A 115,343-nucleotide genomic window follows, 5' to 3' on the forward strand; every position below is an offset into this window, starting at 1 on the left:
CATTCACCTTCTTGAAGTGATCAATATCAAACATAATCAGGGTGCAGGGTATCTGGTAGCGGTCAAAACGTTTAAATTCCTGATCCAGGCAGTGCTCCCAGTGGCCGCGGTTGTAGAGCTGGGTCAGGTGGTCGATGCGGCTTAGCCCTTGCAGGTGATGGTTCGTTTCTGTTTGTGCGATCTTGCTTATGGCGCTGTCGGTTACGTCATAAAGGATGAGGCAGATGTGAGAGACTTCAGCGTGAGTATCGAGCAGTGGAATAATTGTGCTGTTTTGATACATAAACTCGGCAACGCCGGTTATGGGGCGGTAGTGTGGAAAGTGGAACAGGTAAGGCCGCTGCTCCCAGGTGGTAAAGGTGGCGCTTTGCAGGACAAAGGCAGGTTCTGCTTTGCGGCAAAACCACTCCCTCGGCAAGCTGGGAAATATCTCGAACAGTGATCGACCTAAAACGTGTTCTGGTGCGCTGCCGCTGTGGTTTTGCATAAACTGGTTCCACAGGCATACCTGGTAGTCCCGGTCCAACACCACTAGGCCCACATCGATATTTTGCAAGATATCCATGAGCCAATGAATATCTTTTAGGACGTGACTTATGTCTTCGTTTGCCATCTGTACCGTTCAATTAATGCCGTCTGGTGTTATTCCAGCAAGTAGTCGAGCTTTTCCAATAAGCCGTCAATACAGTTCTCACTGATTACCAGTAGCAGATCACAATTTACCCTATGATGCTCGATAGAGTAGTTGATTTCTATCACCAAGGCCTCGGACCAGCGCACTTTGCGCTTTTGTAGGTTGCTGGTGGGGTCTGAGCTGCCACCGAGTAGGGTGGGGGGGCCTAGGCTGAACTGAGTGTCTAGCTGCCTAGCAAGGCTGTGCAAGCAGGCCCCGCCGAGGACATTGGTCGTGTCCATGAGCAGCTCATTTTGAATGTCTCGGTTATGCTGGTAGCGCAGTAATTCGGCCAGATCTTGGTAGTTGGTGCCGTTAAAGATAAGTAACGCTTCGCCGGCGATCCCGCCGCCAATAAACCCTTGGCAGACACCAGTTAGGCTGTTTGTGCTGTCGTCATCTGACTGCAGGCTTTGCAGGGTCATGGCGATATCACTGGGGGTCAGAATACCAACTGTGGGGATAGACAGAACGACAAAAACGTCTAGTAAGCGTGCCAGCCGATCCGCAGATTGTCCCATGGCGACGTTTGCGATTTCCTGCAGGCAGTCCCGTTGATCTTCGCTAAGAAGCTTGGTTGTCATTGCGCAACCTGGCGTTCGAGAAACGATAAGGTTAAAAAGTGATCAAATCTGGTGATTATCACTTAAATTTTCTTAATACTAGCATTTTAGCGCTGTGTTGTCCGCGCCTGTGTCTGTAAGCTCCAACTTTGTATTATTTGTCTTAGCAGATTGTACACAGGGGCACTAGTTTCCGTACAATTTGTCCAACGGGTTCAATATCGCGAGAAGACAACATGAACAGACTCAAATACACGCTTGTAGCAATTCTGTGTTTGCTTGGCACGATGGTTGACGCGGGAGAAGGCTCCGGTGTGGCCGTGGTCAAGTCCCATGCCTTTGCCGAGCGTGGCGATCCTAAGTACCCAGCTGACTTTGAGCACTTTGATTATGTAAATCCCGACGCCCCCAAAGGCGGTGAGCTGGTGCTTGCCACCGTTGGCACCTACGATAGCTTTAATCGCTACGCCTCGCGTGGGGACAGTGAGGTCAATAGCGAAGCATTTTATGATTCGCTGATGACAAGTAGCGACGATGAAATTGGGGTCTATTACCCGCTGATCGCCAGCAGTATTGAATACCCGGAGGACTATACGTGGGTGACATTTTATCTTAATCCTAACGCTCGTCATCAAGATGGTAAAAAGATAACCTCAGCCGATGTGGTGTTTACTTTCCATAAGTTTATGGAGGAGGGGGTTGCTTTTGTTAAACAACGCTATGCGGATGTTAGTAACGTTGAGGCAGTGGACGAACTGACGGTTAAATTTACTTTTGCCGCTTCGAACAAGGAGCTGGTGTCGAGCATGGCTTCGCTGCCGATTCTACCTAAGCATTACTGGGAGTCGCGGGATTTCTCTGAGCCTCTGAAAGAGCCCCCACTTGGCAGCGGCGCTTATCGAGTTGTGGATTACAAGCTGGGACAGTCCGCGACCTATGAGCGTATTAAAGATTATTGGGCGCAGGATCTGCCAAGTCGGAAAGGGCTGCTTAATTTCGATAGCATTCGCTATGATTATTATCGCGACGACACGGTTAGTCTTGAGGCTTTTAAAGCCGGTGAGTTCGATTTTAGACGGGAAAATATAGCCAAGCAGTGGGCGGAAGGTTATCAGGTTCCTGCCGTTACGCAGGGGAAAATAGTCAAGGAGGAACTTGCTCACTCAATTCCGCAACCAATGCAGGCGTTTGTATTTAATACACAATTTACATTATTTCAAGATCGTCGGGTGCGCCGCGCGCTCAATTTAATGTTGGATTTCGAGTGGCTGAATAAAAATCTGTTTTACTCATCTTACACCCGAAATGAAAGTTACTTTGAAAATACCCCCTATAAAGCCGGAGGTGAACCGGGTCCGGCCGAGCTTGAAATATTGAAGCCTTTTCGCGACCAGCTGCCTGAAGAAGTTTTTGGGCCGGTATGGAGGCCACAAAAAACCGACGGTTCCGGCAGAAATCGAGAGCAAATGCGTGAGGCCCTGGCACTGCTCAAGCAGGCGGGTTGGACGCTAAAAGACAAAAAGCTGGTTAATGACAAGGGGGAGGAGTTTGCGTTTGAAATTCTTCTTTATAGCCCTTCTATGGAAAGGGTGACATTACCGTTTATTCGCAGTTTGGAGCGAATTGGCATCCGCGCCGATATTCGTATGGTCGATTCTACGCAGTATTTAAATCGTTTGCGCTCTCGTGATTTTCAAATGACGCCGCAGGGCTACAGCGCGATGGCTTACCCGATGCCGGCAATGGAGCTCGCCTGGCATTCGGATTATATGGATTCTACATACAACCAGGCTGGTGTTAGCAATCCTGTAATTGATGCCTTGATTGAGCAGATCCGTATCAGTCAGGAAGATGATGAAAAGCTTTTAGCACTGGGTAAGGCTTTTGATCGGGTGGCTTTGTGGAACTTTTATGTGATTCCCCAATGGCATTCGGAGTCATTTCGTATTGCTTACTGGAACAAGTTTTCTCGCCCCGATAAGCGACCAAAGTATGCTATTGGGTTAGATTCTTGGTGGTACGACAGCGTTAAAGCGAAATCCTTGGCGCAGTGATTAAGGTGGTATTCTAAAGTTGGCGGCATACGTACTAAGACGGTTGCTGTTGATAATTCCCACATTGCTGGCAATTATCACGCTCAACTTTTTTATTGTTCAGGCAACGCCTGGTGGTCCAGTAGACCAGGCCGTCGCCAAAATGATGGGTATGGGCGGCAGCTCTATTCAGCGGGTGACCGGTGGTAGCTCTGATCAGCCCACTGGAGGTTTAAGCGCTGAAGGAGAGTCCTCGCAGTCGCGTGGTGCAAGGGGACTGGACCCAGAGGTCATCGCAGAAATAGAGCGCCAGTTCGGTTTTGATAAGCCGGTCATTGAGCGCTATTTCACTATGTTGTGGGATTATGTGCGTTTCGACTTCGGCGACAGCTTGTTCAAAGCCAGCTCGGTGACTGAGCTGATTGTGGACCGGTTGCCCGTCTCGATATCTTTGGGGTTATGGAGTACTTTAATCATTTATTTGGTCTCTATACCACTGGGTATTCGCAAGGCAATTCGCCATCACAGTAGTTTTGATGTCTGGACAAGTTGGGTCATAGTAATCGGCAATGCTGTCCCCGGCTTTTTGTTTGCCATTTTACTGATTATCGTCTTCGCTGGCGGCTCTTATCTTGACTGGTTCCCCTTGCGCGGCTTGGTGTCCGATAATTATTCCTCTCTCAGTTGGTATGAAAAAGTACTCGACTATTTTTGGCATTTGACATTGCCCATTCTCGCTATGGTGATAGGCGGATTTGCCACTCTCACCATGCTGACTAAAAATTCTTTTCTCGATGAAATTAATAAACAGTATGTCGTTACAGCCCGGGCAAAGGGGGCTACGGAGCGTCGAGTTTTATACAAACATGTGTTTCGCAACGCCATGCTCATTATTATTGCCGGCTTTCCGGCGACATTTATCAGTATGTTTTTTACTGGTTCGCTCTTGATTGAGGTGATTTTTTCCCTGGAAGGGTTGGGTTTGCTGGGGTTTGAGGCAACCCTGCAGCGGGACTATCCAGTTATGTTTGGCACTTTATATATGTTCGGTCTGCTCGGGTTATTAATCGGTATTGTGAGCGACTTGGCCTATACCTGGGTCGATCCCAGGATTGATTTTGAGAGCCGGTAATGAAGTTGAGCCCTTTGAATCAGGAGCGTTGGCATCGTTTTAAGAAAAACCGTCGCGGTTTTTTTAGCCTGTGGCTGTTTTTGTTTTTATTCGTATTAACGCTGTTTGCAGAGTTAATCGCCAACAGTGTGCCACTTCTGGTGAAGTACGAAAACGATTGGTATTTTCCAGTAGTTAACCAGTATTCTGAGCTGACATTTGGTGGCGACTTTGATGTTGCAGCAGATTACAGAGACCCCTATATCGCCGAATTGATTAATGAATCCGGTTGGATGGTCTGGCCACCAATTAAGTTTGATTATAAAACCATTAACTATGATCTACCTTCACCGGCCCCTAGTCCGCCATCGTCAGAAAATTGGCTGGGAACTGACGATCAGGGGCGGGATATTTTAGCAAGACTGATTTACGGTTTCCGCATTTCAGTGATTTTTGGCTTAATGCTGACTTTGGCTACGACGGTAATCGGCGTGGCTGCAGGTGCGGTGCAGGGGTTCTATGGTGGTAAGGTGGATCTTATTGGGCAGCGGTTGCTTGAGGTGTGGTCTAGTATGCCCACTTTGTTCGTGCTTATTATTATCGCCAGCTTAGTTCCGCCCAGTTTCTGGATTTTGTTGCTTATTTTACTCTTGTTCGGTTGGATGGCCCTGGTTGGTGTTGTCCGGGCGGAATTTTTACGTGCCCGGAATCTTGATTATGTGCTCGCTGCGAAATCCATGGGCGTCTCCGATTTCACGTTGATGTTTCGACATCTATTGCCCAACGCAATGGTTGCCACAGTTACTTTTATACCTTTCTTGCTGGTTGGCGGTGTGACTAGTCTTACGGCGCTGGATTTTCTCGGGTTTGGCTTGCCTCCCGGGTCTGCTTCCTTGGGCGAGATGGTAAGTCAGGGTAAGAATAACCTGCACGCGCCCTGGATAGGGATTTCGGTTTTTGTGGTGTTGGCCCTATTGTTAACCCTTTTGGTATTTGTGGGGGAGGGGGTGCGCGATGCGGTGGACCCAAATAAGACGCGATGACAGCCATGACTGACAAGCCACTTTTGCAGATAAGGGATCTGAGCGTTGCTTTTACACAGGAAAATTGCGAACGCACGGTTGTGAACGGCGTAAATCTTGAGCTCTATGCTGGGGAGATTTTAGCGCTGGTCGGGGAAAGTGGCTCGGGAAAATCTGTCACGGCGCAATCTATCCTAAAGCTACTACCTGCCTATGGAGCTGTGTATCAGCGTGGAGAGGTGTTGTTTGACGGCAATGATTTGCTGCAGCTAAGCGAATCCGCGCTGGGTCAGTATCGTGGCAACCGGATAGGTATGATTTTTCAAGAGCCAATGACGTCCCTGAACCCGCTGCACAGCATTGAAAAACAGCTCGCGGAAGTTTTGTGGTTGCACAAGGGTATTTCGCGTTCCGACGCTCGAAGTCAGGTTTTGCAATGGTTGGAAAAAGTGGGCATTCGCGATGCTGAACGTCGATTGTCTGCTTTACCTCACGAGCTTAGTGGTGGCGAGCGTCAGCGAGTTATGATTGCGATGGCGTTAATAAATGAGCCTGAAGTTTTGATCGCTGATGAGCCGACTACAGCTCTGGATGTCACGGTACAGGCGCAGATTCTCAGCTTATTGCAGTCGCTGCAGCAAGAATTAAATATGGCTGTATTGTTTATTACTCATGATCTTCATGTGGTGCGCGCTCTCGCCGATAGAGTCGCCATAATGTGTCAGGGGCAGCTGTTAGAGAGTGGCACCATTGGTCAGGTGTTTGCCGCCCCAAAACACGAATACACTCGTGTACTCCTGGCTTCCGAGCCGGGAGATCCTCCGGCGCCTATAGCCAAACACGCCCCTCAAATACTGAAGGTAGATAACCTGAAAACCTGGTTCCCTATTTATAAAGGTGTGTTCAAGCGGGTCGCAGATCATGTTAAAGCGGTAGATGATATCTCATTTGTCTTGCGTGAGGGTGAGACGCTGGGTGTCGTGGGGGAAAGTGGCTCAGGGAAAACCACTTTGGGTCGTTCTTTGCTGCGTTTGATTCAAAGCGATGGGCGGGTTGAATACGGAACGGAGCAGCGGCGCCCCTTGCTGCAACTAAGCAAAAAAGAATTGAAACCCTTGCGCCGGGAGATTCAGGTTATTTTTCAAGATCCGTTCTCCAGCTTAAGTCCGCGTATGACGGTTGCAGACATTGTTGCTGAGGGCCTAAGGGTGCATGAGCCTAAGCTCGCGAAGGAGGCCCTAGAGGAACGGGTAATAACAGCTTTACAGCAAGTGCAGTTAGACCCTGCTGTCAGATATCGCTACCCCAATGAATTTTCCGGTGGCCAGCGCCAGCGTATTGCGATTGCCCGAGCGTTGATTTTACAGCCGCGTCTGATAGTGCTGGATGAGCCCACCTCGGCATTGGATCGAGCGGTGCAAAAAGAAGTTATTACTCTACTGCAGAGGCTGCAACTAGAGTTTAAAATGGCATTTATTTTTATCAGTCACGACCTGGACGTTGTGCGCGCAATGAGTCACAACATTCTGGTAATGAAAGCTGGGCGAGCCGTGGAAACGGGACCCGCACAGGAGCTTTTTAATAACCCTAGTCACCCCTATACAAAAACGTTGTTGCAAGCTGTAAAGAGCCCAATGGGTTAACGGCTGCCGGTTACGTCTACGTAAAGAGTCAGTTGTTGTCCGGGGTGGATGTAGTTTTTGATGGCTACATTGTTCCAACGGCTGATGTCTTGGATGCTCACGTTAAATTTACGTGCAATGGTATCGAGTGAGTCACCACTTCTGACTTTGTAGGTCAGCCTGCGGGTGATTCCTTCACCCCCATTTGTGCTCGAGGTTTTACTCCATACGACCAATTTTTGCCCTGGCCGTAAGGTGTCTCGGGACGACATTCCGTTCCATTTAGCCAAAGCGTTTACGCTTACTTTATGTTGGTTGGCAATCCGCCAAAAACTGTCACCTTTCTTGACGACATAGTTAACCTTGGTGCTTCCCTTGCCGCCTTTTGAGTTGCTCTGGCTGGAGGCGCGTCTTTGATTGCTGCTGAATGCGTAATGCTCGCTTTGTTCTGAAGCGCTGGGGATTAACAGTGTCGCCCCTGCGCGAATACGAGAGGATGTTAAATTGTTTGCCGTGCGCAAAGCTTCGGGGCTGGTGTTAAAGCGCTTGGCAATTTTGATCAGTGAGTCGCCGCGCTTAATGGTGTACCTCTGCCAGCTGATACGCTGCTCCACTGGAATTGTCGCTAATGCGGCGGAAAATCCCTCCGCTTGACTGGCGGGGATTAACAGCCGGTGCGGACCTTCCGGATCGGTGGCCCAGCGGTTGTAGCCTGGATTTAGTAAATAGAGCTCATCCATGGAAATTTCGGCAAGCTCTGAAGCGCGAGCCAAATCGATTTGCGAGTCGATATCGACGGCGACAAAATAGGGGGCATTGACGATTTCTGGTAGCTCAATATCGTATTTTTCAGGGTTGGCAATAATTTTGGACAGGGCCAAAAGCTGCGGAACATAGGCGCGGGTTTCACGCGGTAAGCTCAATGACCAAAAGTCCGTTGGTTTACCTGCTTTGGCATTGCGGTTGATTGAGCGCTGGAGTCGGCCCTGCCCGGTATTGTACGCCGCAAGCGCATGTAGCCAGTTGTCATCGAACATCTGATGAAGCCGCTCCAGGTAGGCCAGAGCGGCGTCTGTCGAGTCGATAATGTCGCGCCGGCCGTCATACCACCAGTTTTGCTTCAGACCGTATTCGCGCCCGGTGCCGGACATGAATTGCCACATGCCCGATGCCGTAGCGTAGGAGTAGGCGAAGGGGTCAAAAGCGCTTTCCACTACGGGCATTAAAGCAATTTCCAGGGGCAGTCCCTGTGCTTCGACACGCTCCACAATGTGGTAAAGGTAGCGCTGACCCCGGGTGAAAACACGCTCGATGTATTCCGGGTGGCTTGCGTACCAGCTCACATATTCGTCAAGTTGTTCCTGGGAATAGGGGCCCAAAGCAAAGCCATCGCGGATTCGTACCCATAAGTCCTTCTCTACTTGCGGTTTGGGCTTGGCGATACTTGCCGGTGGCGGGCTGGGTAGTGCCTGTGCAGCGGGAGCGGGGGCAACGTCGTTGGACTTGTTTTGCTGGGACGGAAGTAAACCGCAGGAGGCGAGAAAAATACTTACTGTGACGATGATTATTCTGATTAAACTCATGCGGCGCTGTAATCTTTTCATTTGGGGGAAGACCGGCGATTCTATGGGTTTCGAGGCGAGGGGTCAATTTTTGACAAAGCTGTCCTTCCAGGCCCGAATGGCGGCGAAAACCTCGCTTTCGCTGTTCAGCGAGCGGCCTAGATGACGCTCGGCGCTCGCTTTCACTTCGGACTGCGCGGTACGTAAAAAAGGGTTGGTGGCCAGCTCTAATTGCAAGGTGGTGGGGATAGTGGGGAGCTGCCGGGCTCGCTTAGCCTCTTCGCGCTGTTTCCTGTCTCGCAGCGCCTGATTGCCGGGTTCAACTGTCAGTGCAAAATGAATATTGTCCACCGTGTATTCGTGGGAGCAGCAGATAAGAGTCTCAGGAGGTAACTCGCTGAGCCGCTTGAGGCTGTTGAGAAACTGATCGGGCGTGCCTTCAAACATGCGGCCGCAGCCTGCGCCAAAGATGTTGTCGGCACTGAAGAGCCGAGGCGGCTGGCCCGGCAAATAGTAGGCGATGTGTTCCAGAGTGTGCCCAGGGGTAGCGATGACTTGCAGCTTGAGTTCCCCAAGAACTAAAGTGTCGCCATCTTGAAGTGTATGGGTGACTTGGGGGATTTTCCGGCTGCTCGGTCCGTATACAGGCACGGGCTTGTACTCTAACAGTGGGTCAATTCCGTCGGTATGGTCCCAGTGGTGATGGGTAATCACAATTCCTGCTAACTCCAGCCCGTGTTCCCTCAGCTGCTGCCTTACTGGTGCTGCATCGCCGGGGTCGAAAATGTAGGCTTTATTTGAGTCGGGGTCGGGTTGCAGTAACCAAAAATAGTTTGTCTGCAGAGCCGGAAAGCAAAATAGTCGCATAACACCTCCTACGAGCTATGAGCAGGGCAAACGCATTGATCTGCGCTCTATGTCGGCTATGGTAACATCGACACCTCAACGATGACTGGGTATTTCAGCTTGACAAGCAAAGTGTGTGAACCTGACCGGGCGGTTGTGGCGGCGAGCCAGTGGTTCGCGGGCGCTACTGGTCAGGCTATGCTCAAACGCCAGCAAGCGGATATAGACAAAGCTCTAGCCTGCGTATTTGGCTACCACTTGTGTCAGATTAGCGTGTGCCGGGCACTGAATTTGACCGCCAGTAGCCGTATCCCCCATAAGTTTGCGTTAAACCCGCTCGCTGATGGCAGCGGTTGGGAGGGCGCAAGAGGTGATTTGAGTTTGTTGCCCCTGGCCTGTGAATCAGTAGACGCGGTGGTTTTGCATCACGCATTAGACTACAGTGCCACCCCCCAGCAGCTGCTGGCAGAAGCCGCCAGGGCCACCATTCCCAGAGGTTATATCGTCATTCAAGGATTTAACCCCTGGAGTGTACAGGGGGTTTGGCACTGGTCGCGTCGCCATACCAGCGGCCAGCCACTCTGGCAGCATCATCACCTACGGTTGGGGCGTCTGCTGGACTGGTTTGCGGTACTGGGATTGAGCCCGGTGGCGTTAAGTTACGGGCGTTACTGGCCTGGCGCTGGTCCTTGTGAGGGGCTGGAGAATAGCTGCCAGCGCCTTAAACTACCATGGGGCAGCTACTACACCGCCTGTGTTCGCAAAGATGTTATGGGCGCTCTGGCCTTAAAGCCTGACTGGTCAACTGTGGAGGTGCGAGCCTTGGGGCCAGCTCAACGCAAGGCGAGCCGAGAAGGGTGCCGGTCAGAATTGTTTAAGTGAATAAGCCAAGCGTTAAAGCACAGAAAAATGAGTTAAGAGAGCAACCTTCACGTGAAGAAAATCGAGATATATACAGACGGCGCCTGTCGCGGCAATCCCGGGCCCGGGGGGTGGGGAGCACTGCTGCGTTATAACGGTAAAGAAAAAGAACTGTACGGCGGCGAAGCCAATACCACTAACAATAGAATGGAACTGATGGCCGCCATTGAGGGGCTGAAGGCTCTGAACGAACCCTGCGATGTGGTGCTGACCACAGATTCTCAATATGTGCGCAAGGGGATTACCGAATGGCTGGCTGGTTGGAAGCGCAATGGTTGGCGTACCTCGGCAAAGAAGCCGGTCAAAAATGATGACCTATGGCGTTTGTTGGACGAGCAGTGTCAGCACCATAAAGTGGATTGGCGTTGGGTAAAAGGGCATAGCGGGCACGCCGAGAACGAGCGCGCCGATCAGCTTGCCAACCGCGGGATAGATTCATTAAAGGCAAAATAGCATGAGTGTGAGTGGAAAAGGGCACCGGCAAATAGTGCTGGATACAGAAACCACGGGGCTTGACCCAGCTTCGGGACACAAGATTATCGAAATTGGCTGCGTCGAGGTGGTCAATCGCAAGCTTACGGGTAACCACTACCATCAGTATATAAATCCGCAGCGCGAGGTAGACGCGGGAGCGATTGAGGTGCACGGGATTACCAACGAAATGTTGGCAGATAAACCGGTATTTTCACAGATTCGCGACGAATTTCTGGCCTTTATTGAAGGTGGAGAGCTGGTTATTCACAATGCCCCCTTCGATGTCGGTTTTATCGATCATGAGCTTCGCGCACTGAATCCATCCCATCAAACCATCGCGCTAACCAACTCGATTGTCGACTCTCTGGTGCTGGCCAGAGGCAAGCATCCGGGACAGAAAAATAATCTCGATGCGCTGTGCAAGCGATACGGCGTAGATAACTCGCAGCGAGACTTGCACGGCGCCTTGCTTGATGCCGAGATTTTGGCAGATGTTTATCTGCTGATGACAGGCGGACAGACAGCTCTATCGTTGGGAAGTAGCGGCAGCAGTAGTGACGAGGGCGGCTCCGGCAGTGGCGAAATTCGTCGCCTCAGCGCGGATAGGACGCCTTTGCCTATTATTCAGGCGAGCGGCGAAGAGCTCGAGCGCCACCAAGAAAAACTGGCTGAGATCGACAAGGCCAGTGGAGGCAACTGCCTTTGGCGGTAAAATGCGACATCTTTAATGCTTCCCCATGACGGGCTCTAGCGGTTCGTCAGGTTTTAAGGTAGTTTCTATTATTTACGATTAACCTGTTGCTGCTAAACGCAAAAAGCCCACCGTTATAGGTGTTTTTTTAAGCGGCGCCAAGGCAAATTTTAGGACGATAATAGTGAACAATGACACCGCAGAGACTTTTAACCCTTCGTCTTTAAAACTGGTGCACGATGAGCTGGTCGCGACGATCGAGTCCGCCGCCTCCCGCCTGGAACAGTTTGCCGCCGACTTGGACAATGGCGAATTACTGCAGTTGTGTATCGAAGATATCAAACAAATTCGCGGCACTCTAAGCTTGTTGCAATTGCGTGGTGTGGACCTGCTTGCGCAGGAGTTGGTGGAGCATATCACCGACATTCCCCTGGGCAATGACCCGGCGACGGTGACTAAGCTTGAGCGTCTGACGTCAGTATTTTTTATTCTGCCGCGCTATCTTGAATATTGCAGCCAAGTAAAGCGCAGTATGGCAGTGTTGTTAATTCCCCATATCAATGAGCTGCGGCGCGCGCGCAAAGCGCCACAGCTGCCGCAAAGTTACTACTACCCGGTAGACGTTACCCAGTGCCAACGTGCGGCTAAGCCCGAGTTGAATCTGCCAGAAGAATTTCGCCAGGTGGTGCGCCGACTGCGGCACATGTACCAAGTGGCAATGCTCAATGTGCTACAAGGCAAACAGGCGGCCCCGTCAATGGGTATGATGGCGCGCGCCCTAGAACGCTTGGATAAGGTGTGCGGCAACAATCCGGTGGCCAACCTCTGGTGGGTTGGGGCGGAGTTTTTGACTCTTTTGAGCAAAGGCTCTCTAGAATTAAGCAACAGCCGAAAAATGCTCTTTGGCGCCATCGATCGCGACATCAAAAGGCTCCAGTTTGAGGGGGAAGCGGTGCTTAAGCGCGCGCCAAACGAAGCCCTGCTAAAGGAGCTGCTCTATGCCACGGTCCTGGCGCGCGGTGATAGCGAGCGCAGTGAGGCGATCCGTAAAGCCTTTGCAGCCCCCGAACTCGGCTACAACGAAGTGGAGCTGGCCCGCGAACAGGAGCATTTAAAGGGGCCCAGTGCTACCACGGTTACTTCCATGACCGCGGTGCTGCAAGATGAGCTACGCAGTACTAAGAATATTCTCGAACGCGCCGCCCAGGGCGGAGTAGAACTTCTTGTGGACAGCCCCGAATTGGTAGAAACCTTAAAAAAGGTCGCCGATATCCTGTCTATTGTTGGGCTAGTGGCGCCGGCGAATTCCCTCAAAGAGGAAATTGTCCGTATTAGCCGGTGGCAGGATGGCAGTGCCGAGGCCAGCGCCGATGAGCTGCTGGGAGTCGCCGATACACTGCTCTACATTGAAAGCACAGTGACAGGTCTTTCAAAAATGAACCTGTCCGAAGAAAAGCTGGCTCGCTTGAATGCACTGTCGCGCGAAGAGGCGCTTTCCAATAGCCAGATCATGGAGGCCGAGGCTCTGGTGATCGAAGAGGCTGAAGCAGGCCTGGCACTGATCAAACGTGGATTAAACTCCTACGCTGAATCCAACTACGACATCGGTCATATTAAAAATGTCGCTTCTACTTTAACCTCGGTGCGCGGCGGTATGCTGGTACTGAACTTACCCCGGGCGGCCAAGGTGGTGGCCGCTAGCGAGCGATTTGTTAATGAGGCCTTGTTGGGTGGCGAGCCGCTAGCGGCAGTGCAGCATTTGCTTGAAACCTTTGCCGATGCGGTGATCAGTCTCGAGTATTACCTAGATGCGATTAAGTCGGGTAAAGATGCCGACACCAGTGTGTTGCAAGTGGCTGAAGAGAGTCTGCAGGCACTTGGTTATCCTGTCGCATCCTAAACGTTTTTATGATGCAACAGAGCTTGCCGAAGTACTGGCTGATTAAAAACGGCGCCATTGGAGTAGACAGAAACGGACAACCTGTACACAGCCTGGCGGGGATCGCAGACGATCTAGTGCGGTTGCCTCTCACAGTTTGCGATACCGAAGAGTATGCGGTAGTGCTTGAGGAGCACGCGAAAGATGGTGGCATTTTTTGGCGCCCCCTGCGTGACTGTTTGTTGGAATTCGATGAAGCTGATTCTTTACGCGCCAGTCAGGCAGTGCAGCTGGAATTTTGGTTTAACTCTCATCGTTTTTGCAGTCGCTGCGGTGAATCGCTCGGTTTACCGCAGCTCGATGATCTCGAGCGAAGAGAGATGGTGTTGCGCTGCGGGAGCTGCCAAAGTAGCTACTACCCTCGTATTTCTCCCTGCATTATTGTGCTTGTGACCAACCGGCAAGCTTGCCTATTGGCTAAGCATAAACGCTCAAAAAGTGGTGTTTATACAACCTTGGCTGGTTTTCTGGAAGCGGGGGAAACGCCCGAGCAGGCGGTGCACCGCGAAGTTTACGAAGAGGTCGGAATTCAGGTGCGTAACTTGACCTACCACAGCAGTCAGAGCTGGCCGTTTCCTGGGCAACTGATGCTCGGTTACTGGGCCGAGTTCGCCGCTGGAGAACTACGCTTGCAAGAAGATGAAATTGCAGATGCTGGATGGTTTGATGTCGGACAATTACCGGATGTTCCGCCTAAGGGAACCATCGCCAGACGGTTAATCGATGGGTTTGTCGAGAGCTGTAAGCTCGGCGCATCTAAAAATGAGGGTAAAAGCTGTGATGTATAGTGCAATTGCGGCGTTGGCGGCGCTACTGGGGTTGTTGGTGGCCTATTCGGCTGCCAAGCTTTTATGGAAAGACAGTTGGGTACTGGGATGGTTGCGCGGGATGTTTGGTTTGGCACTATTGGCCTTGGCAGTGGTGTTCGTTTTTATCGCCATGGATATATTCAGTTATCGGCAAATACAATCGGAGCACAATGTCGCCACTCTCAGCTTTGATAAAAAAGCTGACCAGGTTTTTAACGTGTTAGTGGTCGACGCGCAGGGCGTAGAACACAACTACATCATTAAAGGTGATCAGTGGCAGCTGGATGCACGAATCATCAAATGGACTGGGGCCTTGGCGAATGTCGGCATTAAACCAGGCTATCGCCTGGATCGATTATCTGGTCGCTACTACTCGTTAGAAAAAGAGCGTGAAGAGGAACGCACTGTTTACTCGTTCAACGAAAGCCCTGCTGGTATAGACGTGTGGGCCTGGCTGCGCGAAGTGAAAGAGCAACTGCCCATTGTTGATGCGGTTTACGGCAGTGCCACTTACTTGCCTATGGCAGATGATGCTGTATTTGAAATAAGCCTGTCGGTTGCCGGGCTGGTGGCGCGCCCACTCAATGAAGAGGCTCGCGCAGCGGTAGGCGACTGGCAGTAGAAAAGTAAAAAAGTAACGGGAGAGATTTTTTGGAATTTATCAGTGAATATGGCTTGTTTTTAGCCAAAGCGGTAACGGTTTTGGTGGTAATCGCTGTGGTGTTGGCATTAATTGCCAACAGTAAACAAAAGAGCGGCTCCAGTGACGGGCATATTGAAGTCACTAAAATTAACGATAAGTTTGAGCAATATACCGACGCGATCAAATCTGAAGTATTGGATTCGGCGGCGCGAAAGCTCGAACAGAAGCTAAAAAAGAAACGTCACAAAGAGCAAAAACGACTTGAGAAAGGTCGCAGCGATTCAGAAAAGACTTCAGCTGAGCGCCGAAAGCGCGTTTATGTGCTGAACTTTGACGGCGATATTAAAGCCTCGGCAGGCAACAATCTGCGTGAAGAAATTACCGCCGTGCTGGGCCTGGCAGAGAAAGTCGATGAAGTTGTGGTTCGACTTGAAAGTGGCGGTGGCATGGTGCACAGCTACGGCTTGGCGGCCAGTCAGTTAATGCGTATTAAAGAGCGTGGTATCCCTCTGACGGTAAGCGTAGATAAAGTAGCCGCGAGCGGTGGCTATATGATGGCTTGTGTCGCAGATAAAATTATTGCCGCTCCCTTTGCGATACTCGGGTCAATAGGGGTAGTAGCCCAGTTGCCCAACTTTCATCGTCTGCTGAAGAAAAACAATATCGATTTTGAAATGTTTACCGCCGGAGAATACAAGCGCACAGTTACGATGTTCGGCGAGAACACCGACAAGGGCCGGGAGAAATTTACCGACGATATTGAAAAAACCCATGTACTTTTCAAAGAGTTTGTCGCCGAGCACAGGCCGGTGGTTGCCATTGAGCAAGTTGCGACCGGTGAGGTTTGGTACGGTCGTCGAGCTCTGGATATCCAACTGGTGGATGAGCTAACTACCAGTGACAGCTACCTGCTCAATCAGTATCCGAATGCCGATATTTTTGAAATTGAATATGCTCACAAAAAGTCTTTGCCCGAAAAGCTCGGCCTGGCCGCAGAGGCGAGCATTGATAAGCTGGCGCTGCGCTGGGTTTCCCGTTTACAACCGTCGCGCTGGTTTTAGGAGGTTCAATGACTACCTTTCAGGCAGTACGCATCAGGCGAGGCGATCAGGCCGAGTTCAGTTGTTCGCTTGAGAGTATCCCCGAGTCGAGCCTAGAAGGCAGTGGTGTGCTTATTGATGTGCATTACTCTGGCCTCAATTATAAAGATGCCTTGAGTGCGGCAGGTAATCCAGGCGTTAGTCGCAACTTTCCCCATACCCCAGGTATCGATGCTGCTGGTGTAGTGCGGCACGACCCAAGCGGGCGCTTTAGCCCCGGACAGCGGGTATTGGTCAGTGGTTATGATTTTGGCATGAATACCTCGGGCGGCTTGGCTGAGGTGTGCAGCGCACCCGACAATTGGGTGTGTGAGTGTCCCGAGTCGCTAACGCTATTCGATGCCATGCTGTTTGGCACCCCGGGGCTAACGGTGGCGCAGGCGCTGGATAAGCTGCAGCGCCTGACCCCCCATGCTGATGGTGAAAAATTTGTGATTAGTGGTGCCTCTGGTGCGGTGGGCAGCCTAGCTACTGTTCTGGCTCGGCACGCTGGCTTTGAGGTAGTCGCGTTAACCGGCAAACGCCATTTGTACCCGCTGTTGCAGCGGCTCGGTGCCAGCGAATGCCTACCAGCTAGTGAGTGGACAGAGGCAAACAGCAAGGCGCTATTAAAGCCTCAGTGGCGCTATGGTTTGGATACTTTAGGTGGCGAAGTTCTCCTCAACATGCTTAAAGCCACGGAGCGTGAGGGGGCCATTGCCAGTTGTGGTCTGGCTTTGTCTCCCGAGTTCTCTGCCAGCGTCTACCCTTTTATTTTACGGGGGGTGTCCATGCTCGGGGTCGACTCGGCCGAACAACCTCTGGCTTATAAGCAAAGCCTGTGGCGCACTTTGGCCGAGGTACCCCTGACACTAGAACTCAGAGACAGTCTGGCGCGCGAGATTTCTTTGGCTCAAGTCCCTGATTATCTGGCGGCTATGTTGCGGGGTCAGGGCCAGGGTAGGGTGGTAGTGAAAATACGCTGATACTGCCAATTCATTTCCCCTATTAACCAAGCGGAGGTTAAAACATGCTTTTCGGCCAAGATAAATCGCAGATGCCCACTAAAGAGCAGGCATTGCCGGGGCGCACTGAGCCTCTTGTGGTGGAATCCAGCCATTGGGTCAAGGGTAATTCGATTAAACCGCCGTTTCCCGAAGATTGCGCTTGGTTTATTGCGGGCATGGGATGTTTCTGGGGCGCGGAGCGTTGTTTTTGGCAGGAGCCTGGAGTCTATACCACCGCCGTTGGTTATGCCGCAGGACATACGCCCAACCCCACTTACGAAGAAGTGTGCAGTGGCCTAACCGGCCACAATGAGGTGGTTCTAGTCGTGTATCGGCCTGCTGATGTTTCTTTGGCTCGGTTGTTACAGCTGTTTTGGCAATCTCACGATCCAACTCAGGGAATGCGACAGGGGAATGACAGAGGCACCCAATACCGTTCTGGATTGTATGTGCCAGAGGAAGATCAGCGTGCTCAGGCCGAAGCCAGCCGGGCAGTTTACCAAAAGGAGCTCAGTGCTCGCGGGTATGGTGAAATAACCACGGAGATACTGCCGGCGCCCGAATTTTATTACGCTGAAACTTATCACCAGCAATATTTGGCGAAAAACCCCGGCGGCTATTGCGGTCTGGGTGGTACCGGGGTTAGCTGCCCCGGATCAGGCTTCTAGCACTTCCGCCACAAATTTCATATAGACGGTATAAACCCGGGCCGGCTTGCCTTCTTCTTCCACGATAAAAAAGGGGGCTCGGTCGACTTCATACTGTTGCGCTAACAGCATACCTGGGCTTTGCGGGTCGTCTTCGCGCGCCTCCAGAATCTGATCGATGCGATCTAGCTGGCCCGATTCCTCCAGCTTATTTTGCACCTCAATGCATTTGCGGCAGGCAGAGCCGCTGCGCAGTATCTTCTTCACCAGGGTAATTTTCATACCGGCTCGCCGTTGTGAGTTAAATATTATCCAATATTGCTGGCGTGCAAACCGCACTCTTTCTTAGTGGCTTCTTCCCACCACCAGCGTCCTTCGCGTTCGTGCTGCCCGGGGCCTACAGGTTTAGTGCATGGCTCGCAGCCAATAGAGATAAAACCGCGGTCGTGCAGCGGGTTGTAGGGCACCTCATAGGCGCGAATATAGGCCCAAACTTCCTCTGAGCTCCAGTTAGCCAGGGGATTAAATTTAGTCAAGCTTTCGCCCTCGCGCGCGAAGGCTTGATCGTCCTGAATCACCGGAATGTCGGAGCGGGTGCCCGGGCTTTGATCTTTGCGTTGGCCGGTAATCCAGGCGTCGACTTCCAATAGCTTTTTGCGTAAGGGGGCAATTTTACGAATACCGCAGCACTCTTTGTGTGTGTCTTCATAAAAACTAAACAGGCCTTTCTCGCTGACCAATTTGCGTACTGCGTCGCCGTCGGGAGAGAGAATGTCGATGTTAATACCATAGTGCTTGCGCACCTGTTCGATAAACTGATAAGTCTCCGCGTGCAGGCGCCCGGTATCGAGGCAGAATACCTGTACATCTGGGCGAATACGGCTGGCCATATCCACCAGCGCGACATCTTCAGCACCGCTGAAAGAGATGGCAATATTCTCGTAGTTCTCAAGCGCGTAGCGCATAATGCGGTGCGGGCTTTGAGTCGCTAATTCTCGCTCCAAATCTAGGGTAGCAATCGTATCAGTCATTATAAGAGTTCCTGCATCACGGTTATCTGGTCTAGGCCAGGCTCAGATTTTGCGCGAAGCATAGCAAAGCGCGGCTCATCTGCCCAATAGCTGTGAGGTATTATCATATAACCGGGTTTTATCCCTAGGATCGGGTTCGCCGGCCATGCTCCCGATTGCATTTGCGCGCCGGGCAGGGTAGATTCGCGGACTTTTATCAAGCTCACAATGAGGGGGAGAAGGCTGTGGAACTCGCTTGCTTAGACTTGGAAGGCGTCTTAGTGCCTGAAATTTGGATTAAATTCGCTGAAAAAACCGGTATCGAAGAGTTGAAGGCGACCACCCGGGATATCCCTGACTATGACGTGTTAATGCGTCAGCGTCTGAAAATCCTCGAAGAAAATAACCTCGGGTTGCATGAAATTCAAGAGGTAATCGCAACGCTTGAGCCTTTGGAAGGGGCCGTTGAATTCGTTGATTGGCTGCGCGAACGCTTTCAGGTGATTATTCTGTCGGATACCTTTTATGAGTTTTCGCAGCCTTTGATGCGCCAGCTCGGTTTTCCCACCCTGTTTTGTCACCGTCTCGAAACAGATGTGAATGGTCGGGTCATCAATTATCACCTGCGCCAAAAAGATCCTAAGCGTCAATCGGTACTGGCTCTGAAAACCTTGTACTACCGTATTATTGCCGCCGGCGACTCCTATAATGACACTACCATGCTGGGCGAAGCGGATGCCGGTATCCTGTTTCACGCGCCGCAGAATGTGATCGATGAGTTCCCTCAGTTTCCCGCGGCGCATAATTACGAAGAGCTAAAACAAGAGTTTATTAAGGCGAGCAATCGCAAGCTGTCGCTTTAATTCCTGCGGGGCACTCTTCTGTGGGGTGCCCGACTTTCCCCGCTAAAACTTAGCGCTTAGCCCCGTCCTGCCTTAGTCTCCGTCTTTCCACAGTAAATTAAGCGGTATATAGTGTTGAAAAAACAGGCAGATGGAGTTGGCCTTGGACTTACAGTCTCAGCTTACCGATAAGCGGATATCGATACGTGCGATGACAGTCGCTCTGGTGGTGTTCACCATGGCTGTAACAGCCCTTGTGGCGATTTCATTGCAATACTACTTCTCACGGCAAATGGCGCAGAATGCAGCCATCAAAAGCTATCAGACTTCCGCTCAGAATATCGGCTCTTTCGTCCAATCAATCGAGTCGCGGGGCATTCAAATTGCCCAGGTGCTCGCTCGTTTTCCCGAATTAGTAAACTCGGTCAACCACAGCACCGCCACCCGGGATGTGTTTGCCGAGGTGATGAATAATAACCCGGTGTTTTACAGCGTCTATCTCGGGTTTGATAACGGTGATTTCTACGGTCTGGTCAACCTTGAGAGCAGCCCTGGTATACGCATTCGCTTAAAGGCCGGGCCTGATGACAGATGGGTGGTAAACACGGTAAGAGAGACAGAGAATGGTCGTACCCGCACTCTCTATTTTTACGACGAAAACTTCCGTCTACGTGATGTTCACAGCGAGCCGAGCCGTTACGATGTTCGCGAGCGCCCCTGGTATGCAGTAGCGCGGGAGGGCGAGGTTGCCTCTTCGCCGCCCTACTTATTTCAGTTCAACCAAGTGACAGGCAAAACCTTCTCTATTCGTGTACCCGGCAATAATGTGGTGGTGGCATTGGATGTGACCCTGCAATCTTTTTCCAACTATTTGCTCGACCACCAAGTGGACGATAAATCAAAAATTTATGTGTTCAATCGGACAGGGCATCTTATCGCTAGCAATCACCTTCCCGAACCCTCCAAACAACAATTTGTGACTCCGCCGCTAGTATTAAACGATGCCCAGCGCCGTTATGTCCAAAGTCTTGGTACTTTGCGAGTTTCCAACGATACCGACTGGCCACCCCTGGATTATACTGTTGCCGGGCAGCCACAGGGTTATTTGGTGGATTTAATGCATATTCTGGCGGCTAGTCTTGGTTTGGAGATTGAGCACATAAATGGTTATCGTTGGCCGGAACTCATTGCAAAATTCAATGGCGGTGAGTTAGACCTGTTGCAGTCGGTCATTGCGAGTGAACAGGCCTTAGGGCGCGGTCCTCTGACACAACCGCTACTGCAATTGCCTTTCAGTATTGCTGTGGCGCGTGGCGCGGCACCGATAAGCAGTTTGCAGGGGCTTAAAGGCAAGTCGGTGGCTGTTGTCGAGGGTTGGGGGCCGGTAAAAAAATTACAGCGTACCGCTTTCGGCGTAAAGATCGTTGAGGTGGCCACACCTTTGGAGTCGTTGCAAGTTGTGGCAGATGGTTTTGCTGATGCGGCCATAGATTTTACGGCGGTTTTACAATCGGTCAGCCGGGACTACTTTTTTGACGATGTCGTTGTCGGAGACGCTTTTTATCCCGCCCAGGGGATATTACCTGATAATCTGCATTTACAGGTACGGCCCGAGTACGAGGAGTTGATACCACTGCTGAACATGGCGTTGGACAACATTGCCCCGCAGGATCGTCAGCTGCTTCATGATAAGTGGCTGGATCCGTCGGTGCGCCCGGGGGTGGGGCATTTAGCGGTGGTGCCTTATCGGGAGTTCTTAGAAGCGGCGCGCAATGAAAGTTTGCAGGGGCAGTTGCGTCGAGTTCGCTTAGACGGCAAAGATAAGTTTCTCTATGTCGATAATATTCTGCCATTGGATGAGGTGGGCGGTTATATTGCGGTGCTCACACCTGCCGAGGCGGTGCTCGGTGAAAGTCATCGCCAGCTGCAGTACTCAGTGTTGATCACTGCCGCCGTGTTGCTATTATTGTTGCCCTTAGCATGGTTTAGTTCGACCCCTCTGGTGCGGCCAATAGAGGCGTTACGCCAGCGTAGCGATCAAGTCAGGCTCAGACAATACCAAAATATTGAGCCATTCCCGAGTAAAGTCAAAGAGCTGGACTCGCTATCGGGTTCGATGGTGGAAATGGCGCAATCAATTCGCCAGCATGAGCAACAACAGAAAGACCTGTTGGATTCGTTTATCCAGATTATTGCCAACGCAATTGACGAGAAATCGCCGTATACCGGCGAGCACTGTGAGCGTGTTCCCGAAATAGGTCTGATGCTGGCGCGAGCCGCCCATGAATCTGAAGACCCGCCATTCGCCGGGTTTCGCTTTAATGATACCCAGTGGCGTGAATTTCGTATTGCTGCCTGGTTACACGATTGCGGCAAAATTACCACGCCTGAGCATATTGTTGATAAGGGCACCAAGCTAGAAACTATTTACAACCGTATTCATGAAATACGTATGCGTTTTGAAGTCCTGTGGCGCGACGCTTATATAGAATTTCTTGAGCAGCGAGAGCAGTACCCTGAGAAAGAGGCCGAGCTTGAGTTGGTGTTGGCAAGAAAGCAGAAAAAGCTACAGGAAGATTTTTCTTTTGTCGCATCCCTTAATCAGGGCAGTGAATCCACGGCTGAGGGTGTCAGTGAAAAGCTGACCGAATTAAGCCAGCTTACCTGGCGGCGCTATTTCAATGATCGTTTAGGGCTTTCCCCGGTAGAGGAGGGGCGCTTACAGGGAGATGTTGCGCCATTGCCTGCGGTAGAGCCCTTGCTGGCAGACAAGCCCGAACATATAATTCAGCGCGAGCGGCGCCCGGATTACCCGGCTCATCTGGGTATTACCATGACCCCGCCCGAGCACCTTTATAATCGGGGTGAGATCTACAATTTGTCCATTCGTTACGGCACATTGACGGCTGAAGATCGCTTTAAAATTAACGAACATATTATCGCCACGATCAAGATGCTTGACGGCTTGCCTTTTCCTCCCGAGTTGGCCAATGTACCGCGCTATGCCTCCACCCACCATGAGTCGATGGATGGCGGTGGGTATCCGCGCGGCCTGAGTGCAAAAGATTTATCGATTCCGGATCGAATTTTGGTGGTTGCTGATATTTTTGAGGCGCTCACTGCCGGTGATCGCCCGTATAAAAAAGCCAAAACCTTGAGCGAGGCGATAGCGATTTTGGCGAAAATGGCTGACAAAGGTCATGTCGATAAAGAGATTTTCCACCTGCTGCTAAAAAGCGGGGCGTATTTGCAGTACGCGCAGCAGTTTTTGCTGCAATCGCAGCTCGATAATGTCGATGTTGAGCAGTATCTTTCGTAAGCTACTTAAGGTTTTTCTTTGATATCCTATTCCCCTTTTGCAAATCGCCTTGGGCTTGTGCTGCTGACCATGCTCGCCTTTGCGGGTAACTCTTTGTTGTGCCGATTGGCGCTGGCAACGCAGGCAATCGACGCCGTCAGCTTTACTCTGGTGCGAATCATTAGCGGCGCGCTCATGCTCTGGTTGCTGGTGAGCTTGCGCCGGCGTCCCTCCAGTCAGGCACCTCCCACGCCAGCTTCCTGGGCGGCATTATCATTGTTTACTTACGCGCTGCTGTTTTCCCTGGCTTACGTGAGTCTGGGCGCTGCAGAGGGGGCGTTGATTCTATTTGCAGCTGTTCAGCTAACTTTACTCGGTTACGCGTTGTGGCGCGGGGTTAAAGTGTCTAGCACGGAGTTGCTGGGGGCTTTGTTGGCGTTTGCTGGTCTTGCTGGATTGCTGTTGCCGGCGGCAGCGCGTCCATCGGTGCTGGGGTTTGTGTTAATGGCCGGTGCAGGCCTGGCCTGGGGCGTATTTACTTTGCTGGGACGGAGGGGAGGTCTGGCGCTGCAACTTACCGCACACAGCTTTTTTCGCGCTGCGGTCCTGTGTGTAATTCTACTGCCGTTTGTCTTGCTTGATTCACAGTGGAGCTGGTACGGTTTTGCACTTGCGGTATTTTCCGGTGCGGGCGCATCGGCGCTTGGTTACGCGCTGTGGTACGCAGTGCTGCCAAGTCTGAGCGTAGCTCAGGCCGCAGCGGTGCAATTGAGTGTGCCTGTTTGGGCTGCGTTGGGCGGCATTTTGTGGCTTGGAGAGAGCTTGAGCTTGCAGTTTATTATCGCCAGTTTGGTTATTTTAGGCGGCATTGCGCTGACCTTGATAAAGCGATAAAAACTGCTCAAATTTTCCCCTCTAGGTGTGTTGACTTGGGTTTACAGGGGTATATACTCAGATACGCTTGAAAGTATGTCCTATATTTATGCCCAACCCTAGTAACAGTAGTTTCTACAGTTCTGGTCTTTCAGTCATAAGTAATAGCAACACTTTTAGCACCAATCGCCTATTAAGGCTTACTCATTGATTGAAAAGGAATAGACTATGTCTACTGTAACTGGCACTGTTAAGTGGTTTAACGAAGCAAAAGGTTTTGGTTTTATCGAGCAAGAGTCTGGTCCAGACGTTTTCGCTCATTTCAGCGCTATTGTTGGCTCTGGTTTCAAAACCCTGGCCGAAGGCCAAAAAGTTGAGTTCACCGTAACTCAAGGCCAAAAAGGCCCACAGGCCGAGAACATCGTCGTACTGTAAGTATGGCGAGTTCCGCTACCCAGCTTGGGCTGGCTAGCTGTAAAAAGGCGAGGTAAATACCTCGCCTTTTTTATTGTTGCATTCACATTTCGTGCTGAAATTTCATCTCTCTAACTCGCTTGGATTATGCTATGGATACGCTGAAACGAGCTGTTACCACTATTCCTGATTTCCCCCGCATCGGCGTGCAGTTTCGCGATATTACCTCACTGTTGGAAGATCCTCTGGCTTTCGCCCTCGCATGTGAGCAGTTGGCAGAGCCGTTTGCCGATGCCGCAATCGATAAGGTGGTGGCGATTGAGGCGCGCGGCTTTGCCTTTGGTGGCGCGGTTGCGCTTTCGTTGGGGGCGGGCATGGTGATGGCCCGTAAGCCCGGTAAGTTGCCTCGCGAGGTGATAAGTCAGACTTATCAACTGGAATATGGTCAGGATTCTTTGAATATTCACGCCGATGCAGTGCAGCCCGGTGAGAGGGTATTAATTGTCGATGATTTGATTGCCACCGGTGGCACGGTGTTGGCGGCGGCAGATTTACTGGCGCGGCTCGGAGCAAAAACTGTCGCCGCCGCGTTTGTGATTTCGCTGCCTGGGTTGGGCGGTGTAGCAGAGCTACAGGCTCGGCAGATACAGGTTCATAACCTACTGGAGTACGAAGGTGAGTAAATACGCGACAGTCTTTTTAGTTCTGGCCCTGGCGGCCTGCAGCAATAAAGCGGTGTACGACAATGTGCAGAATGATCAGCGCTGGCGCTGTGATCAGGAGCCTATCAGTACTCAAGCCGAGTGCCGTGAAAGAGTATCTCGCGATTATGAAGACTACGAGCGCGAGCGCCAGGAGATACTGGAGGCCGAGTAACGCTTGGTCAGGCCGCCGCTTTTGCGTATCATACGCGCCCAGATACGATGTGAGTAATCAAGAGGTTGTCAGGCTATGGGAGTCATCCTTACCTGTATTGCAATATACATTGGCTGCATAGCCTTCGTTCGCACCCGCAACCGGGTGACTTTTCCGCTCAGCCGACAAATGACTGACTTCTCGACCTTTATGGTGCCCTTCAATTTGCCCGCCTACGGGTTGAGCAAGGTGCCCACCACCCCCAGGGTCTCCAAAGAGCATTTCCCCGAGTTGCAGGTGATTGAAGAGAATTGGGAAACCATTCGCGACGAAGCCCTGGCTTTGTATCAAGGCGGTAAAATTACCGCAAAAGATGATTTACCTGCCAGTAGCTTTTATAAAGACAACCGCTGGACCAGTTTTTACCTCAAGCTCTACGATCACGAGATTCCCTCAGCGCGCGAGCTGGCGCCTAAGACTATGGAGCTGCTGGATCAGGTTCCGTATTTGAATTTGGCGTTATTTGCGGTGCTGAACCCGGGTAAAAAACTTAACCAACATCACGATCCCTTCGCTTACACGCTGCGCTACTCCCTAGGATTAAGCACGCCCAACAGTGAAAAATGCGGCTTGCAGATTGATGACTTTCACTACCCCTGGCGCGATGGCGACTCGATTATTTTCGATGAAACCTACCTGCACAGCGCCTATAACGAAACCGACACCCCGCGGGTGATCTTGATGACGGATATCGACCGCCCGCTCAAGCTTGGCTTTGTGCAAAAGGGCTATTGGTATTTTGGCCGCTTCTTTAACAGCCTGTTTATGATTGATAACGTGGACTCATCCCATTCGGGTATTGGCAACAAGCTGGGGCAGGGGTTACTGGGCTACCAGAAGTTTCTCAAATCCATCAAAAGCAAAAACCGCACGTTTTATTACACCGCCAAATGGGTGGTGATTGGCGGCTTGTTACTATTGATCGGTAGCAGGCTGGTGTAAAAAGTTCTCTTCTAGAGTTCGAATCAGCAGCGCCACCTTGGTGATGCTCTCCTGATATTCGGACTCACAGGTGGAATCGGCAACGATTCCGCCACCTCCCCAGCACAGCAGACGTCCCTGGTCGCAGCTGATGGTACGAATGGCAATATTGCTGTCCATAGAGCCGCAGGCACTGATGTAGCTGAGGCTGCCGCAGTAGGGGCCGCGCCTGTGGCTTTCCAGCGTTTCAATAATCTCCATGGCCCGGACCTTGGGCGCGCCTGTAATGGAGCCGCCGGGAAAAGCGGCGCGCAGCAAATCAATGGCTGATTTTTCCGGCTTCAGTACGCCTGTAATGGTGCTGACCAAATGGTGCACATTGGCAAAGCTTTGCAGCTCAAACAGCTTGGGTACCTCGACCTGGCGGCAGCAGCGGCTCAAATCGTTGCGCAGCAGGTCCACGATCATCAAGTTCTCTGCCTGATCCTTCTCGCTTTTACTCAGTGTCGCCGCGCTTTGGGCATCCTGGCTGGGATCAGCGTGGCGTGCGGCTGTGCCTTTGATGGGAGATGTGGTGGCCACGCGGTTTCTGCAGGCGATAAATCGCTCCGGCGAAAGGCTGAGAATGGCGTTGTCGCCAAGGCCCATAAACCCGGCAAAAGGTGCCGGTGATGTTTGGCGCAGCTTTAAGTAGCCGAGGTATGGGTCGCCGCCGTAGGGGGCACAAAACCGCTGCGCATAGTTTATTTGGTAGGTGTCACCCTCAAGGATATGCTTCTGAATGATATCGAATTTTTCAATATAATCTTCTTTGTTAATACAGTTCTCAAAATTATTGATTTTAAAGGAGTTTCCGCTCTTTTCTAGAATTGACTTTAAGTCAGGTAAAGGCGAAATAAGTGCCATTATCGATGTGGTATCTACCCCCGGCTGGGCGACAAGGGCGGCTGTTCGACGCTTATGATCAATCACCAGTGCCCACTGATAAATGCCCATATGCATATCGGCAAGCGTAGAATCGGCCTCGGCGATACTGGGAATGGCTTCCAACCTGCGGCCTAGGTCATAGCTCAAATATCCCAGCGCGCCACCACAAAAGGGCAGTACTTCACCGTCGTATACTGCCGCCTCGCAGGGTGCGGGCATGTGGGTGTCGAGCAAAGAAAAGGGGTCTGCTGCACTTAGGTATTCTTCGCTGTGATTGTCGCGCAGCTGTTGACGCACCAGAGTCTGATTCCCCCGAGTTATCAGCTCCAGGCTGGGCGCGGCGGCCAGAATATCGTAGCGCCCCTGTTGGGTATATGGGTGGCAACTGTCCAGCCAAATAGGCAGGGGGTGATAACGCAGGCAGTTGAGATAGGCCGATGAATCGGCAAGATAGGGAATGGGTGTAACTTGGGGCTGGGGCAAACTCATTGATTTTACGCACTTGAACGGGACGGCTGCGCAGTATACCGATAACTCAGGCTCGGAGGTAAACCGCGCAGCCGTGATTACAGCTCGGTAATGTGCTCCCCGCTCACCTCCGTGGCGTAGCTGGCCAGCACAGTCAGTACCGCATTTTGTAGCACCGCCGGCGATTGCTGAATCAGTAGGTCGAGATAGCGGCCGCTGGGAGGGCTTTGGTTGCTCTCATCGGCCCACTGGCGCGCCGCCTCTTCCAATAAACGGCTGAACACCAGTGGCTGTTCAAAGTAGGCGCTCGGGTGGCGCTGGCAGTAAAGAGTGAATGCCTGCAGAGATTCCACCACAGCGCTTTTGTAATAGCTCGGGTGCAGTGGCTGGGTGAGCTGGTCGATCAGTTGGGCAAAGCTTTCTTCTCCCGGGGTCATTGAGCTGCGCACCAGCTCGCAATCGATTTTACCGTCGCTGCTGCTATCGCCAATCACCAGGGTTTTGGCGCAGGCCAGACTTTGCCAGATAGCACTGAGAAATTTATCGTCAAAGCGGGTAATAAACCCACGCGCCAGACGCCACTCAAACCAGTCGGCATCTACGGCGTGAGCGTTAATGGCGTCGCTGCCGCTTAGCAGCGCGGGCTGTTCGGCGCCATGGGCAAAACTGTGCTCCACGCCCTGAGAGAAGACTTTGCGCTGCGAGTCGAATACGCGGCGCAAGCGCTTGTACAAATACACCGGCGGCTGGCTGGCCAGCCATTCAATCGGCGCCTCACTCCCGCACTTATCAAAGTGGGAGCAGAGCATCATAAAGTTATGCAGCTGGATTGAACGCAAGCCCTCGAACAGATAGGGCTGAGTACGCAGCAGAGCGCCCACAGCAATAATAACTTCCTGGGCCAGTGAGCGCTCCAGGGGGTCGTTAAAGACGGCGTCCAGGCCGTCGAGAATCTCCTGGTTACTTAAGCCGGAGTTAATCATTAGTTCGGCCTCGGCGGTTTCGCCCACGGCTATTTTTAAGTGCCGCGCCGCTAACAGCGTCAGGCTGTCGGCCAGATCCTGGTGGCCGTGATCAAGATAGGCAAAGCACAGGCGGCACAGGGCCCATCGATTGGTGTGGCGCGCGTACTGATAAATATCCTCTAGCACGTCAATGAGCGTCAGGCCGTCGCCCGCATCCTCTGATAATGGTGCTTCGCCTATCAACTCGGCAAAGCCCAGGCGCAATTGTGCGGCGCGGCTCTCGTCGCAAGCGAGCTGTTGCAATTGGGCAAAGCGGGGTGCGAGTCGGCTGCGCTCAATGCGCAGCGAATCCGATGGTTTGCTTTGCGTACTTTTCAGCGGCTCTAAATCAAAGTCCGGTAGCGTTAGTTTTGTTACCCGCGAGGCCCGCACCGCTAAGCTCGCCGAAGCATTGCCCACATGCTCGTGGGTATTGCGCAATTGCAGGTCTTTCAGGGTTTGAAAGAATACCGCCGCATTGGGAATTTGGCAGATGCTGGCATTCACCTTGAGCGTAAACACGGCCACTTCGGCGTCGGTCCAGTGTTTGCGAATATGCGATACCTCGGTAATGAGTAGCTCGCTGAGGAACTCGGCATCGTAAAGTCGGTAATCGAAAGCTTCACTTTGCAGCCAGGATAAACACAGACAGACTTTGCCGTTAATCCGGTAGGTGTGAGAGGTGGCCAGGCTTTGCAGTCGCCGGCGAGGGCGCCCGCTCAAGCCGAGCGATTCGTTGGCGCCTACACGGGTGAACGCTTCCATTAAATGCGGTGCGCTCAATACGTTAATGGGTTTTATGTCTTCTAAAGATTCGGCAATAACCCCGTTTTGCGACAAGGTGGTTTTTACGGCTTCGTTCTCTGCTAATACCACCAAGGCCATTTGCGCCTGGGAAAAGCGTGTTGAGCGTCGGCGAATATGCAGCGGATCGAGATCGGTGGTGGTGATATAACCTTCATCCAACAGGAGCCCTGTGTAATAAAGACTTTGCGCCCAGACTAGGGGAATGTTTTCGTTGGGCTGGCGCGCCTGAGAGCGGGGGTTTTTCTTTTCCGCCGCGATCGATTCTTGCGGTAAGTAATACAGCTCGGGAATTAGCCCTATGCCATCTTTACGAACCATCAATGATTCAATTTTGCGCCGGTAATGATTGGCGGTAGTGTCCAGCTCGTCAAACAATGCGTTGAGGTACAAAAAGCAGTAAAACAGTGGCCATTCTGACTCAATGTGTTCAAAGGTCGCCAGCTCCGAGTGTTCGTAATACAGGCGTGAGCTCTCTTCAATAGCGGTCTGATGGCCGTCCCACAAAAAACGTTTGCAGCCGTAGTTGCCGCCGAGCTTGGATAAAATCGTATCGCGGGTTTTGGTTAGTAACTCTTGGCGGCCCACGGCAAAAGCCGGAAAGCCAATCACCGAGAGCAGTGCACTGTCCACTTCTTTGGACAGAGACTCGCGCGGCAGCAGGGCACCCAGAGTGTTCCGTGCCAGGGATACCGCATCGGGGATCACGTGAATGACCGCGCGGCGCGTGGCGTTGGGACCAAATAAATTAAGGCCGTCGAGCGCCTGCATGGCCGCTTTAGCCATGCCCACAGAGCTTGCGTTAATTTCCGTCAGGCCGTTATTGATTTTGTTGCCCCGCTCCCAGATACCGAAGTCGGGTGTGCGATAGGCGCTGGAGATGTAATAAACCAGGTTCTGCACAAAGTCCACTTCGCTACCGGTGCACACGATGCGCAGCCCCGAGGCGGACATCTGTGCTAGCAGCAAAAGATAAATGGAGGTGGCGTCTATCTGTAAATGGCCCCAGGCGTCGTCGGCCACTACGGGTAAACCACTGGCAGTTTCGTATTTTGCATGTAGCGAATCGATCGGGTCCAGGGTGTGCTTAAACTTTTCCACCTTGTCGGCCTGGCGCATCATTGACTGCAGTAGTCCGCGCATTAACTTTATGCAGGCTTGGTTTAATAAATCCTGGCGGTTGCTTTGCCCGGCGCGCCCCATGGCATTTGCCAGCGCCCAAACGCAGATAATGGAGTAGACATTGTCCCGCACCCAGGCGTCGGTGTAATTGCCGTGGGTGGTAATCGCCGTGCTGGCGGGGAGTAAACCGGTAACCGGATGTTGGCGCTGGAGAATAACCTGTTTGATTTCCTGGTAAATACGCTCCAGTGTATCGTTTTGCCGCTTCATAAACCTTCCCTATTTACCTCTGAGGGCGTCGGTGCTCACCTTTCAGGCCTGACCGCCTGTCGAGTTTCAAGCATCAGCCGTGCCGAGCTTCAGTATAGAAAAAGAATATTGTTCCTGTATGACAAATACGGCCTGAGCCCTGGCCGGTGCGGAGTCCGTCTTGCCTGACTTTGCCTAGTCTTGGTGCGCGCTAGTGATGTCTGCGCGTTTGCAGCGCATCTTGGGCGTTTTTTAAGGCCTGGCGAAGGCGGGCATTATCCTGCTGCAGGCGGGCAATTTCTTGTTGCGCTTGTTGTAGTTCGCCACTGTTAGAGGTTTCCTGCTCGCGGCGCCAGCGGTAGATATTGGCTTCGCGAATACCCTGTTGGCGGGCGACTTCGGCCGGTGACATGCCCTCGTCAATCAGAGCCAGGGTATGCGCCTTAAACTCTTTTGAATAGCGCTGTCTTGAACGACGCTTGACCACTATACCCATTGCTTCTCCTTAAGTTGGGGTGGATGCAGGCTTTCAATATTGTTGCGGATTGTAATGCATGTGATAATAAATATCATTAATTGTTGCGAGTCACTTGGGGGAAACATGCTAGTAAAACACGTCGGTCGCAAAGCGACATTTGGCTTGAGCTGCCTGATTGCAGCATTAGGTGCGCAGGCACAAAGCGATAATCAGCCGCCCAGAGCGGAAGAGTTGGTGGTTACAGGGCAGAAAATCGAGCGCTCGGTACAAGATACCGCCGCCAGTGTGGCGGTTCTGACCGAGGAGTTTATGGATGACCAGCAGATCGACAGCTTTTACGGGTTGCTCGATCGGGTGCCCAATGTGCACGGTATTCTGGGCAGTGGTTTCAGCATTCGCGGTATTGATGCCTTTAACGTGTCCGGCGGCGGTAATAGTTATCTGGCCAGTGTTTACGTTGACGGAGCGCCACTGCCGTATCGTGCGATCCAAAAAGGCGGCTTTTTAACCTGGGATGTTTCTCAGGTAGAGGTGTTGCGTGGTCCCCAATCGACCCTGCAGGGGCGCAATGCGCTCGCCGGTGCGGTTATTGTGAACACCCAGGACCCGACCTATGAATGGGAGGGAAAATTGCGTTTGGGGGCGGGCGAATATGGTAAACAGCAACTGGCCTTTGCCGGTGCCGGCGCCTTAATTGACGATGTGTTGGCATTTCGTATCAGTGCCGAGCAGTATGACTTTGACGGTATTAACGACAATACTACCCGGGGTGATCATCCGGACTTTAACAACAACAATACCTACCGGGGTAAGTTGTTGTTCGAGCCAATAGAAGATTTCTCAGCGTTGCTAAGCTTCTCGCGCACTGAGACCGAGTACGGGGTGCGCTGGACCGAGCCCAACCCAGATGGCAGCGATTTTGACCATCGTATCGTAACCTTTAACGACCCTACCTTCGAGAAGAACGATGCCGACATCACCACCTTAAAACTGGATTACAGCTTTAGCGAACAGTTGCAGTTGATGTCGATTACCAGCTACTCGGACTCCAAGTACGGCTATGAGTGGGATGGCGACGCCAGCTCCGAGCCGCTGTCCATTCTGATTGATGATCGCATTGATGAAACCCTGAGTCAGGAGTTCCGTCTGGTGATGGAGTTTGATCGCTTAAGCGGTGTGGTGGGTGCCTATTATTCAGACCTGGACGTAGTGGATGAAGCCAGTGGTCAGCGTAGCTTAACGCTGCAGGAAACCGGCCTGCCCACGTTATTGGTCACCCCGCCAGAATACGGCGGTATTGGTCTGGATCAGGCCACCGCTGATATGGTGCTGTCGCTCTACGCGCCCATCGATCCGGTGCGCCTGGGCACCTACTCAAAGCTGGAACAGGGGGTGGAAACCCAAGCTGTATTCACCGACTTAACCTTCCGCGTAACCGAAAACTGGGACATCTTTGGTGGGCTGCGCTGGGATAAAGAAGAGCAGCGCAACGCCAGCGATACTCTGTACACCATCGACAACGAAGACTTACTGCCCAATCCGGCTGACTACGCTGCCAATGCGCAGCTGGCCATGTTGATTACCGGTATTAACGCGCAGTTGTATCAAATGGTTGACGATGCTTCTGGAACAGAGCCACCCGCAGATGCCAGCTTCGATGAGTGGTTACCAAAGCTCGGGACCACCTATCGTTTTAGCGACGATGTCAGCCTGAGTTTCACCTACCAGGAGGGTTACCGCTCTGGTGGCGTAGGCACCAATGTCGCGCAGGGTTCTATTTTTACCTACCAGCCGGAGTTTACCGACAACTATGAGCTGGCTTTGCGTACGGCCTGGTTAGACGGTGCCCTGACGGCCAACGCCAACCTGTTTTACATTGATTGGCAAGATCAGCAAATAGCGGTGCAGTTGTCAGGCAACGCCTACGACACGGAAACTCAAAACGCCGGCAGCTCTACCGTAGAGGGTTTTGAGCTGGAGCTTAATTACATCGCGACCGACACGCTGCAGGTGTTTGGTGGCTTGGGTTATTCGCGAACCGAGTTTGACGAATTTACCATTGTGCAGCCTACAGCGACCTATGACTTGTCTGGCCGGGCTTTTCCTCGCGCGCCCGAGTGGACCGCAAATATTGGTGCCAGTTATCACTCGCCAAGTGGTCTGTTTGCCAGCATAAATGCCAATTATGCCGACAGCTCTATCGTTGCAGTTAATCCTTACGCAAATGGTTTAAGCGAGGGTGACGAAGGTTTTGACCCAAAAAATGATCAGCGCACCTTGGTCAACGCAAAGCTTGGCTACGAGTGGGATCAGCTGGCGGTGTACGCCACTGTCACCAATCTGTTTGATGAAGAGTATGTGGAGTTGGCAAGTGTAAGCCAGCCGCCCTCGGTTACCCTGGGTGCGCCGCGTCAGTTTGGTGTGACTCTGGATTATCGTTTTTAATTAAGTGGCGGTATTTAACAAAAACGGCGCCTTAGGGCGCCGTTTTTGTGACTGGGGTTGGCTCAATGCTCAGAGTTCGTCAGACCTCTGACAATTACATAAGCGCAACCGAAGGCGGACACTGCACCGAGTGCAATAAAAATCGCCCGCGCCCAACCAAAGCCTGGTACCAGGGCGCAAATGCTGATTGCCAAGGCAGCTAGGGCAATAAGATTCAAAGCCGGTCGGGGTACCCTGGCTGGTGCTCGCCCCCGGTGCCAAAGCAATACCACGGCCAAACTCGCTACCAGCGAGACAATAATTAACAGACCACTCATTGGGCTTCCTCCCATTGATAGCGCTCGCCGGCCACGTTTGAGGGGCGGTCGAAACGACCGCTTACGGGACGGCTGGCTGGGAGTTTGCGCGCCGTCCAAAGACACAGCAGCCCGACCGCCACTAGAGTGATGTCCACGCAGGCTGTGACGGTTTTACCATTCATTAAAGCTAGGGGCAGGGCGTCGCCGGTGACAATGCCGTTAAGTACCGGAATGCCCAGCGCCAGTAAACCGCAAAGGCCAAATAATTGTTTAATGCTCTTATAAGAGTTGCCGCGCACCAGTGCGTAAAGCAACACCGCAAGCCAACTGGTAAAAAAGATTACTCCCAGCCAGTAGTTCATATGGGTGGGGGCCACTGAGAGGAGCAATTGGCCATAAAACAGCGCCAGACTTGCTACCACTAACCCCATACACGCGCCTGCGGTAAAGCGGCTGATACGTTGATAGGCGGCAACCGATAAACTGCCTTCGGGGCCGTAGGCCCGCCTTTCTATCCAAATCATCATGCCGGTTACTGCTACCAGAGCGGTGCCCACTCCCAGCAGCCCCCAAATAACTTTCACCAACAGGCCGCCGAAGTCACCAAAGTGCAGTGGGTACATCGCGTCCAGCAGTGTGCCGGTAACGCTTTGATGGCGACCAAAGGTGCTGTACTGGGCTAATGGCTCACCGGTTACCGCGTTTAGCTCGTGGGTAACAAACGCTGATAACGTATTGCCGCCTGCAGTGCTGATTGCTATCACCGCGCCACTGTCGCCCCAGCCATAAACGGTTGAATCGCGAATGATAAGTTGCGGATGCTGGCGGGAAAATTCTGTCAGCACCTGGCCCACCTGCGGCTCGGCAGGCAACCCTGTGAGTGCGGGCTGGGTTTCCGGTAAAAAAGTTTCCACCAGCTTTTCTTGATCGCCGGCAAAGCTGACAAAAGCCGCCGCCGGCACCAACAATACCAGTACTAAACCCAAAAACGCGCCGGTAAAACCGATCACCCCGTGGAACAGCAATCCCCATACGCCCAGTACTTTATGGGTGTCGGTAAACAGCAGGCGCAAACTGCGAAAGGGGCGAAAACTGAATAAGTCTTTGAGAATTTTGCGGTGAATAAGCACCCCGGTTACTACCGAGGCGAACAGGGTCAAGCCGAGTAAGCCAGTTAGCACCAAACCAATGGGATTGCCCAGGTGTAAGTCAGCATGGAAGGTGGTCATAAACCTGGCCATGTCACCGGGAAACTGGGCAAACCACTCGGCGCTGCTTCCCTCGAAAGTGTCTTCCAGGTCGAGGGTTTGCGGGTGATGACTGAATACCTGTACCCGATGTTCATGGCCACCGCTGGGTGTTTCAATTTCTTTTTCAAAGCCAAAGTAAAGTTTGGTGGCGCTGCTGTCGCCGGGCAGGGTGATACGCACATGCTCCAGGTACGACGGATCTACCTGCTTTACGTGTTGGCGCAGTAAGTAATCGATACTGGTAAAGTCGTGCTCGATGTCGCCGCGTATTTCCGGGTGCGACCAGATTTTTAACTCCGGGTGCCCAAACACGGACAATGCCCCGGTAAAAGCAACAATAAACAGCAAAATGCCGGTGACAACGCCCACCCAGCTGTGCACGATATAGAATTTTTTGGTGGTATCTCTTTGCATGGTTTATCCGGCCAGGTGTTGATAGATAAGCCCGACGTGAACCAAGCTTAATAGAATAAAAAGCAGCCAGGCGTGCCAGAGCTTTTTCACCATGGCGGCATACAGAAACAGCAGTGTCCAGGTGACCGGGAAGAGCAGAATTGGTACACCGATCCGGTCAATCTCATTCATGGGCAAATAGATTCCCGCTCCGGCGGTAATCAGTGTGGCGGCAATCAGGGCGCCCAAGAGACAGGCCAGAAGGCGCAGCTTGGGGGAGCTAAAAAGTCGTGCTGATTTGGGCATGGGTTGACCTCTATTTGAGGTCGTATCTTAACCTTGAATGCAGACGATAACAATTTTCGTTAGCGTGCAGTGGGTAGTTAATGCAGGGGGTGTTGTTGGCGCTCATCCAGAGCGAGCATTGTTTGCACCCATTCATCGACAGCGGCCATCGGCGTAAAGGCGACGTCCAGCAGTGGTGTGAGAAGCTTTTGCGTGTGACGCAATGAGTAGTGAGGTTCGAGTTGGCGTTTAACCAGCTCGACTAATTCAGGGGTATGAATAGGGTAGTCGGACTTGCGACAGGCGTAAATGAGTTCGAGCGACAGCTTTAGATAGCGGTCAATATCGCTGTGAGCGACTGTCTCTTGCTGCAGCAGAATTTCGGCGCTTTCAAACGCTGCGCCCAAGTAGGGAATGGCTTTACGGTACTGCGCCGTGTGCAGCGCCTGGCGGCCTTCACTGTGCAAGCGCTTTACCAGCGCTCGGCAGCGTGCCGGATTCTGCTGCGCCAGAGTTTTATGCCGAGCGCAGAGAAAAGGTTTTTTGTGGCTATGCGGCGTTGGCACTGGCGTATTCTGCAACTATTTGATTTACCCAGGTTTCTACACGCTCGTCGGTCAATTCAAATTGTTGATCTTCGTCGATGCCCAGGCCGACAAAGTGAGTGCGATCTTGGGTAAGAGCCAAAGACTCGTCAAAGTCATAACCCTTGGTGGGCCAGTGACCAATCACCTGGGCGCCAGCCTTGAGCACTCGCTCGTTGAGCCAACCCACGGCGTCCAAAAAGTAAAAACCGTACCCGCGCTGATCGCCTAAGCCGTATAGAGCAACGGTTTTACCCGCCAGTTTGGTGGCCAGAATCTGCTCTTCAAACTCTTCCCAATCTTCCTGAATGCCGCCGAAATCCCAGGTGGGAATCCCCATAATAATGAAGTCGAAGCCTTCAATCTCCTCAGGTGAGGTGTCAGTTACGTTGATCATCTCAACGATAACGCCGTGAGCGGCCAGGGCAGTGGTTATTTTTTCACCGATCTCTTCGGTGTTGCCGGTATCAGTACCAAAAATCAAACCGACATTGGCTTCGGTAATATCAGCCATATTGAGCTCCGTTATTACTGTGGACCATTTACCGTGGACCAGTTGCTGTAAACCTTGCTGCCTAAGAGGGGCTAGCGGGTAAGGCGTGTAGAATAATAAAAATGAAAATAATTATCAATGAGATGTGGGGGCTGGTGGTTAGATAGATTTCGCTTTTAATAGTTATCTTAAGCTTCTGAATATAAATAGCTTTTACGTGATTTCTCGTTGCGTGGGGGGAGTTAAACTTTTGTAAATTATAATTGGGTTTCAAGTTTTATAATCTCCACAGCCCGGCATCCGCTGCGGAGATCGTTGGCAGTGTGCTTTTTGCCGGGCTTAATGGCCCAGCTTAAAGGTCCATACGCCGGTTACCGGCACAACCGATTCAATACTGTTCAGGCCGGCTATGGTTTGCAACTGCTGTATACCTTCGAGTAAGGCAAAGTCTTTGGCATTTACCAAAACCGGGGCGCGGGTGGCGACCAACAGAGTTTCATCGTCCAGCTTGGTAACGGTTAGGTGTGCGGGCAGGGCTTTGGTTTGGCCGTGCAGGTTTATCTCGAGCTCTACATCGAGGTTTTGTGGCTTATTGAGTGACAACTCTTGCAGATAGTCGGCGCCAAGCTCCGCGCTTAAGGTCGCCTGGGGGAATTGCTCGGTAGTGAACAGAATGTCGCGCAGGCGTTGGTCGCGCAACTCAATCAAGGTATTGACGCTGGCAAGGTCAATGCTCACTTCAATTTTGCCTTCGTCAGTCACGCTGGCCGAAAAATTTTCGAATTGGTTGGTCTCGGCAATTACATCGTTTTTAACGGTGACAAAATGCAGGCTGGATTGCTCTGGAGCCAGCGACCAGTGCGCCAGGGCAGGCAGGCTGGTAAGAGATAAAAAAGCGAGAGTGGATATAGTTTTTACGGCGCGCATAGCTAGGCCTCGTTGCTGTGGGGCTTGTTATAAAGGGGGGTTATCGTAATTCTAATGATAATTCTTATCAAGCAGGCGCCGAGGCGAGTGCTTGATAAGTTGTGTAATTGATGAAGGGGGCTGTTTTACGTAAACGCCTGCTATTAATGGGCGGGTTAGCCGAGCTGCAAGCCGCATTCGCGATTATCTAACACCTTGGTGGGATCAAAATAATCCACGACTATGGGTAGATCATGCTCGCGCATATAGTTTTCTACTTTTTCTTTGCCCCAGTGAAAAAAAGGAGCAACTTTTAAACACTGGTGCTGATTATCCAGACTAAGGATATCCAAGTTGGCGCGATGTTCGGTTTGATCTTTGCGAATGCCGGTAATCCATATGTCCGGCTTATACTGGGCAAAGGCGCGGGCGAAAGGCTCAAGCTTTACTTCCTGGGTAAACTGTTTGTGGGCCACCTCGTCATCCAAATCGGGAAAGCCACCCAGTACCGCTTGCCGGCGAGCGCTGGTAATTTTAGGGGTAAAATAATCCACGTTAAGTTGAAAACGCTGGGTGAGTTCCTCGGCAATTTGATAAGTGGTTTTGGTGTTGTAGCCGTGATCTACGCAAATTATGGGCGTGTTTTTCCCGTGCTGGCTAACCAACTGCAGAACAGCCGCTTCGTGGGGACCGAAGTTGGTGGTGCACACAGTTTTTAGTTTTTGCTCACAAGCCCAGGCAATAATGTCTCCCGGGCTGGAATCTCGCAGTTGGGTGTTCAGGGTCGCAATCTTTTGCAGTGAAAAAGGCATATCAAATTTTCCCGGTAATTTGCCGCAGCGCCAGTTGCGTACCTAAATGCGCGGCTCGGTGTTTTAATTTAAAAACCTGTTGCTCTTTGTGTTTGTTGTGTTGGTGGAATACATCCACCTGCAAATCTGTCACGCGCTGCAGCAGCGTTTCCATTTTACGTTGCATCGACTGTTTTGTTGCCATTTTAGTGGGGGGCACTCTGGCCAGATGTTTCGTAGCTAAACAACATATTAATCCAGTCGTCGACATCGTTTATGGGGGAGAAAGCTACGTCAATTAACGGCGCTATAACCACCTCGGCGGGTAGTGGTGCAAACAATGGTTGCAAGCGCTGTTTTACGGTTTCAATTAACTCGCTTAGATCTGTGTGCGGCTTGTATTTACGCATGGCGTAAGTCAGCTCCAGCGCGGCACGCAGGTAGCGCTCGATCGCGAACTTTTGGGTTATCGGATCTTGCAGCATGGTGTCGGCCACTTCCAGTGCGGTGGCATAGTCTTTAACCGCCAGCCCCCACTGCTGCGCCTGCAAGTGTTTGCGCGCTTTGGTTTGCAGGCGACAGCCGAGCATGCCGGCATCCATAGGTTGTTGCCAGTATGCCTGTGAGGCAGCGGGCGCTGTAGTGGTTTTTTCCATAGTGAGTCACCTACTGGGTCAGTTTTCTCGGGTCGAGCAATTGTTTTAATTCATCTTCACTGATATCCGTCATTTCGGCGGCGACATCAATGACCGGGCGGCCGCTGGCGTAGGCGGCTTTGGCAATTTCCGCGGCTTTTAAATAGCCGACAATCGGGTTGAGTGCAGTAACCAAAATAGGATTGCGGGCGACAGACGCTTGCAGGCTCTGTTCATTCACCTTAAAGGTTTTGATGGCTTTGTCGGCCAATAACCGGCTGGCGTTGCTGATTAGAGTGATACTCTGAATCAGATTGTGTGCCACCAGTGGCAGGCTGACGTTCAGCTCAAAATTGCCAGATTGGCCGCCCAGGGTGATGGCGGTGTCATTACCGATAACCTGATAGCCCGCCATCACGGCGGCCTCGGGAATTACCGGATTAACTTTGCCGGGCATAATGGACGACCCAGGTTGCAGGGCTTCCAGTTCAATTTCACTTAACCCCGCTAAAGGGCCGGAGTTCATCCAGCGTAAATCGTTTGCAATTTTAATCAGGCTGACTGCGCTCGCCTTTAGTTGGCCCGATAGGGCAACGGCGGTGTCCTGGCTGCTGATATGAGTAAAAAAATCGGCGGCGGGAGTAAAGGTTAGGCCGGTTAAGGCATTGAGCTTGTTGCAAAAGGTGGCGGCAAATTGCTCGTGCGCATTGACACCGGTACCGACAGCGGTGCCGCCTTGAGCCAGACTTTGCAGCTGCGCTTGCAGGGCTTTGATATTGCCTATGTGTTGCTCAATTAACCCGGCCCAGGCGTTGATTGGCTGGCTTAGGCGCACTGGCATAGCGTCCATTAAGTGGGTGCGGCCGGTTTTGACGTATTGGTCAACACTTTGGGCTTTGTCGCGACAGCTTTGCGCCAGATGCTCCATCGCGGGAAGAAGATTCTGCGCCACCAGCAGTGAGGCGCTAACGTGTATCGCGGTGGGGATGACATCGTTACTGCTTTGGCCGCAGTTAACATGGTCGTTGGGGCTGACGCTCTGGCCGCAACTTTTACTGGCCAGGGTGGCGAGCACCTCGTTGGCATTCATATTAGTGCTGGTACCCGAGCCAGTTTGAAATACATCCACCGGAAAGTGGTGGCACAGCGCCGGGTCTTTTTGCAGCTTGTCGGCGGCGTTGACAATAGCCTCGGCGATTTCAGCGTCCAGAGTATCCAGCTCGGCATTCGCCTTGGCTGCCGACGCTTTGATAAGCAGCAGGGCGCGAATAAACGCCTCTGGCATGCTCTGGCCACTCACCGGGAAATTATTGACCGCGCGCTGGGTTTGGGCGCCATAAAGGGCGTCCAAGGGCACATCCAACTCGCCCATACTGTCTTTTTCAATGCGAGTATGACTCATGGTTTCCTCCGGCATTTCTGGGTTGACTGCCATTGCTCGTGCGTTATGAGACCAAGCTGTACTGCTGTGATTCAACAGTAGCGCATGAACTCATGCTTACACAAATGATAACGGTTATCAATACTATTTGTTCGGTTGTTTCTGTTGTTCCGACTTTACAGTGTAAAAAGATTGCGGTGACTGCCATCTGTCAATAAAATGAGAATCATTATCGAGATCGTAGGGCTCTTTGATAGGGCATCTGGCGGCGTATCAAGTGATTGGTTTGGGGGTTAATTTGCGTTTTGGAAGCCTGCGGCAGTGGCATTGGGTAAGCTCAGCCATTTGTCTGGTGGGGATGTTGTTGTTTGCTGTTACCGGCATTACGCTCAATCACGCCCATCAAATACCCGCGCAGAAATCGACCCTTAGTCTAGACGCCAGCCTGGATGGCGCTGTATTGCAACACCTGCAACTGCCAGAAGGCGAGAGCGGCCCCTTGCCCCGAGAACTGCGTTTAGAGATTCGGCGCGCTATGGGTATTTATATCAATAGCTCTGTGGAGGCAGAGTGGTACGAAGACGAAATTTACGTGCCGCTGCCCAGGCCAGGTGGCGATGCCTGGATGAGCATCGATTTGACCAGCGGCGAAGCCATATATGAAAAAACCACCCGTGGTGTCATCGCTTATCTCAATGATCTGCACAAAGGTCGCAATACCGGCACTGCCTGGAGCTGGTTTATCGATGTATTTGCTGTAGCTTGTGTTTTGTTTTCAATCACTGGCCTGTGGTTGCTCATTCGCCTGCAGAAAACCCGCCCCGGTACCTGGCCCGCAGTGGTCTTTGGGGTGTTGGCACCGCTGATTATTATTATTTTGTTTGTTCATTAAATGACAAAAGGACGCAGTAAACCCATGACCTTAGCAAAACGATTTTTTCCCCTCGCGCTTGCCGGTGCGTGCGCACCGTTGGTGGCTGCCGAATTGACTGTGGATGTGGAAATTCCAGAAATGGACGTAGCGGAATATCACCGTCCCTATGTCGCTATTTGGATACAAGATAAAAACAGTAAGGCGGTAACCAATGGCGCTGTCTGGTATCAGATTGATGACAACGGCGAAGGCGAAAAGTGGCTTAAAGATATGCGCTTGTGGTGGCGTCGCAGCGGCCGCTCGTTAGAGATGCCGATTGATGGTGTTACCGGGCCGACACGTAAGCCCGGCGCTTACCAGGTAGATTTAAGTCACTTGGCGGATGATTTGGAGGCCGGTGAGTATCAGCTTTATGTCGAGGCATCTCGCGAAGTGGGCGGGCGCGAATTATTAAACGTTGATTTTGCGTGGCCGGTTAAAAAAGCACAAACCTTAACCGCGCAAGGCGAAACTGAACTGGGCAAACTTACCGTTACTTTTAACCCCTAATAAACCACAGGAGTTGGTTATGAAATTTAAAAAATCACTGGCTATTTTAATGGCCTTGGCGCTGCCCATGGCCGCTGAGGCGCACCGTTTTTGGGTGTTGCCCGCCGCGACCGTATTGTCTGGCGACGACCCTTGGGTCACTGTAGACGCTGCAGTATCCAACGATATCTTTTATTTTAATCACTTTCCTTTAAAAGCGCATTTCTTGACAGTGGTTAAGCCCGATGGCTCCAGCGGTGAAATGCTAAACGTGAGTGAAGGTAAGCACCGCACCACTTTCGATTTAAATTTAACCGAGCAGGGCACCTACAAAGTGCTGATGGATTCTAGCGGCTTGCGCGCCAGCTGGGAAACCGAAGACGGCGAGCGTAAATTTTGGCCCGGCCGCGGTGAAAAGCCCGCACCAGGTGACTTTGAAAAGAAAGTGCCCAAGCAGGCCAAAAATCTGAAAGTGGGTCACTCTTCAACCAAGCTGGAAGCCTTTATTACTGCAGGTCAGCCCACCGACACGGTACTGGCATTAAACAATCAAGGCCTGGAAATGAAAGCGTCGGTGCACCCGAATGACTTGTTTACCGGCGAGCCGGTAGAGCTGCAGTTCTTTATGGATGGTGACGCAGTTGAAGGGGTAACGGTTGTGATTATTCCCGATGGCATGCGCTATCGCGACTCACAAGAAGCCATGAAGTTGACCACTGATAGCAACGGTAAAGTCAGCGTGGATTGGCCCAAAGCCGGCCGTTACTGGTTAGAGGCCGAGTACGAAGACGATCAAGCCAAGGCGCCAGCGACCACTCGCAGTGGTAAGTACATTGCCACCTTAGAAGTGTTGCCGCTGTAATCAATGGGCGAGTTAGAACGTATAGCGCTGGCAGCAATGCTGGCGCTTTTGTTTTTATTGTTCACCTGGTTTTGCTATCACCGCCATGGCTGGCGCCCGCGGCGCAAAGCGGTAAGCGGCAATCTGGTGATTGCCTACGCCAGTCAAAGTGGCCGCTCTCACGCACTGGCCGAGCAGTGCTGGCGAGGGTTTGAGGGCAGGGCGAGCCTGATAAATGTCAATCAATTAAGCCCACAAACCCTTTCGCAAACTCGGCAGCTGCTAATATTCGCCAGCACCTACGGTGAGGGTGAAGCGCCCGATAATGGCGCTCTTTTTGAAAAGAATCTTGCCAAGCAATCAAACGCTGAGTGGAATTTCGCTAGTACCGAGTATGCCGTTATAGCCCTGGGTGATTCTTACTACACAGATTTTTGCGCATATGGTTACCGAGTGCATAGCGTTCTAGAGCGGCTTGAAGCTCGGCCTTTAGCGCAATGTATAACACTCGATGCCAGTAAGCCCGAACAGGAGCAAGCCGCACTATTGCAGGTGCAGCGCCTAGTACATTCTATGGGTGGTAATTTTATCGCCGATAGTGCCGAGCATAATCTTATTCCCGAACGGCACACAGTGTCTCTACTAAAGCGCAAGCGGCTTAATCCGAAAAGCCCCGGTGCGCCGCTTTACCATTTGCAGTTAACAAGTGCACCGGACTTGAGTTATAGCGCAGGAGATATCGCCGAGGTGTTTCCCCGACATAATCAACGAACCTGTCAGCAGCAGTTGGCACAGCTTGGACTGAGCGAAACGGCCGTTATCTCGGTGCAGGAAAAAACCTACAATGCCATCGAGTGGCTGGCAACTCGCCAGTGGCCCTTGCCGGATAAACCGGCTGATATAGCACCAGAGAAATGGTTGGCGGAATTACCCGAGGTGGCGCCGCGTCAGTACACCATTGCCAATGCTTTCGATTGTGCAAATCTGCAGTTGGTGGTGCGCCAACAAGTTAATCAGCAGGGCGAGCTGGGCTTGGCTTCTGGTTGGTTAACCGAGCATATGCAGCTCGATGAAAAACTGGAAATATCGGTTCTCGACAATCAAGAGTTTCACACTCCGCCGCCTGCGCAGCCGTTAATTTTAATTGGCAATGGTTCTGGTATTGCCGGGCTACGCGCGCACTGGCAACAGCGTGCCCGCACCGGTGGCGAGCCCGTTTGGTTACTGTACGGGGAGCGAGATCCGCACAGCGATAAACCTTTCGCCGATGAATGTGCCGAGCTAAAAGCGCAGGGCGTATTGCAACAGATCGATTTAGTCTATTCCCGCAACGGCGAGCACTCGCAGTATGTGCAAGATCGCTTACTACAGCGCGGCGAGTTATTGCAGCAGTGGCTGCAAAATGACGCTTGCATTTATGTGTGCGGCAGCCGGGTGGGCATGGGGCAGGGCGTTCACAGCGCACTGCAAAGCCTTTTAGGTGAAGAGCGTTTACAGCAATTGCAGGCCGATGGTCGCTACCGGCGTGATGTGTATTAAGAAGGTTTTATGGCATTGAAAAATAAACGGCGGCGATGCGTGTGTGCAGCGCTCGCATCAGGAGTGCTTGTAATGCTTGGCTTCACCTCGAGCCAGATTAGCGCGCAGCCCAGCCAGAGGATTGAGAAAAACAGCGTCTTTGTCACCGGATCCCGGCACTATCACACCCACCAATTTACTTTGCCCGGGCCCGCCGGTCACGCGCCCTATCAAGTGAGTATTGCCTGGCCGCAAGGCGATATTCCCGCCGATGGTTTTGCCGCGGTATACGCGCTGGACGGTACGGCCGTAACGGGGCAGTTGACCGAGCCATTGTTGGCACAGTTACGTGCGGCCGGTGGTCCGGCCATTATTGCGCTGGGGCACGACGTCAATAAACGCTTTGCGTCGCTCGAGCGTACCTATGATTACACCCCGCCCAACGCACAGGGTGAGCCGCTCGACGATCCGATGGGGCGCGCGGGTGGCCGTGCACCCGAGTATTACCGTTTACTGGTAGAGAACATCATTCCCCGAGTGGAGAACATCGCTCCGTTAAATCCGCAGCAGCGAACCTTGTGGGGGCATTCCTACGGCGGTTTGTTCGCACTTTGGAGCGCATTTTTTGGCGATGAAAGTTTTAACCGCATCGTCGCGGTGAGCCCCGCGCTTTGGTGGAATAATGGTGAGTTTTTACATCAGCTAAATACACAGCTAAATCTGGGCGAGAAACCTGAGCTGCGCTTGGATATTCACTCGGGCAGCGCCGAGCGCAAGGGGGGCGACACACCCATAAAGCGCCATGATAATCCCGCCATCAACAATATGATTCGCATGCGCAATCAGCTGCCCGCCGAGGCACTAAAAAGTTTTTGCCGTGATCTGCGTCGCGCAGGTGTTCGCGGTGACGATGCTGTGTTTGATGGCTTAAGCCACGGCGCCACTTTTTCACGCTCGTTTGAGTTGACCGTTAAAAATGATCCGGTAAACAACCCATAAAAAAACCGGGGCGTTTTACGCCCCGGTTTTTTGCTTTTGAATTTTGTGCTTAACTCGCTCGCTTTTGTTTTAGCTCTAACACACTGATTAACAGCGCGGGTAATACCGTCAGGCTGATCAGGGTTGAAACCGCGATACCGCAGAGCACAATAATTCCCACACCGCGATACAGTTCGGCGCCCTCGCCAGGCAAAAGTACCAGCGGCGCCAGGCCGCATAAAGTGGTAACGGTGGACATCACAATCGGTTTGAGCCGGGTTGCCAGCGCGTCCATTACCGCTTGATAAACCGATGTGCTAGCCTCGCTTAAATTGCGGCGGGTTTGGTCCACAATCAAAATGGGGTTGTTGACTACGGTGCCCAGCAAAATCAAAAAGCCCAGCATGGTAATCATATCGAAGGGTTGATGAAATCCGCCCAGCCCCATCGCTTGCACCGCACTGCCTACACCGTTTATCGCTACCAAACCCAATAAGCCACCGGCCATGCCCAAGGGCACGGTCGCCATAATAAACAGCGGATAACCCCAGTGTTTAAAAATGGCCACCAGCAGCAGGTAGGACAGTACCAGCGCCACCAAAAAGTTACCCGAAAGCGCATTGCGGGTTTGTTCCAGCTGGTCGGCCGCGCCGCCGATGCGGATATCGACCCCGGGCAATAAATCCCCCTGGTCGCGCAACTTGGGTAGCAATTGCTCGCGCACCATCTGTTCGGCGCGCTCCAGTGCTACCTCGCGCGGGGGAATAATATAAACGGTGACTGTGCGACGGCCGTTAACCCGGCGCAAGCTTTCGCTGTCTGACTTTTCCACCAGATCCGCAAGGGCCGACAAAGGCAGCAAGCCTGCGCTGGTGGATACAGGAGCCTGGCTGAGTTGTTCCAGGCTCTGGCGGTTGCCGGCATCGGAGAATAAAAAGACATCGACTTTGTCATCGTCAATAATCAGCTCGTCCACATAAGCGCCGTCACTGAGCGCGGCAATCACATAACCCAGTTCATCGGCGTCCATACCCACTTCGGCCAATCGCTGCCAGCGCGGTTGCAATTCGACCAGCGGCTGATCCAGCGTCAAGGATGACGGGTTGGAATCCACCTGCGGGTTGTCAAACACATCGCTGGCTAAACGGTAAATAGCATCGGCGGCGCGATACAAGGCGGTTTGCTCGGTGCCGCTAATGTCCAGTGCCACCGCGCGGGTGCCGCCGTCATTACTGGTAATAATCGAGCCACGCGATGAGAAGGCGCGCATGCCCGGATAGGCGCGGAATTTTTCGGTGATGGTCTCCATCATGACGGCGATATGATCCGGGTTCACCGGCTCGCTCAAAAACCAAATGCGTCCCACCTGGACCGACAGCATGTAGTACTTGAGCGGCGGCATGGCTGTTTCGCCCGCTTCGAACGCGCTGGGGTCACTTTGCAAATGCTGATCGAAATAGGGGCGCAGCTCTTCGGCAATTTTTTCCATGTGCGACATGTTGTAGCCGGGCGGGGCGATCATCATGGAAAAAGCTTTGGGCTCTTCGCCCTCGGGCAGGTATTCGGCCTCGGGCATCAGCAGCCAGCTGCCGCCTAAAAACAGCAAAATCGCGCCGATTAAAATGATGCCGCGCGCCTTGGTTTTTTGCAGCAGGGCGGGAATAAATTTGGGGAGTGTTAAGGTCACGGCCTCGGCTTTGCTGCGGCACACTAAATTTGCACTGGCGGCCGGCACCACCCAAATCGCTACCAGCATGGAGGCGATAATCGCCGCGGAAATAGCGATGGCAATATCCGAATACAGTTGTCCGGCTTCTTGCTCAATAAACAAAATAGGGGCGAAGACCAGTACCGTGGTAAGGGTAGAGGCGAGCACCGCAGGCCAGACTTCGGTTACGCCGGTAATGGCCGCGTCCAGGGCGTTGAGGCCCCGGCGCCGCGCCTGGTTTATGTTCTCTAGCACCACAATGGTGTTATCCACTGTCATGCCAATGGCAAAGGCCACCCCCGCTAGGGAGATCACATTAACGGTGCGGCCAAACATTAACAGCCCTAGAAAAGCGGCGATGGTACAAATCGGAATACCCATAACGCCCACCAGGGTGGAGCGGGGGCTTTTAAAAAACCAAAACATCACCAAAGTGGCCAGTACCGCGCCGAGGAACAGGTTGGTCCAAACGTTTTTAACCGAGCCTTCAACATAGCGCACATCGTCGCTCATTAGCGACATAGTCAAGCCGTTGGCAGCCAGTTGGTCGCGGTTGATGCGCTCGACCACGGCCATCATCTCTTCTTTAATGGCCATGACATTGGCGCCGCTTTCGCGTTTCACCGATACGGTTAACGAGCGCTCGCCATTGCTGTAGGTCATGGCGCGAAGCTCAAAGTGATCCAGTGAAATATCGGCCACATGCTTAAGTAAAATACTGGTTTGCCCGCGCTGCGTAATGACTAGATTCTCCAGCGCCTGGGCGGATTCAAACCGGCCCACCATACGCATTAGGTAGCGGCGTTTGCCGCTGTCAATGTCGCCCGCCGAGCTGTCGCGGTTGCGCGCGCGAATGGCGTTGCGCACATCGGTTAAGCTGACGCCGCGACTGGCGAGTTTTTGTGGGTCCACCAGAATTTGCACCTGACGTAACGCACCGCCGTTAACATCCACTTGTGATACACCCGTCACCCGTTCCATCTGCGGGCGAATGTTGTCTTCGGCGTAATCGCGCAGCAGGTCAACGTCCAGGTTGCGCGGGTTGCCGGGCAGGGGCTTTAAGGTGAAGTACATAAACGCGTTGCTGGAAAACGCGCTGCTGTAAAGTACCGGCTGATCGACATTCTCGGGGTAACTGGGCACCTGCGACAGGGCATTGCTGACGTTAATCAGCGCCTCGGTAATGTCCACGCCGAAGGGAAATTCCAGGGCAATCTCGGCCTGGCCGGTTTCGGCAAAGCTGGACATGCGCTTCATGTCGGGGATTGAGCGCAGGTAACGCTCCTGCTCAATCAGAATTTCTTTTTCCACATCCTGCGGTGTGGCGCCCGCCCAGCGGGTGACCACACTGATGGTGCGCACTTCCAAATCGGGAATCATCTGCACCGGAATTTTCAGCGCGGCCACTGTGCCCAGTACACACAGGATCAGTACACCCACTGCCACCAAAATGGCGTGTTTAACGGCTCCTGCCAGCATTAGCGCACCTCACCCGTATTGCCGACCACTTCAACGGTTTGGCCGTCTTGTAGCAGCTCGTTGCCCTCGGTAACTACCGATTGGCCAACCTCAAGGCCCGAGAGTATTTCAATATGGCCGTTGACTCGTTGGCCAATTTCAACACTTTGGCGCTTGGCTCGATTTTGCTCCACCACGAATACGCTGTAGCGGCGGTCGGGCTGGCGCAATAGCGCGTCACTCGGAATCATGACCACGCTGGCCTCGCTGTGATTAAGAGGGATGCTGACTCGCGCTGACAGCCCCGCTTGCAGTTCGTCGGTTTGGGGCAGGGCAAGGCGGAGTAAAAAGCTGCGGTTCAGGCTGTCGATGACGGGGATTTTGGCCAGTATTTGCGCGTCGTAGGTGGTATCACTGTGGGCATCAAAGCGCACCTTCACCTTGGCATTATCTTGCAGACGGTTTACGTATTCTTGCGGCACGGCAATGTCCAGCCACAGAGTTTGATTACTGACCAGCTCAAAGGCGGGATCCCCCCGGTTTAGCCACTCGCCCAAGTCTATGTTGCGCTGGGCAATGACACCGCTAAAGGGGGCGTATAGCTGATGCCGGGCCACCAGCTCTTGCTGGTAATCGAGTTCGGCCTGGGCGCGAGCGCGATTAGCTTTTGCCTCGGCTACCAGAGATTCTCGCTGCGCCAGCTCGGTCTGCGCGACAAACTGCTTATCGCTGAGCGCACGGGCTTCATCCAGGCGGCGCTGGGCTTCTTTTAACACCACATCTTGCTGGGTGAGGGCGGCTTGCAAGCTGGCAACTTGGGCTTGAGCGAGGGCGGCATCCAGCTCGAGCAACAGGTCGCCTTTTTTTACGGTATCACCTGCCTCGGCGTGCAGGGCAGTGACTATACCTTCATTCAGGCTGGACAGCTCGGCGTGTTCGGCGGCGCGCGTGGTGCCGGTTAGCGCCAGTGTGCGCTGCACCGAGTCGGCCGTAATAGGAGATACCACCACCCGCGCGGCATCCTGTGCAAACACGCTGACGGCCCACAACAATGCCGCCACAGAAATAATGTACTTCATCCCAGTTACCTTTTTATTCGCTGTCTCGATTAACGGCTTTTTCCAGAGGGTGGATCACACACGTTTGTGCGCTCTAAAACCGCATCTCACATTACCATAAATAAGAACTACTTCTATTTGAAATGATGTTTTTTTACATAGTCACGGAACTTGTTATGCAAGTAAGCGAGGGGCGATTATGTCAGGGGAATGACAAGGTTTAATTTTTGGACAGCGAGTTGGGATAATCGCCGCGACTAATGACACTTTTGAAAGTTGGGAGACTTAAACTCTGGGTGCAGCAGCGATAGTAGCTTTTATTTTAATAAAAAGGACTTCGTGGAATGGCGCGTCGCAAAGATACACCAGCAGCCAATAAATACCGCTGGCATATCTGATTTAAAACTACGCTAGTTTCGGTAAACTTTTTCTTTAAGTGTTTTTAAGCGCGTTTTTACGGCATTGGGGTTTGTATCCGTAAGCACTAAGTGACCCAGTTTGCGTCCAGGCCGTACTGATTTGTTGTACCAGTCCAGCGCAACCTTATCTTCCATTTGCGTGTTTTGATCCAGTTCAACACCCAGCAAATTTAACATGCCTGCACTACCCATTAGCTCGGTTGAGCCTAGCGGCCAGCCCGCTATCGCACGCATATGGTTCTGAAACTGACTGGCCACACTGCAGTGCATGGTCCAGTGGCCGCTGTTGTGAACACGCGGCGCCAGTTCGTTTACCCACAGTTGGTCCTGAGTAACAAAACATTCCATCGCCATTACACCCACGTAATCAAGCTTTTCCAAAAGTCGTTGGATGCTGGCTTGGCCTTGCTCTGTAAGGGCGCTGGATAAATCCGGGGCAGGGGAGACCGAGTGCAACAAGATGCCATTGTCGTGCACATTTTCGGTGGCCGGGTAAAAGCGCACTTCGCCGTTTGTGGCACGCATAGCAATAAAAGAAACCTCGCGGTCGAACTTCATAAACGGCTCAGCCACATAGGGCACGGCGCCGTCAGACTGGGGCTCAAAATGCGCGTCCTTAATAAATTGCTCTACATCTTCGTCGTTGAACAAACGCCACTGGGCTTTGCCGTCATAGCCTTGCTCGGTGTGTTTTAACACCATCGGAAAACCTAACTCAGCTACCGCTGTTTGCAGATCTTCTGCCGCGCCCACGCTTACAAACGGAGTGTGCGATACCTCGCAATCAATCAGCAGTTGTTTTTCGCGGCGGCGGTTTTGACAATGGTAAATCGCGGTCGGATTCGGGTGTACACTGCAATGTTTGGCCAATTTTTTTAACGGGTCTAAGGAACACTGTTCGCGCTCGACCGTCACCACATCTGGCTCGCCTGCGGCCTTAAATAAGGCATCGGCGGTGGGGTAATCTTCCACCGCGATTATGTTTCCCAACCCGGTTACCGGTGCTGTATCTTCATTGTTTTCCGATAAAAAGCTGAAGCTCATGCCCATGGGGATACCCGCCAGGGCCATCATCCTTGCCAGCTGGCCACAGCCAAGAATGGCAACATGCATTATTCAACCTCCACAGGAACAGAGTCAGTCTGACGGGTGCGCCACTCGATAAAGCGTTTGCTTAATTCCGCGTCGCTAAGGGCAAGAATTTGCGCCGCCATAACACCGGCGTTAGCCGCGCCAGCCTCACCAATAGCCTGTGTGGCAACCGCAACGCCCTTGGGCATCTGCACAATAGAAAGCAGGCTGTCCAAGCCTTTTAACTGACGACTGGAAACCGGCACAGCCACCACAGGAATATGCGTCATCGCGGCGGTCATTCCCGGCAGGTGTGCTGCACCTCCCGCACCAGCAATAATCACCTGAATTCCGCGCCCGGGCGCTTCTTCTGCAAATTCACATAAGCGCTGTGGCGTACGGTGCGCTGAAACCACGCGGGTTTCATAAGCAACACCCAGCTCATCTAATACGTCGGCGGCCAAACGCATAGTCGGCCAGTCGGAACGGGAACCCATAATGATGCTGACAACGGGATCTTGCATAAATAACCTCGAAATGGCGAGAGTCTGTAACGATAAGAAAACCGCGCATTTTACCGGATTATGTCCAGATAATCCTAATTTTTGGTCTGTAGGCACCGAAAGGGACTGCCTGAGCGTGGTACGGCGGTGTTTACTGCCCGCAGGTGCGTATTCGGGGGTGTGATACAGAAGTAAAGCTAACCAATACTATATTTAACATAATATACATTATGCGCATATATGGTTTTACCCAGGTCGGGAAGCAGGCGCTGTATTACTATTGCTACTTATTCAAACAAAGACAGATCTATGGCCTCAGCCATAGCTCGATAACCGGCTTCACTTAGGTGCAGACCATCGCCGCTGTCGTAATCGGGCTTAAGACGGCCCGGGCGTTTGGGGTCGCTAACCGCGGCGTGAAAATCGATAACGCCATCCAGTTGTTCAGTGGTTCGGATCCAGCGGTTGATGGTTTCGAGTGCTTTAAGGCTGCCGGGGCTTTCGTAACCGGAGCCTTTGATTGGGGTAAGCGTCGCACCGTACACTTTAATACCAGCGGCGTGAGCTTGTTTAATCATGCTCTGGTAGCCTTTGATGATGGCTGCTGCGGTCTCTGGGTTGCCGCTAGCGCCGATATCGTTAATGCCTTCCAGAATAATAAGCCATTTAACACCTTGTTGATTGAGTACATCGCGCGCAAAACGATCCAATCCCGCGGGCCCTAGGCAAAGTCGAGTAACACAGTTGCCGCCGATACCTTGATTTAATACCCCGATATGCTGAGTCTCGGGATGGTTTTGCAGGCGGTTGGCGAGTTCGTCGGGCCAGCGATTTTGTTTGTTGGTGCCAGAGCCGCGACCGTCGGTAATGGAGTCGCCCATAATCGCGATGGCCGCACTATGCTCAGGCGCCCTCACCTCCAGGCCGCTTACAATATACCAATGATCGGTAGTAACGGACTCCGGCATTGTCGTTTGGCTGATTTGGTTGCCGGGCAGAATATAAGAAGTGGTGCGTGACCCCGGGTGTCCGGTAATGCCCTCTGGTACCTGGCCAAATGCAATGGTCACTGCCAGCTGGGAAAGCGGCTTAACCTCTGAACTAACAGCATCGCTGTACACGGCGGAGCCAGGCTCAATGGTAATGCTGCTGTTGCCATTAAAGGTCAGCATTGTTGTGGATTCTGAGTCGATAGCGCTACCGCCTTTGCTGCGCGCCAGAGCAACTTGCTTAAGAGTCACCGGTGCTTCGCTAAACTCGTTAGAGAACCGCATGCGCAATTCAGAGCCGCCTAGCGATACCCGAAAGATCTGGCGCAAGGTGTTTTGTGTAAGCCCGGGCGCTGGAGGGTTGTTGCGCGGTTCGGTGAGCTGGGGCGCCGTAGACCAGCTGCCCACCCAGGCTAATGACGCCCTGGACGATTCACTCTTTTGTGCCGTTGAACAGGCAATGCTTAAGCAACAAGTCAATACGATGAGCAATAGCGGGACTAGACGGCGGGTCATAAATTAGGTTCCTGGTGGCATTTACGGCGCCGCGCAATAGCGACGTATAAAGTCATCATGGCTGGGAAGTGCTGCGGCGGTTTTTTGTACGCCGTCTTTAAGAAGACGCATATTTTCTATCAACGCAGCTTCTGGCACACGATCGACCGGGGCTTCGTAGTTATGCGGGTATACGCCCTGCCCCAGCATTACTGCTAACCAGCTGTGGGGGGTAAAAAGATCCTCGGGCGAGGCAATAACGCGACCACTGCCGCGAAATATATCCAGCTTTTCGGCCAGGGTATCGGGGATTTCCATAGTGCGCACGTAACGCCAGAATTCGGTATCGTCGCGCTCGGTGGCATTGTAATGCAACACAATAAAGTCACGTAGACGCTCGTAATCTGCGGTCATTGCGCGGTTGTAGTGAGCCATTTCGGCTTTATTAAAACCCCGTCCGGGCCAAAGATTGATAAGGCGTTGTATACCCATTTGCGCGAGGTGAATGCTGGTAGATTCCAGCGGCTCGATAAACCCTCCCGCAAGCCCAATGGCAACACAATTTTTGCGCCAAAAATCGCGGCGGTGTCCAGTACGAAACTTTAGGGGTAAGGGGTCGGCAAGCGTTTTACCCGGTAGGTTATCTAATAGCTTACTCAGTGCTTTGTCGTCGCTCTCAAATGCACTGGCGTATACGTGGCCATTGCCGGTTCTATTTTGCAGAGGGATTGTCCAGCGCCAGCCTGCGCTATCTGCCTTTGATCGGGTAAAAGGATCTGTGTCTCCGGTATTCGTGCAGGGTATGGCAAAAGCGCGGTCGCAAGGCAGATAGTGAGCCCAATCTATAAAATCGCTTTGCATTGCCCCTTCTATAAGCAGAGACTTAAAACCACTACAGTCTATAAAAAAATCACCGCAAAGTTGTTCTCCGCTTTTTAAAGTGACCGATTGGATATAGCCGTTATTGCTGTTCTGGGTAACCTCTTCGATGCGCCCTTCTACTCGTGTTACGCCTCTTTTCTCGGCGTAGCGCCGCAACATTTTTCCGTAAAGGCTGGAGTCAAAGTGATAGGCATAGCGCATGGTCGAAAAAATAGCGTTTTCCCCACCCTGGGGTGGAGAAAAACGCCCAAGGAGAGCTGCGCTAGCGCAGAGGTTATACTGATTAATGTCATCTGCAGCCGAGGTTATGTTGGTATTATTTTGCTTTGAGGTAATGTGTCTTAGGCGAAGCCAGAGTTGATGGAAGGCAAACTCAGGCGTGTCGCGACCGTAAAAACCAAAAGGATGAAAGTAGCGATCACCCTTTTTGTACCAGTCGATAAAATCTATCCCCAGTTTAAAGGTTCCCTGGCACTCGCGGAGAATATCCGGCTCCTTTAACCCCAGAAAATCGTTAAACTCAATTAACGTAGGAATAGTGGCTTCACCCACGCCAACCACTCCTATTTCTTCCGACTCGACTAACGTTATGTCTGTGTCAGGTGGAGAAATCCGCGCAATAGCCGCTGCACACATCCAACCGGAAGTTCCACCTCCGACAATGACGACTTTGTTAACCGACTCTCTGCTTTGCTCATGACTGCCTTGGTTAATCATTGCCGCATCCCTGTACTGGGGCGAAACCCATTGGCAACCACTTCGCGAATTAGGTCGCGATGTGTGGGCACCGCGCTGGTGGCGTTATAGCTTTGCTGGCGAATGCTTTCAAATTCCCTTTTGGCATCCTGGTAAAATCGCAACGCCCCAGATCGACCGGAAATATCCGTTTTAAAGTCCATGCCGTACAAAATATATTGCCAGCTGTTCTCATCAAAAATATCGTGACTGGCATCGATATCCAAAAATGACGGTGGCCTGTGACGCCACTGCTCAAGCTTACCTTTCAGGTAGTCGGAAGCCGTTGCAGGGTCGCGATTGTCGCGCCAAAAGGCGGTGTCATCGCGCCGGCTTAAATAATAATGCAATTTAATAAAGTCGATAACGTGCTCAAAGCGTTTAGTCATGGCGTCGTTAAACTGCTTGGCCGATCTTTCGGTATCACCGGACCAGGGGAATAAATTACAAAGCATTAGCGCGGCCACTTCGGCGAAGCTAATGCCGGTGGCTTCTAAGGGTTCGATAAAGCCCACCGAGAGACCGATGCCGACACAGTTTTTGTGCCACTGAATTTTGCGAAACCCGGCCTCAAAGGACAGTTGGCGGCAAGGTAAGTCGTTGGCCTGTGATCCGATATGGCGACGCAAGGTGTCGGCCGCCTCGTCGTCGCTGCAATGGCGCGATGAGTACACATAGCCCAGTCCACGCCGATCATGTAGACCAATATCCCAGGTCCAGCCCGCGTCTTTCGCGGTGGCGTAAGTGCACGAGGGAATGGGTGCGTCGGGCTGGGTGTAAGGCACTTGCATAGCGACTGCTCGGTCGCAAAATAGTTGATCTTTATACGAAGTAAACTCTGACCCCAAGGTTTCGCCAATCAAGCGCGCGCGAAAACCCGTGCAATCGATATACAAGTCGGCACTGAGTTCGCCGTGAGAGCGCCCCTGCACCGATGCGATAGCGCCTTGATCATCTAATTTAACCGCGTCGATGGTGTCGATCAGTCGCTTTACGCCCATTTCCATAGCGCGGCGACGCACCAGTTGTGCCAGCTTTCCGGCGTCGAAATGATACGCGTAATTTAACGGCGCTTTGTAATTGGGGTGAGTGATAAGTTTGGGGGCAAGGCTCGCGTTAACCGCTCGCTCTTGCACGGTACAGGCTTCGGCCCAGGAGGTGTCCCCTGCGACTCCGAGCAGCCAGTAGGGTAATAAGTCCATATCGGTGTGCTGTGAACACACCTGAAATGGATGAAAATAGGTGTCATCCGGGTTGTCGGCCGGGTTGTGTTTCCAGTTATTAAAACGAATGCCTTGTTTGAAGGTCGCCTCTGCCTCGCGGATTAAATCGCTTTCGTCCAGGCCAATACGTTCCATGGTTTTGCGAATAATGGGAAAGGTACCCTCGCCTACGCCGAGGATACCGATCTCATCGGATTCAACTAAAGTGATGGAAACTCCGCCTGGGGTGTCGGCCGCCAGCATGCGCGCCATATAGGCCGCTGTGATCCAGCCTGCGGTTCCCCCCCCGACGATCAGGACACTCTTGCTCATCTTGCTACCTCTTATTGTTTCTTATGCTCAAGAGCGTCCCTATTTCTCAGTTAAAAGTCAAACCCTAGGTGGAGGCTGATGCGACGGTCCGTGACAAACACGGCGCGGTCAACATATCGCCCATCCAAAATTTCCATCTCGGTACGCTGGTCCTCGTTGGTTAGATTCTGAATATTCAGCTTAACGTTCATCGCATCGGTTAATTGATAAGAGAAGCTCGCGTCCAGTCGACCTGAGGCCGCAGCGTAAACCGGCAAACCGAATTGGATTTCCTCCCCTGTCATGGTGTCGGTGTAGACGTTGGTGGTACCCGAGTCGTTGGTGGTGGTCAGATAACGGTCACGCCAGTTCCAAGCCAAGCGTGCGCTGAAATCTTCATAGTCATACAGCAGCGTGGTCGAGTAAGCCCACTCCGACAGGCCGATCACTGGCACGCTCAACTCATCGCCGTTGATGTCAAGGGCAAAGGCGTCGGGCGAATCATTGTCGATGTAGGTCATGTTGGCGCTGACACCAAAACCACTGAGCCATCCCGGTAAGCTGTCGAAGTACGTCCGACCACCCAACTCGAAGCCTTGAATAATGGTATCTTCGTCGGCGTTAAAGTTTGTGCGGCTGGATACGGGACCATCCAGAAACTCGGTGCCACTACCATCCAGAAATGTGGATTGCGGATAGTCGTCAGGCACAAAGAACTCGCTCGCACCCACCGAGAAATTGTTAAAGGTAATATAGTTGTCGATGGTTTTGTGGAACAACGACAAGTGCATAGTGGTGCCGCGATTGGGATACCACTCCACCGAAATATCGTGGTTTAACGAAATTTCTGGTTCCAGCGTTGGATTACCCGTGGTGTTTGTATAACCGCTAAAAATCGCGGGAATAGAAACATCATCGTCCGGGTAAATGGCTGCCAGCTCATCGTTAATCGGATTTTCTGTAGTTTGCACTGAAGCGGTACCCTGGGCGCGAATATCGGGGTAGCGCGGCGGGGTTAAAGTGCGAGTGAGCGCGTAGCGGAAAATCCAACCCTCTACTGGCTCAAACTTAATATTGAACGATGGCAGGAAGTAGTCGTTTTCGTAACTACCAAGGCGCTGTTTCTCGTAACCCACGCTCTGCATGGTAAGCGGGGGCTGCCCTTCATTTTCTTCTTGCCAGGCCATTACGTTTTCCAGGCCACCCATGGCTTCTACCGAGGCTTCAGCATCTGCAAGGCTTGCATAGTAATCGGCGCCGCCGTTATAAGTGAAGTTGCCTTCACTTTCTATATCATAGTTAACCCAACGCAAGCCAATATTGCCGCTAAAGTTCAACCAGGGTGAGCTACTGTCATTGGCAAAACCGACCATTGCGTAGGCGGATTGGGTTTTGTGGTTGGTATCGTAGAACGATGGCAGCTGGTCAAAGTTGCGATTGCGCAGCGTGTCTTCGGTGCTGTACAGATAGGTCGTGGCTTCCGGGTCGGCACACTGGTAATGCAAGTCTGGACCGCACGCCAGGTAGGTGTCGTAAACCCGGTCAAATTGCTCAGATGAGTTTACTTGACGGGTGGGCACCCAAACACTGCCCAAAGCCTGCTCGTCGCCTTTAAAGAAGTTAGAGAACTCCTCCAGGTAGAAATCACCTTCGGGCGCTGTGCTTACGTAGGGGCGCGGTACGCCATTCCAGTTGCGGCCTGTTGCTGACCACCAGGTGCCGACGAAGTTATCAGACTCTTCGCGATCGGCGACACGACCACCCACAGCGAGCTTTTTGAAAAAGCCATCACCAATTTCGAAGTTGGCGTCTAGCTGGAACGCGTGAGCTTCGGCATCGTTTGACGTGTCAAGCCAGTTAATGCGTGACAGGCCGATATCGGCGGGATCGGTGGATAGCGGAGTTTCAAATTCTGCCCAGGGACGGTCGCCGGACATGTCCATGTTGGTGCGCATAATTTGCGGAATAGCCGCACTACCCAGGCTGTATTTGCCCGAGCTTGATTCTGCCTCAACGTACTGGTAGCTACCACTGATATCCCAGGTTTCCTGCTCAAACTTAAACCCGGTGCTGTGATCGGCTGTGCTGCTAAAACCTGGGGTGTAGCTGGAGTTCATACCCACGGCGATACCCGAATCCAGACCGGTATTGGAAATTCCGCCGCGTACAAACACGCCATCGTCAAATTCGGCGCCATCAAATACGCCTACAGGAGTGGCAGGTTCCAAGGCCAGAATTTGGCTGTCGCGATTACTTTCGCGCTCAGAGATAAACGTGGTGTGGAAAAATTCTAAGTTCTCGTTAGGTGCCCATTGCAGTGCGCCATAATAGCCTTTGCGTACCCGTTCGAATTGATCTTCGGTTTGACGCATACCACCGGGCACATAAACACGCTCGCCATTGTATTCAGTGGCATAGTATGGAGGGATAATAATATTGCTATCGTGAGACGCAATTTTTGAATAGGCGGCATCCAGTAAAATACCAAACTCACCAAAGTCGGTGTCGAAACGGTTGGTGATCATGCCCGATGCCGCGGGTGTGACTTCTTCGGCGAAGTCACCGTAATCGGCAGACAGAGCGACATTTGCACTGAAGCCTTCAAAGTCAAACGGCATGTGAGTTTCAAGGTTAACCGTGCCAGATACGCCGCCTTCGATTAAATCAGCGCGACTGGCTTTATAAACGGTTACCGATTTCAACAGCTCGGGACCGACATCGGCCCAGCTAAGACCCGAGCCACCATTGGCAGAGAAGACTTCGCGGCCATTGATCAAGGTCTTAGTCTTGTTTAAACCGCGGACTTGAACCCCTGAGCCTTCAAACGCGAAACCGTCGGGAGAGCCTTCACTGCCGGCGCGAATACGGTTCATGGTCACACCGGGTGCACGCTCTAGAATTTCCAGTAGTGAGGTGTTCGGCACTTTGCCGGCTTCATCCAACACGATGGAATCGCCGATGGTGTCCGAGTCTCGTTTAAGGTCAATGGCGTTTTCCAGGGCTCGACGCTGGCCGGTAACCATAATTTCTTCAATCGCAACTCCCTCTTCGGCCTCAGGCGCTGGGGCGTCTTGAGCTAGAGCGGGGTACGAGCAGGCCATAACTGCGGCTGCCAGAACAGACCGGCGGAAACCCGGTGCGGTGCGATAAGCACTAGTACGGGAATAACATGAGTTTTTATTCATTATTATCTCAAACTGCCACTTGTCGGCAGTTCCTCCTTTTGTCGGTTTAGCCGCTGGCGCGGTGCGACACGCCCGATTGGGGCAGCAATGCGGCTTGGTTATTAGGGTAAACCGGAAGGTTCCGGCGACTTAGTACTGCCACCCCATGATAGTCACACGGACTATTAGCGGGTGTCAATATACTTGTATACTAGTAACCATAATAAATTGAGATTATATGGCCTGCTGCTTAAAAGTTTGGGTTGGGTCGTGCGACGCGACGCCATTGTTCTTCGTGAGATTAGAGGGTTACCGGTGAAAATATGGGGCAGGCAGCTGCGTAAGTAGCAGTATGAATTAGGGCTCTCAGCGACTAGGGAAGTCCTGGGGGCAATTGATATCCCGGCAGCTGCCTGGGTCGTCAACTGGGATATTGACTAAGCTTTGGCGGTTTTGTTGCACAAAACCAAGCCCTGCCCGTTCGCCACTCAGCGCGGATAAGTCCTCCCAAAAGTGACGGCCAAACACCACAGGATGGCCCGGCGTGGCTTTGTAAATCGGCCGGACAATACGATTTTCCTCTGCCGCCGCACATACCATGTTTAGGGTTTGTAACCCGATGAACGGCATATCCCCCAAAAATACCGCGGCACTGGTCACTTCTGGCGGACAACGATCAACCAGCGCACAAAAGCCCTCTGCCATGGATTGCGCCTGGCCCAGATGGGCCTTTTGTGCACGAATTACTTGGGTGTCGGGAGGTACGCCCAGTCGCTCGGTATAGTCTTCGGCGCGAATCACTACCTGCACCTCGGCGAAGTGACGCTGCAGCAGAGTGATGGTATGGCACAGCAAGGTTTTGCCGTCGAATGTTTCGGCGCGCTTGTCTTGGCTTCCGAAACGCCTGGAGTAGCCTGCGGCCAGTATCAACGCCACTATATTCGAATGTTGGCCGGGAGATTTTGAGCTAGGTTTGCTTGTCATGGGTGCGACACTTATAGCGCGTCTCGTTTTTTGTGGCGCCGGCATCTGACAATATCGGCCATCACCGCCAGGGCAATTTCCGCGGGCGTTTTACTGCCCAGGGCTAAACCAATGGGCATATGAATGCGCGCTACTTGCGCCTCGTTCAGACCGCCACTGCGCATCAATCTGGCTGCGCGGTTTTGTGATGTGATTTTGGAGCCCATCACTCCAATATAAAAGGCATCGGTATTCACCGCTTCCATCATGGCTAAATCATCGATACGGGGATCATGGGTGAGAGCCACAATAGCGGTAGCGGCGTGTGACATTTGCGCGCGCGCGATCGTGATGGACGGCAACTCTGCGCGAAGGGATACGCCATGCTGCGGCATAGCCTGCAATGCCTCGGGGCTGGGGTCGCAAATGATCACCTCGTAATCCAGCGCCCGAGCAAATTCGGCGCAGTAAGCCGATACCGGCGACGCCCCGGCAATAATCAACCGGGCTGCCGGACCGACGCGAACAAGTAGGTTATCACCCTGCTCCTCAACTCTGGGGCCAAGCCCGCTATCCTCCTCAAGGTTGGCCTGTTGTTTGGCCAAGCAAATTTCGCGCACCAAACAGGTCTGCCCCTGAAGCGCCCCCACCAAATGTTGCATTAGGCGGTTGTTGTCGTCGCCAGGGGTTAGCTTTTCGATTAAAACCTCAAGCAATCCACCGCAGGGCAGGCTTACCCCCGGCACGGTATTTTCATCGGGATCTGTACCCCCGTAGCGAAGCTTTTCAAATGCCTGGGTAAACGCTCCCGCTTTCAGTTGGTCGAGAAAGTTTTCCTCAACGCAACCGCCAGAGAGCGAGCCGCAGTGGGCGCCATCGGCTTTGGCAACCATCATGGAGCCCGGCTCGCGCGGCGAGGAGCCAAAGGTGGCGATAACCGTCGTCAGCCAGATCGTTTCGCCCTGGGCCAGCCACTGCTGAGCTTGCTCTAAAACTTGTCGGTCGAGCGCGAGCATCGAAACTAACCGGCGTTTGTGGCGAGCTGTTGCTTGATCGGCAAGGTGCGAATACGCGTGCCGGTTGCGGCAAAAATTGCGTTGCAAATCGCCGGTGCCACTGGTGGCAGGCCTGGCTCCCCTACTCCGCCAATAGGAACATCAAGCGAGTTATTGACATTGTGGGTGTGAATTTCTGTGGGAACATCGGTCAACCTGGGGATTAAATAGTCGTGAAAGTTCGACTGCGCGATGGCACCCTCTTGCGCGGTTATTTCAGTCATCAGTGCAATGCCGACTCCCATGGCGAAGGCGCCCTCAAGTTGCGAGCGAACGCGGTCGGGGTTTACTTGCGGCCCACAGTCAAAAGCAATGTCGGCCCGGTGCACAATCACTTTGCCTTTGTTGTCGACTTCCACATCCACCACCATGGCGCAATAGGAGACAAAACTGTGATGCACGGCCAAACCCAGACCACGGTTAGGGGGCATCTCTTTACCCCAGCCAGCCTCCTGAGTCGCTCGCTCAATTACCTGCCGGTAGCGGCCCACATCAATGGGGTATTCATCGGGGTTTTCACCATAGTTCCAGGTGGCCCCCAGAGTGCGCGGATCAATTTTTCGCGCGGGCCCTAACAACTGCAGCAAAAAGTCGCGGTGATCTTTACCGGCGGCCGTGGCCAGCTCGTGGACAAAACTTTGAATCGCAAAAGCGTGGGGAATGTTATAGACCGAGCGAAACCAGCCGATGCGAATATGCCCCATAGCTTCGCCGGTTTCCTGCTGTATGGCGGGAATTTGAAACGGCATATTGCGAATACCCTGGCCCACTTCCATGGCCGATTGGTGGCCATCATCGGGGGCGAACAGCGACATAATGCTCGGCGACACCGAGCGGTGTAACCAGCCGGTGACGGTGCCATTTTTATCCAGGCTGGCTTGCATATGTTCCAGTGCCACCGTGTGAAAGAAGCTGTGCTGAATATCGTCTTCGCGTGTCCACTGCACGCGCACTGGGCGTCCGTCTAATTGTTTGCTCAGATCAATCGCTTCAAAAACATAATCGGGCTTGGCCTTACGACCAAAACCACCGCCCAGTAGTGTGCAGTTAATCGTAACCTGCTCGGGTTTTAGGTTTAGGCGTTTGGCAACACCGTCGCGCGCGGCCTGGGGGTTTTGCACCGAGGTCCAAACTTCGGCGCTGTCTTTACCGATACGGGCAATGGCGGCGGGCGGCTCCATGGGCGCCTGGGTCATGTGAGGTGCATAGTATTCGGCGCTGACGGTTTTATCCGCCTCGGTCAGGGCGGCCTTTATATCACCCTGGCTGCGTACCGCTTTGCCCGGTTGGTTGGCGGTCTGTTGCAGCTGTTTTTTGTAGGCGACTGAGTTGTAGCTGCCATTAGCGCCTGCGGGGGTGTTATCCCATTCGATGTTAAGTGCTTTGCGGCCCTGAATGGCCGCCCAGGTGTTGCTGGCAAGCACTGCAACACCGCCCAAAGGCTCGTAACCCGATGGCTGCGATGCGGTGCTAAGAGTAAGAATTTTTTCTACCCCGGGGATTTTTTTTGCCTCTCGATCATCGACCGATTTGATCTTGGCACCGTAGGCCGGAGGCCGGGCAATAACGGCGTAGAGCATATTGTCAAAGAAGGTATCGGCGGCGTAGATGGCTTGGCCGTTAACAATGTCCTGTCCATCAATTGCCAGTGGTTGCTGATGATTTGTATTTTTAAAACTGCCCGGCTCGCGCATAATGTAGCGCCACTGTTCGGGTTTTTTAAGTTGCAGTGATTCGCGTGGTGGAACCGCAAGCTCAGCGGCGGCTTCGGCCAACTCGGCAAAGCTTAAGCGGCGAGCGCTGGGGGTATGTACCACCTCGTGAACGTCGGTGCGGCATTCACTCACATCCACCTGCCACTGTTTTGCCGCGGCTTGCTCAAGCATGGTTCGCGCGGCGGCGCCACAGCGGCGCAGCGGATCAAACCAGTGGCGCATGGAGCGTGAGCCGTCGGTATTTTGGTTGCCGTACTTTTCTTCGTGGGCAATTGCCTGGTGGACTGTTACGCGGTCCCAGTCTGCGCCCATTTCGTCGGCAATCACCATGACTACGCTAGTGCGAATGCCCTGCCCCATTTCGGCCCGATGATTGACGATGCTGACAGAACCGTCGGTGTTGATACTGATAAACACCGTGGGATCATCGACCCAGCCATGAGCCATTCCTTCGGCGCCGTACTGTTTTTCCTGTCCGTCTTCGGCCAAGCCCAAATTCCAGCGCGCCGCGAGTACCAGTGCGGCACCGGTGCCGACACCTTTGAGAAACCGGCGACGACTGACGTTTGCGATTTGTAAGTTGTGCGGATCGGTGCTCATGCTTTTACCTCCGTAAACAGTGAGGTATCCACCGCCGCTGTGGAGGCGTCGGCGGCGCGGTGAATCGCCTTGCGGATGCGGGTATAGGTTCCACAGCGACAAAGGTTGCCGGCCATGGCGTCATCAATCTCTTGGTCGTTCGGGTTCGGTTTTTTCTTGAGCAAGGCAACCGCGCTCATGACCTGACCACTTTGGCAGTAACCGCACTGAGCGACGGCTTCATCCATCCAGGCGCGCTGGACTTTTTGCCCCACAGGGTCGTCAGCCATGGCTTCAATGGTGGTGACGTTTTTACCCACCGCGGCCGAAACGGGGGTTACGCAGGATCGTATCGCAGCGCCATCCAAATGCACGGTGCAGGCGCCGCACACAGACATGCCGCACCCGAATCGAGTGCCGGTTTTCTTGACAATATCGCGCAAAACCCACAGCAGCGGCATGTCTGCCGGGACGTCAAGCTCGGTGGCTTGACCATTTATTGTTAGGCTAATCATTGCGGTTCTCCGTCACATTTGCGGTTGAGTTACGGTTGCTCTTTTTACTGAAATTCGTTTTATGACACAGTCTTGGTCGCACTTTGACGCATATTTTGAACATCGCGTTTGGGCGATGCGCCGAATAAGCGACTGTATTCGCGACTGAACTGCGAAGGGCTTTCATAACCTACTGTGTAAGCCGCCTGGGCGGCCTCATAATTTTGATTGACCATCAATCGTTTGGCTTCATTTAAGCGCAGCCACTTTTGATACTGCAGCGGACTTTTGGCCGTGAGCTTGCGAAAGTAATGATGAAGACTTGAGCTACTCATTTGCACATGCGCCGCCAAGTCTTCTACTCGCAGTGGTTCATTATAGTGGGCTTTAAGCCAGTCGATAGCCCGAGATATGCGCTGGCTTTGGCTTCCTGCAGTAATGATTTGTAAAAGCCTGGGGGCGATATCGCTTTGCAGCAAGCGAAAATGAATCTCTCTTTCGATAAGAGGGGCCATTACCTCAATGGCATTCGGCTCGTCGAGTAAGCATAACAAGCGATAGAACGGTTGCAAAAAACCAGAGCTCACAGAACCGATGACCGCACTTTCCTCCGGTTCACGCTCACGCGGTGGATGCAGCTGAATCTGCGCCATCAGCTCTGTCATTATGCTGACATTGAGTTTAAGCACCAAGCCCAAGCAGGGATGTTCGGGGCTTGCTTGCAGTATTTGTGAGCTCGCGGGGTGGTTGAGCGAAGTAATCAGGAAGTGGTCAGCGTTGTATGCGTAGACTTGATCGCCGACCAGCAACTGTTTTGCGCCACCGGCCACTAACACAATACTGGGCTCTACCAGGCAGGGGCACGGCTCCGTTGGGGTGTTTCGTCGAAAGAGCGACAACCCTTTAATGGCGGTGCTTATATCGACTTCGTGATCGCGAGTGCGGCGCTCGATGTCCGTTGCTAGATAACGCTGAAGTGAACTCAGAGTGGCGGTATTGCTGTGCGCCTCTATGGACATAATCTTCTCCTAATTGCGGTGTTTTAAACCATAGGGTGTCGCCTATCCGCTGTCGAGCAGTTTTCCCTGTATTTGCAGGATTAGGCAATAAAACCGGGGGATCTTTCTACCTTAAGCCAAGCCCGCCCAGCCAATATGGCAAGCCTGCGAGTTAGCAGCAACGCTCCTTCGCTAACAGTGGAGTAGAGGCTGATGGAATGAGTTTAAAAGTACAACCGAAACAGGTGCACCCCTGGGCAGGCGTATGTTCCATGTCCCTTTGTGTGGCACTGCTGATTGCCGCAGAGTTTATGCCGGTGAGCTTGCTTAGCCCCATGGCTACAAGCTTGCAAGTCAGTGAAGGGCGTGTGGGTCAGGCCGTCGCAATCAGCGGGCTGTTCGCTGTTTTCAGTAGTCTGTTTGTCACAACTTTAGCTGGGCGCTGGAATAGAAAATCCGTTTTACTGGGTATGACAACGCTGCTGTTCGTTTCATTAGTATTGATGACTGTAGCGGTCAGCGTTGAGGCTTTGATGCTTTCGCGCATTCTGCTGGGCATCTGTATCGGTGGATTTTGGTCTTTGGCTACATCTGTAGTCATGCGCTTGGTCGCCGCCCATGAGGTCTCGCGCGCCCTGGCAATAATGTATTCCGGCCAGGCTTTTGCCGCGGCGTTTGCTGCGCCTATGGGAAGTTTTCTCGGCGCGTTTGTCGGGTGGCGCGGAGTATTTGCCCTGCTCGTACCTGTCGTGGTGATTAATTTTATTTGGCAATGGCGAGTGCTTCCCTCTTTGCCCAATGCTCATGCTCTGTCGGTCGCTGCGCTGTTATCACTTTTTAAGCGTCGTTACTTTGTGAGGGGGATTGCTGCGGTCATTTTTACCTTTGCCGGTGCATTCGCCATGTTCACCTACTTGCGCCCCTTTTTAGAAACCGTAACCAAAGTTGATGTTAATGCCTTATCGGCTCTTTTCTTAGTCCTGGGGCTAGCCGGTTTTGTAGGTACTTGGGTGAGCGGAAAGCTCGCTCATCGGCACGCCATCGGGCTGATTCGATTTCTACCCTTGGGGATGGCCCTGATTACCTTGGGCCTCATTTTTTTGGGGACAAGTATTGGGCCCACTGCTGTATTGCTGGCCATCTGGGGCGCGTTAAATACCACCTTGTCGGTAGCCTGGATGGCGTGGCTATCACAAAACCTTGACGACGTTCCCGAGGCTGCTGGCAGCTTGATGGTCGCCGCCATTCAGGCGGCGATATTAACCGGCTCGGCACTCGGCGGTTGGGTGTTGGACGTTCGGGGAATCCAGGCGACATTCCTTACCGCTGTGCTGCTTTGTGTCGCGGCATTGTTAATCATTGGCCCAGGGCGCGGCTTAGCCAAGCGTGCTTCAACATTGTGAGGTTTTATGCAAAAAGTTTTTGGATTTTTGTTTTTTATTTTAATGTCTATTCACTCAAAGGGGGCCGATATGTCACAAGGAGCAGATAACTTTTACCAGAGCGATAAAGTTACCATCGAGAAAGTAAGCTTTAACAACCAGTACCAGATGCGTGTTGTCGGCAATCTATTTATGCCAAAATCGGCTGACCGCAGTAAGCCGCATCCAGCGATTATTGTGGGGCACCCGATGGGCGCGGTAAAAGAGCAAAGCGCTAATCTTTATGCCACCAAAATGGCAGAACTGGGCTTTATAACTCTCTCGTTGGATTTACCTTTTTGGGGCGAGAGTGAAGGTCATCCGCGCAACGCTGTATCGCCTGATATGTATTCAGAGGCGTTCAGCGCGGCGGTGGACTTTCTCGGCACGCGCGATTATACCGATCGTGATCGTATAGGTGTCATCGGGATTTGTGGCAGCGGCAGCTTTGCGATTAGTGCCGCAAAAATTGACCCGCGCCTAAAAGCCATAGCTACCGTGAGTATGTACAACATGGGCGCGGCTAACCGTCATGCGCTGAATAAATCTCTAACGCTCGAGCAACGTAAAGACATCATCGCCAAGGCGGCGGAGCAGCGCTATGTTGAATTTGATGGTGGTAAAACCGAATACACGAGCGGCACTGTCCATGAATTGACGCATGAGACTCATCCGATTCAACGTGAGTTTTTTGATTTTTATCGCACGCCTCGGGGTGAATTTACACCGGCCAGTAGCTCTCGCGACTTAACGACGCATCCGACGTTTTCCAGTAATACCAAGTTTATGAACTTCTACCCTTTTAACGATATTGAGACGATTTCACCCCGTCCTATGTTATTTATCAGCGGTGATAAGGCGCACTCTAAGGAGTTCAGTGAAGACGCGTACCGTTTGGCGGGCGAGCCCAAAGAGCTCTACTGGGTTGAAGGGGCCGGTCACGTGGATTTGTACGATCGCACGCAATTAATTCCTTGGGAGAAGCTCGAACAATTCTTCTCTAGAAATCTCTAGGTTGGCAATCAAACTCTGGACCTTTAGAGCCTCAGAAACGGCTGAGGCTCCAAAGGTGGGCGGGGCTGGTCGTCGCTTTAACGTAATGCTAATATCTGGTTTTTATATATAAAAACCAATTTAGAGAGTCCGCTAGCATGAATCCAACCAGACGCACGCTTTTTAAGGCCGCTCTTGCCGGCGCTGCCACCCCCGCTTTAGCCGCCGGCGCATCAGCCAAGCCTTGCCCTCCGCCACTGCCTCAGCACAACCACGGAGTAGAGGGCCAGCGAGTTGCCGACTTAGGCAACGGCATGTTCTTAAACCCTATCGTCTCCGGTGACCACCCCGACCCGACTATTTTGAAAGACGGCGATGATTACTATATGACCTTTTCGTCGTTTAACGCTTACCCGGGCATTGTGATTTGGCACTCCAAGGATTTACTCAACTGGACGCCGGTAACCGCCGCCTTAACCCAAAATATCGGCACCGTGTGGGCGCTGGATTTGTGTAAACACGGCGATCGCTACTATGTGTATATTCCCGCCCTGCCCCCGGGCAAAGGCTGGGGTACTTACGTGATTTGGGCCGACGATATTGCCGGGCCCTGGAGCGATCCGGTGGATATGAAGTTGGACAACTGCATTGACCCGGGCCACGCCGTGGGCGAGGACGGCAAGCGTTATTTGTTTGTCAACGGTATTCGTAAAGTGCGCTTAACCGACGATGGGCTGGCCACCGACGGCGAGCTGGAACCGGCCTACTCTCCCTGGCGTTATCCCGAGCACTGGATTACCGAAAATTTTGCCCCCGAGGGGCCCAAGTTGCTCTATCGAAACGGCTACCACTATTTGGTCACTGCGGTAGGCGGTACGGCGGGCCCCGTAACCGGGCATATGGTAATCGCTGCCCGCTCCCGCTCTATTCACGGCCCCTGGGAGCACTGCCCCCACAACCCGTTGGTGCGCACCCTGTCAGAGGATGAACCCTGGTGGTCGCGCGGCCATGCCACCCTGGTTGAGGGCCCGGGCGAGCAATGGTGGATGGTCTATCACGGCTACGAAAACGGCTACCGCACCTTGGGGCGACAAACCCTAATGGAGCCGATTGAATGGACCGATGACGGCTGGTTTAAAGCCCTGGGCGGGGATTTGTCTCAGCCGTTGCCGGCGCCGCAAAAGCCCGCGAATTATAACTCCGGCACTTTTGCCCTGTCGGATGACTTTAGCGAGAACAAACTAGGTATTCAGTGGAGTTTTGACAGCCCTAAGGTGGCCGCCGAACAGCGAGCCCGCTACGGCGATAAGCGTTTGCTGTTAACAGCCGACGGCAATGGCCCGGCGGATACGTCTCCGTTAACGTGTTTTCCCGCCGACCATGCCTACCAGGTAGAAGTGAATCTGGATATCGAAGACGACGCGGAAGCCGGTATCTTGCTGTTTTACAATCACAAAGCTTATGTGGGCTTAGGCTTTACTAAAGACGTGGTGAAAAACTATCAATACGCCGAAGAGCACCCCTGGGCGGCGGTTCAAATCCCTTCGCGCTCGGTGCGGGTGCGGCTGATTAATGACAAGCACGTGGTGACTTATCAGTACTCTCACGATGGCGGCAAAAGCTGGCGCACTCATCCTACACGCATGGAAGTATCGGGTATTCATCACAATGTGTTTGGTGGCTTTTTAAGTTTACGTGTCGCCCTGTATTGCAGCGGCGAAGGTCAGGTCGCGCTCTCTGATTTTACCTACCGAGCCCTGAGTTAATCTGAGCAGCCGACGCTTGTTAATGGCCGGTTAGTTAGCAAGTGGGTGCCGCCCTGGAGCGGCGCCGGTTGCCATTGGTGCTCAAATACTTAGACTCGCCCTCTCCCAATCCAGCGTCAAAAACCTATCGATATCGCCATCGCATTTGCCCAGGTGAATAAGCCCACGGGCGTATCCGGTGTCTTGGTAAAAAAGCGCGAGGTTTCCCCAGGGAGCGTAGTACGCCAAGTCGCCGGCTTTGGCATCGCAGCCATCGGGGGCAAGCCGCGTGTCTAGGGGTGTGGGTAGGTAGGCGATTTTTTCGCTTGCGGCAAAATCTTCCCAGCTTAGCGCTAGAGGTAGCTGCGCCATTAGTGCTTGGGTGTATGGCCGCTCAAGCAGCTGTATGGGCAGCGACTGTGCGCCAATGGTAAGCACTATGGTAGACATCTCAGGCTCCGAGAATTCTTGAAAACGGCCAGTAGCTGCCCGGCAGCCACTGGCTTTGAGGCTATTGCTGATATTGCTTATCGGTCACCGCTTCCTGCCAATTGACCACTTCGCCGTCAGCGAAAAATTGAATGGCCATATGCGTCATGCCCACCGAATCACTGGCGCCGTGCCAGTGCTTTACCCCGGGCGGTGTCCAGACGACATCGCCGGGTTTAATGGTTTCTACCTCTCCACTTTCCTGTTGCACCCAGCCAACGCCGCTGGTGACGATCAGATACTGGCCGCCGGGGTGGGTGTGCCAGTTTGAGCGCGCGCCGGGTTCAAAGGTGACATAAACAGCGGCGCCCTTGTCTTGGTCCGAACCGTCAAACAGCGGATCAATGCGCGCCGAACCGGTAAATACCTTGGCTGGGCCCTCTACCGAGGCCTGTTCGCCGTTACGGGTGATGGTCATGGACGGGGTGGATTCATCGGCCCATGCGGTTGCTGTGGTGGCCAGTACGCTGGCAACCAGCGCCGAGGTAAATGTTTTCATGGTCTGTCCTCCTTGTTCACATTAGCGATTAAAACGGTTACCGCCGCCGTTAGCGGCGGTGGGTATTACACTTCTTGCGCGGTGGGACGAAATAAAATCTCGTTAATGTCGACATCTGCTGGCTGCTCCAGCGCAAAAGCGACCGCCCGGGCAAAGGAGTCGGCGGGAATGGCGACCTGCTCATAAAACGCCTTCATGCCTTCAGCAACTTCCGGGTCGGTGATGGAGTTGTTTAACTCGGTGGCTACCGCGCCGGGCGATAAGATTGTGCTGCGGATATTGTAGGGCGTCATCTCCATCCGCAGGCCTTCGGATATAGCGCGCACCGCGTGTTTAGTGGCGCAGTAAACGGTGCCCGGCGGCAATACTTTGTGCCCGGCTACCGAGGATACATTGATAATATGGCCGGATTTACGCTCTTGCATGTGCGGTAAGGCGGCGGCAATGCCGTAGAGCACGCCTTTAATGTTGACATCAATCTGCTGATCCCACTCACTCACCTGCAATTTTTCCAGCAGTGCCTGAGGCATAATGCCAGCGTTGTTTAGCAGTACATCCACTTTGCCAAAGGTGTTCAAAGCCGTTTTGATCAGCGCTTCGACTTGATCGCGCTGGGTAACATCGGTCTGCACCGCGACGGCGTCGGCACCGGTTTTACTCAATTCATCTGCCAGGGTTTGAATGCGGTCCATGCGGCGGGCGCCCAGTACGAGTTTGGCGCCGCGCTCAGCCAAGTGGCGAGCAGTCGCCTCGCCCAGGCCACTGCTGGCTCCGGTAATAACAACAACTTTTCCTTCAATATTCTGACTCATAAAAACCTCTAACGGATAGCGTGATCGACAGGTTTAGTATGGGGGCTGTGATGGATACTTTATAGGCACGATTCTGGAGGGTTCTTGCCTATTCCTCTGGTGATAAAGAAGTTTGAGCAAGTGTAGAGAGGAAAAGCCGGCACGGTGGGGACCGTGCCGGTAAGCGTTTACTGCAAGGGTTGCAGTTGCAGAGTCAACTGCCAGTTTTGCTGCTTGCTGGGCAGCAAACGGTAGGGCTCATAGGGCGTGGCGCCCCAGCTGTTGTCCCCACCGACGCCGCGCTGACGCAGATCTAATGTCACTTCAGTTAAGGGGCGCGGCACAATATCAATGGCATGGCGATTGGGGCCATCTATCGGATGGTCAAAATCGGCAATTGTATTGTGATGCGCAGAGAAGTCGAATTGAGGGTCTCCGAAAATCTTCAAACCGACACCTTGGTCGTTTCGGATTTCCAGCCATCGTGTATCACTGCGATTGCCGTTTTCCTGCGGACGGATGTAGTGCGTATAAAGGTCGATCACCTCGGCGTGATAAATACCTAAATCGGCACCGTACTTGCGATCCTGATAGTTGGCCCAGGGGCCACGACCATACCAGGCGACCTGATCAAATCCATCCGGCATTTGCATTTTCAGGCCAAAACGTGGCATCTCGGGCAGGTCAGGCGAAAGCTCGGCCTGGTAGTCTACGGCAACGGCCCCATCGGCACCGACGCGATAAGTGACACTGCCATCACTATTCAGCGACGCGAAGTGCAGTTGGAAGCGCACTATGGCCTTCCCTGCATCACGCTCCACGCTTACATCGGTGACCTCGGCTTGCGCGCCCGCATCTTTATAAAAAGATGCGGCTTTTTCGCCTAACTTGTTGCCGTAGTCCTTATCGGTTAGCGCGCGCCAAAAGTTTGGCAAAAGCCCCTCTTTAACCAGCTCGGTGCCTGCCACGCTATAGCTCGTCATGCGGCCTTGTTCGGTATCAAACACTATTGCGACGTCGCCGCTGCTAATAGTGATTTGGCTATCGCTTTCTTCTACCGTCAAATCTTTCGCCGCCTGTAGCGGCTCAGCAGCGGGCGCTTGTTGCAACACAAACTGTTCGCTCGCGACTTTGTGGCCGGCGGGTATAACACCTTCTTGCTCACCCTGGGTGAAGGCAAAGTTCACAACATACTCGGCATCGGGGCTCATGGCGTAGTTCTGCAGTTTTTCCACGACAAGCTCGGTGCTCTCTTGCGGTGCGGTGTCCAGTGCGGGCAGCTGGCCTTCGGCCACTTGAGTGCCGCTTTCCAGCAAGGTCCACGTACCTTCGACATAACTCAAGTCCTTAAAGAAGTTGCGGTTAACCACTCGATAGCGACCCTGATCCACCTGCTCTACGGCAATGTTCTGATAAACCTTTTCGACTTCCTTCAGCATAGGGAATGGGGTGCGATCAGAGCTGACCAGACCGTTGGCAAGGCCGTTACCCGCATTGCGGGTTCCTTCCGGCGACAAGTCGCCGCCATAGGCTAGGTATTGTTTTCCTTCGGCATTGGTACCGTAAAGGCCTTGATCGGCCCAATCCCAGACACTACCGCCCTGCACTTGCGGGTGTTCGTAGACAAAATCCCACAGCTCTTTTAGGTTGCCGCCACTGTTGCCCATGATGTGTGCGTACTCAACCCAGATGAACGGTCTATCGGGATACTTGCCAAGGTACTGAGTTTCGATTTCCTCGATCCCGGCGTACATCCAACCCAGGGCGTCGGTCATCTTTTCTTTGTACCACTGTTCGCGCGTTTCATACTGCACGATCCGGTTATCTTCCATCTCTTTAACCATCTCGTAAGCGGCCGAGATGGTCGGTCCGGGACCGATTTCGTTGCCGAGCGACCAGGAGATAATAGAGGGATGGTTTTTATCGCGCTCGACCATTCCGCGCACGCGATCCAGCAGAGCCTCTTTGAATTGCGGATCATTACCCAGGCTGCCTTCTTCTTCAAAGCCAAAGCCATGAGCTTCCACATTGGCCTCGTCGATAACGTACAAGCCGTACTTGTCACACAGCTGATACCAGTATGGATCATTGGGGTAATGAGCAGCACGCACCGTGTTGATGTTATGACGTTTCATCAGCTCGATATCTTCGTGCATGCTTTCGCGACTGACTACATGTCCGGTGCTCAGCACATGTTCATGTCGGTTAACGCCTTTAATGAGAATCGGTTTGCCGTTGACCAGAAGCTGCCCGCCTTCAATCGCCACACTGCGAAAGCCGATGGGCTGGCGCACGATTTGGTCGTCCTCACCCGGCTGACTCAGTGTGAGCCACAAGTCGTACAGCTTGGGGGTTTCGGCGGACCACGCACTCACATTTGGAAACACGTGGCCGAGCTCGACGTTAGAGGTTTGCCCGGCATCAATTGACAGGGATGTGTCCTTCTCCCACAAGAGCTCGTCTCCGTCATAGACGGCGGATTTCAGCGTGACATCCTGCGCTTTGGTGCGCGTATTGGCCACCTCGACCTCTAAGGCCAACTCCCCGTCGCGGTAGTCGTTTTTAAGCGATGCGTCTGCATGGAAATCCCACAATTGGGTTTTGGGCGCTACCTGTAAAAACACATCGCGCAACACACCACTCATGCGCCACATGTCCTGATCTTCCAGATAGCTTCCGTCGCTCCAGCGATACACTTCAATCGCCAGAGTGTTATTCCCCGCCTTAACAACATCGGTAATATCGAATTCGGCAGGCAGTTTGCCATCCTCCCGGTAGCCGAGTTTTTCTCCGTTTACCCACACGTAAAACGCGGAGTCAACACCACCAAAATGGAGAATGATCCGCTGGTCCTGCCACTGCTCCGGTACGGTAAAGTCACGGCGGTAGGAACCCACCGGGTTGTACTCTGGCGCATAGGGTTTGTTCACGGGAAAGGCGTAACCGTGGTTGACGAAAATCGGATGATCGTAGCCCTCCAGCTGCCAGTTTGACGGCACGGGAATCAGCGGCCAGTCGGACACATCAACACTGGGCTTGTAAAAATCCATAGGGCGCTGCGCGGGCTTTTCGACAAAATTAAAGTGCCATTCCCCGTTCAGTGAGTGGTACAGGCTCGAGTCTCGGTCGGTGCCCGTTTTGGCCTTTTGCGCATCGGTAAAGGTGGCAAAGTAGGCCCGATCGGCCAGTGAGCCCTGATCGAAAATAGCCGGGTTCTCCCACTCAGGGGGCGATTCTGACGCCTGAGCCTGGCCCTGTTTCTCACTGTTGGCTGAGTACTGGCAAGCTGAGACCGAAAGGGCCCCTGCTAGCATGACCAAACGCCGATTGTTAAGAAGGTTTAAAAGTTGCGAAAGCACGGGTTTTATCCTTATTAATTGTGGAAATTGCTGTTTTGTCGCCGCCTTAGCTATTTTCAGTTTATTTGTTGGTGCGCGTTAATATTAAAAATCGTTTAAAAACAGTATTTTAAATAGCTTAAGTCAGAGAGTTTTTATATATGAATATAATACAATAATACTTTTTATGGGCTTAGACAAGATTGGCGAGAGCATTGAGAAGAGACTGGGTGTTTGTGATGAGGTATGCGTGTTAACATTCCCCTCTTACTTAACTTACGGACCTGTGTGTTCGGATATTTGCTTAGGATCGCTTAAGTGGCGCTGCGTTTAAAACAACTTAGTTTCGTCATGGTAATACTTATGCTGCTGCAATCATTGATTGCGGCGGCTGAGCTGACGGCCAGCGTCGATACCAGTGACCCTCACCACGCCACGAATGAAAGTGGCTTGATGCACGACGCGGATGTCGAACCAGGAAACGAAGACAGCTGTGACCATTGTTGTCAGTGTCACAGTCACTGCTCTCATTTAACCCTTACCACGCAGCAGTTCTCTTTAGCTGAATACGGCGCTGACCGCGTGCCCTCTTCTTTATTTATCGGCGCTCTTACTCGTATCCCCTCCTCCATAGATCGGCCTCCCATCGTTTAACCCTCACATTGCTTTTTTAACCTTGCGCCTTGTGGCGCCTGATACGCAATAAAAAGGGTTTATGAATGAAATCATTGAGCCTTATCGCGGCGAACCGTTGTATCGGTTCGTTGTGGTATGTCATTAGTATTGTATTGCTTGTGCCCGCCGCGCAGGCAGTAACGCTGGCCGAGGTAAGTGAAAAAGCCTTGTCCGCCAATCCGGATTTACAAGTTTTTCAGTACCGCTCTCAGCGGGCCAAAGCACAGGCTGAAACTGCCGCTTTGAAGCCGGCCTACGAGCTTGCGCTTGAGGCCGAAAATTTTGCCGGTAGCGGCGAGTTTGCAGATTTTGATAACGCCGAGTACACCGTCAGTTTGAGTTCGGTGGTTGAGTTGGGTGGTAAGCGCAACGCGCGTTTGCATGCCGCCGATAGCCGCATGGCGCAATTGCAGTACCAGCGCGAAGCAGAATCTTTATCGCTTTTGGGGCGAGTAAACCGTACGTTTATCAAACTGCTTGCATTGCAAGAGCAACAGCGAGTGAATCAGCGCGCTACTGAACTGGCCGAATCATCCTTGCAGATGGTTAGCTTGCGGGTCAGTCGTGGTGCCGCACCGTCCGCCGAGAAGCTTCGCGCGCAGGCCTTGCTGGCTGAAGCACGTTTACAGCTAGACGCCACCAGTGCTGCGATAGAACGCCAGCGTTTTGAACTGGCAAATTTCTGGGGCGGCACACCACAAGAGGTTGGCGAGGCGGATGGCCGCTTGTTCCAATTCCCCCGGCCAGCAACTTTCGCCGAACTGTGGCAGCAACTTGAGTCTGCCCCGGTCAATCAGCAGCTGGCCGCCACTGTCCGCTGGCGCGAGGCAGAGCTGGCATTAGCCGAAGCCGACGCCAGCAGCGACTTAAGCTGGCGTTTGGGCTTAAAACAACTGCAAACCAATAACGATACCGCGTTAGTCGCGGGTGTTGCCGTGCCGTTATTTTCTCAGGGCCGGGCGAGCGGATCGATCAACACGGCAAAAGCCGCGCGAGAAATAGCGGCCAGTGAGCAGCGCGCTTCACTGCTGCAATTGCGCCAGCGTTTGCACACCGCCTGGAGTTTGCAGCGTGAATATTCCCAGCGGGCGCTGCGCATTCGCGAGCACATCATCCCCGCCTTGCAACAAGCCGCAGAGCAAACCAAGCAGGCTTATCAGCGCGGCCGGTATAGCTATGTGGACTGGGTGAGCGCCCAGCGAGAACTTTACCAAGCCGAAATAAACGCGATTGATGCCGCCGCTGAGGCGCTTGCCAACCAGACTCTTATCGAACAGTTAACCGCTCGCCCTTATGGGGCCGAGGCGGTAGAAAAATCATTGCAGGAATAAATTATGTGGATACAAAACGTACTTTTCGTGTTGATCGCCGCATTGCCTTTGGTGGTTAACGCGTCGGACGATCACAACCATGCAGACGATCATGAACACGAACACGAACACGAACACGAAAGTGAGCACGCCGACAGCACTGAAATTGAAGAGTCTATGGCGCTGCGCTCAGGGGTTGTTGTTAGCGTTGCGGCAGAAGGAAAAATTGAGCGGCATGTGCAGGTGTACGGCACACTGCAAACGCCCCCTGAGCAGTTTGCCCAGGTGCGCGCGCGATTTGCTGGCCTGGTCAAAACAGTGGCGGTGAATGTGGGGCAAAACGTTAAGCAAGGCGATGTTTTAGCGGTCATTGAATCGAACGATAGCTTGCAGAACTACGAACTTCGCGCGCCAATTGCAGGGGTTATTCAGCATCGTGCGGTAAATCCAGGGGAAATAACCTCTGCCGACCCGCTGTTCACCATCATTGGCAATGAAACCCTGTGGGCGAATTTACACATATTCCCCGCCCAACGTTTTGATGTGGCCGTAGGGCAAAACGTTCATATTCAACACAATGGCCATACCCATGAAGGCGCTATTGCGCACCTTGTGCCCGGTAGCGGCGAAACTCCCTATGTGATTGCCCGAGTTCATTTGCAAAACACGCACAAGGATATGGTGCCCGGCGATATGTTGAGCGCACAGATCGATGTGCAGCTTATGGTGGCGGACGTGGTTGTGACCAGTGAAGCGGTACAGACCCTTGAGGGCAAAGACGTGGTTTTTGTACAGCAGGGCCAGTACTACATTGCCCAGCCCGTTGCGGTGGGTGCGAGCGATGGTGTGCACACGCAGATTCTACAGGGGCTGGAACAAGGCGAGCGTTATGTCGCACGCAACAGCTATTTAATTAAAGCGGATATCAAAAAATCCGGCGCCGCCCACAGCCACTAAGGAGTCGCACATGTTAAATACCATCGTGCACTTTAGTGTGCACAGACGTTACTGGGTGTTAAGCCTGGTACTTGCATTAGTGTTGAGTGGCTATTGGAGCTATCAACACCTGAATATCGACGCCGTACCAGACATTACCAATGTTCAAGTACAAATTAATACCGAGGCCCCCGGCTATTCACCACTGGAAGCTGAGCAGCGCATTACGTTTATTGTAGAGGCCGCGCTCTACGGTCTGCCCCAGCTGGATTACACCCGCTCGTTATCTCGCTACGGCTTGTCACAGGTAACCGTGGTGTTCAAAGAAGGCACGGATATTTACCATGCCCGAAATTTAATTGATGAGCGTTTGGCCTCAATAAAAAATCAATTGCCGCCGGGGCTTGAACCGGTTATGGGGCCTTTGGCTACTGGGCTGGGCGAAATTTTCAGCTACACCCTGACGGCATCAGCGAATGTCTATCAGGCCAATGGCGCCCCCTACGATGCGATGGCTCTGCGCGAGCTGCAAGATTGGGTGATTAAGCCCCAGCTTGCCCAGGTACCGGGAGTGGTTGAAATCAACACCATTGGCGGCTACGACAAGCAGTACCAGGTGCAACCCGATCCGCTGCTTTTGCTACAGCACAAGGTTACCCTTACTCAGCTTATTTCTGCCCTGGAGCGTAATAATGCCAATCGCGGTGCCGGCTATATTGAAAAGCATGGCCAGCAATTCTTAGTGCGCGCCGAAGGTCAGCTAAAAAACGTGGCCGATATTGAGAATATTGTTGTTGCCAATAAAGGGGGGGCACCAATACGGGTAAAAGACCTTGCCGAGGTAGTGCTTGGCAAAGAGCTTCGCACTGGCGCCGCCAGCCGCGATGGACGTGAAACGGTCATGGGGACGGCGATGATGCTAGTGGGCGAAAACTCGCGCACCATCGCCAGGCAATTAGGGGAAAAGCTCGACGAGGTGCAAGCCTCTCTCCCGGATGGTGTTCGCGTGGAAAGCGTGTACGATCGAACGACACTGGTGGATAAAACCATTGCTACGGTACAAACCAACTTACTTGAAGGTGCATTGTTAGTTGTTGTAGTGCTGTTTGTATTGCTGGGAAATATGCGCGCAGCGCTGATTACTGCGGCGGTGATACCACTGTCTATGCTGGCGACGATTAGCGGTATGGTACAAACGGGGGTATCAGCTAATCTGATGAGTCTAGGCGCCTTAGACTTTGGCCTAATTGTCGATGGCACTGTCATTATTGTAGAAAACTGCGTCCGGAGATTATCTCTGGCGCAGGGTAAGAACGCCGAAGCCTTGCCGTTAAAACAAAGGCTGGAAGTCGTCTACCAGGCAACGGTTGAAGTGATACGCCCCAGCTTATTTGGTGTGGCCATTATTACTCTGGTTTACCTGCCAATTTTTAGCCTTAGCGGAGTTGAGGGCAAAATGTTTCACCCTATGGCGGCCACCGTTGTTATGGCTTTGCTGGCCGCAATGATTATTTCCGTTACTTTGGTGCCGGCCGCAGTGGCGGTATTTTTAAAGGGCAAAGTCAGCGAAAAAGAAAGCGCGGTTATTAAAGGCGCAAAACGGGTTTACAAGCCCTTGCTTATTTGGGCGCTAAAAGGTCGCGCTGTGGTGCTGCTGTGTGCGAGTGCTTTAGTGGCAATTTGCATTTGGCTAATGACGACCTTAGGCTCCGAGTTTATCCCTCAGCTTGATGAGGGCGACATTGCTCTGCACGCCCTGCGTATTCCGGGCACGGGGTTGCAGCAGTCAGTGCAAATGCAAAAACTACTAGAGCAACGCCTGCTAGAGTTTTCAGAGGTGGCTAGGGTGTTTTCCAAAATTGGCACCCCCGAAGTCGCCACAGACCCTATGCCACCGAATGTTGCGGATACCTTTGTGATGCTAAAGCCGCGTGATCAATGGGCAGACCCGAACCGGTCCAAAGCCGAATTATTAGTGGCTATCGAAAACGCACTAATGAAATTGCCCGGTAATAATTACGAGTTTACTCAGCCGATTGAAATGCGGTTTAACGAGCTTATTTCCGGTGTCAGAGCGGATGTGAGCATAAAAATATTTGGCGACGATCTTAATGTGCTTCGCAACACCGCCCAGCGCGTTGCACAGGTGGTGACGAAAACCCCGGGCGCGGCGGATGTGCGCATTGAGCAGGTGGAAGGATTGCCTGTGTTAACTCTTAGCCCCAAGCGTGATATCTTAGCGCGCTACGGGCTGGATGTTCAGCTGCTGCAAGAGTTACTCGCCACGGCCGTTGGTGGCACTCAGGTAGGGTTAATTTATGAGGGAGACCGGCGCTTTGCTCTCACGGTTCGCCTGGCCGATGATACGCGGAGTGATTTACAGCAGCTACTCGCCCTGCCCGTCCCTTTACCGCAAGGCGGATACGTGCCGCTTAGCGAAGTAGCAGAAATACAAAGAACCCCTGCCCCGGCGCAAATTAGCCGTGAAAATGGTAAGCGCCGTATCGTGGTAACCGCCAATGTGCGTAATCGTGATTTAGGCAGTGTTGTCGCACAATTGCAGCAAGCAATACCCGATCAGGCCCAGATCCCACCCGGTTATTGGGTAGATTATGGCGGCACCTTTGAACAACTTGAATCGGCCAGCCAGCGCTTAACCTGGGTAGTACCTTTAACCTTACTGGGTATTTTGGCACTGCTGGTCATGGCGTTTGGCTCGGTAAAAGATTCGCTGATTATTTTTACCGGCATTCCGTTAGCGCTTACGGGCGGCGTACTAGCGTTGTGGTTACGCGATATGCCGTTGTCCATCTCGGCGGGTGTTGGCTTCATCGCTTTATCAGGTATCGCAGTTCTAAACGGTTTAGTCATGCTCGCCTTTATTCGTCAGTTGCGTGAAAAAGGTGAAGAGCTGTGGGACGCGGTGGTGCAAGGTGCGCTAACTCGGTTACGGCCCGTACTGATGACCGCGTTAGTTGCCAGTTTGGGTTTTGTTCCTATGGCCCTGAATACCGGTACTGGCGCCGAAGTACAGCGCCCGTTGGCGACGGTGGTGATCGGTGGCATTCTTTCGTCGACGCTGTTAACACTGGTAGTGTTGCCGGTGTTGTACCAATGGGCATACAGTGGCCGCAAACGAGTATAGCCATAAAACTGACTGTCACCACCCGGAATTCTGCCGGTGGGTGACAGGTTTCGGGACGGTCTATCTGGTCGATTTAAAAATTTCGGATAGCGAAACCCAACGTTATATTTACGAAGTGAAAACTAGCCGTAAACGAAATTTTAGTATTCTAAGGTTCTGACACTGATATTTCAGATGGCAGCCTACCAAAAAGATTTTTTTTAACATCAAACTCTAGCGATCGTTCGTTTGCGACAGGGTTGTACGAATACGTAAACACCACCATTGCTTGCCCATCAGAAAGGCTAGGAGTGTTCGTGCCGTGAAGGTATGCAGCAAACTCGCCGTATATTTTTCCGTAGTTTGCGCTAATTAAGTCTCCATCCTTATCCACTTCAGAATTCACCCTAAACGCGTAACCCAACTGAAAACGATGATAATCTCCTTCTAAGCCATGATCATAGCTATAACCCACTTCTTTTTGCCAGCGCCTTTCGTGCTTTTCTAATATATTGTGATAACCATTTTCAGGGGCAAGATAAGGGAATTTAAACTTCGATTCCTTTACGGATACACCTGAATCATATTGAACGATTCCATCGTTCTTCGAAAAAGATAGAGTGAGTGTTTTATCGTAATTGAAAACATCTTGCTTTTCCCCAGCCACCATCAGTCGCACATGGGGGGTTAAGCCCTCGCCATGGGGCGCCACCAAATCCCCTTTTGTGAAATCAAAACCATAAAGTACGCCAGACTGGGGAAGAATAATTTTGGCTTTTTTTGCGTACATGGGAACTGGATTGACTACTTTTCGAAGCTTTAAATCAACAGTTAGTGATCCGCGTTTTGTAATGGTTCGACGAGAGTAATAATAGCCTTTCTTTTCTGCGTGTATATTTACACCATACCCACCAACACCAGAAGCAGATGATTTCCCTTCTAAATCTGTAACTTCTTCAGAAAGTGTTGCTCCCCTTGATTTTTGAAAGGCGAATTGAACTCTAGCACCACTGACTGGTTGTTCTGATTGAGAGTCAACAACGGTTAGGTTAATAAAAACCAAGCTCGATGCAACCGAGCAAGATGAAATTAACAAAGAAAAGATAACAAATAACTTGCACATATCTAACCCAACATAATCGCTAAATTGCCAACATTTGGCCACACAACTAAACTTATTGAGGCAACTCTGAGCATCAGGGCCAGGCCTTACATATCACATTCTTACGCCATTGATCAAAGCCTCGTACTGCTCAATTTACTGTGGCATAGCTCACGCTAAACGCAAGATCAACCTCTGACAGCGTATAGTGGCCGCTGCGGTACGCCGGTGACATACCCTGCTTTCGGTCTTCGTAGCTATTGACGTAATGCCCTAATGGTTTCGGTGGGCGGAGCTTCTGTGGCTTTAAAATATCAAGTAAAAATTGATTCGAATTCATCTAGGCTTGCGTGTCTTCGATAAACTCGTCTGACCCAAGGTGCACCTGATTCTTAAAGCCCCCCTAGAGAGAGGGTTGATTTTTCTCCTCCTAAACGGAACGTTTAATTTCCTCTATCTTGTTAATACTGACGATTTTACTTGTTCTGTATAAGTCTCAGCTTCCACTTAAACACAGAATTCTGGTCCTCAGGGGTCTGGGGCTCAGAGTTTATACTTTAGCGAGAGGTGAGAAACTCCTGAATATTGACCTGGTCGATTTGTGACTCGGGTAAAAAACGGCGCGCGTAGTCCATATAGACGCCGCTAGTTAAAAATAACTCGAAGGTGTCGCGGTCTACATGCCCTTCTTCGACCATTTTGTGCAGAATCGTCAGTGAGACGCTAAGCGGTTTGGCTTTTTTATAGGGGCGGTCTGAGGCGGTTAGGGCTTCAAAGATATCGGCAACAATCAGGACTTTATCGGGAATGGTGAGGTCTTTCTCCGACAGGCCGCGGGGGTAGCCTTTGCCGTTCATGGCCTCGTGGTGAGTGGAGGCGTAGCGTGGCACTCTTTGCAGCTCTGGTGGAAACGGCAGGCGGTCGAGCATTCGAATCGTGCTGATAATATGCTCGTTGATTTTAAAGCGGTCTTCTTCGCTGAGTGTTCCGCGAGAGACAGCCAGGTTATGAATTTCACCCAGGTTGTAGAGGTTTTTCGGCACTTTCATGTTAATGCCGAAGCGTTCAGGGTACTCGGTTGTGCGCACGCGGGGGATAATATGTTCGGGTTTGTCGGCTAGCAAGGTCTCTTGCGCCGGTAAGCTCTGCCCTACTTCGCTGCCAATGGCACCCAGGCGCTGCTCCTCAACCGGTGATAAACCCTGGCGGTTATCAAAGTATCGCAGCCAGGGGGTGGAGCCGATTTTCTTGAGGCGCTCTATGTCGGAATCGTGCATAAACTCTCCACCCACATTGCACTGGGCAATAAACCGGAAGTCGTCTTGCAGCTGTTGCTGTTGGCGCTGTAGTGCTTGCTTTAGTTCAGGCTCTTTTTCGGGGTCGCATTTGCTCGCGCGCTCATAGTTAAGTTCGGCATCGCGCCAGAGCACTTCGAAGCGCATGCGCACTTCGTGAATGCGGTTATAAATGGTTTCCAGCTTACTGCCCTTGTCGACAATATGCTCGGGCATGGTGATTTTGCCGCAATCGTGCAGCCAGGCCGCTATTTTAAATTCGCGGTGCTCCTCTTCACTGTTAAAACGAAAATCTTTAAACGCGGGGTGATTCGAGCGGTGCGCGGCATCGGCCAGCATCAGCCCCAGCTCGGGGACGCGGGCGCAGTGCCCGCCGGTGTAGGGAGATTTTTCATCAATTGCCTCGGCAATTAACTGAATAAAGGAGTCCATTAAAGAGCGCTGTTGCGCCTCGTGCTGCTGGATGGACTCGGCCATATCCACCATGGAGTTGGAAAGCTCGTGTAATTCGTTAATACGTGAGGGGCAGTAGCTTACCTGGTCGTATTGGCGCAGCTTGACCTTCTCACTCTTGTCAAAAAGCTGGCGAATCGGACGCACCACCGGAATGGAGCTAAACCAGCAAACCGGTAATAACAGCAGTAGAAACAGCAAGGTGACGAGTAGGGATATTTTTATGCGGTTCAAGCTGCCTTGAAGAATTTCTTGCGCGGGCACTACTGCAGCAAAATAATCTGTGTTGTCTGCTTGGGGCATAAGTTTATCGACAAACATAAAATGCTTTTCACCGTTTACTCGTATCGGTAGCATTTTGCCGATCTTCTCGGGCTGCTGCAGTGTATCGAGCAGGGCTTTGTAGGGCACGATGGATAAATTTCGATCGTTTTCGCTATCGCGAAACCAGCGCCGCTCAAGCTCGGCAATGTGGGCGGCAGATACATGATCACGCGCGCGATTAATCAGTGGTACCAGAGGCTCCAGCCGCGGAGCCACAATTAAGTGCAAGCTGTCGGCTATGCTCGTGCCTGATTCAGGCAAAATACTGCCAAACTGGATACTGTCAATAAAGTGCTCGCGCGTGCTGTGGCGCAGTATGGCATCGGCGTCTATGGTGGCATGGACACGCTTTTCGCTAACGGCGGTTAACGCCTCTTTGGTGGAGTCGACCCCGACTAATTTTATCTCGGGGTATTGCTGTGCAAGTAAGCTATATAAAGACCAGCCTTGAGGGAGGGCCACGGTTTTACCGTACAGCTGGGCCATTGAGTTGACCGCTGGCGTATCCACATGAGAGGCGACGCTGTAAGGAGTGTGTAGCAAGGCCCGGGTGATATGGCCTCGCTGGCGATTTTCTTCAGTATCCTGCACAGGTTGCAGTAGGTCGATCTCACCGGTTTCAAACTTTTCTAGCAGCTCGGGCCAGGTATATCCATTAATAAACTGTATGGGCAACTCCAAGCTGGCCGCCATTAGCTCAATTAACTCTACGGCATAGCCTTTGGGCTCGCCGGCAACGGCGAAATCAATTGGCGGCCAATCGGTTTCGTTGGAAACCTGCAGTGCCCCTAAAGATTGTATATAGGCTTTTTCGCTATCGCTTAAAGGAACAGGCTCTATAGCTAGCTGTGGCTCACGCAACTGCGCTAATTGATTCGAAGCGATCACCGTACCCTGGCGATCATAGACAAAAACCTCACTCTCGCGGCCGAGGGGATTTTCCCGTAAATAGGTAGAAAACGACTGCAAGGTCACGTCAATACCCAGTACCGCATCACTGTCAGGTATTTTGATAGAGAAGGTTTTGCCCGGGTCTTGAGTGAACTGAAAAATGTAGGGAGCCGAGCGCTGCGCCTGATTTGTGGCATCGGTAAACCACATGCGCTGGCGCACATCGTAGCTGCTGGGCTCGGTGCGCTGGTGACGCTGGCGAAAGTCGTGATCGACGAACGTCAGTTGCCTGATACGCTGGCCGCCCTCTTGGTAAACCCGGTTAATCACCCAGCGGTCTTCAGCCTCGGCTTGTAACTGCTCGCGCACCCGAGGGCTGTTATTGAGGTTGATGACCTCGTAAAAGTCGCCATTGGCAAAGCCCACATAAATGCTGAAAAATATGTTGTTGCTTAGCATTACCTCGGCGAATAGATCGCGCATACTGAGGTCCTGCGCGTCTGGCTCAAGCAGTGACGGATAGCGCGATAGCAGCCGGGTGAGCTGTATGCCGCGTTTTTCCTCTTCCTCGATAAACTGGCTGGTGCTAAGAGCGGCGAGCTGGTACTTATCAACCGCGGCTTCTATGGCCATATTGCGGGTGAAATAATACTGCAGCAAGATGACCAAACCTGCTGTGAGCAACAGTGTTAGGGCCACTGTAGACACCACCAAGGTGCGCATGGATATACGAAATGGCTTTGGGGCTAGCGTTTGATTCACGGCGGATGTCCTTGTTGGCCGTTGGTTAGAGCAACTATATACCTTGTAGATATAGATGCCAAATAGCATGGGTTTATATGTGCAGATTAACCGCTCGGCGGCCTTTGAGCTTGGCGGAATTCCACCGGCTTTGTTTAGAGGGTGATGGCTTAACAGCTTGAGCAATCATTTCTGCCAGATGAACTGTTTAGAGTGGATCCTTAAGGCATACCTTTATTGAGCTAAGAAAGCTGGCACTTACCACGACATAGGCTCCGATATTTGCTTTTTCTGCACCAGCTTCTAGGGCATTTACCTATGGACCCAAAGCGCATTATTTTATTAAAAAATTAGATTCGTCCTGTAAGTTTTTACAGATAAATATTTGTGATCGTTAAAGTGATTATTATCAGTTTCGGTAACGTCGAAGGGCGCGTTACTTAGAGAATGAATTTAAATATCTATCTCACGTAAGGTGACAGAGATAAAAGTATTTTTCTTTGCAGCAGAGAATTGTTGCATTTTGTTATTAATCATAAGTCCGTTCATTTCTTTAAGTGTTTAGCCCTTTTTCTGCTGTTATTTTTTGTGATGACATTCTCGATAATGATTGCGAAAAAATCCCGCCGTCAAAGCTTAGGTCGATATACTCAATCTGCCGCTTATGGTTATTATCTCTTCTGAGAAAATTACAATAATTGCAAACGCCTCAGCTCAGAAACACCTCGGAGGATGCCATGCGTGCAGTGTTTAACCCTCAAGTAAATAGATTCTTGAGTTCTGGTGAAAGTCACAAATAATCGCAATAAGGAGACACGCCAAATGATGTTTTCAACAATGAAAAAGCTCAGCACAGTGGCGGTGTTGGGCGCGAGCCTGAGTTATATGCCCTTATCTAATGCCCAGTCGGCCGATTGTAGCTATACAGTCGTTAATGATTGGGGCGCCGGTGCAATCGCAAATATTGAAATTACCAATACCGGCCCAACGCCCATTAACGGCTGGCACGTAAACTGGGAGTATCAATCAAACACCGTTAGCAATTTGTGGAATGCTAACCTGAGTGGTTCTAACCCCTACTCCGCTTCCAATATGAGTTGGAACAGCGGTATTCAGCCTGGTCAAACCGTAAGTTTTGGTATGCAGGTCAATGCCCCTAACGGGGTCGAGACGGTTGAGGTTACCGGCGATATCTGCGGCACCGCAAGCTCATCTTCTAGCAGCAGCTCTTCGTCAAGTTCCAGCAGCTCCTCTTCCAGTTCCAGCAGTTCGTCGTCAAGCTCCAGTAGCTCGTCGTCCGGCGGTGAAGGATTAACCGCGGTAGAGTTGACCGGTGAGATGGGCGTGGGCTGGAACCTGGGTAATACCCTGGATGCCATTGGCGGTGAGACTGCCTGGGGTAACCCAGAAACGACTCAAGCGCTGATTAATTCAGTGGCGGATGCAGGCTTTAAAACCATTCGCGTGCCAGTGGCCTGGAGCAAGTTCTCGGACCCCGAGAATTTTGTGATCGAGCAAAGCTGGATGAACCGCGTAGAAGAGGTGGTTAACTACGCCTTGAACGCGGATATGTATGTGATTATGAACATTCACTGGGACGAAGGTTGGATGCAACCCACCTATGCCGAGCAGGAGTACGTGAATAATCGCCTGGCTATCATGTGGGAGCAAATTGCCACACACTTTGAGGCCTACGATGATCGCCTGCTGTTTGCCGGTACCAATGAAGTCATGGTTGAAGGCGACTATGGCACGCCGACCGAAGAGTATTACACCGTGCAAAACAGCTTTAACCAGACGTTTGTGGATACGGTGCGGGCTACCGGTGGCAATAACGCCGATCGCTATATCGTGGTACAGGGTTTTAACACCAATATTGATCACACGGTCAACTTTGCCGAGATTCCCAACGACCCTGCTAGCGACCGTTTGTTGATGGAGGTGCACTACTATGACCCCTACAACTTTACCCTTAACCAAAGCAGTAATATTACCCAGTGGGGCTCAATTGCCACTGACCCAAGCGTGACCGAGACCTGGGCCAACGAATCTTATGTGGATTATCAGTTCAGCCGCATGCAGACAAATTTCGTTAATCAGGGTATTGGCGTAATTTTGGGTGAGTACGGGGTAATCTCCCGCCAGAACGTGTCGGATCACGAGATTTACCGGAACTACTGGAACGAGTACATCACTCAATCGGCGGTTGACCACCAGTTGGTGCCTGTGTATTGGGATAACGGCTACGCCGGAAACGGCGGCTTTGCGTTGTTTGACCGCTACAGCGGCGCCGAGATTGAGCCAGAGTTGATCGACGCCATTACCAGCGCGGTCGCTGAATAACCCTCCCCCCCTTCTGCGAGCCATCGTCCGATGGCTCGCTTTCTCCTTTATATCTATTCCTGACGCAAACGTTAGGGCTCGCATTCGATATTTTTGAAAAATTGATTGCAGTTGACAATAGTTATCATTAAGATTGTCACCAAATTCCATATATCCTTGGGGGATCTTATGACCACACCTATTATGGCGCGCCGCGCCTATGGCCCTAGCTTTGCCCTACTGACACTGAGTGTCGCCATCAGCGCCGCAACTCACGCGCAAACACTGACTGATGAGGAAAAGGCAAAAGCCGATGCGGCCATCGAAGAGATGATCGTAACCAGCAGATTCACCACCAACGATCGCCTGGATACAGCGACTGGCCTTGGTTTGACCCTATACGAAACGCCGCAATCAGTGAGCGTAATGACCAGCCAACGTATTTTTGACCAAGATTTACGCACCCTGACCGATGTGGTTAACAACGCCCCAGGCGTATCGGCACGTGGTTTGGACAGCTCTCGACAGAGTTTCTCTGCGCGCGGTTTCTCTATCGACAACTACCAAATTGATGGCATCCCCATGACCTGGAGTTCGGGTGGCGATGCTGGCGAAACTCAATCAAATACCGCCCTTTACGAGCGCATTGAAGTTGTGCGTGGCGCCACCGGCTTACTAACGGGCGCGGGTAACCCATCTGCCTCTGTCAATTTGGTACGTAAACACGCCGACAGCAAGGTACTGACTGGTTCAGTGAATGCTTCCGTGGGCCGCTGGGATACCTACACGGCCACCGCTGATGTGGGTACCGCGCTTAACCGCTCGGGCAGTGTTCGTGGTCGTGTGGTCGCTAACTACGAAGAGGGAGACTCATTTCGCGATTTAGCCGGCGATGAAACCAGCGTGTTCTACGGCGTTGTCGATGCCGATGTGACCGACAACTTGCTGGTGCGTGTGGGCGCGAGCTATCAAGACAATGAACCAACGGCCTCAACCTGGGGTGGGCTGCCGGTGTGGTTTAGTGATGGCGGTCGTACCGACTGGGAGCGCTCTAAAACCATTGGTGCGGACTGGACCTCTTGGGCCTCTACCGTGCAGAACCAATTCGCCGATTTAATTTATAACTTTAACGACGATTGGCGTTTAAAGCTGAACGTTAATCGCAATGTGAATGAAGCCGATCTACTGCTGATTTACATGTCGGGCACGGTCGATCGCGACACAGGTATGGGATTGAACCCCTCCCCCTACAACGCCGAAACCGAACGCGACCAAATCAGCTATAGCGCACAGCTAAGTGGCAATTACTCGCTCTTCGGCAATGAGCACGAGCTGACCTTAGGTGCGATCAGCAGTGATCAGGACTTTATCTCTCAAACTCGCGCGCGCAGCGACGTAGCACCAATTGGCAACTTTTATGAATGGGATGGCAGCTACCCTCAACCTACCTGGGGTGAGCAGTCTGTTGCCTCAGAGGTAAACACTAAGCAAGATGGTTTTTACGGCGCCACTCGCCTATCACTGACCGATGAGTTTAAAGTGATTTTAGGTGGCCGTATTTCGAATTGGGAGCAAACCGGCCAAAACTACGGCACGCCAGTTGATTTGGGTGATGACAATGTTTTTACGCCATACGCTGGTATGGTGTATGAGCTGACCGAACAGCACTCGCTGTACGCCAGTTACACCGAGATTTTTCAGCCGCAAAGTGAGCGCGATCGCAATGGCGACTACCTGGACCCAATTGAAGGCATCAACTACGAAGTCGGTGTAAAAAGTCGTTTCTTCAACGACGCCCTGCACACAACAGTTACCCTGTTTAATGTCGTGCAGGAAAACCTGGCGCAGCCGGATGTGGGACAAACCGTTCCCGGCACTGAACCGCCTGTTCAGGCATCCTATGGCGCAGACGGCGCTGAATCCACGGGTATAGAACTGGAAATGGTAGGTGAGATAGCCGACGGCTGGGATGTAAGCTTAAGCTATACCGCGTTTGAGGCGGAAGATGCCGATGGCGAGCCCGTTAACACCAATCAGCCTGACCAGTTGATTAAGCTGTACACCACTTATCAGTTTGGTGGTGCGCTGGACAAGCTTACGGTTGCCGGCGGTGTTAACTGGCAAGGTGAAAACTACACCGATACCACAAACCCGGTTACCGGCCAAGATGAGCGTTTGGAGCAAGATGCTTACGCACTGGTGAGCTTAATGACTCGCTACGACATTACTTCACAGCTTTCTGTGCAGCTGAACGTGGATAACCTACTGGATGAAACCTACTACAGCCAGATTGGTTTCTACAACCAGCTTGAGTATGGCGAGCCGCGCAACGTCACGGCCTCGCTGAGCTACCAGTTCTAAGCGAACGTCGAGCAACCGGGCCACGGAGGGCCTGCGTTTTTACGTTTCAGCCCGGGGCAATACGCACCAGGCTGCTTTTTTGCTTGTTTTTTTATGTCCCACTCAGGTTGGCGTTTAGCCTCTCACATTATTGCGGCACTTTTTGGAGGCTATCTGTTAGCCTTATCCGCCAGTGTATTACTCGCCGCTGTGCTTCCCGCCTCACGCAGTGACGCCACACTCGTGGCTCACCTTATTAGCTTTGCGGTTTATGTCGCCGCTATTGTATGGGCTTTTGCCGCGCCGCATCACCTGCGTGCTTGGCTCAATATGCTGATACCTGTCCTGCCCTTATTGGCAGCGGGTTTGTGGTTGTCGGGGTTTACCCTGTGAATAATTCTTCAGCGAAATCCAGTGGTTTTCGCCCCGCCATGACCTGGGTACATACCTGGGCCGGTTTAACCCTTGGCTGGATACTTTACTTAATATTTGTGACCGGCACCGCCGGTTATTTTGATACCGAGCTGGACCGCTGGATGCAGCCCGAGTTGCCGCCGATACAGCACGTAAATGCCTCGCACACAGCACAGGCCATTGTCGCGCGTATGCAAGAGCAAGCGCCGGGGGCGGAGCGCTGGTTTATCAGTTTGCCCACCGATCGCAACATACCCTACCCCAACGTATTTTGGCAGGGCGCCTCTACCGATATGGGGGCCAGTGCCGCCAGCGGTCGTGTACTGCTGGATGCGCAAACCGCCGAACCACTCGAACCCCGCGCCACCGGCGGTGGGCAGACCTTGTATCAAATGCATTGGCGGCTTCATTATTTATCGCGCCAGTACAGCGACAAAATCATCGGTATTGCCACGCTGTTTATGATGGTGGGTTTAATTACCGGCATTATTATTCACAAGAATATTTTCGTTGATTTTTTTACTTTACGTTTAGGTAAAGGGCGTCGATCCTGGCTCGACGCGCACAATTTTTTAAGTGTGTTTGCGCTGCCCTTTCACTTAATGATTACGTATTCGGGGCTGTTGTTTTTAGGCTTTTCGCTTATGCCCTTTATTGTCTCATCGCAATACCCAGAGGACGGTCGCAGACAGTTTTACGCTGAAGTTTTCGATCCGCCGGGTTTGATTGAGCCCGCAGGGCAACAAGCGCCCCTGATAAATATTGCCCCATTAATGGCGCAGCTTGAGCAGCATTGGGGCGCAGGCCGCGTGCAGACCTTGGATATTCATCACCCGGGCGATAAAAATGCGCGCATTGTCGCTTACCAAAGTATTTCCGATACCGTTAGCACCAGCGCTGAGCGACGGGTATATGATGGCGTAAGTGGCGAGCTTCTGCATATTCAGCCCGCCGATTCATCAAAGGCCAAGCAAGTGCGAGATGTTTTTTTGGGGCTGCACGAGGGGTTGTTTGCTCAACCACTGCTGCGTTGGCTGTATTTTTTATCGGGGCTTATGGGCACCGGCATGGTCGCGACTGGCTTAATTCTGTGGTCAGTAAAAAGGCGGCAAAAAGCCGAGCGTAAAAACGCCGCTGCGGTTAAAGGTTTACGCTTAGTCGAAGTGCTAAACGCCGGCACGATTGTCGGTTTGCCCGTTGCTATTGCCTGCTATTTTGCCGCCAATCGATTGCTTCCAGTCACTATGGCCAGTCGCGCCGCGTGGGAGGTTCATACGTTATTTATGGTTTGGCTGGTGCTTTTGTTGTGGGTGGCGGTAAGGCCCAGGGCACGGGTATGGCAAGAGTTATTAATGCTGGCGAGCGCCTCTTATTTGTTATTGCCGCTTCTGAATGCGATCACGACCGAGCGCGGTTTAATTCGCAGTGTGGCTCAAGGCGACTGGGTTTTTGCGGGCGTTGATTTGGCATTTGCCATACTGGGGGGCTGTTTTGGTTGGTGCGCCTGGCGGGTGCATCGGTTAAAAGCGACTAGCCGGTCGGGAGCAACACCATGAACGGGATTTTATCGTTTAGCCTTCTATTGCTTTGCGCGGCAGCGTTTACCGGCTTTGCGTTGGCGAGCGCCAAAGTGCGCTGGCAATTGCAAAAAACCGGCAGCTCATTTGCTATCACGCCTGTCAGGTTGCGCGCCTTATCCTGGTTGTTAATAATTATTGCCTGTGTCTTTGCGCTAAACTTGCGAAGCTTGGGTATTGGCTTGGCCCAGTTAGCGGGCTGCGCTTCGGCGGCGGCAATCGTCGCCTTGCTGGCCGCCAATTTTCGACCGAGATTGCTGCCGCCTCTGGCGTTGGGTTTCGCCCTATTGGCATCACTCATGTCTACAGCGAGTGTGTTGGTCTCGCTGTGGGCATAAGATATAGGCTTAGGGAGCCAGTGATTGTTCCGAGTGAGACGCCGTGTTTTTATCCAAAGCCAGTAGAGGCGCCAGGGCTGTTTCAGACACTTGAAGCACCGTACCGTGGCGGCTGCCCTCGGGCATTTTAATCTGGTCGCTCACATCTTCCCAATGAATAAAGTCCTGGGTTTTCATCGCGCCAAAGGCTTTGCTGGTGTACTCGTCGTAATAGACCAACCAGCTATCGGGCAGGCGCAGTATTGTTGGGCCCTCTACCCATAAGTCTGTGGGAGTAAAGGGTTCAAGCGGTGTCTGCCAAGGGCCGTATAAGCTGTTGCTGCGAGTGACTTGTAAGTACTTGGCCGGCGGGTGGCGGGTTTCGTCTTTTAACACCATCACATACTCATCACCGTCTTTTACGATGGTTGAGTCAATCACGTTAAAGTCCGGCTGGTAAAACAGCTGGGTCTCGCTGTAGTGTTTAAAGTCTTTGGTGGCGGTGTAATAAATGCGGTGGTTAAGTCCATCGTCGCCCGTATCTTCGGTAGCGGGAAAGCGGCCGGGTATGGTGCTGGCCCAGTAAATCAAATACTGCTCGCGTTCATCATCCCATATGATTTCCGGTGCCCAGCTATTGCGGGCAGTGGGTTCGTGGGCCATGACGGCAATAAACTCGGGTTCGCTCCAATCAATCAGGTTATCCGAATGAGCGATGCCAATGCCCTTATCCCACCAGCCGGTGGTCCACACCATATGGTAGCGACCATCAGGGCCCTGAATAATACAGGGGTCGCGCATCAGGCCCTGTCCTACGGTGGATTGCAAAACTGGTTGGTCGCCATTCAGCGCTTGCCAATGGTAGCCGTCGCGGCTGTATGCCAGATGTAAGCCGCTCTCGCCATTACCGCGAAAGGAGCTGAAAATATAGCCGGTTTTTGACTCTGGTTTACTGACGCAGGCGTTAAGTATTAGTGTTAAGGCAGCTATTGGGAGTGAGCGAGCGAGAATTTTGAGCATGCTTTACCTCTGTTGTCGCAGCGAAATGCGTTATTATGTTTTTGGCCTATTGATAATATAATACCAATATAATGATTGCCGTTCAGCCACGACATGGCCTCGATAATAATTAATTCGTCAATAATAAGGTTTGCACAATGCGACAAATACTATTCAGTGTTTTATTTATAGGCTTAGTCGCCTGCTCGCCCACTGCGACAAAACAGACATCTCCCACGCCGACGGCCGATTCGGTAAAAGCACTGACCAAGAAAGTCGCCGACTGGCAGATTGAAACCTTTTACCAACAAGGTGAATATCGCGCCCTGCCTAGGGTTCCGCCGGAGTGGATGAACAGCGAGCAGTACCATGACTTGGAGTGGCATCACGGGGCTCTGTACGCGGGTATGAATCAGTGGCGTAAAGTCGCCGACAACCCCGAGAAATATACCAACTGGCTGATCGAGATTGGCGAGCGCAACGATTGGGAGCTGCACCGTCGCCCCTACCATGCCGACGACCACACCGTGGGGCAGTTCTACCTGGCGCTGTATGAAGATTTTAACGATCCTAAGATGCTGGAGCCCACCCGGGAACAGTTTGATTGGATTTTAGAAAACCCCAAAACCGGTACTCTGGACTGGCTGGCAGAAGACACCCACGCCCACGACCGCTGGGGCTGGAGTGACGCACTGTTTATGGCGCCTCCGGTGTGGGCACGTCTGTCTAAAGTGACTGGCGACCCCAAGTATCTGGAGTTTATGGACCGGGAATATCACGCCACCTACGATTTGCTGTGGAGTGAAAAAGATCACCTGTTCTGGCGCGACTCCAGCTTCTTTACCAAAAGCGAGAAAAACGGCGAAGATATTTTCTGGTCGCGCGGTAACGGTTGGGTATTTGGCGGTCTGGCATTAATGATTCCGGACCTGCCCGCTAACTGGGAAGGTCGTGACTTTTATATCGACTTATACAAAGAAATGGCGGCCCGCCTGTTAGAGATTCAGCGCGACGACGGCACCTGGTCTATGGGTTTGCTGGGCGGTATTGACGGTTACCCGATTATCGAAACCAGCGGCACCTCTTTCTTTACCTTTGGTCTGGCCTGGGGCATCAACCAGGGCATTCTCGATCACGAAACCTACCAACCAGCGGTTATGCGTGCCTGGCAGGCACTGTCCGGCGCCGTAACCGATGAAGGGCTGCTGGGGCATGTACAACCGGTAGGCGCCGCACCCGGCGACTCCTTCCCCGACTACACCGAGGTGTACGGTATTGGCGCCTTTCTGGCCGCAGGCAGCGAACTGTACAAGCTGCTGGCTGAAGAAGAAGGCGTAAAAAAAAAAGATAACTGATGTTCGCACCTTTATGTACAACAGCGGGTGGTGCTGGTTTCAGGACCCCCGCGCCATCGTCCACAACGGCAAGTTGCTGGTGGGCGGTGTTGCCGGCAACGGTCGCGGTGACGCGGCCGTTGGCGTTTACGATTTAGAGCGCGACGCTCTGCTGGGTCGCACCACCCTGCACGATCAATTTGATCATGACGACCACAACTCCCCCGTTTTCTACGCCCGCCCAGACGGCAGTGTGTTAAGCGTCTATGCGCGTCACAGCACTGAAAACATCCATTACTACCGCATATCCAACAGCGACGACTATTTAAGCTGGGGTGACGAAAAAACCAAAACCTACGACGACTCTGTCACCTATATGAACCTGTTTGCCCTTAACGATGGCAAGCTGTACAACTTCTATCGCGGCGTTGACTGGAACCCCACCATGGTTGTCTCCAGCGATCACGGCAAAACCTGGGGTGAAGAGACGCACTTTATTCAAAATGAAGTCGAAGGCCGTCACCGCCCTTACGCCCGCTACACCAGCAATGGCACAGACACCATTGGTATCTCGTTTACCGATGCCCATCCGCGCGATTACGGCACCAGCATTTACTACGCCGAATTTCGCGATGGTAACTTCTACCAAGTAGACGGCACGTTTATCAAAAACCTGGCAAAAGATGGTCCCCTAAAACCCTCTGAGGCTGAAAAAATCTTTACCGGTGGTGGCGGCGGGTTTCGCAGCGTAGAGTTGAGCGCGCAAAACAGCGCCTGGACCAGCGCCGTAGAAATAGACAGCCAGGGTCACCCACACATCGCCTACTCTTTGTATCTGAGTAACGACGACCAGCGCTATCGCATTGCGTCATGGAACGGCGAAAAGTGGATTGATCGCGAAGTAGCCCACGCCGGCAGTCGTTTGTACGAACGCGAAGCCAGCTATACCGGCTTAATCACTCTGGATCCAGCTGATCCTCAGCGCGTGGTTATCTCTACCGATGTCGACCCCACCAATGGTGAAGCTCTGGGTGGGAAACATCAGATTTTTACCGCGCAGGTAACATCGGCGGACGAAACTGCCTCCATCGATTGGCAGCGCTTGTCCTTTGATGACCACCGCCACAACATCCGCCCCATGGTGGTAAACGACGGCGAGCACAAATTGGTGCTGTGGTCGCGAGGCCAGTACAACACCTACACGGATTATTATCTGGATACCGTGGGACTGGATTTAAAAGCAGCGATTCACTGACAGGCGTTTTGCGCTGCCCCCCGCGTCGGGGGGCAGTCGCACACCACTATTTAAACTTGTTGCAACGCTTGCACTAAGGCTTGGCTGTCGCTGTAAGCGCCAAAAATACCGCCCTCGTGACTGATACTATTAAGAGTGTGCTCGTGCAGACTTTGTGTAGCGGCGCCACAGCAATCGCTTAACAATAAACAATCGAACCCCCGGTCGTTAGCGTCGCGCATGGTTGAGGACACACAAACATCGGTGGTGACTCCGAGCAAAATAAGGTTGCGAATATTCCTCACCCTAAGTATGTGCTCGAAGTCGGTGGCGTAGAAGGCGCTGTTACCCGGTTTGTCGACCACAATCTCCCCCGCTTGCGGCGCAAAGCCCGGGTAAAAGTCACACCCCGGCTCGCCGCGCACCAGCAAGCGCCCCAGAGGCCCCTGTTTACCCACGGGCGAATTCTGACGCTGCGCTTTACGGCGCTTATTGTCCTGTAAGTCCAGCAACTCCGGGCGATGACTTTCACGAGTATGAATGATTAAAAACGGTTGCTGCCGCGCCGCCTGTAAAAAATCCTGGGCTGGCTTAATTGCCTGGCGCAGATGATCGATATTTTCACCGAGGCTGGCAAAGTAGCCCTCTTGGGCGAGAAAATCCCGCTGCATATCAATCACAACCACCGCCGTATTGCGCGCGCTCCACTGGCCCGCCAGGGGCCAGGGATAAGGGGTTGCCTGCTCGATGGATGCCCACTCGCTCATTGTTGTGCCTCTAGCATCCAATCGGTCGCAAAACGCAAATTGACGTTAGACTCGCTACCCAGCACGTCGCCAGTGCCCGTTTCAATGCCGATAAAATTAGCATCCGGGGCGCCCTCACCCAGTAGGCCGTGCTCGAAAGCAAAGCCTGTGATGTTTTGCATGGTTTCGCTAAATTGCGCAGAGGTCACATAAGCGACACTCTCTTCGGCGCTGAAAAAGTCAATGGTGGCCAGTTGCGACTTTAAATCCTGGGGGCTGGTATTCAGCTGTTCAGCCATGTAAGCGACAAACGCTTCGTGCTCCGGGTGGGTCGGATCGAGCATGGCGATAGTTTCATACCAGGCGCCGGCAATGGCGTTACCCAGGTTGGGTTCACGTGCCAGCGTCTGGGTGTGCACAATTAATCCGTCGACGATTTCGCCGCGAATATCGGCCGAATCAAACACCAGCGTTGTGTCCTCAAACTGGTTGAGAATCTGGCTGAGCTGGGGTTTCCAGGTGGCCACGACTTGGGTGCTTTCGTCGGTGAAAATTGAGCCTATGTCGGCATCCGAGGTGTTCACCACCGTCACATCCTGCTCGCTCAGCCCGACGCTGTCGAGCGCACGCGCCAGCATATAGTGTGAACCAGACAGCTCTACCAGGTTGATACGCTTGCCTTTAATATCCGCCAATTGCGCGTCTTTACCGCGCATCACAATACCGTCACTGCCCACCGAGGTGCTCAGGGGCAGCACCACAGTTGTGTCTACGCCGGAACCGGCGGGAATGGTGAGCGCATCCAGGGTGATCGCCACCGAGCCGTCAAAGGTGCCGGCGGCAAACTGCGTTTGCGCTTCAATGTAGTCGTTCAGTTGCACCGCCTGGAGATCAAAGCCGTATTTATCGCCCCATTTGGCGAGAATACCGTGGTCCTCGGCATACCCCAGGGGCATAGTACCGGCGTAAATGGTCCAGGCGATTTTGTACTGCTCTTCGGCCTGGGCTAAGGGCGCGCAGGCTGTCAGAGCTAAAGTGGCATAGCCAAGGGGGCGGACAAATGTTTTAAACATAGCGATGATTCCGTCATTGAGTCAGTGTCAGACACACCCTACCCCGGCACCAAGCGCCAAAAAATGACAATAAATACCCGCTTACTTGTCAGTTTGTGCAAGTGTTGTCTGAGTCAGCAAATCCAGCGCTTCAGCGATAATGAAGCGGCTTTTCTCTTCAGTTTTGCGGTGTGCCAGGGTCATTACCGAGCCCCGCTTGATCTGTTTGGCAAGAATCGGCACCAGTCGCCCCGCGCTGACAAACTGGGCCGCGTACTGGGCGGGCATAAAGCCGACATAGCGCCCCGAGAGAATCAGAAAGGCAATGGCTTCAAGGTTGGCGGTGTAGCTGACATCACCCAAGAGGTCATAACCGAGACACGCAATGTCGGACTCGTTGAGGAAATTGCGGGCGGCAAAGTTCTGATGTTTGAGTTCATTCAGTAAACGCTCACCGCCCACCCCTTGTACCTGCAAGCGCGCGGCCGGGTTGTCCGGCGCGGCGTAAAGATAATCCAGCTCTTCGTATATGGGGCGATACTGCAGCGCATCGTGGTAGCGCTCGAAGATGCCCAAAGCAATGTCGATGCGTTTATCCAGCAGATATTTTTCTAGCTCGTAGGGAGTTTTCACATACAAATCGATGTGCAGAGCAGACGAAAAATGCTCGCCCAATTCGGTGATGGCGCGATCGAGGCGAAAACGAGTTTCGCCGATAATATTGTCGATCACGCCGATGGCGAGGCGACCCGAGCCATGCCCACCTAAACTTTCAGTGCGGTGCTCAAAAGAGCGAAACGAGGCGAACAACTTAAGCGCTTCATCGGCCACCTGCTGCCCCTCCGGGGTAAGGCGAAACCCCTGTCGGCCGCGCTCGCAGAGTGTGAGGCCCAGGCGCGCCTCAAGTGCGCTAAGACTGCGACTGATGGCCGATGCGTCTTTATTGAGCAGCGTTTGTGCGTTGGAGATGCCATTGGCCTCTATCACCGCTAAAAATACTTCCAGCCCTTTGATGGCGCTGCTATCAATTTTGATCATACATTCGTGTCCGCTGTGTGCTGCTTTGCCTCTAAGAGCATACAGACAAGTCTCTTCGAGCGGAATTTTTTGGCTCACCAGCCAATCTGGTAGCGCTGCTCGCCACCCTATCCACATATAGCCGCAGGATTGTAGCGCCTAAATTCTTTGCCGCGCCGACCAGCTAGGCAAAAGCGCTGAATCTGTATTGGCGCAAAAAGCATTGTTCTGTGCAAACTTTGAACACCTGGGTAAAGCTATGTAAACAAAAGTGTAACCGTTTACATAAATCGTTAAGGTCCCGCCCTAGCTATAAAAGATCGGATAAATAGCACATAAAAATTTACCGCTTCTCGCGTCATCTGAACGGAGCCGTGCAGCATGAGGTTTTGCCCACCTAATAACCTCAGAAGCGCGTGAAGCGATTCCATAATTGATAAAAAATGAGGATGCCCATATGCAAAATAAACAACAAAAGCGTTTACTATCATTAGCCGTAGCGGCCGTATCTGCAGGCCTAACAGCCCTACCCGCAAGCGCACAGAATACTACCGATGAGTCTTTAGGACAGCTGGAAGAAGTGGTTGTCATCGGTATTCGTGGATCGCAAGAGGCGGCCGTGGATATCAAACGAGACTCTTCAATTATTGTCGACTCGATTGTTGCTGAAGACATTGGCAAGCTTCCGGACGTGACCATTGCTGACTCGCTTCAGCGTGTAACCGGTGTGCAAATACAGCGTACCGCCGGGGAAGGCACCAGCCTTAATATTCGCGGTATGCCGCAGGTTTTGACCACCCTGAATGGCGAGCAGTTTTTGAGCCCCTGGTCCATTACCGATGTTGGAGCCAACTACTCCGATATTCCCGCCACCATGATCTCCGGTGTAGACGTGTACAAATCGCAAAGCGCGGCCCTGTCTGTGGGCGGTATTTCTGGCGTTGTGGATTTAAAAACCCGTCGCCCGCGCAATCTTGACCAGGGTTGGACCGCTGCTGCCGGCGCCGAGATGTCGCAGGGCTCCATCACTGAAGAAGACAACTACAACTTCAATGCGTTTGTCGGCTACAACGGTGACCGTTTTGGTTTTACCCTGGGTGGCTTTCAAACCGATTCAAACTCTGCCAACTACCAGATTCGCGAAGACCTGCGTCTGGGCTTTGTTAACCAGGGCGGCGACCCGCTGGACTTAAACAACAACGGCAATCTGAACGATCGCTACCTAGTGCCCGGCGCCTATGGAGTGAGCGCCTTTGTCATGGAGCGCGAGCGCGAAGGTATGTCCGGCTCCTTCCAGTTTGATATTTCCGACAGTCTGGAACTGACCACCGATGTTTTCTACACCAAGATGGATCAATACGATCGCGGTGTGCGCACGCAATTTAACGGCAGCAACAGCGATGCTTACGACGTGCTGCGCCCAGGTACCGAAACCAGTTACGAGACAACAGTTCCGGCTGAAGGTGACACCCCTGCGCGCGACATTAATTCTATTCAAGTCGCTGTGGTGGAAGCGCCGGACTTTCAGGCGACCACGCAGAGCACGCAAAACCACACCGAATCGCTCAATGCCAATATTGAATTGGCGTTTGACAACGGCGGGCCATTCACAGGTTCTGTGCGCTACATTCACGGCGATGCAGAAAAAACTTACGAAAACGCCACCTTCCAGCAAGGCACGCCCGAGTGGTACTGGGTAGACGAAAACAACGACGGCATTGATGACCCGGTTGAGCCTTTCTGGGTGACCGTCGATTACCGCGAAGAATATCCGACATTCCAGTTTGAGGATGATCTCTCAAGCACTGATCGCCTGAATCTGTTCCAGGCGTTTGCCGACGGCGTTGAACAAGAAGCCACCCTGGATGTTGCCCGCGCCGACGGCTCCTATGAGTTTGATTTCGCCAACTTCACCTCGGTGGACTTTGGTGTGCGCTACGGTCGCCGCGACGTGGATAACGAGCGTTTTATCTATATGACGCCTACCGGTTACTACTCCACCTGGGCCGACCCGAATGTACCGGAAGATCTGTGGTATGAACCCCTGCCCGGCGATTACAAGTGGCAGCAGTATCCGGATTGGAATGACTTTGCCGGCAATGCACAGCTGGGTATTGAACCCTATGATGAGCTGCGTGGCATGCTCACTTCATACAACGACTTTGGCCCCTTCGGCGGCTGGGGCGACGGCGTAGCAGCGCTGGACCCTCATGTGCTGGATGATCTGGACGGCTTTATGGAGTTTGTTTACCCAGGGTCCGAGCGCTTTACCGATCCGTCGCGCGCCTACTCAGTGGTTGAAGAAGAAACCTCAGGTTATGTGCAGCTAAATTTTGCCAATGACGAAGGCCTGTTCGGTATTCCGTTTGAAGGTAACTTCGGTGTGCAGGTGGTAGAGACCAAGCGCGAAGTGGTTAATGCCCTCTACGATCAGCAGGCTGTACCTGAAGATGGCACCTACTACGGTGGCGGCTACCCGGCGACCTATGGCGAGCCCCAAGGCTGGCAGATTATGTACAAAACTCTCGGCACCGAGACCACTGAAACTTCGTTTACCGATGTGCTGCCCTCGTTCAACATAAACTTCTTCCCCCGAGAAGACGTCATCGTTCGCTTTGGCTACGCCGAAACCATGTCACGTAACGATTTAGCGAACGTCGGCTCGGGTGAATCCCTTTGGTATCAGGAATACAAGGTCTATACCGAAGACGGAAACCAGAGCGATGAGAATGGCAACTACAACGTCGTTACCAGCCCGGGTGGTGGTAATGATCAGGGTAACCCCTATGTCGATCCATGGCGCGCCAATAACTACAACCTTTCTACCGAGTGGTACTTTGCCGACGGCGGTATTTTGGGGGCCAGCATCTTCTTGATTGAGGTAGAAAGTGCAACTCAGTCAATGCAGGAGGCCCGCGCCTACCCAGACTCTGACGGTGTGGTACGCCGTACCGCCAACGTCTGGACAACGCAGAATGTGCCCGCCTCGGACCTGCAGGGTATTGAGCTGGGCTACAAGCAGGCTTTTACTTTCCTCCCTGGCGTGCTGAGCAACACCGGTATTGAGGCTAACTACACCTACTCGGATAACGACTCGGGCGCTGTGGATTTAGAAGGTAATGCCTTCCCGCTGCAATCGAACTCCGAGCATCAGGCCAACTTGATTCTGTGGTATCAGGGTGAGCAGCTCAGCTCGCGTATTGCCTACAACTGGCGCAGCGAAATCTTTCAGGGTCAGGCGGGCTTAAACACCAACGAAGCGCCTATTAGCCTGGGTAACTGGAGTGAGCCAGCCGGTTATCTGGATGCCTCTGTGAACTACGATGTCAACGAGAACTTTACCGTTTACCTGCAGGGTACCAACCTGACCGAAACGGATTATCGCAACTACTCGCAGTTTGAGGACTCCTTCTACTCACTTAGCGTGCAAGAGCGCCGGGTAGCGGTTGGTTTACGCGCACGCTTGTAAAACCTATTAAGTTACGTGTTCTACTCTCCTTTGTAGAGCTTGCTTTGGGGTCAGATTTTCTGGCCCCTTTTTTATGGGCGGCGTAAGCTGTCATAATGCGCTGATCTTGCTGGTATAAAATCGCGTATCATACAGTGTGTGTAGACACCTGGAGGGTGCGTGACAGATACGCTCAAGCAATCGTTTTTCCCCGGTTTGAATGGTCCGCTGGCCATTGTGGATATCGAAACCACCGGCGGCAATGTAACTCGTGACCGCATCACCGAAATTGGTATTGTGACGGTGGATGATAAAGGCGTGCACGAATGGAGTACGCTGATAAACCCGGGTATGGCAATTCCCAAGACTGTGCAGGCGTTAACCGGAATCGACAATGAAATGGTCGCCGATGCGCCGCGTTTTGAGCAGGTGGCAAAACAAATCTGGCTGCGTCTAGAGGGCAAAGTTTTTATTGCCCATAATGTCCGCTTTGACTACGGTTTTATTCGCAATGCGTTTGCCGACCTGGGCTTTCCCGTACAGCTAAATTTGTTGTGCACGGTGAAGCTATCTCGCGCTTTATATCCGGAGTTTAAGCGTCATGGTTTGGAGGCAATCATTCAGCGGTTTGATATTCCCACATCGGCACGGCATCGCGCCTTGGCCGACGCCCGTGCCACCTATCATTTTTTAACAATCGCCCAACAAGAAAAGACCGCAGCAGCATTTATGACTGCGGTGCAAGGGCAAACAAGGCGCCCCAGCCTGCCGCCTGGGCTTGAGCCCGGTGTCATCGAGCGCCTGCCGAACACACCCGGGGTGTATTACTTTTACGGCGACAACGACAATTTGTTGTACATCGGCAAAAGCATCAATGTCCGCAAGCGTGTGATGTCGCACTTTAGCGCTGATAAAGCCAGCGCTAAAGCCATGGCCATGTGCCAGCAAATTCGCGACATTCAGGCCGAGCCCACCACCGGTGAATTAAGTGCGCTACTGCTCGAGTCGGCCGAGATAAAAAAACACCAGCCCATTTTTAACCGCCGCCTGCGCAGATTAAGCAAGCTGTATACATTGCAATTGCAAGAAGATGACGCAGGCTTGCTGCGCCCGCATATTCTCCCCGTTGGCGAGGCCCAAAGACAGTTAAAAATGTACGGGTTGTTCCCCTCGCAGAAAAAAGCCCGTAACGCATTGCTCGAAGCGGCCAAGCCCGCGGGCCTTTGTGATCATGTGGTACTCACCGACACACCCGCGGTTGTTGCCTGCATGGGGTGGCAGTTAAACCGCTGTCGCGGTTTGTGTACTGGCAGTATTTCCACGGTTCAACACAATGTGTGGATGATGGAATCTCTGGCAAAACTTGCGCTGCAAGCTTGGCCCTATCCGGGCCCGGTTTGTTTGCTGGAACATGCGCAAAACGGCGAGCAGTACACCGCTTTTTTGATTGATAATTGGTGCCTGTTAGCCTCTCAATCCGGCATTGGTGAACCGGATATGGATGATTTACGCGCATCGGCGGCGGAGCCTGCGCTAGACAGAGACTTATACCGCTACCTGAGCAAGGCCATTCTAAAAGGCGCACAACAAACTCAATTAATTCCCCTGTAAACCTACTCGTTTATTTCTTCCTGACTTGTGCAATCTGGTTGGCACGCCCTGTTTGACCCGGTGCGCAGCATTACTTTTATTAACAAATCTATTTATCCAACCCCCTTATAGTCCAATTGACACAATATTTTTTCGGGGCTAGTATCCGCAGCTAACGCCACTTGTATACTAGTGGCCTAAAGACCGCAGAGCGTTTAATCAGACTAGTTTTGCGGACACATAAAAATAAGTTCACCAGTAGAGGACTCGCTCAATGCCAACCAAGCCACACTTTAATCACTCAAAGCTCGGCCTACTGAGCCTGTTAATTGCCGGCTCTGCCACAACCATGGCACAAACTGCCAATAACGACACCGCGCAATCCAGCCAAGGCGCTGCCATTGAGGAGGTCGTTATTACCGGCTACCGAGGTAGCCTACTTAACTCCACCGCCGCAAAGCGCGACTCAGTGGGCTTCTCCGATGAAGTTTTCTCGGACGACATCGGTAAAATGCCCAGCCAGAACCTGGCAGAATCGTTAAGTCGTATCCCCGGCGTTAACATTAACCGTGAAGTAACCGGCGAAGGTCAGCAGATTTCTGTGCGCGGCTTGGGCCCCTCTTTTACCAAAGTGGTGTTAAACGGTAATTCCATGTCCGTGGCCTCAATGGGTGACATGAACCAAAACGGCAGTGATGGTCGGCAGGTTAGCCTAGATATTTTTCCGCCCGAGCTGTTTAAAAGCTTAAGCGTGAATAAAACCGCAACCGCGCAGCAAATCGAAGGTGGTGTATCGGGTTACGTAAATATGAAAACCCTGAGACCTTCTGATTTGGGTGAAGGCCATACCTTCAATGTTGGCGTCGATGGTGTGTACAAAGAAGCGACCAGTTCAACCAGCCCTAAAGGTGCCCTCACCTACAGCTTTTCTAACGATACTTTTGGCGTGTTAACCAGCGTTGTCGCTCAGTCTAATGACCATGGTATTGACGGTTACGAGGTTATTGGCAACGTATTGCAAGGCGTTTGCCTGGGGGAACCTGGTACTAACGCCTGTGCTGATGGCAGTGGCGATGGTCTGCGTTATTCCAATATTGCCACCCCCGATTACGCCGCTGCACACCCAGGCGTGAATGTAGGCGATGTGATTGATATCAGCGGCGAGCAAGCGACATATGATGCGATGCAGCTGCCGTACATTGGTCGTATGGTCTCCACCAACGGCAAAAAAGACAGTATTTCTGCGTTGGTTTCGCTTGAGTACACGCCAAACGATGATATTACTGCCGCGCTGGATTTTTTAACCGCCGACACCGCGAACGAATACACGCGCGATGAGATTTCCCACTTTTATCGTCGCAACTATGTGTACCAGCCCATTCCGTCTGACATAGTGCTGGACAGTAAAAACCAAGTGGTTTCAGGCACATTCTACGGCACATCGCCCTGGATTGGGTCCCAGGACTACGACGAAGAAACCAGCTTTACCAGCATTATGCCGAGTGTTGACTGGCAAATTTCTGATGATTTCTCGATGGCCGCCTCGGCAAGTTTTACCGATTCAGAATTTTCACGCTACAACCCTTATGGGTTGATGTTTGGCGCCAACACCACTTTGGAATACGCCAATGACGGCATTGTGCCCTCGGTAAACTACGGCAGCACTAACGACTACGCCAACTACACCACCCACGACGGCGAAGACCGTATTCGCGCCAGCCATACCGAGCGCGAGACTTCTACCACAGGCTTTCACGTTGATTTTGCGTACGGTGAAGATGCTGAGCGCAACGGGTTTAAATTTGGTATTCACCACGACCAAATGGAATCTACCCGTCAAACCTTCTTGCCTGTGTTTTCCATGGAGTACGATGGCAATGCGGATGGTTCCGTCACCATGGCTGAGTACCTTGAAGGCTCGGGTGCAACGGCAGAGCTAACAAACAACATTCAAAATTATATTCGCACGGTTAATTTTGGTTCGAATATCGACGGCTGGGGCGGTGTACAAAGCTTTGGCGCGACTGACTGGTCCGCCATGAAAGATTTAATCGGCTTCGACCAGTGGCAGGAAGAGCAGCAAAACCTGACCAACATTGAAGAAGAAGTTACCGCTCTTTATTTAGAGTTTAATACTGAAACTGAAATTGGCGGTCGACTGCTGCGTACCAACAGTGGCGTACGCGCGGTAAAAACCGATCAATTTGTGGAAGACCAAACCGGTGCCACCAGTGAAAGTTATGATCGTGTTCTACCCTCATTCAGCGCGGTGTACGATTTAACCGACGACATTAAACTGCGTACCAGTGCATCGCGCAGTTTAACCCGCGCTAACCCCAGCGACATGTTCCCCGGGGCGCAGTGGGATGGATCGGGCATTGATGTAGTGCGTGTGGGTAACCCGGGCCTGGCGCCCTTTGAATCCACCAACTTGGATATCGGCGGCGAGTGGTACTTTAGCGATATGGGTTACGTGGGCTTAACCTATTACACCAAAGATATCACCGGCTTTACTTACCAGGATACCATCTTGGAAAATCTGGATAACCTGGGCCAGTACGGTGTAGATTTAAGCGAGCTGACTCCAACTCAGCTTGAGGCCGAATCCATTTGCACACCTAACTGCACCGTACAAGTTATTACCCGTGTGAACAGTCGTGAAGCCAGTACACTTAAAGGCTTTGAATTGATCTGGGTACAGCCACTGGACTTTTTGGTGGAAGGTTTAGGTTTTAATGCCAGCGCCAACAAAATTGAAGATGACTCGCCCGAAGGCGCCGAAATTACCGGCGTGTCTGATTCGTATAACCTGACCGGTTACTACGAAAATGATGTCTTTCAGGCGCGGGTTACACTCTACCATCAAGAAGGCGCTGTGGCCTTTAACTCTTGGGGTCAGGATGTAGAAACCCGCGATCGCTCGCAGGTGGATGTATCGGCCAGTTACCGTTTGCCGGTAATGCAGGATAACGACCTGACGCTCACCTTTGACGCTTACAATGTTAACAACGAACCCTTGTCAACGCGCTTTGTGGGCGACGGTGTAGAGGAAGATTCACAGTCCTACAATGTGTATTACCCGGGCGCCACTTACACCATGGGTGTGCGCGCATCGTTTTAACGGTATTCACAGTTTAAACGAATGAGGCTTAACAGCATTAGGCGCCGCGTAGGCGCCACTGATTTACTGATGCTCTCCCTAGCATGATGTAAACGCTTAGCCCCGCTTGCGCGGGGCTTTTTTATGCCGGGAGTTTGCTAAGCAAGCTCTGACTATTGAAAGTACTCGGGATGTTCTTTCGGCAGGGTATCTAGCACTTTATAGACTCCGCGCAAATGCAAGCTCATGGCATCTACCGCTTCGCTCACTGAACCTGCTTTAATGGCGCGAATGATGGCTCTGTGCTGGGTGAGAACGCGCTTATACTGACCGGTCATGTGCAAACTTAGGTTGCGCACCCTGTCCATATGCGCTTTCTCTTCCTCTATCATGGCCGCCACCCGGCTGTATCCGGTATGGCTTGCCAACAGCTGATGAAACTTATCGTCCAGTTCTTGAAACAACAACGCGTCATCGGCCTCGGCGGCAAGTTTTTGCTCGGCAATAATGGCTTCTGCGGCTTTCACAGCCTGGTGGTTAGGCTTCTCTGCCAAATGGCTTACCACAGAAACCTCTAAGGCTTCACGAATAAACCGCGCCTCGAGAATTTTTTCCATGCTCAAGCGCGATACATAGGTACCGCGCTGGGGCAGCACCTCAACAAAACCGAGATTGGCGAGTTTAATTAAGGCTTCGCGTACCGGGGTTCGGCTAACTCCGAATTTACTCGCCAGGGCCGACTCGGAAATAAGCTGGCCCGGCTCCAGCTCCATACTGACAATGGCATCGCGAATAAAGCCGTATATTTGCCCGCTGGCAGGGCGAGCATAATCGAGCTGCTTGGCATACGCGGCCGCTCTATCGAGAAATTTTATGGGCTGTTGAGTCAAAGGGGGAAATCCTTATTGGCTAATGCTGATGTTATTATTCTGGCTCACCAACATTCTAATCCATATTACCTGTGCTCGTCAGCCGCTGTAAGACCCAAGGGCCCAAGCACTTTGCAGTAATAAGCTACGCCTAGCGCACTAAGGCCTTTTACCAAGCGCCTGGCGCTACTTGTATCGTCCAGGCGCTTAGGCATAACGGCGCAAGCAAATGTGGCCACCCGTTTTTAAGTGGTGAGCTTCTGCCTTGGAGTGAACGTGAGTTTCACCCTCGCTAATCCGGACATCCCGATAGCGAATCAATCCATTCATTCAATAACGCTTGCCCTTGGGTATCCACCTGGTTGCTGCCCACGGGGGGCATTTGCTGCGCATGATCCCGCAACGCCATACGCGCCAGCAGTATCGATGCATCACTGTCACCCGGTGCCAGCAGCATGGCATCGCTGATTCCCATATCGCCGTTCTGTGGCGGGTGGTTACATAGCTGCATTTCACTGAACGAGGTTTGCCAGCGCAAATCCATATCCACATTAGTGCCCCCGCCCGGTTGGTGGCACTGGGCGCAGTTGGTATGAAGATAGGCTCGGGCCCGCTCTTGCAAAGACGCGCTTTGATCAGCCGGGTCGGTAAGTCTGGCATCGGTGGCGCTACCACTAAGAACACCTATGCTTTGCAGCGTGGTGATCTGGTGCCCGTTAATGCCGGTTGAGGGGTACAAAAAGCTGCTATTTAACTGTGCTGTTTCAAGCCCCAGCGCTCGTCCTGCCGCTTCGGTATGACATTGCATGCAGTCGCTGCCGCTGGGGTAGATCCAGTCTTGTCCTTGGCGCTGCCTAACCGCGCCCCCTACTACCAGCTCGGCATCTGTGCCGGCTTGATTCCAAGCGTAGGTATAACCCGCCCAGACCTGGTCGGTGTGATGTTTCAGTAATCGGGTTTCGATTAATTCGTCGTTTAAGTAAAAGTTTTTGACTAATACGCTGCCCGGCGGAACGGCCCAGTCTTGATTGGGCTGAACGCTTAACTGCTGATTGTCGGGTAACGCTATCCAGCGTTGTTTCTGTGCGCCATCGGACCAGAAAGGCGCGGTCACACTATACGGAATTAAACCGTCGGCCGGCAGATGCGGGCTGGCGGCATTCACACAGCCGGTATCGGAAAGTTGAGCGGCAGGCGCGTTGTTGACGCCGCCGGATTGGTTGTTGTCTTGCAGCTGAAAAATACCGCCGTTAAAACTCAAAATATACAGCTCGCCCTGGTGATCTTCGGCAAACGAGGCAATATTCTGTCCGGTATTGGCTATAAGCACTTCTTTGTCCCACCCGCCCTTATCGTTTGGCTTAAGGGCATGTAAGGGGCCTGTAACAAAATCGCCATACACATAGTGACCTTGCAGCGAGGCAATGGTCGAACCCCGGTAGCGATAGCCACCGGTAATGGATTGAAAGTCGGGTTGAGGCTCTTCGGCCACCGGGTCTGTCAGGCCGCGTGTGTCACAGTTGTTGGCAGGGTTATAGCAGTGCGCTCCTTCGCGAACTCGCCAGCCATAGTTGCCGCCGCGCTGAATGGTATTAATTTCTTCCCAGTTGCCCTGCCCCACGTCGGCCAGCCACAACTCACCCGTGGCCCGGTCGAACGACCAGCGCCAGGGGTTGCGCAGCCCCCAGGCGTAAAGTTCGGGGCAGTCGCCGCCGGCACTTTGCTTTTGTTCCATCTGCGTATCGGTATCGCACAAAAAATCGGACTGATCGGCGAATGGGTTACTGGCCGGAATCGCGTAGGGCGAGCCGTTGTCGACATCGATACGAATCATGCTGCCCCATAAGTTGGCCGTATTCTGGGCGCGGTTGTCTGGGTCACCTGCCGAGCCACCGTCGCCAATGCTCAAGTAAAGGTAGCCATCATCGCCAAAGCCCAGGTGTCCCCCAAAGTGATTTTTAGACCGGTAGGGAGCGGTAAAACGAATAAGCTCTTGCTCGGAGTCGGGGTCAAGCGTGCCCGATGCATCGGTGCTAAAGCGCGACAGCAAGGAATCGCAACAACCGCCACCGGCCTCATCGGTTTGATAAAACACATAAACCTCGCCATTGCTGGCAAACTGAGGATGAAACGCAAATGACAAAAGTCCCGCTTCATTAGCGCTGTCGTTTACTTGGCTGGTTAAATCGGCAAATACACGGGTGTTACTAACGTCTGGTGTGTCGGCAAAACGAATGATCCTGCCGTTTTTTTCGGCTAAGTACCAATTCGCCGAATCGCCTGGGGGCTGGCGCATGTCGACTGGCTGGTTAAAGTTTAGATTTGTGTATACCGGCTGTAATTTAACGCCGTATTCCGGTTGCGGCGATTGTCCGGCAAGGCAGCTGATGTTACTGGGGCGAACGCTTAATCCCGCCGCTGCGCTTGATGCGCTACTTAACGAGCTGCTTGATGGGCTACTTGCCGAAGAATGAGAAGAGCTAGCGGAGGATTGCGCCGGCGAGCTGTTGCCATCGCCCCCATCACCTCCGCCCGAGCCTCCACAGGCAGTTACGAGTAAGCAAACCGTCAATATCTGAACTTTCATAGCCTAGGCCTCCTTGCTATTCAGCCTACACCTAAAACCCGGCATAGCGAGTGTCTTGCGCACAAAATAATCAATATCTGCTCGCTCGCTAAGTAAACGCCAATTCGCACTGGTGTGTTAACCAACATAGAACCTGGCTACAAGGACTTTGGCATCACGCCTCACATTTGTATTACAATTTGCCACTTAAGCGCCCCACCGCATGGTAGTGTTACTGGGCCCGCGTTTATCGCTTTCTTTTTGCTGCAAATCATAAGGATAAAATCATGAAAAGATTCGCCGCCGCCCTACTTACGAGCGCCCTATCCAGCCTTACATGGGCCGATAACCCCGCGATTACCGATACCTTTACCGCCGACCCCGCGCCGCTGGTTGTAGGTGATACCGTCTACGTTTACGTCGGCCACGATCAGGCAGAACCCGACGATTTCTATACCATGCACGAGTGGCTGGTGTATTCATCTACGGACATGGTGAACTGGAAATCCCATGGTTCGCCCTTTAAACCTACCGACTACGAGTGGTCATCGGGCTCGGCGTGGGCGTCACATACCATTGAAAAAAATGGCAAGTTTTACTGGTACACCACCTCGAGCCATAAAACCATTAAAGGCAAGGCTATTGGTGTCGCCGTCAGCGACTCGCCCACCGGCCCCTTTAAGGATGCCCGCGGCTCGGCGCTAGTTACCAACGACATGACCACCGCCACGGATATCTCCTGGGATGATATTGATCCCGCTGCTTATATAGATGATGACGGACAAGCCTGGCTGTTCTGGGGCAATCAAAAGGCCTACTACGCCAAGCTTAAACCCAATATGATCGAGCTGGACGGCCCGATCCACGTGATACCGGACGAACAAGTGAAGAATTTTACCGAGGCGCCCTGGATTCATAAGCGCGGCGACCTGTACTACCTGACTTATGCGGCAGGCTTTCCCGAAAAAACGGCCTATTCGACCGCCACCAGCATCGAAGGCCCCTGGACCTACCGGGGGCTACTGGCTGAGGGCGCAGCTAACAGCAACACCATTCACCAGGGCGTAATTGACTTTAAAGGCCAGTCTTATTTCTTTTACCACACCGGGATGCGGCAGCACCCTAACACCGGTGGCAGTTATCGTCGCTCTATGGCAATTGATTATTTGCACTATAACGACGACGGTAGCCTGCAAAAGGTTATTCAGACCACGGAAGGGGTAAAAGCGGTCAAATAGCTCTAAGAGGCGGGCTTTTCGCTCGCCTCTTTATCTGTTTCGGGCAAAACACCTTTGGGTATCCTAAATTCAAACAAGCGACATAAACAGTTCTATTCGCTAGGTCAAAGTGCCACCCAGCCAGCAATCGGTAAAGTCCGTCGCCAAATGCCAAAGGCAGCCCACGGCGACAGCGCGCCACTTCCATGACGGTATGATCAATAATAAGCCATACACAGCACCGGCCCACACTGTGTGCAGCGGGTGAAAACCAATACTGCAGCGGTTGGGGTCAAAGATTGGGTCGGCTAACAAATGATCGGCGTCAATCAGCATGGTAGCCAACATAATCAGAGCCGCTTTGCGCCAGTTTTGCTGCCAAAACAATTTAGCGAATACCACCGGAACCAGCAGATGAAAGGAATAGTGAATTAGCGGTCTTAATAGTTCTAAGGTGGCATCCATAAAAAGTGAGGCCGGGCCAGTACACGTAATTGAATGTGTGATTAGTATTCAAAACAAGGCAATATTTAGTTGCTTTGAGTCATGTAAAAGCTCGTAGGCTTGAAATTATTTTGCCCATTTTACAAGAAACGCTAAATATCGTTGATAGACCACTTGGGCGCCTTCAGGCGTTGATTTTTTAAGGCTGTGTTCGCCTCCTTTCACTTCATAATATTCTACGTTGTGTTCAATTTTATCCAGTTCGGCCACGAACTCTCGGCTCATATCCACAGGTACCACAGAGTCCTGATCGCCATGAGACAAAAAGAAAGGTGGGTCACCAGCGTCTAGGTAACGAGCGGGAGACATGGCCGCCCGAACCTGGGTTGTCGCTTTCGGATCTGAACCCGCCAGTCGTTCCAACATGGGGCTGTCGTCGTATTTCGACAATCGAAAGTCACCGATAGGTGCTGATTGAGCGGCAACGGCGTGCACCCGGGAGTCCACACCCGGGTACAATCCGTAGTCCGAAAAACCTTCGGCGTTTCCCGTTACCCCTGCCATAACGGCTAGATAGCCGCCCGCTGAGGCACCACTGAGCAGAATCCGATCTGGATCGATGTTGTACGCCTCGGCATTGGCTTTCAAATGGCGAATAGCCAGCTTAATGTCATCCAACTGGGCTGGAAATTTGTATTCAGGCGCAAGTCGGTACATGGCGCTTGCCGCCACAAAGCCAAGGCGGGTCGCTTTTTGAATTTGATTGTTCTTAGAGTCTTTATTCCCGGAAACGAATCCCCCTCCGTGGATAATCAGCAGAGCCGGACGAGGTTTCTGCGAACGCTTTTCAGGAAAGGCAATATTAATGGTCAGTGGCACCCCATCGATGATTCCAATGGGGATGTCTGTTACCAAGCCTGACAATCTTTTTGTACTACTCACAGAACCGCAAGAGACTAAGCCAACAGTGATAAGCAGTAGAGTGAAATAAGTTAAAACTCGGGACAATTGCGTGTTCCTCATAGCAACCACTCCGCTAGGTTTGCATAATGGCAAAACATAATATTAGCGAATATCAATGCTTTCACCAGCAGGCTTGTTAACAATTCGGTAATTTAGATGTCGAAACCGCTAACGTTTTTGACTGCCTACTCCCAAAAACTCTTGTCCGATCTCAATACCGTTATATTTCACTAAGGTTGGTATGGTGGCAATTGTCGGACTAGCCATTGAATATCTCTTGCAAAAACTGCCCCGTCAATGACCGCTTGCGCTTAATCACCGTCGCCGGTGTGCCTTGCGCGACGACCTTACCGCCACCGGAACCACCTTCCGGTCCCATATCGATAATCCAGTCGGCCTCGGCCACGACATCCAGATTGTGCTCAATCACCAATACGGAGTTACCCGCATCCACCAGTCTGTGCAGAACGTGTAGTAGCTTATCGACATCGGCCATATGCAGCCCCACGGTGGGTTCGTCCAGCACATACAGGTTGTGCTGGTTGACGCGCCCTTTGGCATCTTCCGGGGTCATTTTGGCTTTGGCCAGCTCCGCCACCAGCTTAATGCGCTGGGCTTCACCGCCGCTTAGCGTTGGGCTCTGTTGCCCAAGGGTCAGATAACCCAAGCCCACGTCTTGCAGTAAACAAAGCGCATGATGCACTTTACTGATCGGTTTAAAAAACTCGGCCGCTTCATCGATGTTCATGGCCAGCACATCGCCAATGTGTTTGCCTTTGTAGCGCACGCTCAGGGTTTCATCGTTAAAGCGCCAGCCGTGACACACATCGCAGGGCACGCGCACATCGGGGAGAAAATTCATTTCGATTTTCTGCATCCCCTGCCCGCCGCAGGCATTACAGCGGCCGTCACCGGCGTTGAAGGAAAAGCGCGCGGGGGTGTATCCGCGCAAGCGCGCGTCCACGGTACCGGCAAACAGTTTACGGATTGCATCCCAGATGCCGATATAAGTCGCCGGACAAGAGCGTGGGGTTTTGCCGATGGGAGTTTGGTCGACTTCCAAAATGCGGTCAATGCCTTCCCAGCCGGTGATGTTATCGGCGCCCTGCCAGCGCTGTGTTTTCTTGCGTTTATTGGCAATCGCGGTTTTCACGTTGGGATAGAGCACGCCGCGCACCAGGGTACTTTTGCCGCTGCCGCTGACACCGGTAATAGCGACCAGCTGATGCAGGGGCACCGAGACATTGACACTTTTTAGGTTGTTTTGCGTTGCACCCTCCACGGTAAGCGCTTCTTTTTCCCACAGAGCGCGCATTTCGGGGTTGCGCAATTCAGGCATAGGGTGGCGCAAGGGGTTGGCCAGCATTTGCCCGGTGAGCGACTGCTTGTTTTTCATAAGCATGGCGACGCTGCCCTCGCCCACCACCTTGCCGCCGTTAACCCCGGCGCGGGGGCCAATATCGATAATATGATCTGCCTCGCGCATGGTGTCTTCGTCGTGCTCTACTACCAGTACAGTATTGCCTTGCTGCTGCAACTCGCGCAGGGTTTGCAACAGCTGGCGATTATCGCGGGTATGTAGACCGATGGTGGGTTCATCCAGCACATAGCACACGCCCTGCAAGCTGGAACCCAGTTGCGCGGCCAAGCGAATACGCTGGGCCTCGCCGCCACTTAAGGTGGGCGCGGCGCGATCCAGGGTTAAATAATTCAGCCCAACCTTCTGCAAAAAGTGCAGCCGGTTTTGCATTTCACTAAGCAGGTCGCGAGCGATGGCCTGCTCGGACTTTTTCAGTGTCAGCTTGCCAAACCATTTCTCAGCATCGTCCACCGGCTGGGCCGCCAGCTGGGCGATAGAACGGTCGTGAAAGCGCACCGCCAGCGCGGTAGGGTTTAAGCGCTGTCCGTCGCACTTGGGGCACACGGTTTCCGTGTCGTCCTCTTCCGGTTGCCAGGTGTTTTCTTCACCGGTTTGTTCTTCATCAAACCCTTTTAACTTAACGCCCGTGCCAAAACAGCCTTCGCACCAACCGTGTTTAGAGTTATAGGAAAACAGGCGCGGGTCCAGCTCGGGAAAGCCGCAGCCGCAGCTGGGACACGCCCTTTGGGTAGAAAATAAACGCTCTTTGCTCTTACCCGCGGGGGCAATAACAACCACACCATTCCCCAGGCTTAGGGTTTGCTCCAGCGCCTGCATAAGTTCGCTGCTGTTTTGCGGCGTTACGTTAATCGTGGCAAATGGCAGTTCAATATCGTGTTCTTTGTACCGATCGAGCGCGGGCCAGTTGTCCGTGGGTTGGTAGTGGCCGTCCACTCGCAATTGCGAAAAGCCTTTTTCCGCCGCCCACTGCGCCAACTCGCGGTAGATGCCCTTGCGCGCCACCACCATGGGCGCCAGTAAAGTGACTTCTTTGCCGCGATAGTCTTTTTGCACCCGCGCCATAATGGCATCCGCCGTTTGCGGTTCGATGGGCACATCGCAGCTGGGGCAATGCTGCACACCTAATTTAACGAACATTAAGCGCAGGTAGTGATAAATTTCGGTCAGGGTCGCCACGGTACTTTTGCGTCCGCCGCGACTGGTGCGTTGCTCAATGGCCACCGCCGGAGGAATGCCGTAAATGGCGTCCACATCCGGGCGCGAGGCGGGCTGCACAAACTGGCGGGCGTAGGCGTTGAGTGATTCCAGGTAGCGGCGC

General features: G+C 52.6%; 90 protein-coding genes (2 of these 90 only partly in view). 44 read left to right on the forward strand and 46 right to left on the reverse strand.

Going from position 1 to position 115,343, the window contains the following annotated elements; translation table 11 throughout:
- Nucleotides 1-565: the 5' portion of a sensor domain-containing diguanylate cyclase gene (locus NHM04_RS01910; RefSeq protein ID WP_254265364.1), read on the reverse strand. The gene continues 362 nt to the left of window position 1, outside the view; the window shows 565 of its 927 coding nt (coding positions 1-565); the start codon lies at nt 563-565; the stop codon falls past the left edge of the window.
- A 77-nt stretch (nt 566-642) separates the two neighbouring features.
- Nucleotides 643-1,257: a histidine kinase gene (locus NHM04_RS01915; protein WP_254265365.1), complete on the reverse strand. Its 615-nt coding sequence runs from the start codon at nt 1,255-1,257 to the stop codon at nt 643-645.
- 215 nt (nt 1,258-1,472) lie between these two features.
- Here NHM04_RS01915 and NHM04_RS01920 point away from each other — a divergent pair, with 215 nt between their 5' ends.
- Genes NHM04_RS01920 through NHM04_RS01935 form a run of 4 tightly spaced genes read left to right on the forward strand, consistent with a single transcriptional unit; the run spans nt 1,473 to nt 7,045 of the window.
- Nucleotides 1,473-3,290 (forward strand): extracellular solute-binding protein, encoded by a 1,818-nt coding sequence (locus tag NHM04_RS01920; protein ID WP_254265366.1) that lies wholly within the window; start codon nt 1,473-1,475, stop codon nt 3,288-3,290.
- Nucleotides 3,291-3,309: 19 nt separating this feature from the next.
- Complete coding sequence (locus NHM04_RS01925; protein ID WP_256527067.1) at nt 3,310-4,401, forward strand: microcin C ABC transporter permease YejB; 1,092 nt, start codon at nt 3,310-3,312, stop codon at nt 4,399-4,401.
- Entirely contained in the window at nt 4,401-5,423 is a 1,023-nt protein-coding gene (locus NHM04_RS01930; protein WP_254265368.1) for an ABC transporter permease, read from the forward strand. Before NHM04_RS01925 ends, NHM04_RS01930 begins: the two co-directional genes overlap by 1 nt.
- A 5-nt stretch (nt 5,424-5,428) precedes the next feature.
- Complete coding sequence (locus tag NHM04_RS01935; RefSeq protein ID WP_254265369.1) at nt 5,429-7,045, forward strand: ABC transporter ATP-binding protein; 1,617 nt, start codon at nt 5,429-5,431, stop codon at nt 7,043-7,045.
- On the opposite strand, the gene NHM04_RS01940 is transcribed toward NHM04_RS01935, so the two are convergent.
- Nucleotides 7,042-8,607, reverse strand: coding sequence for a LysM peptidoglycan-binding domain-containing protein (locus tag NHM04_RS01940; protein WP_254265370.1), 1,566 nt, complete (start codon nt 8,605-8,607; stop codon nt 7,042-7,044). The two genes, NHM04_RS01935 and NHM04_RS01940, sit on opposite strands and share 4 nt — an antisense overlap.
- 63 nt (nt 8,608-8,670) lie before the next feature.
- Entirely contained in the window at nt 8,671-9,453 is a 783-nt protein-coding gene (gene gloB / locus NHM04_RS01945; protein ID WP_254265371.1) for a hydroxyacylglutathione hydrolase, read from the reverse strand.
- A gap of 99 nt (nt 9,454-9,552) precedes the next feature.
- On the opposite strand from gloB, the gene NHM04_RS01950 reads away from it, so the two are divergent.
- The 9 genes from NHM04_RS01950 to msrA all read left to right on the forward strand — a co-directional run bounded on the left by NHM04_RS01950 (nt 9,553) and on the right by msrA (nt 17,663).
- Nucleotides 9,553-10,314, forward strand: coding sequence for a methyltransferase domain-containing protein (locus tag NHM04_RS01950; protein ID WP_254265372.1), 762 nt, complete (start codon nt 9,553-9,555; stop codon nt 10,312-10,314).
- A 51-nt stretch (nt 10,315-10,365) separates the two neighbouring features.
- Nucleotides 10,366-10,806 (forward strand): ribonuclease HI, encoded by a 441-nt coding sequence (gene rnhA / locus NHM04_RS01955; protein WP_254265373.1) that lies wholly within the window; start codon nt 10,366-10,368, stop codon nt 10,804-10,806.
- Between the two features lies 1 nt (nt 10,807).
- Nucleotides 10,808-11,539, forward strand: a complete 732-nt coding sequence (gene dnaQ, locus NHM04_RS01960; RefSeq protein ID WP_254265374.1) for a DNA polymerase III subunit epsilon — start codon at nt 10,808-10,810, stop codon at nt 11,537-11,539.
- A gap of 163 nt (nt 11,540-11,702) precedes the next feature.
- Nucleotides 11,703-13,418 carry a pilus assembly protein gene (locus NHM04_RS01965; RefSeq protein WP_254265375.1) on the forward strand — a complete coding sequence of 572 codons (1,716 nt, stop codon included), beginning with the start codon at nt 11,703-11,705 and terminating at the stop codon, nt 13,416-13,418.
- An 8-nt stretch (nt 13,419-13,426) separates the two neighbouring features.
- On the forward strand, nt 13,427-14,245 hold the full coding sequence (gene nudC, locus NHM04_RS01970; RefSeq protein WP_254265376.1) for an NAD(+) diphosphatase: 819 nt from the start codon (nt 13,427-13,429) through the stop codon (nt 14,243-14,245).
- Nucleotides 14,238-14,888, forward strand: a complete 651-nt coding sequence (locus tag NHM04_RS01975) for a cation/multidrug efflux pump (RefSeq protein ID WP_254266673.1) — start codon at nt 14,238-14,240, stop codon at nt 14,886-14,888. Before nudC ends, NHM04_RS01975 begins: the two co-directional genes overlap by 8 nt.
- A 29-nt stretch (nt 14,889-14,917) precedes the next feature.
- Nucleotides 14,918-15,970 (forward strand): protease SohB, encoded by a 1,053-nt coding sequence (gene sohB / locus NHM04_RS01980; protein WP_254265377.1) that lies wholly within the window; start codon nt 14,918-14,920, stop codon nt 15,968-15,970.
- Nucleotides 15,971-15,978: 8 nt separating this feature from the next.
- Entirely contained in the window at nt 15,979-16,974 is a 996-nt protein-coding gene (locus NHM04_RS01985) for a YhdH/YhfP family quinone oxidoreductase (protein WP_254265378.1), read from the forward strand.
- Nucleotides 16,975-17,018: 44 nt separating this feature from the next.
- Complete coding sequence (gene msrA, locus NHM04_RS01990; protein ID WP_254265379.1) at nt 17,019-17,663, forward strand: peptide-methionine (S)-S-oxide reductase MsrA; 645 nt, start codon at nt 17,019-17,021, stop codon at nt 17,661-17,663.
- Here msrA and NHM04_RS01995 read toward each other — a convergent pair.
- Complete coding sequence (locus NHM04_RS01995; protein ID WP_254265380.1) at nt 17,652-17,924, reverse strand: hypothetical protein; 273 nt, start codon at nt 17,922-17,924, stop codon at nt 17,652-17,654. The genes msrA and NHM04_RS01995 overlap by 12 nt on opposite strands.
- Nucleotides 17,925-17,950: 26 nt before the next feature.
- A complete protein-coding gene (locus NHM04_RS02000) occupies nt 17,951-18,673 on the reverse strand; it encodes a phosphoadenylyl-sulfate reductase (protein WP_254265381.1) in 723 nt (240 codons plus the stop codon).
- 224 nt (nt 18,674-18,897) lie between these two features.
- Here NHM04_RS02000 and thrH point away from each other — a divergent pair, with 224 nt between their 5' ends.
- The 7 genes from thrH to NHM04_RS02035 all read left to right on the forward strand — a co-directional run bounded on the left by thrH (nt 18,898) and on the right by NHM04_RS02035 (nt 25,936).
- Entirely contained in the window at nt 18,898-19,515 is a 618-nt protein-coding gene (thrH, locus tag NHM04_RS02005) for a bifunctional phosphoserine phosphatase/homoserine phosphotransferase ThrH (RefSeq protein ID WP_254265382.1), read from the forward strand.
- Between the two features lie 142 nt (nt 19,516-19,657).
- A complete protein-coding gene (locus NHM04_RS02010) occupies nt 19,658-22,813 on the forward strand; it encodes an HD domain-containing phosphohydrolase (protein ID WP_254265383.1) in 3,156 nt (1,051 codons plus the stop codon).
- Between the two features lie 18 nt (nt 22,814-22,831).
- A complete protein-coding gene (locus tag NHM04_RS02015) occupies nt 22,832-23,686 on the forward strand; it encodes a DMT family transporter (RefSeq protein ID WP_254265384.1) in 855 nt (284 codons plus the stop codon).
- Nucleotides 23,687-23,893: 207 nt separating this feature from the next.
- On the forward strand, nt 23,894-24,100 hold the full coding sequence (locus NHM04_RS02020; RefSeq protein WP_020209639.1) for a cold-shock protein: 207 nt from the start codon (nt 23,894-23,896) through the stop codon (nt 24,098-24,100).
- A 131-nt stretch (nt 24,101-24,231) separates the two neighbouring features.
- Entirely contained in the window at nt 24,232-24,762 is a 531-nt protein-coding gene (locus NHM04_RS02025; RefSeq protein WP_254265385.1) for an adenine phosphoribosyltransferase, read from the forward strand.
- Nucleotides 24,755-24,955 carry a hypothetical protein gene (locus NHM04_RS02030; protein WP_254265386.1) on the forward strand — a complete coding sequence of 67 codons (201 nt, stop codon included), beginning with the start codon at nt 24,755-24,757 and terminating at the stop codon, nt 24,953-24,955. The genes NHM04_RS02025 and NHM04_RS02030 overlap by 8 nt, the downstream gene beginning before the upstream one ends.
- Nucleotides 24,956-25,030: 75 nt before the next feature.
- Nucleotides 25,031-25,936, forward strand: a complete 906-nt coding sequence (locus NHM04_RS02035; protein ID WP_254265387.1) for an aspartyl/asparaginyl beta-hydroxylase domain-containing protein — start codon at nt 25,031-25,033, stop codon at nt 25,934-25,936.
- On the opposite strand, the gene pabB is transcribed toward NHM04_RS02035, so the two are convergent.
- The 3 genes from pabB to NHM04_RS02050 all read right to left on the reverse strand — a co-directional run bounded on the left by pabB (nt 25,910) and on the right by NHM04_RS02050 (nt 30,985).
- A complete protein-coding gene (gene pabB, locus NHM04_RS02040) occupies nt 25,910-27,331 on the reverse strand; it encodes an aminodeoxychorismate synthase component I (protein WP_254265388.1) in 1,422 nt (473 codons plus the stop codon). The genes NHM04_RS02035 and pabB overlap by 27 nt on opposite strands.
- A gap of 77 nt (nt 27,332-27,408) precedes the next feature.
- Nucleotides 27,409-30,510 (reverse strand): glycoside hydrolase family 15 protein, encoded by a 3,102-nt coding sequence (locus NHM04_RS02045; RefSeq protein ID WP_254265389.1) that lies wholly within the window; start codon nt 30,508-30,510, stop codon nt 27,409-27,411.
- Between the two features lie 190 nt (nt 30,511-30,700).
- Nucleotides 30,701-30,985, reverse strand: coding sequence for a transposase (locus NHM04_RS02050; RefSeq protein ID WP_254265390.1), 285 nt, complete (start codon nt 30,983-30,985; stop codon nt 30,701-30,703).
- A 105-nt stretch (nt 30,986-31,090) separates the two neighbouring features.
- On the opposite strand from NHM04_RS02050, the gene NHM04_RS02055 reads away from it, so the two are divergent.
- On the forward strand, nt 31,091-33,412 hold the full coding sequence (locus tag NHM04_RS02055; RefSeq protein WP_254265391.1) for a TonB-dependent receptor: 2,322 nt from the start codon (nt 31,091-31,093) through the stop codon (nt 33,410-33,412).
- A 313-nt stretch (nt 33,413-33,725) separates the two neighbouring features.
- On the opposite strand, the gene NHM04_RS02060 is transcribed toward NHM04_RS02055, so the two are convergent.
- The 9 genes from NHM04_RS02060 to NHM04_RS02100 form a co-directional block, all read right to left on the reverse strand.
- Nucleotides 33,726-35,375, reverse strand: a complete 1,650-nt coding sequence (locus NHM04_RS02060) for a PepSY domain-containing protein (protein ID WP_254265392.1) — start codon at nt 35,373-35,375, stop codon at nt 33,726-33,728.
- A gap of 3 nt (nt 35,376-35,378) precedes the next feature.
- Entirely contained in the window at nt 35,379-35,660 is a 282-nt protein-coding gene (locus tag NHM04_RS02065; RefSeq protein WP_254265393.1) for a hypothetical protein, read from the reverse strand.
- A 77-nt stretch (nt 35,661-35,737) separates the two neighbouring features.
- Nucleotides 35,738-36,205: a hypothetical protein gene (locus NHM04_RS02070; protein ID WP_254265394.1), complete on the reverse strand. Its 468-nt coding sequence runs from the start codon at nt 36,203-36,205 to the stop codon at nt 35,738-35,740.
- Nucleotides 36,189-36,737, reverse strand: a complete 549-nt coding sequence (locus NHM04_RS02075) for a flavodoxin (RefSeq protein ID WP_254265395.1) — start codon at nt 36,735-36,737, stop codon at nt 36,189-36,191. The genes NHM04_RS02070 and NHM04_RS02075 overlap by 17 nt, the downstream gene beginning before the upstream one ends.
- A gap of 318 nt (nt 36,738-37,055) precedes the next feature.
- Nucleotides 37,056-37,643 (reverse strand): YceI family protein, encoded by a 588-nt coding sequence (locus tag NHM04_RS02080; protein ID WP_254265396.1) that lies wholly within the window; start codon nt 37,641-37,643, stop codon nt 37,056-37,058.
- 155 nt (nt 37,644-37,798) lie between these two features.
- A complete protein-coding gene (locus NHM04_RS02085; protein ID WP_254265397.1) occupies nt 37,799-38,434 on the reverse strand; it encodes a phosphoadenosine phosphosulfate reductase family protein in 636 nt (211 codons plus the stop codon).
- Between the two features lies 1 nt (nt 38,435).
- Complete coding sequence (locus NHM04_RS02090; RefSeq protein WP_254265398.1) at nt 38,436-38,600, reverse strand: hypothetical protein; 165 nt, start codon at nt 38,598-38,600, stop codon at nt 38,436-38,438.
- Nucleotides 38,601-38,619: 19 nt separating this feature from the next.
- A complete protein-coding gene (locus NHM04_RS02095) occupies nt 38,620-39,069 on the reverse strand; it encodes a hypothetical protein (protein ID WP_254265399.1) in 450 nt (149 codons plus the stop codon).
- Nucleotides 39,070-39,079: 10 nt separating this feature from the next.
- Entirely contained in the window at nt 39,080-40,450 is a 1,371-nt protein-coding gene (locus NHM04_RS02100) for a lyase family protein (RefSeq protein ID WP_254265400.1), read from the reverse strand.
- 229 nt (nt 40,451-40,679) lie between these two features.
- Here NHM04_RS02100 and NHM04_RS02105 point away from each other — a divergent pair, with 229 nt between their 5' ends.
- The 5 genes from NHM04_RS02105 (at nt 40,680) to NHM04_RS02125 (ending at nt 45,189) form a co-directional block, all read left to right on the forward strand.
- The gene (locus NHM04_RS02105; protein ID WP_254265401.1) at nt 40,680-41,321 is read left to right on the forward strand and encodes a PepSY-associated TM helix domain-containing protein; all 642 of its coding nucleotides are present in this window, start codon (nt 40,680-40,682) and stop codon (nt 41,319-41,321) included.
- A gap of 24 nt (nt 41,322-41,345) precedes the next feature.
- Nucleotides 41,346-41,852, forward strand: a complete 507-nt coding sequence (locus NHM04_RS02110) for a DUF2271 domain-containing protein (RefSeq protein ID WP_254265402.1) — start codon at nt 41,346-41,348, stop codon at nt 41,850-41,852.
- 19 nt (nt 41,853-41,871) lie between these two features.
- Nucleotides 41,872-42,693 carry a DUF4198 domain-containing protein gene (locus NHM04_RS02115; RefSeq protein WP_254265403.1) on the forward strand — a complete coding sequence of 274 codons (822 nt, stop codon included), beginning with the start codon at nt 41,872-41,874 and terminating at the stop codon, nt 42,691-42,693.
- A 3-nt stretch (nt 42,694-42,696) separates the two neighbouring features.
- Entirely contained in the window at nt 42,697-44,211 is a 1,515-nt protein-coding gene (locus NHM04_RS02120; protein WP_254265404.1) for an NADPH cytochrome P450 oxidoreductase family protein, read from the forward strand.
- A 72-nt stretch (nt 44,212-44,283) separates the two neighbouring features.
- Entirely contained in the window at nt 44,284-45,189 is a 906-nt protein-coding gene (locus tag NHM04_RS02125; RefSeq protein ID WP_254265405.1) for an alpha/beta hydrolase, read from the forward strand.
- A 49-nt stretch (nt 45,190-45,238) separates the two neighbouring features.
- On the opposite strand, the gene NHM04_RS02130 is transcribed toward NHM04_RS02125, so the two are convergent.
- The 13 genes from NHM04_RS02130 to NHM04_RS02190 all read right to left on the reverse strand — a co-directional run bounded on the left by NHM04_RS02130 (nt 45,239) and on the right by NHM04_RS02190 (nt 64,989).
- Nucleotides 45,239-48,355 carry an efflux RND transporter permease subunit gene (locus tag NHM04_RS02130; protein ID WP_254265406.1) on the reverse strand — a complete coding sequence of 1,039 codons (3,117 nt, stop codon included), beginning with the start codon at nt 48,353-48,355 and terminating at the stop codon, nt 45,239-45,241.
- On the reverse strand, nt 48,355-49,413 hold the full coding sequence (locus NHM04_RS02135; protein WP_254265407.1) for an efflux RND transporter periplasmic adaptor subunit: 1,059 nt from the start codon (nt 49,411-49,413) through the stop codon (nt 48,355-48,357). The genes NHM04_RS02130 and NHM04_RS02135 overlap by 1 nt, the downstream gene beginning before the upstream one ends.
- A gap of 389 nt (nt 49,414-49,802) precedes the next feature.
- Nucleotides 49,803-50,924 carry a 5-(carboxyamino)imidazole ribonucleotide synthase gene (locus NHM04_RS02140; protein WP_254265408.1) on the reverse strand — a complete coding sequence of 374 codons (1,122 nt, stop codon included), beginning with the start codon at nt 50,922-50,924 and terminating at the stop codon, nt 49,803-49,805.
- On the reverse strand, nt 50,924-51,406 hold the full coding sequence (gene purE / locus NHM04_RS02145; RefSeq protein ID WP_254265409.1) for a 5-(carboxyamino)imidazole ribonucleotide mutase: 483 nt from the start codon (nt 51,404-51,406) through the stop codon (nt 50,924-50,926). The genes NHM04_RS02140 and purE overlap by 1 nt, the downstream gene beginning before the upstream one ends.
- A 266-nt stretch (nt 51,407-51,672) precedes the next feature.
- Nucleotides 51,673-52,890: an SGNH/GDSL hydrolase family protein gene (locus NHM04_RS02150; RefSeq protein ID WP_254265410.1), complete on the reverse strand. Its 1,218-nt coding sequence runs from the start codon at nt 52,888-52,890 to the stop codon at nt 51,673-51,675.
- Nucleotides 52,891-52,911: 21 nt separating this feature from the next.
- Entirely contained in the window at nt 52,912-54,468 is a 1,557-nt protein-coding gene (locus NHM04_RS02155) for a tryptophan halogenase family protein (protein ID WP_254265411.1), read from the reverse strand.
- Nucleotides 54,465-56,021 carry a tryptophan halogenase family protein gene (locus tag NHM04_RS02160; protein WP_254265412.1) on the reverse strand — a complete coding sequence of 519 codons (1,557 nt, stop codon included), beginning with the start codon at nt 56,019-56,021 and terminating at the stop codon, nt 54,465-54,467. The genes NHM04_RS02155 and NHM04_RS02160 overlap by 4 nt, the downstream gene beginning before the upstream one ends.
- A 50-nt stretch (nt 56,022-56,071) precedes the next feature.
- Nucleotides 56,072-59,185, reverse strand: a complete 3,114-nt coding sequence (locus NHM04_RS02165) for a TonB-dependent receptor (RefSeq protein ID WP_254265413.1) — start codon at nt 59,183-59,185, stop codon at nt 56,072-56,074.
- A gap of 345 nt (nt 59,186-59,530) precedes the next feature.
- Nucleotides 59,531-60,148: an NTP transferase domain-containing protein gene (locus NHM04_RS02170; protein WP_254265414.1), complete on the reverse strand. Its 618-nt coding sequence runs from the start codon at nt 60,146-60,148 to the stop codon at nt 59,531-59,533.
- Nucleotides 60,149-60,159: 11 nt separating this feature from the next.
- Nucleotides 60,160-61,143 (reverse strand): XdhC family protein, encoded by a 984-nt coding sequence (locus NHM04_RS02175; RefSeq protein WP_254265415.1) that lies wholly within the window; start codon nt 61,141-61,143, stop codon nt 60,160-60,162.
- A 5-nt stretch (nt 61,144-61,148) separates the two neighbouring features.
- On the reverse strand, nt 61,149-63,497 hold the full coding sequence (locus tag NHM04_RS02180; RefSeq protein ID WP_254265416.1) for a xanthine dehydrogenase family protein molybdopterin-binding subunit: 2,349 nt from the start codon (nt 63,495-63,497) through the stop codon (nt 61,149-61,151).
- Nucleotides 63,494-63,991 carry a (2Fe-2S)-binding protein gene (locus tag NHM04_RS02185; protein ID WP_254265417.1) on the reverse strand — a complete coding sequence of 166 codons (498 nt, stop codon included), beginning with the start codon at nt 63,989-63,991 and terminating at the stop codon, nt 63,494-63,496. The genes NHM04_RS02180 and NHM04_RS02185 overlap by 4 nt, the downstream gene beginning before the upstream one ends.
- 59 nt (nt 63,992-64,050) lie before the next feature.
- Nucleotides 64,051-64,989: an AraC family transcriptional regulator gene (locus tag NHM04_RS02190; protein ID WP_254265418.1), complete on the reverse strand. Its 939-nt coding sequence runs from the start codon at nt 64,987-64,989 to the stop codon at nt 64,051-64,053.
- Nucleotides 64,990-65,186: 197 nt separating this feature from the next.
- On the opposite strand from NHM04_RS02190, the gene NHM04_RS02195 reads away from it, so the two are divergent.
- The 3 genes from NHM04_RS02195 (at nt 65,187) to NHM04_RS02205 (ending at nt 69,148) form a co-directional block, all read left to right on the forward strand.
- On the forward strand, nt 65,187-66,371 hold the full coding sequence (locus NHM04_RS02195) for an MFS transporter (protein ID WP_254265419.1): 1,185 nt from the start codon (nt 65,187-65,189) through the stop codon (nt 66,369-66,371).
- Nucleotides 66,372-66,377: 6 nt separating this feature from the next.
- Nucleotides 66,378-67,403 carry an alpha/beta hydrolase gene (locus tag NHM04_RS02200; RefSeq protein WP_254265420.1) on the forward strand — a complete coding sequence of 342 codons (1,026 nt, stop codon included), beginning with the start codon at nt 66,378-66,380 and terminating at the stop codon, nt 67,401-67,403.
- A gap of 137 nt (nt 67,404-67,540) precedes the next feature.
- The gene (locus NHM04_RS02205) at nt 67,541-69,148 is read left to right on the forward strand and encodes a family 43 glycosylhydrolase (RefSeq protein ID WP_254265421.1); all 1,608 of its coding nucleotides are present in this window, start codon (nt 67,541-67,543) and stop codon (nt 69,146-69,148) included.
- 81 nt (nt 69,149-69,229) lie between these two features.
- Here NHM04_RS02205 and NHM04_RS02210 read toward each other — a convergent pair whose 3' ends face one another.
- From NHM04_RS02210 to NHM04_RS02225, 4 genes are all read right to left on the reverse strand, one after another.
- Nucleotides 69,230-69,577: a cyclophilin-like fold protein gene (locus tag NHM04_RS02210; RefSeq protein WP_254265422.1), complete on the reverse strand. Its 348-nt coding sequence runs from the start codon at nt 69,575-69,577 to the stop codon at nt 69,230-69,232.
- A 61-nt stretch (nt 69,578-69,638) separates the two neighbouring features.
- Complete coding sequence (locus tag NHM04_RS02215) at nt 69,639-70,115, reverse strand: cupin domain-containing protein (RefSeq protein ID WP_254265423.1); 477 nt, start codon at nt 70,113-70,115, stop codon at nt 69,639-69,641.
- Between the two features lie 65 nt (nt 70,116-70,180).
- Nucleotides 70,181-70,927, reverse strand: coding sequence for an SDR family oxidoreductase (locus tag NHM04_RS02220; RefSeq protein ID WP_254265424.1), 747 nt, complete (start codon nt 70,925-70,927; stop codon nt 70,181-70,183).
- A gap of 167 nt (nt 70,928-71,094) precedes the next feature.
- Complete coding sequence (locus NHM04_RS02225; RefSeq protein WP_254265425.1) at nt 71,095-74,220, reverse strand: glycoside hydrolase family 2 TIM barrel-domain containing protein; 3,126 nt, start codon at nt 74,218-74,220, stop codon at nt 71,095-71,097.
- A gap of 387 nt (nt 74,221-74,607) precedes the next feature.
- Here NHM04_RS02225 and NHM04_RS02230 point away from each other — a divergent pair, with 387 nt between their 5' ends.
- From NHM04_RS02230 to NHM04_RS02245, 4 genes are all read left to right on the forward strand, one after another.
- Nucleotides 74,608-74,898, forward strand: a complete 291-nt coding sequence (locus tag NHM04_RS02230) for a hypothetical protein (RefSeq protein WP_254265426.1) — start codon at nt 74,608-74,610, stop codon at nt 74,896-74,898.
- Nucleotides 74,899-74,963: 65 nt separating this feature from the next.
- A complete protein-coding gene (locus tag NHM04_RS02235; protein WP_254265427.1) occupies nt 74,964-76,250 on the forward strand; it encodes a TolC family protein in 1,287 nt (428 codons plus the stop codon).
- A 3-nt stretch (nt 76,251-76,253) separates the two neighbouring features.
- Nucleotides 76,254-77,186 (forward strand): efflux RND transporter periplasmic adaptor subunit, encoded by a 933-nt coding sequence (locus NHM04_RS02240; RefSeq protein ID WP_254265428.1) that lies wholly within the window; start codon nt 76,254-76,256, stop codon nt 77,184-77,186.
- Nucleotides 77,187-77,196: 10 nt separating this feature from the next.
- Complete coding sequence (locus NHM04_RS02245) at nt 77,197-80,310, forward strand: efflux RND transporter permease subunit (protein WP_254265429.1); 3,114 nt, start codon at nt 77,197-77,199, stop codon at nt 80,308-80,310.
- A gap of 148 nt (nt 80,311-80,458) precedes the next feature.
- Here the strand turns inward: NHM04_RS02245 and NHM04_RS02250 are convergent, their stop codons facing one another.
- Both NHM04_RS02250 and NHM04_RS02255 read right to left on the reverse strand, forming a co-directional pair.
- Entirely contained in the window at nt 80,459-81,454 is a 996-nt protein-coding gene (locus NHM04_RS02250) for a trace amine-associated receptor (protein ID WP_254265430.1), read from the reverse strand.
- Nucleotides 81,455-81,948: 494 nt separating this feature from the next.
- Complete coding sequence (locus tag NHM04_RS02255) at nt 81,949-85,116, reverse strand: HD domain-containing phosphohydrolase (RefSeq protein WP_254265431.1); 3,168 nt, start codon at nt 85,114-85,116, stop codon at nt 81,949-81,951.
- Between the two features lie 801 nt (nt 85,117-85,917).
- Here NHM04_RS02255 and NHM04_RS02260 point away from each other — a divergent pair.
- The 5 genes from NHM04_RS02260 to NHM04_RS02280 all read left to right on the forward strand — a co-directional run bounded on the left by NHM04_RS02260 (nt 85,918) and on the right by NHM04_RS02280 (nt 92,086).
- A complete protein-coding gene (locus tag NHM04_RS02260; RefSeq protein ID WP_254265432.1) occupies nt 85,918-87,438 on the forward strand; it encodes a cellulase family glycosylhydrolase in 1,521 nt (506 codons plus the stop codon).
- A 168-nt stretch (nt 87,439-87,606) separates the two neighbouring features.
- Nucleotides 87,607-89,778 carry a TonB-dependent siderophore receptor gene (locus NHM04_RS02265; protein WP_254265433.1) on the forward strand — a complete coding sequence of 724 codons (2,172 nt, stop codon included), beginning with the start codon at nt 87,607-87,609 and terminating at the stop codon, nt 89,776-89,778.
- 93 nt (nt 89,779-89,871) lie between these two features.
- A complete protein-coding gene (locus NHM04_RS02270; protein ID WP_254265434.1) occupies nt 89,872-90,150 on the forward strand; it encodes a DUF3649 domain-containing protein in 279 nt (92 codons plus the stop codon).
- Nucleotides 90,147-91,727: a PepSY domain-containing protein gene (locus tag NHM04_RS02275; protein WP_254265435.1), complete on the forward strand. Its 1,581-nt coding sequence runs from the start codon at nt 90,147-90,149 to the stop codon at nt 91,725-91,727. Before NHM04_RS02270 ends, NHM04_RS02275 begins: the two co-directional genes overlap by 4 nt.
- Complete coding sequence (locus NHM04_RS02280) at nt 91,724-92,086, forward strand: DUF3325 family protein (protein ID WP_254265436.1); 363 nt, start codon at nt 91,724-91,726, stop codon at nt 92,084-92,086. The genes NHM04_RS02275 and NHM04_RS02280 overlap by 4 nt, the downstream gene beginning before the upstream one ends.
- A gap of 9 nt (nt 92,087-92,095) precedes the next feature.
- Here NHM04_RS02280 and NHM04_RS02285 read toward each other — a convergent pair whose 3' ends face one another.
- A complete protein-coding gene (locus NHM04_RS02285) occupies nt 92,096-93,085 on the reverse strand; it encodes a glycoside hydrolase family 43 protein (protein ID WP_254265437.1) in 990 nt (329 codons plus the stop codon).
- 137 nt (nt 93,086-93,222) lie between these two features.
- Between NHM04_RS02285 and NHM04_RS02290 the strand changes: the two genes are divergently transcribed.
- Together NHM04_RS02290 and NHM04_RS02295 are read left to right on the forward strand one after the other, a co-directional pair.
- Nucleotides 93,223-94,419, forward strand: a complete 1,197-nt coding sequence (locus NHM04_RS02290; RefSeq protein WP_254265438.1) for a glycoside hydrolase family 105 protein — start codon at nt 93,223-93,225, stop codon at nt 94,417-94,419.
- A 13-nt stretch (nt 94,420-94,432) separates the two neighbouring features.
- A complete protein-coding gene (locus NHM04_RS02295; protein WP_254265439.1) occupies nt 94,433-95,653 on the forward strand; it encodes a BNR-4 repeat-containing protein in 1,221 nt (406 codons plus the stop codon).
- 50 nt (nt 95,654-95,703) lie between these two features.
- On the opposite strand, the gene NHM04_RS02300 is transcribed toward NHM04_RS02295, so the two are convergent.
- The 3 genes from NHM04_RS02300 to NHM04_RS02310 form a co-directional block, all read right to left on the reverse strand.
- Nucleotides 95,704-96,399, reverse strand: coding sequence for a cysteine hydrolase family protein (locus tag NHM04_RS02300; RefSeq protein WP_254265440.1), 696 nt, complete (start codon nt 96,397-96,399; stop codon nt 95,704-95,706).
- Entirely contained in the window at nt 96,396-97,451 is a 1,056-nt protein-coding gene (locus tag NHM04_RS02305) for a putative urea ABC transporter substrate-binding protein (protein WP_254265441.1), read from the reverse strand. Before NHM04_RS02305 ends, NHM04_RS02300 begins: the two co-directional genes overlap by 4 nt.
- 81 nt (nt 97,452-97,532) lie before the next feature.
- The gene (locus tag NHM04_RS02310) at nt 97,533-98,468 is read right to left on the reverse strand and encodes a LysR family transcriptional regulator (RefSeq protein ID WP_254265442.1); all 936 of its coding nucleotides are present in this window, start codon (nt 98,466-98,468) and stop codon (nt 97,533-97,535) included.
- 436 nt (nt 98,469-98,904) lie between these two features.
- Here NHM04_RS02310 and NHM04_RS02315 point away from each other — a divergent pair, with 436 nt between their 5' ends.
- From NHM04_RS02315 to NHM04_RS02325, 3 genes are all read left to right on the forward strand, one after another.
- Nucleotides 98,905-101,916, forward strand: a complete 3,012-nt coding sequence (locus tag NHM04_RS02315; RefSeq protein ID WP_254265443.1) for a TonB-dependent receptor — start codon at nt 98,905-98,907, stop codon at nt 101,914-101,916.
- Nucleotides 101,917-102,075: 159 nt separating this feature from the next.
- Nucleotides 102,076-103,506, forward strand: coding sequence for an exonuclease domain-containing protein (locus tag NHM04_RS02320; protein ID WP_254265444.1), 1,431 nt, complete (start codon nt 102,076-102,078; stop codon nt 103,504-103,506).
- A gap of 253 nt (nt 103,507-103,759) precedes the next feature.
- Complete coding sequence (locus NHM04_RS02325; RefSeq protein ID WP_254265445.1) at nt 103,760-106,606, forward strand: TonB-dependent receptor; 2,847 nt, start codon at nt 103,760-103,762, stop codon at nt 106,604-106,606.
- A 152-nt stretch (nt 106,607-106,758) separates the two neighbouring features.
- Here NHM04_RS02325 and NHM04_RS02330 read toward each other — a convergent pair whose 3' ends face one another.
- Together NHM04_RS02330 and NHM04_RS02335 are read right to left on the reverse strand one after the other, a co-directional pair.
- Entirely contained in the window at nt 106,759-107,475 is a 717-nt protein-coding gene (locus tag NHM04_RS02330; protein ID WP_254265446.1) for a GntR family transcriptional regulator, read from the reverse strand.
- Nucleotides 107,476-107,746: 271 nt separating this feature from the next.
- Entirely contained in the window at nt 107,747-110,041 is a 2,295-nt protein-coding gene (locus NHM04_RS02335) for a PQQ-dependent sugar dehydrogenase (RefSeq protein ID WP_254265447.1), read from the reverse strand.
- A gap of 266 nt (nt 110,042-110,307) precedes the next feature.
- Here NHM04_RS02335 and NHM04_RS02340 point away from each other — a divergent pair, with 266 nt between their 5' ends.
- A complete protein-coding gene (locus NHM04_RS02340; protein WP_254265448.1) occupies nt 110,308-111,258 on the forward strand; it encodes a glycoside hydrolase family 43 protein in 951 nt (316 codons plus the stop codon).
- Between the two features lie 99 nt (nt 111,259-111,357).
- Here the strand turns inward: NHM04_RS02340 and NHM04_RS02345 are convergent, their stop codons facing one another.
- The 3 genes from NHM04_RS02345 to uvrA form a co-directional block, all read right to left on the reverse strand.
- The gene (locus tag NHM04_RS02345) at nt 111,358-111,702 is read right to left on the reverse strand and encodes a DUF6122 family protein (RefSeq protein WP_254265449.1); all 345 of its coding nucleotides are present in this window, start codon (nt 111,700-111,702) and stop codon (nt 111,358-111,360) included.
- 105 nt (nt 111,703-111,807) lie between these two features.
- Complete coding sequence (locus NHM04_RS02350) at nt 111,808-112,704, reverse strand: alpha/beta hydrolase (protein ID WP_254265450.1); 897 nt, start codon at nt 112,702-112,704, stop codon at nt 111,808-111,810.
- A 199-nt stretch (nt 112,705-112,903) separates the two neighbouring features.
- Nucleotides 112,904-115,343, reverse strand: the end of a protein-coding gene (uvrA, locus tag NHM04_RS02355; protein WP_254265451.1) for an excinuclease ABC subunit UvrA. Its footprint extends 3,113 nt past the window's final position; 2,440 of the gene's 5,553 nt are visible here — the last part of the coding sequence; the start codon falls outside the window, past its right edge; the stop codon is at nt 112,904-112,906.

It is taken from the genome of Gilvimarinus sp. DA14 (assembly GCF_024204685.1).
Classification (GTDB): Bacteria; Pseudomonadota; Gammaproteobacteria; order Pseudomonadales; family Cellvibrionaceae; genus Gilvimarinus.

Coding starts and splice junctions, on each gene's coding strand:
- NHM04_RS01915 (WP_254265365.1), bottom strand. CDS start 1,257: ATGACAACCAAGCTTCTTAGCGAAGATCAACGGGACTGCCTGCAGGAA.
- NHM04_RS01920 (WP_254265366.1), top strand. CDS start 1,473: ATGAACAGACTCAAATACACGCTTGTAGCAATTCTGTGTTTGCTTGGC.
- NHM04_RS01930 (WP_254265368.1), top strand. CDS start 4,401: ATGAAGTTGAGCCCTTTGAATCAGGAGCGTTGGCATCGTTTTAAGAAA.
- NHM04_RS01935 (WP_254265369.1), top strand. CDS start 5,429: ATGACTGACAAGCCACTTTTGCAGATAAGGGATCTGAGCGTTGCTTTT.
- NHM04_RS01940 (WP_254265370.1), bottom strand. CDS start 8,607: ATGAGTTTAATCAGAATAATCATCGTCACAGTAAGTATTTTTCTCGCC.
- gloB (WP_254265371.1), bottom strand. CDS start 9,453: ATGCGACTATTTTGCTTTCCGGCTCTGCAGACAAACTATTTTTGGTTA.
- dnaQ (WP_254265374.1), top strand. CDS start 10,808: ATGAGTGTGAGTGGAAAAGGGCACCGGCAAATAGTGCTGGATACAGAA.
- nudC (WP_254265376.1), top strand. CDS start 13,427: ATGATGCAACAGAGCTTGCCGAAGTACTGGCTGATTAAAAACGGCGCC.
- NHM04_RS01975 (WP_254266673.1), top strand. CDS start 14,238: ATGTATAGTGCAATTGCGGCGTTGGCGGCGCTACTGGGGTTGTTGGTG.
- NHM04_RS01985 (WP_254265378.1), top strand. CDS start 15,979: ATGACTACCTTTCAGGCAGTACGCATCAGGCGAGGCGATCAGGCCGAG.
- msrA (WP_254265379.1), top strand. CDS start 17,019: ATGCTTTTCGGCCAAGATAAATCGCAGATGCCCACTAAAGAGCAGGCA.
- NHM04_RS01995 (WP_254265380.1), bottom strand. CDS start 17,924: ATGAAAATTACCCTGGTGAAGAAGATACTGCGCAGCGGCTCTGCCTGC.
- NHM04_RS02000 (WP_254265381.1), bottom strand. CDS start 18,673: ATGACTGATACGATTGCTACCCTAGATTTGGAGCGAGAATTAGCGACT.
- NHM04_RS02020 (WP_020209639.1), top strand. CDS start 23,894: ATGTCTACTGTAACTGGCACTGTTAAGTGGTTTAACGAAGCAAAAGGT.
- NHM04_RS02025 (WP_254265385.1), top strand. CDS start 24,232: ATGGATACGCTGAAACGAGCTGTTACCACTATTCCTGATTTCCCCCGC.
- NHM04_RS02035 (WP_254265387.1), top strand. CDS start 25,031: ATGGGAGTCATCCTTACCTGTATTGCAATATACATTGGCTGCATAGCC.
- pabB (WP_254265388.1), bottom strand. CDS start 27,331: ATGAGTTTGCCCCAGCCCCAAGTTACACCCATTCCCTATCTTGCCGAT.
- NHM04_RS02045 (WP_254265389.1), bottom strand. CDS start 30,510: ATGAAGCGGCAAAACGATACACTGGAGCGTATTTACCAGGAAATCAAA.
- NHM04_RS02050 (WP_254265390.1), bottom strand. CDS start 30,985: ATGGGTATAGTGGTCAAGCGTCGTTCAAGACAGCGCTATTCAAAAGAG.
- NHM04_RS02055 (WP_254265391.1), top strand. CDS start 31,091: ATGCTAGTAAAACACGTCGGTCGCAAAGCGACATTTGGCTTGAGCTGC.
- NHM04_RS02060 (WP_254265392.1), bottom strand. CDS start 35,375: ATGCAAAGAGATACCACCAAAAAATTCTATATCGTGCACAGCTGGGTG.
- NHM04_RS02065 (WP_254265393.1), bottom strand. CDS start 35,660: ATGCCCAAATCAGCACGACTTTTTAGCTCCCCCAAGCTGCGCCTTCTG.
- NHM04_RS02075 (WP_254265395.1), bottom strand. CDS start 36,737: ATGGCTGATATTACCGAAGCCAATGTCGGTTTGATTTTTGGTACTGAT.
- NHM04_RS02080 (WP_254265396.1), bottom strand. CDS start 37,643: ATGCGCGCCGTAAAAACTATATCCACTCTCGCTTTTTTATCTCTTACC.
- NHM04_RS02085 (WP_254265397.1), bottom strand. CDS start 38,434: ATGCCTTTTTCACTGCAAAAGATTGCGACCCTGAACACCCAACTGCGA.
- NHM04_RS02090 (WP_254265398.1), bottom strand. CDS start 38,600: ATGCAACGTAAAATGGAAACGCTGCTGCAGCGCGTGACAGATTTGCAG.
- NHM04_RS02095 (WP_254265399.1), bottom strand. CDS start 39,069: ATGGAAAAAACCACTACAGCGCCCGCTGCCTCACAGGCATACTGGCAA.
- NHM04_RS02100 (WP_254265400.1), bottom strand. CDS start 40,450: ATGAGTCATACTCGCATTGAAAAAGACAGTATGGGCGAGTTGGATGTG.
- NHM04_RS02110 (WP_254265402.1), top strand. CDS start 41,346: ATGACCTTAGCAAAACGATTTTTTCCCCTCGCGCTTGCCGGTGCGTGC.
- NHM04_RS02115 (WP_254265403.1), top strand. CDS start 41,872: ATGAAATTTAAAAAATCACTGGCTATTTTAATGGCCTTGGCGCTGCCC.
- NHM04_RS02120 (WP_254265404.1), top strand. CDS start 42,697: ATGGGCGAGTTAGAACGTATAGCGCTGGCAGCAATGCTGGCGCTTTTG.
- NHM04_RS02125 (WP_254265405.1), top strand. CDS start 44,284: ATGCTTGGCTTCACCTCGAGCCAGATTAGCGCGCAGCCCAGCCAGAGG.
- NHM04_RS02130 (WP_254265406.1), bottom strand. CDS start 48,355: ATGCTGGCAGGAGCCGTTAAACACGCCATTTTGGTGGCAGTGGGTGTA.
- NHM04_RS02135 (WP_254265407.1), bottom strand. CDS start 49,413: ATGAAGTACATTATTTCTGTGGCGGCATTGTTGTGGGCCGTCAGCGTG.
- NHM04_RS02140 (WP_254265408.1), bottom strand. CDS start 50,924: ATGCATGTTGCCATTCTTGGCTGTGGCCAGCTGGCAAGGATGATGGCC.
- purE (WP_254265409.1), bottom strand. CDS start 51,406: ATGCAAGATCCCGTTGTCAGCATCATTATGGGTTCCCGTTCCGACTGG.
- NHM04_RS02150 (WP_254265410.1), bottom strand. CDS start 52,890: ATGACCCGCCGTCTAGTCCCGCTATTGCTCATCGTATTGACTTGTTGC.
- NHM04_RS02155 (WP_254265411.1), bottom strand. CDS start 54,468: ATGATTAACCAAGGCAGTCATGAGCAAAGCAGAGAGTCGGTTAACAAA.
- NHM04_RS02160 (WP_254265412.1), bottom strand. CDS start 56,021: ATGAGCAAGAGTGTCCTGATCGTCGGGGGGGGAACCGCAGGCTGGATC.
- NHM04_RS02165 (WP_254265413.1), bottom strand. CDS start 59,185: ATGAATAAAAACTCATGTTATTCCCGTACTAGTGCTTATCGCACCGCA.
- NHM04_RS02170 (WP_254265414.1), bottom strand. CDS start 60,148: ATGACAAGCAAACCTAGCTCAAAATCTCCCGGCCAACATTCGAATATA.
- NHM04_RS02175 (WP_254265415.1), bottom strand. CDS start 61,143: ATGCTCGCGCTCGACCGACAAGTTTTAGAGCAAGCTCAGCAGTGGCTG.
- NHM04_RS02180 (WP_254265416.1), bottom strand. CDS start 63,497: ATGAGCACCGATCCGCACAACTTACAAATCGCAAACGTCAGTCGTCGC.
- NHM04_RS02185 (WP_254265417.1), bottom strand. CDS start 63,991: ATGATTAGCCTAACAATAAATGGTCAAGCCACCGAGCTTGACGTCCCG.
- NHM04_RS02190 (WP_254265418.1), bottom strand. CDS start 64,989: ATGTCCATAGAGGCGCACAGCAATACCGCCACTCTGAGTTCACTTCAG.
- NHM04_RS02195 (WP_254265419.1), top strand. CDS start 65,187: ATGAGTTTAAAAGTACAACCGAAACAGGTGCACCCCTGGGCAGGCGTA.
- NHM04_RS02200 (WP_254265420.1), top strand. CDS start 66,378: ATGCAAAAAGTTTTTGGATTTTTGTTTTTTATTTTAATGTCTATTCAC.
- NHM04_RS02205 (WP_254265421.1), top strand. CDS start 67,541: ATGAATCCAACCAGACGCACGCTTTTTAAGGCCGCTCTTGCCGGCGCT.
- NHM04_RS02210 (WP_254265422.1), bottom strand. CDS start 69,577: ATGTCTACCATAGTGCTTACCATTGGCGCACAGTCGCTGCCCATACAG.
- NHM04_RS02215 (WP_254265423.1), bottom strand. CDS start 70,115: ATGAAAACATTTACCTCGGCGCTGGTTGCCAGCGTACTGGCCACCACA.
- NHM04_RS02220 (WP_254265424.1), bottom strand. CDS start 70,927: ATGAGTCAGAATATTGAAGGAAAAGTTGTTGTTATTACCGGAGCCAGC.
- NHM04_RS02225 (WP_254265425.1), bottom strand. CDS start 74,220: ATGCTAGCAGGGGCCCTTTCGGTCTCAGCTTGCCAGTACTCAGCCAAC.
- NHM04_RS02230 (WP_254265426.1), top strand. CDS start 74,608: ATGCTGCTGCAATCATTGATTGCGGCGGCTGAGCTGACGGCCAGCGTC.
- NHM04_RS02235 (WP_254265427.1), top strand. CDS start 74,964: ATGAAATCATTGAGCCTTATCGCGGCGAACCGTTGTATCGGTTCGTTG.
- NHM04_RS02240 (WP_254265428.1), top strand. CDS start 76,254: ATGTGGATACAAAACGTACTTTTCGTGTTGATCGCCGCATTGCCTTTG.
- NHM04_RS02245 (WP_254265429.1), top strand. CDS start 77,197: ATGTTAAATACCATCGTGCACTTTAGTGTGCACAGACGTTACTGGGTG.
- NHM04_RS02260 (WP_254265432.1), top strand. CDS start 85,918: ATGATGTTTTCAACAATGAAAAAGCTCAGCACAGTGGCGGTGTTGGGC.
- NHM04_RS02265 (WP_254265433.1), top strand. CDS start 87,607: ATGACCACACCTATTATGGCGCGCCGCGCCTATGGCCCTAGCTTTGCC.
- NHM04_RS02270 (WP_254265434.1), top strand. CDS start 89,872: ATGTCCCACTCAGGTTGGCGTTTAGCCTCTCACATTATTGCGGCACTT.
- NHM04_RS02280 (WP_254265436.1), top strand. CDS start 91,724: ATGAACGGGATTTTATCGTTTAGCCTTCTATTGCTTTGCGCGGCAGCG.
- NHM04_RS02285 (WP_254265437.1), bottom strand. CDS start 93,085: ATGCTCAAAATTCTCGCTCGCTCACTCCCAATAGCTGCCTTAACACTA.
- NHM04_RS02290 (WP_254265438.1), top strand. CDS start 93,223: ATGCGACAAATACTATTCAGTGTTTTATTTATAGGCTTAGTCGCCTGC.
- NHM04_RS02295 (WP_254265439.1), top strand. CDS start 94,433: ATGTACAACAGCGGGTGGTGCTGGTTTCAGGACCCCCGCGCCATCGTC.
- NHM04_RS02300 (WP_254265440.1), bottom strand. CDS start 96,399: ATGAGCGAGTGGGCATCCATCGAGCAGGCAACCCCTTATCCCTGGCCC.
- NHM04_RS02305 (WP_254265441.1), bottom strand. CDS start 97,451: ATGTTTAAAACATTTGTCCGCCCCCTTGGCTATGCCACTTTAGCTCTG.
- NHM04_RS02310 (WP_254265442.1), bottom strand. CDS start 98,468: ATGATCAAAATTGATAGCAGCGCCATCAAAGGGCTGGAAGTATTTTTA.
- NHM04_RS02315 (WP_254265443.1), top strand. CDS start 98,905: ATGCAAAATAAACAACAAAAGCGTTTACTATCATTAGCCGTAGCGGCC.
- NHM04_RS02325 (WP_254265445.1), top strand. CDS start 103,760: ATGCCAACCAAGCCACACTTTAATCACTCAAAGCTCGGCCTACTGAGC.
- NHM04_RS02335 (WP_254265447.1), bottom strand. CDS start 110,041: ATGAAAGTTCAGATATTGACGGTTTGCTTACTCGTAACTGCCTGTGGA.
- NHM04_RS02340 (WP_254265448.1), top strand. CDS start 110,308: ATGAAAAGATTCGCCGCCGCCCTACTTACGAGCGCCCTATCCAGCCTT.
- NHM04_RS02345 (WP_254265449.1), bottom strand. CDS start 111,702: ATGGATGCCACCTTAGAACTATTAAGACCGCTAATTCACTATTCCTTT.
- NHM04_RS02350 (WP_254265450.1), bottom strand. CDS start 112,704: ATGAGGAACACGCAATTGTCCCGAGTTTTAACTTATTTCACTCTACTG.